Annotated in this window: 119 protein-coding genes and 1 riboswitch (1 of these 120 running past the window's edge); of the genes, 61 read left to right on the forward strand and 58 right to left on the reverse strand. The window is 61.1% G+C overall.

The window, feature by feature from the left end:
- Positions 1-249: 249 nt before the first annotated feature.
- Positions 250-1,077, reverse strand: a complete 828-nt coding sequence (locus WKF55_00855) for a M48 family metallopeptidase (GenBank protein MEJ7758116.1) — start codon at positions 1,075-1,077, stop codon at positions 250-252.
- A gap of 125 nt (positions 1,078-1,202) precedes the next feature.
- Between WKF55_00855 and WKF55_00860 the strand changes: the two genes are divergently transcribed.
- Together WKF55_00860 and WKF55_00865 are read left to right on the forward strand one after the other, a co-directional pair.
- Positions 1,203-1,808 carry a hypothetical protein gene (locus tag WKF55_00860; GenBank protein MEJ7758117.1) on the forward strand — a complete coding sequence of 202 codons (606 nt, stop codon included), beginning with the start codon at positions 1,203-1,205 and terminating at the stop codon, positions 1,806-1,808.
- A gap of 92 nt (positions 1,809-1,900) precedes the next feature.
- Complete coding sequence (locus WKF55_00865) at positions 1,901-2,344, forward strand: BrxA/BrxB family bacilliredoxin (protein MEJ7758118.1); 444 nt, start codon at positions 1,901-1,903, stop codon at positions 2,342-2,344.
- 3 nt (positions 2,345-2,347) lie between these two features.
- On the opposite strand, the gene WKF55_00870 is transcribed toward WKF55_00865, so the two are convergent.
- Both WKF55_00870 and WKF55_00875 read right to left on the reverse strand, forming a co-directional pair.
- A complete protein-coding gene (locus WKF55_00870) occupies positions 2,348-3,634 on the reverse strand; it encodes an ABC transporter permease (protein ID MEJ7758119.1) in 1,287 nt (428 codons plus the stop codon).
- The gene (locus WKF55_00875; GenBank protein MEJ7758120.1) at positions 3,627-4,625 is read right to left on the reverse strand and encodes an ATP-binding cassette domain-containing protein; all 999 of its coding nucleotides are present in this window, start codon (positions 4,623-4,625) and stop codon (positions 3,627-3,629) included. The genes WKF55_00870 and WKF55_00875 overlap by 8 nt, the downstream gene beginning before the upstream one ends.
- Before the next feature lie 123 nt (positions 4,626-4,748).
- Here WKF55_00875 and WKF55_00880 point away from each other — a divergent pair, with 123 nt between their 5' ends.
- From WKF55_00880 to WKF55_00890, 3 genes are read left to right on the forward strand one after another with little or no spacing between them, the layout of a single operon-like run.
- Complete coding sequence (locus WKF55_00880) at positions 4,749-5,933, forward strand: putative sulfate/molybdate transporter (protein MEJ7758121.1); 1,185 nt, start codon at positions 4,749-4,751, stop codon at positions 5,931-5,933.
- A complete protein-coding gene (locus tag WKF55_00885) occupies positions 5,914-6,366 on the forward strand; it encodes a sigma factor (GenBank protein ID MEJ7758122.1) in 453 nt (150 codons plus the stop codon). Before WKF55_00880 ends, WKF55_00885 begins: the two co-directional genes overlap by 20 nt.
- Positions 6,367-6,380: 14 nt before the next feature.
- A complete protein-coding gene (locus tag WKF55_00890) occupies positions 6,381-7,739 on the forward strand; it encodes an ATP-binding protein (GenBank protein ID MEJ7758123.1) in 1,359 nt (452 codons plus the stop codon).
- Positions 7,740-7,912: 173 nt separating this feature from the next.
- Here the strand turns inward: WKF55_00890 and WKF55_00895 are convergent, their stop codons facing one another.
- From WKF55_00895 to msrA, 5 genes are all read right to left on the reverse strand, one after another.
- Positions 7,913-8,368: a DM13 domain-containing protein gene (locus tag WKF55_00895; GenBank protein MEJ7758124.1), complete on the reverse strand. Its 456-nt coding sequence runs from the start codon at positions 8,366-8,368 to the stop codon at positions 7,913-7,915.
- A 283-nt stretch (positions 8,369-8,651) separates the two neighbouring features.
- Complete coding sequence (locus WKF55_00900; protein MEJ7758125.1) at positions 8,652-9,098, reverse strand: DUF3047 domain-containing protein; 447 nt, start codon at positions 9,096-9,098, stop codon at positions 8,652-8,654.
- Positions 9,099-9,117: 19 nt separating this feature from the next.
- The gene (locus WKF55_00905) at positions 9,118-10,611 is read right to left on the reverse strand and encodes a mercuric reductase (protein MEJ7758126.1); all 1,494 of its coding nucleotides are present in this window, start codon (positions 10,609-10,611) and stop codon (positions 9,118-9,120) included.
- Positions 10,601-11,284 (reverse strand): TVP38/TMEM64 family protein, encoded by a 684-nt coding sequence (locus tag WKF55_00910; protein ID MEJ7758127.1) that lies wholly within the window; start codon positions 11,282-11,284, stop codon positions 10,601-10,603. The genes WKF55_00905 and WKF55_00910 overlap by 11 nt, the downstream gene beginning before the upstream one ends.
- Before the next feature lie 13 nt (positions 11,285-11,297).
- Positions 11,298-11,966 carry a peptide-methionine (S)-S-oxide reductase MsrA gene (gene msrA, locus WKF55_00915; GenBank protein ID MEJ7758128.1) on the reverse strand — a complete coding sequence of 223 codons (669 nt, stop codon included), beginning with the start codon at positions 11,964-11,966 and terminating at the stop codon, positions 11,298-11,300.
- Positions 11,967-12,126: 160 nt separating this feature from the next.
- On the opposite strand from msrA, the gene WKF55_00920 reads away from it, so the two are divergent.
- The 5 genes from WKF55_00920 to WKF55_00940 all read left to right on the forward strand — a co-directional run bounded on the left by WKF55_00920 (position 12,127) and on the right by WKF55_00940 (position 19,654).
- Complete coding sequence (locus tag WKF55_00920) at positions 12,127-15,621, forward strand: TonB-dependent receptor (GenBank protein ID MEJ7758129.1); 3,495 nt, start codon at positions 12,127-12,129, stop codon at positions 15,619-15,621.
- A 35-nt stretch (positions 15,622-15,656) separates the two neighbouring features.
- A complete protein-coding gene (locus WKF55_00925; protein MEJ7758130.1) occupies positions 15,657-16,871 on the forward strand; it encodes an ABC transporter substrate-binding protein in 1,215 nt (404 codons plus the stop codon).
- A 101-nt stretch (positions 16,872-16,972) separates the two neighbouring features.
- Positions 16,973-17,791: an ABC transporter permease subunit gene (locus tag WKF55_00930; GenBank protein ID MEJ7758131.1), complete on the forward strand. Its 819-nt coding sequence runs from the start codon at positions 16,973-16,975 to the stop codon at positions 17,789-17,791.
- The gene (locus WKF55_00935; protein MEJ7758132.1) at positions 17,784-18,620 is read left to right on the forward strand and encodes an ABC transporter permease subunit; all 837 of its coding nucleotides are present in this window, start codon (positions 17,784-17,786) and stop codon (positions 18,618-18,620) included. The genes WKF55_00930 and WKF55_00935 overlap by 8 nt, the downstream gene beginning before the upstream one ends.
- Before the next feature lie 38 nt (positions 18,621-18,658).
- A complete protein-coding gene (locus WKF55_00940; protein MEJ7758133.1) occupies positions 18,659-19,654 on the forward strand; it encodes an ABC transporter ATP-binding protein in 996 nt (331 codons plus the stop codon).
- Between the two features lie 54 nt (positions 19,655-19,708).
- Here the strand turns inward: WKF55_00940 and WKF55_00945 are convergent, their stop codons facing one another.
- From WKF55_00945 to WKF55_00960, 4 genes are all read right to left on the reverse strand, one after another.
- Positions 19,709-21,409: a hypothetical protein gene (locus tag WKF55_00945; GenBank protein MEJ7758134.1), complete on the reverse strand. Its 1,701-nt coding sequence runs from the start codon at positions 21,407-21,409 to the stop codon at positions 19,709-19,711.
- A gap of 72 nt (positions 21,410-21,481) precedes the next feature.
- Positions 21,482-21,934 carry a Fe-S cluster assembly sulfur transfer protein SufU gene (sufU, locus tag WKF55_00950; protein MEJ7758135.1) on the reverse strand — a complete coding sequence of 151 codons (453 nt, stop codon included), beginning with the start codon at positions 21,932-21,934 and terminating at the stop codon, positions 21,482-21,484.
- Positions 21,921-23,135: a SufS family cysteine desulfurase gene (locus tag WKF55_00955; GenBank protein MEJ7758136.1), complete on the reverse strand. Its 1,215-nt coding sequence runs from the start codon at positions 23,133-23,135 to the stop codon at positions 21,921-21,923. The genes sufU and WKF55_00955 overlap by 14 nt, the downstream gene beginning before the upstream one ends.
- Before the next feature lie 148 nt (positions 23,136-23,283).
- Positions 23,284-23,628 carry a Rieske 2Fe-2S domain-containing protein gene (locus WKF55_00960; GenBank protein ID MEJ7758137.1) on the reverse strand — a complete coding sequence of 115 codons (345 nt, stop codon included), beginning with the start codon at positions 23,626-23,628 and terminating at the stop codon, positions 23,284-23,286.
- Positions 23,629-23,819: 191 nt separating this feature from the next.
- Between WKF55_00960 and sufB the strand changes: the two genes are divergently transcribed.
- The 3 genes from sufB (at position 23,820) to sufD (ending at position 27,454) form a co-directional block, all read left to right on the forward strand.
- Positions 23,820-25,256, forward strand: a complete 1,437-nt coding sequence (gene sufB / locus WKF55_00965) for a Fe-S cluster assembly protein SufB (protein ID MEJ7758138.1) — start codon at positions 23,820-23,822, stop codon at positions 25,254-25,256.
- Positions 25,257-25,352: 96 nt separating this feature from the next.
- The gene (gene sufC / locus WKF55_00970) at positions 25,353-26,102 is read left to right on the forward strand and encodes a Fe-S cluster assembly ATPase SufC (protein MEJ7758139.1); all 750 of its coding nucleotides are present in this window, start codon (positions 25,353-25,355) and stop codon (positions 26,100-26,102) included.
- Entirely contained in the window at positions 26,099-27,454 is a 1,356-nt protein-coding gene (gene sufD, locus WKF55_00975; GenBank protein ID MEJ7758140.1) for a Fe-S cluster assembly protein SufD, read from the forward strand. Before sufC ends, sufD begins: the two co-directional genes overlap by 4 nt.
- On the opposite strand, the gene WKF55_00980 is transcribed toward sufD, so the two are convergent.
- Positions 27,444-27,959, reverse strand: coding sequence for an FHA domain-containing protein (locus WKF55_00980; protein MEJ7758141.1), 516 nt, complete (start codon positions 27,957-27,959; stop codon positions 27,444-27,446). The genes sufD and WKF55_00980 overlap by 11 nt on opposite strands.
- Positions 27,960-28,072: 113 nt before the next feature.
- The gene (locus tag WKF55_00985) at positions 28,073-28,588 is read right to left on the reverse strand and encodes a nuclear transport factor 2 family protein (GenBank protein ID MEJ7758142.1); all 516 of its coding nucleotides are present in this window, start codon (positions 28,586-28,588) and stop codon (positions 28,073-28,075) included.
- A gap of 203 nt (positions 28,589-28,791) precedes the next feature.
- Between WKF55_00985 and WKF55_00990 the strand changes: the two genes are divergently transcribed.
- Together WKF55_00990 and WKF55_00995 are read left to right on the forward strand one after the other, a co-directional pair.
- A complete protein-coding gene (locus tag WKF55_00990) occupies positions 28,792-29,406 on the forward strand; it encodes a hypothetical protein (protein ID MEJ7758143.1) in 615 nt (204 codons plus the stop codon).
- Between the two features lie 81 nt (positions 29,407-29,487).
- Positions 29,488-30,438 carry a hypothetical protein gene (locus WKF55_00995; protein MEJ7758144.1) on the forward strand — a complete coding sequence of 317 codons (951 nt, stop codon included), beginning with the start codon at positions 29,488-29,490 and terminating at the stop codon, positions 30,436-30,438.
- Between the two features lie 61 nt (positions 30,439-30,499).
- On the opposite strand, the gene WKF55_01000 is transcribed toward WKF55_00995, so the two are convergent.
- Both WKF55_01000 and WKF55_01005 read right to left on the reverse strand, forming a co-directional pair.
- Entirely contained in the window at positions 30,500-31,735 is a 1,236-nt protein-coding gene (locus WKF55_01000; protein MEJ7758145.1) for an alpha/beta hydrolase, read from the reverse strand.
- Between the two features lie 156 nt (positions 31,736-31,891).
- Positions 31,892-32,440: a hypothetical protein gene (locus tag WKF55_01005; protein ID MEJ7758146.1), complete on the reverse strand. Its 549-nt coding sequence runs from the start codon at positions 32,438-32,440 to the stop codon at positions 31,892-31,894.
- Positions 32,441-32,509: 69 nt separating this feature from the next.
- Between WKF55_01005 and WKF55_01010 the strand changes: the two genes are divergently transcribed.
- The 6 genes from WKF55_01010 to WKF55_01035 all read left to right on the forward strand — a co-directional run bounded on the left by WKF55_01010 (position 32,510) and on the right by WKF55_01035 (position 36,199).
- Entirely contained in the window at positions 32,510-32,710 is a 201-nt protein-coding gene (locus tag WKF55_01010) for a hypothetical protein (GenBank protein MEJ7758147.1), read from the forward strand.
- A gap of 458 nt (positions 32,711-33,168) precedes the next feature.
- A riboswitch (TPP riboswitch) is annotated at positions 33,169-33,287 on the forward strand.
- Positions 33,278-34,690, forward strand: coding sequence for a phosphomethylpyrimidine synthase ThiC (thiC, locus tag WKF55_01015; GenBank protein MEJ7758148.1), 1,413 nt, complete (start codon positions 33,278-33,280; stop codon positions 34,688-34,690). (Overlaps the previous riboswitch by 10 nt.)
- 128 nt (positions 34,691-34,818) lie before the next feature.
- Positions 34,819-35,373: a M23 family metallopeptidase gene (locus tag WKF55_01020; protein ID MEJ7758149.1), complete on the forward strand. Its 555-nt coding sequence runs from the start codon at positions 34,819-34,821 to the stop codon at positions 35,371-35,373.
- Positions 35,370-35,723, forward strand: coding sequence for a YhbY family RNA-binding protein (locus WKF55_01025; GenBank protein ID MEJ7758150.1), 354 nt, complete (start codon positions 35,370-35,372; stop codon positions 35,721-35,723). Before WKF55_01020 ends, WKF55_01025 begins: the two co-directional genes overlap by 4 nt.
- On the forward strand, positions 35,720-35,860 hold the full coding sequence (locus WKF55_01030; protein MEJ7758151.1) for a hypothetical protein: 141 nt from the start codon (positions 35,720-35,722) through the stop codon (positions 35,858-35,860). Before WKF55_01025 ends, WKF55_01030 begins: the two co-directional genes overlap by 4 nt.
- A complete protein-coding gene (locus WKF55_01035; protein ID MEJ7758152.1) occupies positions 35,861-36,199 on the forward strand; it encodes a redoxin domain-containing protein in 339 nt (112 codons plus the stop codon).
- Here the strand turns inward: WKF55_01035 and WKF55_01040 are convergent.
- Positions 36,180-36,599, reverse strand: coding sequence for a hypothetical protein (locus WKF55_01040; GenBank protein ID MEJ7758153.1), 420 nt, complete (start codon positions 36,597-36,599; stop codon positions 36,180-36,182). The genes WKF55_01035 and WKF55_01040 overlap by 20 nt on opposite strands.
- A 395-nt stretch (positions 36,600-36,994) precedes the next feature.
- Between WKF55_01040 and WKF55_01045 the strand changes: the two genes are divergently transcribed.
- Positions 36,995-37,258 (forward strand): ferredoxin family protein, encoded by a 264-nt coding sequence (locus WKF55_01045; protein ID MEJ7758154.1) that lies wholly within the window; start codon positions 36,995-36,997, stop codon positions 37,256-37,258.
- A 64-nt stretch (positions 37,259-37,322) separates the two neighbouring features.
- Here the strand turns inward: WKF55_01045 and WKF55_01050 are convergent, their stop codons facing one another.
- Genes WKF55_01050 through WKF55_01060 form a run of 3 tightly spaced genes read right to left on the reverse strand, consistent with a single transcriptional unit; the run spans position 37,323 to position 39,306 of the window.
- The gene (locus tag WKF55_01050; GenBank protein ID MEJ7758155.1) at positions 37,323-37,916 is read right to left on the reverse strand and encodes an isoprenylcysteine carboxylmethyltransferase family protein; all 594 of its coding nucleotides are present in this window, start codon (positions 37,914-37,916) and stop codon (positions 37,323-37,325) included.
- Positions 37,916-38,311 carry a thioesterase family protein gene (locus WKF55_01055; protein MEJ7758156.1) on the reverse strand — a complete coding sequence of 132 codons (396 nt, stop codon included), beginning with the start codon at positions 38,309-38,311 and terminating at the stop codon, positions 37,916-37,918. Before WKF55_01055 ends, WKF55_01050 begins: the two co-directional genes overlap by 1 nt.
- A complete protein-coding gene (locus WKF55_01060; GenBank protein MEJ7758157.1) occupies positions 38,296-39,306 on the reverse strand; it encodes a pyridoxal-phosphate dependent enzyme in 1,011 nt (336 codons plus the stop codon). The genes WKF55_01055 and WKF55_01060 overlap by 16 nt, the downstream gene beginning before the upstream one ends.
- A 31-nt stretch (positions 39,307-39,337) precedes the next feature.
- Between WKF55_01060 and WKF55_01065 the strand changes: the two genes are divergently transcribed.
- Entirely contained in the window at positions 39,338-40,480 is a 1,143-nt protein-coding gene (locus tag WKF55_01065) for an HRDC domain-containing protein (protein MEJ7758158.1), read from the forward strand.
- Positions 40,481-40,514: 34 nt separating this feature from the next.
- On the opposite strand, the gene WKF55_01070 is transcribed toward WKF55_01065, so the two are convergent.
- Genes WKF55_01070 through WKF55_01080 form a run of 3 tightly spaced genes read right to left on the reverse strand, consistent with a single transcriptional unit; the run spans position 40,515 to position 43,590 of the window.
- Complete coding sequence (locus WKF55_01070; GenBank protein MEJ7758159.1) at positions 40,515-41,579, reverse strand: carboxypeptidase-like regulatory domain-containing protein; 1,065 nt, start codon at positions 41,577-41,579, stop codon at positions 40,515-40,517.
- A gap of 10 nt (positions 41,580-41,589) precedes the next feature.
- On the reverse strand, positions 41,590-42,012 hold the full coding sequence (locus WKF55_01075; GenBank protein MEJ7758160.1) for a metal-sulfur cluster assembly factor: 423 nt from the start codon (positions 42,010-42,012) through the stop codon (positions 41,590-41,592).
- 9 nt (positions 42,013-42,021) lie between these two features.
- Positions 42,022-43,590, reverse strand: a complete 1,569-nt coding sequence (locus WKF55_01080; GenBank protein ID MEJ7758161.1) for a serine hydrolase — start codon at positions 43,588-43,590, stop codon at positions 42,022-42,024.
- Between the two features lie 271 nt (positions 43,591-43,861).
- On the opposite strand from WKF55_01080, the gene WKF55_01085 reads away from it, so the two are divergent.
- From WKF55_01085 to WKF55_01095, 3 genes are read left to right on the forward strand one after another with little or no spacing between them, the layout of a single operon-like run.
- A complete protein-coding gene (locus WKF55_01085; protein MEJ7758162.1) occupies positions 43,862-44,455 on the forward strand; it encodes an RNA polymerase sigma factor in 594 nt (197 codons plus the stop codon).
- A 7-nt stretch (positions 44,456-44,462) separates the two neighbouring features.
- Positions 44,463-45,104: a hypothetical protein gene (locus WKF55_01090; GenBank protein MEJ7758163.1), complete on the forward strand. Its 642-nt coding sequence runs from the start codon at positions 44,463-44,465 to the stop codon at positions 45,102-45,104.
- 17 nt (positions 45,105-45,121) lie between these two features.
- Positions 45,122-45,919 (forward strand): PDZ domain-containing protein, encoded by a 798-nt coding sequence (locus tag WKF55_01095; protein ID MEJ7758164.1) that lies wholly within the window; start codon positions 45,122-45,124, stop codon positions 45,917-45,919.
- A 3-nt stretch (positions 45,920-45,922) separates the two neighbouring features.
- On the opposite strand, the gene WKF55_01100 is transcribed toward WKF55_01095, so the two are convergent.
- The 3 genes from WKF55_01100 to WKF55_01110 are packed head-to-tail and all read right to left on the reverse strand — an operon-like array spanning position 45,923 to position 48,709.
- Positions 45,923-46,858, reverse strand: coding sequence for an NAD(P)/FAD-dependent oxidoreductase (locus WKF55_01100; protein MEJ7758165.1), 936 nt, complete (start codon positions 46,856-46,858; stop codon positions 45,923-45,925).
- Positions 46,851-47,606, reverse strand: a complete 756-nt coding sequence (locus tag WKF55_01105; GenBank protein ID MEJ7758166.1) for a nucleotidyltransferase family protein — start codon at positions 47,604-47,606, stop codon at positions 46,851-46,853. Before WKF55_01105 ends, WKF55_01100 begins: the two co-directional genes overlap by 8 nt.
- Positions 47,561-48,709 carry an XdhC family protein gene (locus WKF55_01110; GenBank protein MEJ7758167.1) on the reverse strand — a complete coding sequence of 383 codons (1,149 nt, stop codon included), beginning with the start codon at positions 48,707-48,709 and terminating at the stop codon, positions 47,561-47,563. Before WKF55_01110 ends, WKF55_01105 begins: the two co-directional genes overlap by 46 nt.
- A 315-nt stretch (positions 48,710-49,024) precedes the next feature.
- Between WKF55_01110 and WKF55_01115 the strand changes: the two genes are divergently transcribed.
- Positions 49,025-49,270, forward strand: coding sequence for a hypothetical protein (locus WKF55_01115; protein ID MEJ7758168.1), 246 nt, complete (start codon positions 49,025-49,027; stop codon positions 49,268-49,270).
- Positions 49,264-49,605, forward strand: a complete 342-nt coding sequence (locus WKF55_01120; GenBank protein MEJ7758169.1) for a type II toxin-antitoxin system PemK/MazF family toxin — start codon at positions 49,264-49,266, stop codon at positions 49,603-49,605. Before WKF55_01115 ends, WKF55_01120 begins: the two co-directional genes overlap by 7 nt.
- Before the next feature lie 27 nt (positions 49,606-49,632).
- Here the strand turns inward: WKF55_01120 and WKF55_01125 are convergent, their stop codons facing one another.
- Together WKF55_01125 and WKF55_01130 are read right to left on the reverse strand one after the other, a co-directional pair.
- Positions 49,633-50,043 (reverse strand): type II toxin-antitoxin system VapC family toxin, encoded by a 411-nt coding sequence (locus WKF55_01125; protein ID MEJ7758170.1) that lies wholly within the window; start codon positions 50,041-50,043, stop codon positions 49,633-49,635.
- Between the two features lie 2 nt (positions 50,044-50,045).
- Positions 50,046-50,285, reverse strand: a complete 240-nt coding sequence (locus tag WKF55_01130) for an Arc family DNA-binding protein (GenBank protein MEJ7758171.1) — start codon at positions 50,283-50,285, stop codon at positions 50,046-50,048.
- Between the two features lie 691 nt (positions 50,286-50,976).
- Between WKF55_01130 and WKF55_01135 the strand changes: the two genes are divergently transcribed.
- From WKF55_01135 to WKF55_01185, 11 genes are all read left to right on the forward strand, one after another.
- Positions 50,977-51,237 (forward strand): DUF2891 family protein, encoded by a 261-nt coding sequence (locus WKF55_01135; GenBank protein MEJ7758172.1) that lies wholly within the window; start codon positions 50,977-50,979, stop codon positions 51,235-51,237.
- Positions 51,238-51,274: 37 nt separating this feature from the next.
- Entirely contained in the window at positions 51,275-51,601 is a 327-nt protein-coding gene (locus WKF55_01140) for an alcohol dehydrogenase catalytic domain-containing protein (GenBank protein MEJ7758173.1), read from the forward strand.
- 121 nt (positions 51,602-51,722) lie between these two features.
- A complete protein-coding gene (locus tag WKF55_01145) occupies positions 51,723-51,974 on the forward strand; it encodes a hypothetical protein (GenBank protein MEJ7758174.1) in 252 nt (83 codons plus the stop codon).
- Positions 51,975-52,035: 61 nt separating this feature from the next.
- Complete coding sequence (locus WKF55_01150; protein MEJ7758175.1) at positions 52,036-52,545, forward strand: hypothetical protein; 510 nt, start codon at positions 52,036-52,038, stop codon at positions 52,543-52,545.
- A gap of 437 nt (positions 52,546-52,982) precedes the next feature.
- On the forward strand, positions 52,983-54,221 hold the full coding sequence (locus WKF55_01155) for a sodium:proton antiporter (protein MEJ7758176.1): 1,239 nt from the start codon (positions 52,983-52,985) through the stop codon (positions 54,219-54,221).
- Positions 54,222-54,470: 249 nt separating this feature from the next.
- On the forward strand, positions 54,471-55,412 hold the full coding sequence (locus WKF55_01160; GenBank protein MEJ7758177.1) for a mechanosensitive ion channel family protein: 942 nt from the start codon (positions 54,471-54,473) through the stop codon (positions 55,410-55,412).
- A gap of 1 nt (position 55,413) precedes the next feature.
- Positions 55,414-56,718, forward strand: a complete 1,305-nt coding sequence (locus WKF55_01165) for a DUF2254 domain-containing protein (protein ID MEJ7758178.1) — start codon at positions 55,414-55,416, stop codon at positions 56,716-56,718.
- A gap of 191 nt (positions 56,719-56,909) precedes the next feature.
- Complete coding sequence (locus tag WKF55_01170) at positions 56,910-57,305, forward strand: hypothetical protein (GenBank protein ID MEJ7758179.1); 396 nt, start codon at positions 56,910-56,912, stop codon at positions 57,303-57,305.
- Complete coding sequence (locus WKF55_01175) at positions 57,305-57,565, forward strand: DUF5985 family protein (GenBank protein ID MEJ7758180.1); 261 nt, start codon at positions 57,305-57,307, stop codon at positions 57,563-57,565. The genes WKF55_01170 and WKF55_01175 overlap by 1 nt, the downstream gene beginning before the upstream one ends.
- 8 nt (positions 57,566-57,573) lie before the next feature.
- A complete protein-coding gene (locus WKF55_01180) occupies positions 57,574-57,849 on the forward strand; it encodes a DUF5985 family protein (GenBank protein ID MEJ7758181.1) in 276 nt (91 codons plus the stop codon).
- 519 nt (positions 57,850-58,368) lie between these two features.
- Positions 58,369-59,625 (forward strand): DUF1343 domain-containing protein, encoded by a 1,257-nt coding sequence (locus WKF55_01185; GenBank protein ID MEJ7758182.1) that lies wholly within the window; start codon positions 58,369-58,371, stop codon positions 59,623-59,625.
- 126 nt (positions 59,626-59,751) lie between these two features.
- Here WKF55_01185 and WKF55_01190 read toward each other — a convergent pair whose 3' ends face one another.
- A complete protein-coding gene (locus WKF55_01190) occupies positions 59,752-61,386 on the reverse strand; it encodes a M1 family metallopeptidase (protein MEJ7758183.1) in 1,635 nt (544 codons plus the stop codon).
- Between the two features lie 342 nt (positions 61,387-61,728).
- Here WKF55_01190 and WKF55_01195 point away from each other — a divergent pair, with 342 nt between their 5' ends.
- The 9 genes from WKF55_01195 to WKF55_01235 all read left to right on the forward strand — a co-directional run bounded on the left by WKF55_01195 (position 61,729) and on the right by WKF55_01235 (position 70,419).
- Positions 61,729-61,977 (forward strand): hypothetical protein, encoded by a 249-nt coding sequence (locus WKF55_01195; GenBank protein MEJ7758184.1) that lies wholly within the window; start codon positions 61,729-61,731, stop codon positions 61,975-61,977.
- Positions 61,978-62,108: 131 nt separating this feature from the next.
- Complete coding sequence (locus WKF55_01200) at positions 62,109-62,369, forward strand: GlsB/YeaQ/YmgE family stress response membrane protein (GenBank protein ID MEJ7758185.1); 261 nt, start codon at positions 62,109-62,111, stop codon at positions 62,367-62,369.
- 285 nt (positions 62,370-62,654) lie between these two features.
- Positions 62,655-64,769 (forward strand): xanthine dehydrogenase family protein molybdopterin-binding subunit, encoded by a 2,115-nt coding sequence (locus tag WKF55_01205; protein MEJ7758186.1) that lies wholly within the window; start codon positions 62,655-62,657, stop codon positions 64,767-64,769.
- Positions 64,766-65,314 carry a (2Fe-2S)-binding protein gene (locus tag WKF55_01210; protein ID MEJ7758187.1) on the forward strand — a complete coding sequence of 183 codons (549 nt, stop codon included), beginning with the start codon at positions 64,766-64,768 and terminating at the stop codon, positions 65,312-65,314. Before WKF55_01205 ends, WKF55_01210 begins: the two co-directional genes overlap by 4 nt.
- A 16-nt stretch (positions 65,315-65,330) precedes the next feature.
- Entirely contained in the window at positions 65,331-66,149 is an 819-nt protein-coding gene (locus WKF55_01215) for an FAD binding domain-containing protein (GenBank protein MEJ7758188.1), read from the forward strand.
- A 7-nt stretch (positions 66,150-66,156) separates the two neighbouring features.
- Positions 66,157-67,449, forward strand: coding sequence for an allantoinase AllB (gene allB, locus WKF55_01220; protein ID MEJ7758189.1), 1,293 nt, complete (start codon positions 66,157-66,159; stop codon positions 67,447-67,449).
- Positions 67,450-67,481: 32 nt separating this feature from the next.
- Positions 67,482-68,519, forward strand: a complete 1,038-nt coding sequence (gene alc, locus WKF55_01225; protein MEJ7758190.1) for an allantoicase — start codon at positions 67,482-67,484, stop codon at positions 68,517-68,519.
- Positions 68,516-69,358 carry a 2-oxo-4-hydroxy-4-carboxy-5-ureidoimidazoline decarboxylase gene (gene uraD, locus WKF55_01230; GenBank protein ID MEJ7758191.1) on the forward strand — a complete coding sequence of 281 codons (843 nt, stop codon included), beginning with the start codon at positions 68,516-68,518 and terminating at the stop codon, positions 69,356-69,358. Before alc ends, uraD begins: the two co-directional genes overlap by 4 nt.
- Positions 69,359-69,507: 149 nt before the next feature.
- Positions 69,508-70,419 carry an Atu2307/SP_0267 family LLM class monooxygenase gene (locus WKF55_01235; protein MEJ7758192.1) on the forward strand — a complete coding sequence of 304 codons (912 nt, stop codon included), beginning with the start codon at positions 69,508-69,510 and terminating at the stop codon, positions 70,417-70,419.
- 92 nt (positions 70,420-70,511) lie between these two features.
- Here the strand turns inward: WKF55_01235 and WKF55_01240 are convergent, their stop codons facing one another.
- From WKF55_01240 to WKF55_01265, 6 genes are all read right to left on the reverse strand, one after another.
- A complete protein-coding gene (locus WKF55_01240; GenBank protein ID MEJ7758193.1) occupies positions 70,512-71,726 on the reverse strand; it encodes a urate hydroxylase PuuD in 1,215 nt (404 codons plus the stop codon).
- On the reverse strand, positions 71,723-73,081 hold the full coding sequence (locus WKF55_01245; GenBank protein ID MEJ7758194.1) for a hypothetical protein: 1,359 nt from the start codon (positions 73,079-73,081) through the stop codon (positions 71,723-71,725). The genes WKF55_01240 and WKF55_01245 overlap by 4 nt, the downstream gene beginning before the upstream one ends.
- 66 nt (positions 73,082-73,147) lie before the next feature.
- A complete protein-coding gene (locus WKF55_01250; GenBank protein MEJ7758195.1) occupies positions 73,148-76,879 on the reverse strand; it encodes a carboxypeptidase-like regulatory domain-containing protein in 3,732 nt (1,243 codons plus the stop codon).
- Between the two features lie 155 nt (positions 76,880-77,034).
- Complete coding sequence (locus tag WKF55_01255) at positions 77,035-77,616, reverse strand: nucleoside deaminase (protein MEJ7758196.1); 582 nt, start codon at positions 77,614-77,616, stop codon at positions 77,035-77,037.
- Between the two features lie 102 nt (positions 77,617-77,718).
- Entirely contained in the window at positions 77,719-78,618 is a 900-nt protein-coding gene (locus WKF55_01260) for an alpha/beta hydrolase (GenBank protein MEJ7758197.1), read from the reverse strand.
- On the reverse strand, positions 78,605-79,636 hold the full coding sequence (locus WKF55_01265; protein ID MEJ7758198.1) for an AI-2E family transporter: 1,032 nt from the start codon (positions 79,634-79,636) through the stop codon (positions 78,605-78,607). Before WKF55_01265 ends, WKF55_01260 begins: the two co-directional genes overlap by 14 nt.
- A gap of 372 nt (positions 79,637-80,008) precedes the next feature.
- On the opposite strand from WKF55_01265, the gene WKF55_01270 reads away from it, so the two are divergent.
- The 3 genes from WKF55_01270 to WKF55_01280 all read left to right on the forward strand — a co-directional run bounded on the left by WKF55_01270 (position 80,009) and on the right by WKF55_01280 (position 83,774).
- Complete coding sequence (locus tag WKF55_01270; protein ID MEJ7758199.1) at positions 80,009-81,364, forward strand: aminotransferase class V-fold PLP-dependent enzyme; 1,356 nt, start codon at positions 80,009-80,011, stop codon at positions 81,362-81,364.
- Positions 81,365-81,422: 58 nt separating this feature from the next.
- Entirely contained in the window at positions 81,423-82,742 is a 1,320-nt protein-coding gene (locus WKF55_01275; GenBank protein MEJ7758200.1) for a M14 family zinc carboxypeptidase, read from the forward strand.
- A gap of 72 nt (positions 82,743-82,814) precedes the next feature.
- Positions 82,815-83,774 (forward strand): tetratricopeptide repeat protein, encoded by a 960-nt coding sequence (locus WKF55_01280; GenBank protein ID MEJ7758201.1) that lies wholly within the window; start codon positions 82,815-82,817, stop codon positions 83,772-83,774.
- Between the two features lie 102 nt (positions 83,775-83,876).
- Here WKF55_01280 and WKF55_01285 read toward each other — a convergent pair whose 3' ends face one another.
- Positions 83,877-86,045, reverse strand: a complete 2,169-nt coding sequence (locus tag WKF55_01285) for a protein kinase (protein MEJ7758202.1) — start codon at positions 86,043-86,045, stop codon at positions 83,877-83,879.
- Positions 86,046-86,108: 63 nt separating this feature from the next.
- Complete coding sequence (locus WKF55_01290) at positions 86,109-86,333, reverse strand: hypothetical protein (GenBank protein ID MEJ7758203.1); 225 nt, start codon at positions 86,331-86,333, stop codon at positions 86,109-86,111.
- Between the two features lie 191 nt (positions 86,334-86,524).
- Between WKF55_01290 and WKF55_01295 the strand changes: the two genes are divergently transcribed.
- On the forward strand, positions 86,525-87,049 hold the full coding sequence (locus WKF55_01295) for a hypothetical protein (protein MEJ7758204.1): 525 nt from the start codon (positions 86,525-86,527) through the stop codon (positions 87,047-87,049).
- Here WKF55_01295 and WKF55_01300 read toward each other — a convergent pair.
- From WKF55_01300 to WKF55_01325, 6 genes are all read right to left on the reverse strand, one after another.
- On the reverse strand, positions 87,029-87,205 hold the full coding sequence (locus WKF55_01300; protein MEJ7758205.1) for a hypothetical protein: 177 nt from the start codon (positions 87,203-87,205) through the stop codon (positions 87,029-87,031). The two genes, WKF55_01295 and WKF55_01300, sit on opposite strands and share 21 nt — an antisense overlap.
- 12 nt (positions 87,206-87,217) lie before the next feature.
- Positions 87,218-88,150: a metal-dependent hydrolase gene (locus tag WKF55_01305; GenBank protein ID MEJ7758206.1), complete on the reverse strand. Its 933-nt coding sequence runs from the start codon at positions 88,148-88,150 to the stop codon at positions 87,218-87,220.
- Positions 88,151-88,284: 134 nt separating this feature from the next.
- Positions 88,285-88,701, reverse strand: a complete 417-nt coding sequence (locus WKF55_01310; GenBank protein ID MEJ7758207.1) for a YciI family protein — start codon at positions 88,699-88,701, stop codon at positions 88,285-88,287.
- A gap of 15 nt (positions 88,702-88,716) precedes the next feature.
- Positions 88,717-89,142, reverse strand: coding sequence for a YciI family protein (locus tag WKF55_01315; protein MEJ7758208.1), 426 nt, complete (start codon positions 89,140-89,142; stop codon positions 88,717-88,719).
- A 177-nt stretch (positions 89,143-89,319) separates the two neighbouring features.
- Positions 89,320-90,258 (reverse strand): tRNA epoxyqueuosine(34) reductase QueG, encoded by a 939-nt coding sequence (gene queG / locus WKF55_01320; protein ID MEJ7758209.1) that lies wholly within the window; start codon positions 90,256-90,258, stop codon positions 89,320-89,322.
- Entirely contained in the window at positions 90,255-90,503 is a 249-nt protein-coding gene (locus WKF55_01325) for a hypothetical protein (protein MEJ7758210.1), read from the reverse strand. Before WKF55_01325 ends, queG begins: the two co-directional genes overlap by 4 nt.
- Positions 90,504-90,524: 21 nt before the next feature.
- On the opposite strand from WKF55_01325, the gene WKF55_01330 reads away from it, so the two are divergent.
- The 3 genes from WKF55_01330 (at position 90,525) to WKF55_01340 (ending at position 92,793) form a co-directional block, all read left to right on the forward strand.
- Positions 90,525-91,010 carry a metallophosphoesterase family protein gene (locus WKF55_01330; protein ID MEJ7758211.1) on the forward strand — a complete coding sequence of 162 codons (486 nt, stop codon included), beginning with the start codon at positions 90,525-90,527 and terminating at the stop codon, positions 91,008-91,010.
- Positions 90,994-91,656: a 4'-phosphopantetheinyl transferase superfamily protein gene (locus WKF55_01335; protein MEJ7758212.1), complete on the forward strand. Its 663-nt coding sequence runs from the start codon at positions 90,994-90,996 to the stop codon at positions 91,654-91,656. The genes WKF55_01330 and WKF55_01335 overlap by 17 nt, the downstream gene beginning before the upstream one ends.
- An 84-nt stretch (positions 91,657-91,740) precedes the next feature.
- Positions 91,741-92,793, forward strand: coding sequence for a L,D-transpeptidase family protein (locus WKF55_01340; GenBank protein MEJ7758213.1), 1,053 nt, complete (start codon positions 91,741-91,743; stop codon positions 92,791-92,793).
- Here the strand turns inward: WKF55_01340 and WKF55_01345 are convergent.
- Positions 92,790-94,190, reverse strand: a complete 1,401-nt coding sequence (locus WKF55_01345) for an alkaline phosphatase family protein (GenBank protein ID MEJ7758214.1) — start codon at positions 94,188-94,190, stop codon at positions 92,790-92,792. The genes WKF55_01340 and WKF55_01345 overlap by 4 nt on opposite strands.
- 49 nt (positions 94,191-94,239) lie before the next feature.
- On the opposite strand from WKF55_01345, the gene WKF55_01350 reads away from it, so the two are divergent.
- Entirely contained in the window at positions 94,240-95,238 is a 999-nt protein-coding gene (locus WKF55_01350; protein MEJ7758215.1) for a TIGR00730 family Rossman fold protein, read from the forward strand.
- Between the two features lie 24 nt (positions 95,239-95,262).
- Here WKF55_01350 and WKF55_01355 read toward each other — a convergent pair whose 3' ends face one another.
- A complete protein-coding gene (locus WKF55_01355) occupies positions 95,263-95,976 on the reverse strand; it encodes a hypothetical protein (GenBank protein ID MEJ7758216.1) in 714 nt (237 codons plus the stop codon).
- A gap of 215 nt (positions 95,977-96,191) precedes the next feature.
- On the opposite strand from WKF55_01355, the gene WKF55_01360 reads away from it, so the two are divergent.
- Positions 96,192-96,659: a GreA/GreB family elongation factor gene (locus WKF55_01360; GenBank protein ID MEJ7758217.1), complete on the forward strand. Its 468-nt coding sequence runs from the start codon at positions 96,192-96,194 to the stop codon at positions 96,657-96,659.
- A 21-nt stretch (positions 96,660-96,680) separates the two neighbouring features.
- Here the strand turns inward: WKF55_01360 and WKF55_01365 are convergent, their stop codons facing one another.
- Together WKF55_01365 and WKF55_01370 are read right to left on the reverse strand one after the other, a co-directional pair.
- Positions 96,681-97,079 carry a hypothetical protein gene (locus tag WKF55_01365; GenBank protein ID MEJ7758218.1) on the reverse strand — a complete coding sequence of 133 codons (399 nt, stop codon included), beginning with the start codon at positions 97,077-97,079 and terminating at the stop codon, positions 96,681-96,683.
- Between the two features lie 16 nt (positions 97,080-97,095).
- Positions 97,096-97,467 carry a hypothetical protein gene (locus WKF55_01370; GenBank protein ID MEJ7758219.1) on the reverse strand — a complete coding sequence of 124 codons (372 nt, stop codon included), beginning with the start codon at positions 97,465-97,467 and terminating at the stop codon, positions 97,096-97,098.
- Positions 97,468-97,534: 67 nt separating this feature from the next.
- On the opposite strand from WKF55_01370, the gene WKF55_01375 reads away from it, so the two are divergent.
- Positions 97,535-98,470, forward strand: a complete 936-nt coding sequence (locus WKF55_01375) for a ketopantoate reductase family protein (GenBank protein ID MEJ7758220.1) — start codon at positions 97,535-97,537, stop codon at positions 98,468-98,470.
- 112 nt (positions 98,471-98,582) lie between these two features.
- Here the strand turns inward: WKF55_01375 and WKF55_01380 are convergent, their stop codons facing one another.
- Positions 98,583-99,848: a PQQ-dependent sugar dehydrogenase gene (locus tag WKF55_01380; protein MEJ7758221.1), complete on the reverse strand. Its 1,266-nt coding sequence runs from the start codon at positions 99,846-99,848 to the stop codon at positions 98,583-98,585.
- A 204-nt stretch (positions 99,849-100,052) separates the two neighbouring features.
- Positions 100,053-100,841, reverse strand: a complete 789-nt coding sequence (locus WKF55_01385) for a hypothetical protein (GenBank protein MEJ7758222.1) — start codon at positions 100,839-100,841, stop codon at positions 100,053-100,055.
- Between the two features lie 403 nt (positions 100,842-101,244).
- On the opposite strand from WKF55_01385, the gene WKF55_01390 reads away from it, so the two are divergent.
- The gene (locus WKF55_01390; protein MEJ7758223.1) at positions 101,245-101,955 is read left to right on the forward strand and encodes a DUF305 domain-containing protein; all 711 of its coding nucleotides are present in this window, start codon (positions 101,245-101,247) and stop codon (positions 101,953-101,955) included.
- 202 nt (positions 101,956-102,157) lie between these two features.
- Positions 102,158-103,846, forward strand: coding sequence for a hypothetical protein (locus WKF55_01395; protein MEJ7758224.1), 1,689 nt, complete (start codon positions 102,158-102,160; stop codon positions 103,844-103,846).
- On the opposite strand, the gene WKF55_01400 is transcribed toward WKF55_01395, so the two are convergent.
- The 9 genes from WKF55_01400 to WKF55_01440 form a co-directional block, all read right to left on the reverse strand.
- The gene (locus WKF55_01400; GenBank protein MEJ7758225.1) at positions 103,830-104,444 is read right to left on the reverse strand and encodes a uracil-DNA glycosylase family protein; all 615 of its coding nucleotides are present in this window, start codon (positions 104,442-104,444) and stop codon (positions 103,830-103,832) included. The genes WKF55_01395 and WKF55_01400 overlap by 17 nt on opposite strands.
- Positions 104,445-104,633: 189 nt before the next feature.
- Positions 104,634-105,182 (reverse strand): rhomboid family intramembrane serine protease, encoded by a 549-nt coding sequence (locus WKF55_01405; GenBank protein MEJ7758226.1) that lies wholly within the window; start codon positions 105,180-105,182, stop codon positions 104,634-104,636.
- Between the two features lie 47 nt (positions 105,183-105,229).
- Entirely contained in the window at positions 105,230-105,802 is a 573-nt protein-coding gene (locus WKF55_01410; GenBank protein ID MEJ7758227.1) for a dihydrofolate reductase family protein, read from the reverse strand.
- A gap of 7 nt (positions 105,803-105,809) precedes the next feature.
- On the reverse strand, positions 105,810-106,118 hold the full coding sequence (locus WKF55_01415) for a DinB family protein (GenBank protein MEJ7758228.1): 309 nt from the start codon (positions 106,116-106,118) through the stop codon (positions 105,810-105,812).
- A 219-nt stretch (positions 106,119-106,337) separates the two neighbouring features.
- On the reverse strand, positions 106,338-107,315 hold the full coding sequence (locus WKF55_01420; GenBank protein MEJ7758229.1) for an acetamidase/formamidase family protein: 978 nt from the start codon (positions 107,313-107,315) through the stop codon (positions 106,338-106,340).
- Between the two features lie 88 nt (positions 107,316-107,403).
- Positions 107,404-107,991 (reverse strand): TMEM175 family protein, encoded by a 588-nt coding sequence (locus WKF55_01425; protein MEJ7758230.1) that lies wholly within the window; start codon positions 107,989-107,991, stop codon positions 107,404-107,406.
- On the reverse strand, positions 107,991-108,638 hold the full coding sequence (locus tag WKF55_01430; GenBank protein MEJ7758231.1) for an O-methyltransferase: 648 nt from the start codon (positions 108,636-108,638) through the stop codon (positions 107,991-107,993). The genes WKF55_01425 and WKF55_01430 overlap by 1 nt, the downstream gene beginning before the upstream one ends.
- A gap of 85 nt (positions 108,639-108,723) precedes the next feature.
- On the reverse strand, positions 108,724-111,609 hold the full coding sequence (locus WKF55_01435) for a hypothetical protein (GenBank protein ID MEJ7758232.1): 2,886 nt from the start codon (positions 111,607-111,609) through the stop codon (positions 108,724-108,726).
- A gap of 93 nt (positions 111,610-111,702) precedes the next feature.
- Entirely contained in the window at positions 111,703-112,563 is an 861-nt protein-coding gene (locus WKF55_01440) for an AAA family ATPase (GenBank protein ID MEJ7758233.1), read from the reverse strand.
- 107 nt (positions 112,564-112,670) lie between these two features.
- On the opposite strand from WKF55_01440, the gene WKF55_01445 reads away from it, so the two are divergent.
- On the forward strand, positions 112,671-114,308 hold the 5' portion of the coding sequence (locus WKF55_01445; GenBank protein ID MEJ7758234.1) for a CIA30 family protein. Its footprint extends 195 nt past the window's final position; the window shows 1,638 of its 1,833 coding nt (coding positions 1-1,638); the start codon lies at positions 112,671-112,673; its stop codon lies off the right edge, out of view.

Below are 114,308 nucleotides of genomic sequence, written 5' to 3' on the forward strand. Positions count from 1 at the left end.
GCCCGTTCGCCCGTTCGCCCGTTCGCCCGTTCGCCCGTTCGCCCGTTCGCCCGTTCGCCCGTTACCCGGTACCCGTTCCTTCGTTTCCCGTCTCCAGTTTTCCGTTGCCCGTCTCCAGTTTTCCGTTGCCCGTTTTCGGGTGGCGGGCAGCCGATCAACGGGTAGCGCTCAGCCAAGGAACGGGTACCAGGTAACGGGCAGACCGGTAACAGGTTACAGGCGAACGGAGTAGTCGGCCCCGGCCTGTACTTACCTCACAACTCTCCGAAACCTCTCCGCTCCAAGATCCCCGCCAGCGCCGCCATTCGTGCGGATCAGCTCCTCAAGGCGCGCCATACGGTTGTCAGGGTTTGGATGAGTGCTGAAGAACTCCGGTTGGCGCCCGCCACCGCCGCCCTGAGCGAGCACATTCATCAAGCTGATCATTCCGGTCGGATCGTAACCCGCCTGCTTCATAAATTTCACTCCAAGCGCATCGGACTCTAGTTCGTCGTTTCGCCCGTAACGCATCGAGACAAGCTGGCCCACGGCAGCCGCTATTGCAGCCGTGCTCGCGCTGGGATTCTGCGGATCGTATGTGGCCACTCCAACGGCGCCCACCAATCCCTGGGTCAACTGCTGTTTGGCCAGGTGCTCCGCTCCGTGTCTCGCCATCACATGGCCAATCTCATGACCGAGCACTCCCGCAAGCTCCGCCTCGTTTTTCAGCTTCGTGAGCAGGCCCATCGTGATCGACACCTGCCCGCCCGGGAGCGCAAACGCATTGATCGTCTGCGGGTCACGCAGAACATGAAAATCGAACTTGTAGGGAGTGGCCGCAGACCCCGCCTGGCGAGCCACTTTTTGGCCCACCTGCTCGACGTAGTTGCTGATTTCCGAATTCTGCACCTCGCCACCGAACTGCGCTCCCATCTCCGGCATCGCCTGGAGGCCGAGCGCAACTTCCTGCTCCTGGCTGATACTCACGCGCTGGACTTCGCCGGTAATCTCGTTCGTCGAGCTCGACGAGAAATACGTCGCCGCGGAAATGGCAGCGATTACGAGCGCAATGATGATACGGGGGCCAAAGCTTCGCATCGGTGTGCTCCGGTTGAACGGGGGGCAGCGGCTCGGGAAGACAACACTCAGGAAAGCAATGCGTGTGCCGGAAAAATGTAGCACGAAGCAGTCGCAAAGCCGGCGCGAGATTCGCGGCGGATTGCGTGACCGGTACATTCAAGCCGATGGGAGACATCGCAAGAGACAACAGCGAGCGGCTTCGTCGGCGCCTGGCAGCGGGATTGAAAGTGCGCGAGCCCGCGGCATTCGTGCGGCTCGCCCGGTCTGTCCTCGACATGGCGCTGATCACTGGCGTAGTTGCACGTCTCTATCGCGCGCTGATTCTCACGCGGCCGGGTGCCGGAGGCGGGCTTTATGTCGCCGTCACGTTCACCCTCGGCGCGATCTTCCTGCTGGCGATGACCACCGCACACCTCAGCCGGTTTCCGCTCAAACAGTGGATCTGGCGAGCTCCTGCATTCGCGGCGCTCGCCGGAGCGTTCGAAATGCTGACGAGCCTCGCACTCATCGCTGCCCGGCGCGAGCCCCTCGGCACCGGCGCGGCCTCAATGTCTGACTGGCCGGCAATGGCGGCACGGACGATCGGCTGGAGGATACTTGCGATATCGCTTTTCGCACTGATACTCGCCGGAATTGTCAAATGGGTGCGCTACATCCTCCTCAGGAAAGGACATTCAGCATGGAGCGCAGGGTCGGTCAGAGCGGGAATTCCGGGCGAGCGCTTCATCGAACGACGGCGGGATCGATAGGCGTCGCCCCGTCAACCATTTACTATTAGAACAACAGCACGCAACACATTGGAGATGGAAGAACAGCACGCAACACACTGAGAGGAATAAACATGTACGATGAGAGAATGGTCACGCCGATGCGGCAGGAACTAACCCGGCTTGGCGTGCAGGAAATGCGAACCCCCGATGAAGTGGACGCGAAGCTCCGCGACACGAAGGGTACGACACTGGTAGTGGTGAACTCGGTCTGCGGCTGCGCGGCGCGCAACGCCCGCCCCGCTGTAGCGTCGGCGATCCAGCACACAGTCAAGCCCGACGCGATGACGACGGTCTTTGCGGGACAGGATGTCGGCGCCGTACAGCGAGCGCGTGGCTATTTCACCGGCTATCCGCCGTCGTCGCCGCAGATCGCTCTGCTGAAGGACGGGAAAGTCGTGTTCATGCTCGAGCGGCACCAGATCGAGGGTCGGACGGCAAACGAGATCTCCGCCGATCTCACCGGCGCGTTCGACAAGTATTGCGAAACACCGGCTTCTGCCCAGGCGATGGCCTGACCTTCAGTTGGAGTAGCTGATCCAGCGCCCGAGCTCTCTGAACGTCGGGCGCTTCCCGTACATCAGCATTCCTACTCTGTAGATTCGCGCCGCCAGCCACACGGCGCCAAGGCACGCGAGTATCAGCGCCGCGATCGTTCCCGCCAGCTCGTACCACGGAACAGTACCCAGGCTCAGCCGCAACGGCATGATGATTGGCGACGAAAAGGGAAGCCACGACATTACCTTCGCCAGCGTCGACGTCGGGTTCACGATGATCGGATTGATGAGAACAGCGGTAGCGACGAGCATGATCATCAATGGCTGCGCCGCCTGCTGCGCCTCCTGGTCGCTGTTGACCATGGCCCCCACTGCCGCGTAGAGCGATGCGTAGAAGATAAATCCGAGAATGAAGAAAACGAGCAGCAGCAGTGCCAGCACCACTGTTATCTCCGGAAGAGAAAACGGCGTGGTAGTGATACCAAATCGCGCCAGGAGCGGTTCACGCAACCGGAATATCAGGATCGATGTGGCAATCCAGATCACCTGTTGCGTGAGGCCTACGGCACCGACTCCCAGTACCTTGCCCGCAAGCAGTGTCTCTGGTCGAACGCTCGATACCACGACTTCGGCAACGCGGTTGGTTTTTTCCTCGAGCACGCCGCGCATGACGTTCTGGCCGTAAAGAACGATCGACACATACAACAGCGCCGCAATTATGCCGGCGAAGATAATGCTGACGACTCCCGAGCCTCCCCGACCTTTCTCGGTAATCCGCTCCGTTCGCAGTTGCAGCGGAATGAACGTCAGGTCGCGCACCTGGCTTGAATCGATTCCTGCGTTCTCAAGGCGCTGTCCGAGCAGGGCTTCCCGTACCGCGGCGCGCAACCGTTCCATATCCGGAATAGACGTCGCGTTTCGGCCGGCGTACAGAACTTCTTCGCCGTTAAGCGCGCGCGCGTCGACCCTGACATAACCGCTGACCTGATTCGCCATTATCTGGCGGGTGGCCGTGCTCTCGGCGCGGGAAAGTTCTGCCGGGTTTACCACCACGACCTGCGGCGGAACGAAGCCGGGTGGGCGCCCGCGGCTCAGCGACTCTGCAATCCGCTGCCCGAACCCGGTCGTAGTGGCATCGAGTATCCGCGTATTCGTGAACTCGGCCGGCGACTTACTCCGTTTGGACATCACCGCGGGGATGATCATGATCGACCCGAAGAACAGCGGGCCGAACACGGTAGCGATGATGAACCACTTCGTGCGCACGCGCTCGATGTATTCGCGCTTGACGATCGCCCATAGCTTAGCCATGTCCGGTCATCCCCGTTTCAACGCCGCCTGTCCATGGACCTTCACCCGGGGCGCGGGGAGTTGCGCCCACCTTCTCAAGGAATATCTGGTGCAGTGATGGCTGTACTATCTCGAACCGGTTGACGATTGCGCCGGCGCCGACGACCCGCTGCAAAAGGGCCTGTGCGTCGGCCCCTGCCGCGAGCTCGACCTCGAAGAACCGGTTCGAATCATCCACGCGATCGACCAGCGATCTGTCGGCCAGGATCGAGCTAACCTCGGCGGAGGGTGATCCGCCGAGCGACAGCGCGACGTTCCGTGTTCCGTGGCTGTGCTTGATGTCCGTTATCGACCCGTCGAGCACCTTTTCGCCCCGGGCAATGATACACACCGAGTCGCAAAGGCGCTCGGCGTTGTCCATGAGGTGAGTACTGAAAATGATGGTCTTGCCGCGTTGCTTGAGCTCGACAATGGTGTCCTTGAGCGCCTGCGCGTTGATGGGGTCGAGGCCGCTGAACGGTTCGTCGAGGATCACGAGATCGGGATCGTGGAGCAGGGTGCCGATAAACTGTACCTTCTGCTGCATGCCGCGCGAAAGCTCGTCGATCTTGGACAGCCCCCAGTCTTTCTCCGCGGTCTTCAGATCGAATCGCTCCATCCATTCCGTGATGCGTGATTCAGCATCAGCGCGCTTCATCCCTTTCAGCTCGGCGAGAAAGCGCAGAACGCGGCGAACCTGCATCTTGCGATAGAGACCACGCTCTTCGGGAAGGTAGCCGATGCGGTCGGTAATTCCGGGGTCACTAGCCGGCCGCCCCAGGATCCGGATGGTGCCCTTATCGGGAGCGATGATGTTGAGGATCATCCGGATGGTGGTGGTCTTTCCCGCTCCATTGGGGCCGAGCAGTCCGTAGACCGCACCCTTCGGCACCCGCAATGACAGGTCGCTCACGGCCACGTGCTCGGCGTATCGTTTGCCGATGTTGTCGATCTCTATCGTGTAGTCAGGCATGCAGCGGGGGGACGAGCCATGTGGTTTCGTGCGTGGTGGGAGCGTACAATATAGGCGTGCCCTCAAAGCGATGCGGATGACGCTGCAGCATTCCCTCATAGGCGTGCGCTCTATGCCATGCGGATGACGCTACGGCGATCCCCCGATGCTCCTGCCGGGCGACTTGCGTCGAGTCGCATCCGTTTCGATCGCAACGAGCTGGCGGGGGCCTTTGGAGACATCGGCACCGACTTGCCGCTCATCATCGGGATGATTCTCGCGTCCGGGATGGACAGCTCGAGTGTGCTCGTGATGTTCGGGCTGATGCAGTATTTTACGGCGGTCAGTTACGGGATGCCGATGCCCGTCCAGCCGTTGAAGGCGGTGGCGGTACTGGTGATCACGCAGAAGATCGCGCCGGGGATCATCTACGGCGGCGGGCTTGCGATTGGCGTCGTGATGCTGGTGCTCACGCTTACTGGCGCGATCGGCTGGCTCGTGCGCGTCGTGCCGCGGTGTGTGGTGCGCGGCCTTCAGTTCGGGCTCGGAATACAGCTATCGCTGCTGGCGCTTCGCGATTACGTGAGGGCTGACGGGATTCCCGGATACATGCTCGCTGGTGTCGCATTCGTGTTGATCGTTGCGCTTCTGGGGAATCGCAGATTTCCGCCGGCACTGTTCGTAATCACACTGGGTGTGATTTACGCCCTCGTATTCAAGTTGGGTGCGGCTGACATCGCTGGCGGCGCCGGGTTCAGTCTGCCGCGGCTCCAGGTGGTAACGATGGACGATGTCATCGCCGGGTTTCTGCTGTTGACTATTCCGCAGATTCCGCTGTCACTCGGGAATTCGGTGCTGGCGACCCGCCAGATCGCAGAGGATTTGTTTCCGGAACGGAAGATCGGGGTGCGACGGCTGACGTTCACATATGCTGCGATGAACCTGGTAAATCCGTGGTTCGGGGGAGTTCCGACTTGCCATGGGTCGGGGGGGCTTGTGGGGCACTACACGTTTGGGGCGAGGACCGGCGGCTCGATCATCATCTATGGGTCGCTGTTCGTTACGCTGGGATTGTTCTTCGCCAGCGGATTCGAGAAAGTGGTGCAGGTGTTTCCGTTGCCGGTGCTCGGGGTGTTGCTGTTTTTCGAAGGAGCGGCGTTGATGCTGTTTGTGCGGGACGAAGCTGCAGATCGTAGCAATTTCTTCATCGTCGTGATGACAGGACTGATAGCGAATGGGCTCCCATACGGTTATGCGGCGGGGCTGGTGATCGGGACTGCGGTTTATTATGTCCGCAGGCCCGTAAGGCGTGACGGAACCGGGGATTGATGACGTTGCGGCTGATGACATTGAAAAACCGGCCGCGGTCCGCAGCCGTTCGAGCGGAAATACGATCTTGCTCCGTCCTGTATCCCGCGCCAATGTAGCTGTTTCCGACGATTTCAATCCGAGCCTGGCTCGGAGCGTTCCCTACTCAAGTCTTCTGGTCCCGATGGACGCGAGCATTTCACCGACAGACGACGAGTTGATGATCCGGGCTCAGGGCGGTGACGGCCTGGCGTTCGAGCAGATTTATGGTCGCTACGAGGCGCGGGTTTACGCTTTTCTCTGGCGTATTACTGCAAACACGGCGCTCGCCTCCGACCTGAGGCAGGATGCGTTTTTCACACTCTGGCAGAATCGACATAACTGGAAAGACGGCGGATCCGTCAGCGCCTACTTGGTCGTACTCGGAAGCATTGTAACGACGCCGACTTCCTAGTATACTTCTGAGCTATGGATCTGCACGAAGTTTTACGGCGCAACGAGGGCAAGACCCTGGAGTTCAAGCGCGATCTCTCGTCGCCTGATGCCGTGCTCCGGACGGCTGTTGCGTTCGCCAATACCGCGGGCGGTACTCTGCTGATCGGTATCGAAGATCGAACAAGGCGCGTCCGTGGAATCAGTAATCCACTCGAAATGGAAGAACGCCTCGCAAATATTGTGAGCGACTCTGTCGCTCCTCACCTGCTTCCTGAAATTGCTATTCTGCCTTTTCGAAGGACACACGTTGTCGCGGTGCAGATTTTTCCGAGCGGCTCGAGACCGCATTATCTCAAGCGGATGGGGTTACAGAATGGCACATACGTAAGGGTTGGTTCAACCAATCGCCGTGCCGACTCCGAGCTAATCTCCGAGATGCAGCGATTCGCCCGCGGGGAATCGTTCGACGAGCGACCGATGCCGGATCTGGACTCGGAAGTGATCGACTTCCGAGTTGCTTCCGAGTCGTTTGCCCAGATTCGACGGCTCACCCGGCGCGACCTCAGGACGCTCGGACTTGTGAGCGCGTACCAAGGGCGTATCGTGCCAACAGTCGGCGGCTTGGTTCTTTTCGGAAATGAACGCCTGAGCCATTTTCCCGACGCCTGGATCCAGGCGGGGCGGTTTGACGGGAGGAACAAGTCTACTATCCTCGATCAGGCGAGTTTGCGATTGCCTCCGATTCAGGCGATCGAGGCCGCCGTTGAATTCGTCGAAAAACACTCGGCGCGTGGCGTCAGCATTGGCGCAGTTCGCCGAATGGAGCGATGGAGCCTTCCCCCGGTGGCCATACGGGAAGCTGTCGTGAATTCGGTCGCACACGCGGACTACTCTCAGCGAAGCGGGCCGATCCGGCTCGCGATATTCGACGATCGGCTTGAGATCGAGAATCCGGGGTTGCTGCCCTTTGGCCTGACCGTGGCCGACCTGGAGCACGGCGTGTCGAAGCTTCGGAATCGTGTGATCGGCCGCGTGTTCCACGAAGTCGGCCTGGTCGAGCAGTGGGGAAGCGGGATTCAACGGATGAACGCTGCCTGTCGCGATGCCGGGCTGGCCCAGCCGATTCTTGAGGAAATCGGCAATCGTTTCCGTGTCACACTGCCCATTGGAACAACCCGAAGGCCCAATGTTGATTCCAGAGACGGGGAAATACTCGAGCTGGTCAATGTGCCAGAAGGCCGAGCGACCCGGGAGATTGCCGATCACATTGGGCTGACGCCCCGAGCGACGCGCACACGTCTTTCGGCGCTTGTTGACCTTGGTCTGGTCAAAGAGATTGGAAGCGGGCCCCAAGACCCACGACGCAGGTATTTCCGAACAGAGAACAGCTGACAATCAGCGAGGACTCGCTGGCCAGAAGGGCAATCGGATTTCTCGTGGTCGAACCATGAACCTGCTCGCTGCGCTTTCAGCTCGGCGATCCAACCACGGCCGTCCCGACGTTTATAAACATGGGATCCCATACAAATACCGCGGCTTGCTGTATCGGCGGGCGCCCACCGACCTCAGGGCGTCGCCGGTATCGCCGCCTCAGCCACCGGAACATTGAACGGATCGCACCACACGAGTACCCAGGTGTAGCTCGCCCCTGCAGGCAATGCAAACGTGTAGCTTTGCGCACCCCTGTTTGACCGCAACGCCGAAATCCTGAGAGGACGCCCGGTATTGGCGTTGTTGGTGGTGTTCACGTATATGAACGGTCCGGGCACCGCGTCTACCGAAAAATCATCACCGAAGTCGAGCCGTCCCACCCCATTGGCAACGGTGAAACGCACGCTGCCGTTGCCCCGATGCCCGACACCGACAAACGTGCCCGTTACGCCCGCTGTGGCGGCGGGCGGCGGGGCAACAACACCGGGCTCGACCGGCATCGCGTTCGGCGCGGTGGGCGGAGTCGCGGAATTGCACCCCGCAAAAATGCCCGCGGTAATACATGCAGCGATCACTCTGTAATGGCTCATCGGTCTACTCGTTGGTGGGTATCACACAGGTAACGCGCGAGATCGCTCATTGGTTCCCGCGCAACGCGCGCAAAAACTCTGGTGTCATGGAGCCACCCACTCCAGGCGCCGGAGCTCACCGACTGCCCGCGCCCGGGTCTGATCAGTATCCTGCATCACACCAACAGCGGTAATTGGGGGCGGCCTCCGGCGCCAGATCCGCCGATAGTCGGCGAACGGCTTCACCGTGTTCTCCCCCCAACGCCCGACATCCGAGTTGCCCCCTACCCGGATCACATGGAGTTTATCGGACACAAAGCTGGGGCGCGTAGTCATTCGGTTCAGACGTCCCGAAGGTATAGAAAATGACGCGGCTCGATCCGCCGAAAAGCCCGGGTTTTCCAAATACGACATAGACCCGCAGTGGAGAATCATCGGTTTTTTCCTGACGAAGATCCGCGCCTTGGGGAGCCTGCACAACTCGCCACGACCAGCTCAGCAAGCCCGGAGCTTCCGTCAGCGGAGTGGGCAGCTCACGATAAAACCACGCCGCGCGACCGGCTCCCTGAACTCTGAGTACGGGCCCTTCGCCGTCGTTGCGCACCTCGATTTCGGGTGCCGACTGGCCGCGGATGTTACGAACTTTCCATCCAGGGGGGAGCCCGGCCCTGAGAGGCGCGTTCGCCAGCGACAGAATGGCAAACGGCTCGGCCAGCAGGACGCCCAGTAAAACCAGTACTAACCGTATCATGGCATCCACAGAGCGATGGTCACCGCACTATCCGAAAAAAGAATCGAAACAACCCGAGCACGCGCGGAGTCAGCTTGCGCTTCCGCCACGCATCGGCCGCTTTGCGAATCACTTCCGCGTGAGTGGGATACGGGAAGATCGCGGCTCCGATCGCAGAGAGTCCGAGCCCCTGCTGCATTGCCATCGACAACTGGGCGATGATATCGCCAGCATGATCCGCAACTAGCGTCGCGGCCACGATCCGGTCGGATCCCTTGTGGAGATGAACCCGCAGGAATCCCTCGTCGTCGCCATCGAGCCGGGCGCGATCGACGTCGTGAAGGGGAATGGTTACCGCCTCGAATTCATCGCCACCGGCGTTCACCGCCTCCCACTTCATCCCCACATGCGCCAGCTCAGGCTGCGTATAGGTGCACCACGGAATCACGAGATCAGTCACCTTCTTCCGGCCGAAAAAGAGCGCGTTCTGCACGACCATGCGGGCGTGAGCATCAGCCGCATGAGTGAATGGCGACAGGGCGGTGATATCCCCGACTGCAAACACCCGCCGATTCGTTGTGCGCAGCCGCCCATCGGTGATGACTCTCCGTTCGTCGAAATCGACCCCAGCGGCATCAAGCCCAAGATCCTCGACATTCGGTACGCGTCCACTGGCGACGAGGATTGCGTCTGCCTCCACCTGTTCAGAGCGTCCATTGCGGGTGACGTGCAGCACGACCGGATTACTGCCAACGACCCGTTCCATCGTGGTACTCGTCAACAGTCGAACCCCGTCTCTCGCCAGCGCCGCCGAAACTACCCCCGCGGCTTCCGGGTCATCCTTCCCCAGAAGGGTGTCGCCTTGTTCCACTACGGTGACAGCGCTACCGAATCGCGCGAACGCCTGGGCAAGCTCGCATCCAATCGGCCCGCCGCCAATAACGGCGAGTCGCCGCGGAACCTCGGCCAGCGAGAAAATAGTCTCATTGGTGAGGAAACCGGATTCAGCAAGGCCGGGGATCGGCGGGATGGCAGGCCGCGTACCGGTAGCAATGACGGCACTACGAAAACAAAGGTCCTGCCCGTCCACTGCGATCGTGTCGACGCCGGTGAAACGCGCCTGTCCGAAGAAGACATCGACGCCCAGGTCGCGGAACCGCGATGCACTGTCCAGGCCACTGATGTCAGCGCGGATCTGCCGCATCCTTCGCATAGCGGCCGCGAAGTCCCGCTGACCCGCAACATCGGGTCCCCCGAAACGCTCATGCGCCGTAGCTGCCGCATGCCATGCGCGTGCTGCTCGCAACAATGCCTTCGACGGCACACATCCAACATTGAGGCAATCACCGCCCATCCAGTGGCGTTCTATCAGCGCCGTCGTCGCACCCAGGCCTGCTGCAATAGCCGCGGTGACGAGGCCGCCTGTACCGCCCCCAACCACGACCATGTGATACCTGTCCTTCGCGCGCGGATTCTCCCAACCCGGCGGATGCACATTCGCGATCCGTGCCTGCTCGGCCGCATTATCCTGCATCGCTCTCTCCGAGCGCGCGCTTGCCCGCCCGAGCCGCGATAACAGCCACCGCTACGGTCGCCAGCAGACCAAGCGCAAGGACGAGATAGTATTCGGGACCACGCTCGACGTCGCGTCCACCGAGTGCCGTCAGGTCACCTGCAAGTTTCCCATAGTAGACGTAGAGCAGCGTTCCCGGAATCATGCCGACCGAGCCGAGGAAGTAGGGAAGGAAACCCACCTTCGAGATTCCGAGCGCGTAATTCAACGCGTTGAAAGGCAGGAGTGGTGACAGCCGCATCAGCACGACCATCTTCCCGCCTTCCTTCTCGATGATCTGGTCGATGCGCTGAAATCGTTCGTTCCCTGCAAGCTTTTTCTCCACGACCGGCCTCGCGATATAGCGCGCGACGAGAAACGCCGCGGCCGCTCCCAGAGTCGCGCCGATGAAGACATAGATCGTACCCCGAACGAGCCCGAAAATCGCCCCTGCCGCCAGCGTGAGGATCGAACCCGGCACGAACGCGACCGTCGCTGCGATGTAGCCCGCGATGAATACAACCGGGGCGAGGGGTCCGAGGCTCTCGACCCACATTGCAAAATTCTGAAGAGGTTCGGCGGCAACGCGGCCGAGCATGAAAAGCAGAGCGATGACGGCGAGGGCGATCGCGCCGCCAACCAGCCAGCGTTTCATCCGGTGAACCCGCTCACCCGCCTTTCTTCCCCCAGACCTCTTTCAGTCGGTTGTCTCTTCCGCACCGGCTGCGGTAGAACTTGTACCGGACTGGATTCTTCACGTAATAATTCTGATGGTATTCTTCGGCAGGGTAGAAGGTGGTTGCAGCGACGATCTCGGTCACGATCGGCTGCTTGAACCGGCCGGACTGTTCGATAGCTCGCTTCGAAGCATCGGCGGCGTTGCGCTGATCCGCACCATGATGAAAGATTGCCGACCGGTACTGCGATCCCGCATCGCAGAACTGGCGATTCGGTGTGAGGGGGTCGATGTTGCGCCAGAATACATCGAGGAGTCTGGCGTAGCTGATTTTGGCCGGATCGTATTTCACCTGGACTACTTCGGCGTGGCCGGTGCCACCGGCGGAAACCTGGTCGTAGGTGGGATTGGCCACGCTTCCCCCGATGTAGCCCGAGGTTGTCGATACTACCCCATTGAGCTTGTCGAAGGGGGGCTCCATGCACCAGAAGCAGCCGCCGCCAAACGTCGCAACCTGCAGCGCCTGGGCGTTGGCAGGAGTGTCGCGGGAGAACTGCTGTGCTCGAGCCTCGCCGGCACTCCCGCTCGCAAGCGTAACCATCAGCAAACCGACAGCTCCGTTAAGGAAACTTCTTCGTTCCAGAAATGTTCGTCGTTCCATTGTTGCCTCTTCTCGTAATTCGTTATGACTTAGCATGACTCATGCTTAACGCCCCAGTACTGCTATCGGTTCCCTCGGCCGCCTCCGTTTCCGGAACGATTTTCACTCACCGCGGGTTCAGCTGTCGTCGGCCGGCGCCTAATTTCCGCAAATTCGACCCATGCTTGACCCGGTTCTGAGGAAAGTGAAGGATCGCGTGCTCGGAGGTGTCGCACGTGCGCTCGGCGAGTGGCTAAGTCCGAACGCCTGCTCGCTGCTATCTCTTGTTGCAGGCGGGGCGGCGGTTCTGGCCGCGTTCCGCCTGGCGTATCTAGCGGCACTGGGTCTTTGGCTATTGAATCGGCTCCTCGACGGGCTCGATGGTTCGATTGCCAGAGTTCACGGGCGACAAACCGACTTTGGAGGTTATCTCGACATCCTCATCGACTTCGCGATATACGCCGCGGTGCCCGCCGCGATCGTACTGGGCATGCCGCGCAACGATAACGCATATGTGGCACTGGTGGCGCTGCTCAGCAGCTACTTCGTGAACGCGGCATCGTGGATGTACCTGTCGGCGATTCTCGAGAAGCGAGGTCGTGGAGCCGCCGCGCAGGCCGAACAAACTACAGTGACCATGCCGCAGGGGCTGATTGGTGGGAGCGAGACCGTAATCATGTACACCGTCTGGTTGCTCGTTCCAGGATATATCACGAGCCTCATGTCTGTCATGGCGGTGCTGGTCGGACTCACAATTCTGCAGCGGATTGTATGGGCGTCCCGCAATCTGGCGACGATGTCGCCTCCCGCGACGGAGGCGGTGGCCAACAAACTTCGCGGCATCGTTGCCTGCGGAGCGATCCTGTGTGTCAGTTTCGTGACTCCGAGTACGATTGAAGCACAGCAGAATGCTTTCGTCGTTGGGGCCATCAGGTCGTCGACTGGCGCGCCTGTCAGCTCAGCGAGCGTCCGAATCACGATTCCATCTCGGGCGAGCGAACTCGCCGCCGTCGTCCCCGTAGCCACTGACGGCTCTGGCCGATTCAGACTGTCGGTTCCAGGCTCTGTCGCAGGAACAATCACTTTCACTGCGCCTGGTTTTCAGCCCGCCAGTATCGCTCTTTCACCTCTGGCGACCGGCGCCACGCGAGAGGTGACGGTCGTGCTTTCACCCGTTTTTGCGCTTGACGCAGTGACGGTAGTCGCGGCGCCCGAGCGTCCGTTGCTCAACACCAGAGACGCAGTTACCGGAGGCTCTGTCGAGACGGCGGAGCTGCAGAGTCTTCCATCCGATGCGCGTAATCCAATCTCACTTGCGTTCACGATCCCCGGCGTTGCTCAGGCCACGGGCTTTTTCGGCGATGCGCCGCTGCTCACCATCAACGGTGCCAACTCGCTCTACACCCAATACAACATCGACGGGCTCGATAACAACGAGGGCTTTCTTGGCGGACCGCGCGTCGAGTTTCCGCTCGCTGGGATGCGCCGGCTGACGGTTCACGCCAACAGCTACTCGAGCGAGTGGGGACGCAGCTCCAACGGCGTGGTGAACATCGAGTCCCGGGCCGGTACGACTCGGCGCGGTGGCGAGATTTTCGGCTATAGCCGGCCAGGCATTCCGGTCGACGCAAGGCCGCGTTTTGCACCGGCAGGTATCGATCCCGATGGCTTCCGGCGCACGCAGGTGGGTGGCGCAATCGGCGGCCCCCTCGTGCGCAACCGTACTTTCGCCTTTGCCACAGCCGAGTATTCCAGCGAGAGCGAGGACAGAATCGGATCGACCGCCCAGACGATGTTTCTGGGAACCGAGCTGAGGGAGACTCTGAAACTCTTCGCGCGTATTGACCACGGCTGGTCGTCGTCGCAGACGACTACGCTGAGGTTTGCGTCCAGCGACGTCAGTCGCGCAGGGCAGGGGGGCGGAACGGTGGTGCCCGAGGCAGACATCACGACGCGACGCATCGGATCGATCACGTCAGTCACCCATGCGAGCGCATTGCGGAGTGGCGATGCAACCAACTCGCTTTCCGCTCAACTTGGCACCTTCCACTGGTTCTTCCCGCCCACCCAAAGCGGCTTCGCGACGCCGCAGGTCACGATCGTTGCGCCCGATTCCCTGACGGTGCAGGCAGTGGTTGGATCGAGCAACTTCATATTCAACGAGCGTGAGACCCAGCTCCAGCTTCGCGACGTGTTCGAGACACGGGTCGGCGAGCGGCATTCGCTTCGCATCGGCGCCGACGTTACAGCGAGCCGGTTTCGGCTGGATGCATCGGGCACCAATCCCCGAGGTGCGTACACGGTCATCAACGATGGCAACATTACTCCGACCGGACTTTTCGTTTCGATTCGCGATGTGCCCGCTGACGTACGGGTGCTGAGCTACACGATTGACGCGAATCCGCAGCAGGTGAACCTCACCCAGACTCTTTACGCCGCATTTGTCGAGGACGTGTGGAGAATTACACCGTCCATTACGGTAAACCTTGGGTTGCGATGGGATTACGATGACATCACGTCCCGCGGGGCCAGTACGCCGGACCTCGACAATTTTCAGCCACGCGCGAGCTTCAACTGGTTCGCGACTCCCGAGACTGTGATTCGGGGCGGCGCGGGGATCTACACCGGTAAATTCCCGTACGCTGTTTATTCAGACGCTGTCCAGTTTGGCCCTGAGGGGAACTCGGTCGTAACGCTGCGTGGCCGTCAGTTTCCTCCACCGCGCCTGGGCGAAGGACCGACGGCGGGTCAGCTCGGAGCGCTTCGGGGCATGTTTCCCCCCCGCGAGATTCGCGAGACGTTCGCACTCGGCCTCGAGCAGCCCGAGAGCCGCCAGCTGTCGCTCGGTTACCAGCGGCTGCTCGGCGCCTCGTGGGGACTGTCGGTGGACGCAGTTGTGATCGACACGCGAAATCTGCCCCGCTCGTTCGATCTGAATCCGAACCTCCGCGCCAGGACCGCTGCAGATACGGTGAACCGAGCACCTGAGACCGGTGATGCATTTCGGCCGGTGACGCCCGCAACCAACGCGTTTCGGCGGCTTACCACCACCGAATCAGGCGGACAGAGTAACTACGCTGGCCTTTACACGAATGTCAGGCGGCGCATCACCGACGGTACGGCGCTCGAGGCAACCTGGGTATGGTCACGGGCACGCAACAATACCGAAGACATCAACTTCAACGCGTCATACGCGAATGACTTCGACGCCGAGTGGGCCGATGCGATCAACGACCGTCGTCACAAGGTGTCGCTGAGAGGAAGTCGTCAGGTCCTTCGACGAGTGCTGTTGGGGGGCATCGTCGATTATCAGACCGGCACACCCATCAACCGGATAGCCCTCTTCCGCGATCTGGATGGATCGGGCGACATTTTTGGTAATGGATTCGTCGGTAACTACGATCGTTTCGCTGGAGTTCCACGAAATGGCGAGCGGTTGCCGGCCTCGACGCAGGTTGCGCTGAGTGTGGATTATGGAGTGCCGATCGGGATTGGCGCGCTCGACCTGAGAGCGGATGTCTTCAACCTGTTCAACACCCGCGTCGTATCAGGATTCGCAAACGGAATCCCCGGCGGCGGACCTCGTACGCAGCTGGGACGGCCGGGCGATCCCGTTGTCTTCAGGAACGCCGGGCCATCGCGACAGGTTCAGTTCTCGGCTCGATACTCATTCTGATCCTGCGTATTGCTGCGAACGCGGGTACTTCCCCGTTGATTGCTCGAGGCGTTGCGATTGCAGCAACGTCGCTTACGATGGCTTGCGGGGGCGAGTCGTCGAAGCGTCAGATATCCGAATCCAGCCCATGGGACAGTGTCGTCGCGCAAGCACGCGGGACGACCGTGCAGTGGCGGATGTGGCGCGGTGATCCCTCGATCAATGCCTACATCGACCGCTGGGTTGCTCCGCGGCTGGCGCGCGATTACGCGATTACGCTCACCACCGTCGATGGCCAGGGTCCGGCGATCGTCAACCAGCTCGTGGTGGAGCGGGAGGCGCGGGCGCGCGGATCCGCTGACCTCATCTGGATCAATGGTGAAACCTTCAACAACCTGCAGAAGGAGAAGCTGCTCTACGGACCGTGGGCTCACCGCCTTCCAGCCGCCGCTTATGTGGACAGTTTGTCGCCAATCGTGATGCGCGATTTCGAGGAGCCCACCAGAGGCTTCGAGTCCCCATGGGGCCGCGTTCAGTTTACGCTGATCTACGATTCAGTGCGAACCCCCCTTCCACCTCGCACTATCGCTGATCTCGGCCGGTGGATTCGCGCGAACCCCGGACGGTTCACGCACGATCAGCAGTTCACCGGAACCACTTTTCTCAAGTCGGTGATGTATGCGGAGAATGGCGGAGTCAAAAAATTCGAGGGTGGGTTCAGCGACGAACGCTATGCGGAAGGAAGCCTGCGATTATGGAGCTGGCTGGACGGCGTGCGTCCTTTCTTCTGGCGGCGAGGAAAGACTTACCCGGCCGGAGTCGCCGACCTCCACCGGCTGTTCGCCAATGGTGAAGTCGATTTCACGATGTCGTACAACGAGAATGAAGTAATCACCAAGGTTCGCCAGGGCGTACTTCCACGGACCGCCCGCGCACTGGTACTTCGCGACGGGAGCATTGCCAACACTCATTTCGTTGGGATACCATATAATTCCCCGAACCCTGCGGGAGCGATGGTTGTCGCCAACTTTCTCCTCTCCCCCGAGGCGCAACTGGAAAAATTGCGGCCGGAAGTCTGGGCCGATGGAACGGTGCTCGATGCCGGGAAGCTGCCTCGGGAATTATCTGCCCGTTTCGCTGCCATGCAGACCGATGTGCGCGGGGTTCCGCGCGACACGCTGAGGCGCTACGAAGTGCCCGAGGTCGCACCGGTATACACCGAGCGCATTGCGAGGGACTGGAAAGCGCGGGTCCGCGCGAACACGAGGTGAATGGCTCCGAGAGCGCTCAGGAGCACTTGCACGAAATGTCTTCGGTATTGGCCACAGAGACACAAAGACACGGAGAAGGCAGACAACGGCTCGGGCTGCTCGTGGCTCTACTGGTCGCAGGTCCGGTAATCGCCGGCATCGTTTACGCGGTGCTGGCGGCGTTGGGAGTGACCGGGCCCGGTGCCAGGGGACTTTCCCTGCGGCACATCGAAAACGTACTGTCGGACCGAGTCACCTGGATTGCTCTGCTTTGGTCAGTCTGGATTGCCTTTGCGTCGACCGCGCTCGCGACTACCCTCGCAATAGCTGCCGCAACGCTGTTTCGCGGCGCGCGCGGTGGCGACCGGTTTGCACGAATGGTCGCGGTGGTGCCTCTCCCCGTCCCTCACGTCGTGGCCGCTTTGTGCGGCGTACTGATACTCAGCCAAAGCGGCCTTCTGGCACGTCTGGCCTTCGCCGCAGGCCTGCACGCATCTCCGGCAGACATGCCGGAACTGACAAACGACAGCTACGGCATCGGGCTGATAATTGCCCTCACCTGGAAGGAGTTCTCCTTTCTCGCGCTGGTTGCCTTTTCCGTGATCGCTGGCCGTGGTGCACAACTGGAGGAGACCGCGCGTAGCCTTGGGGCGGGGACGCTGCAGACTTTCAGAGCGGCGACTCTGCCGTTGCTTTGGCGCGGCCTGCTCCCGTCGATCATCGCGGTATTCACGTTCGTGGCCGGCAACTACGAAACGGCGGCGTTGCTCGCGCCCAGCTTTCCGCTTGCGCTGCCGTTGTTGACGATGGAGCGCTACACAGATTCGTCGCTCGACATGAGGGGAGAAGCGTTCGTTCTCGTCCTGCTGGCTACAGCACTCGCGTTTTGTGGTGTCGCGCTACACCAGCTGACGGCGAACAGAGAAATCACCGATGAATGACAGAGCTGACCAGCTTGCCGCGTGGCGGCGGGTAAAAGGCGTTTCGTCGTTATCACGTGCCGCACTCACAACGGTACTTGCCTTCGCGACCCTGCTGCCGGTCGCATTTCTCATCGCGTTATCAATTAGCGGCGAATGGTTCTATCCAGCCTTGCAGCCCGGCCGGTGGACGGACGCCAACTGGGCAGTGCTGGGGCAGAACGGTGCCGCGGTCGCGCGTGCAGTCTGGACGAGCACTGCTCTGGCCCTTGGGACAGGCTGCATCTCTGCAGTCGCGGGGCTGTTGGCGGGACGCGAGATCGCGATGTTGAGTGGGCCCCGCAGGCAGATCGCGGTCGCGCTTGCGTTTCTACCGGTCGCCATACCCCCGCTGGCGTTGTCGATTGGACTGCAGTACTCATTCTTGCGACTGGGACTTGGCGGACGGTTCGCGGGAGTGCTGTTTGCTCACATCGTGCCGGCGCTCGGCTACACGACTCTCTTCTTCATCGGAATTTTCGCCGTATTCGATTCCCGGGTGGAAGATGAAGCGCGCTCACTCGGCGCGAGTCCGCTCGATGTGTTGCGCCGGGTGACGTTGCCACTTCTTCGCCGGCCCCTCATCGAGGCGTTCGCGCTCGGCTTCCTCGTTTCGTGGGCGCAGGTTCCGTTGACACTGCTGATCGGGCAGGGTCTCATCACCACGCTGCCCCTCACTCTGATGTCTTACGTGAGCGCGGGCCAGGATCACCTCGCGGCTACCGCCGGACTCATGCTTACAATCCCGCCACTTGCGTTACTCCTGGCGGCAGGCGTCGCGGTGCGTCGGCTCAAAGTGGTGATAGCCTGACAGGCCCCGCGCTCGAGATCCGTAATGTCGACGTGCGGATGGGTGGGCACCGCATTCTGCGGAACCTCACACTACAGGTCGCGCGCGGAGAGCGGTTTGTAGTCGTCGGACCATCGGGCGCCGGCAAGACGACAATGCTCCGCGCTATCGCCGGATTCGTCGCTCCGCATTCCGGAGAGATCAGAGTTGCCGGCCGCGATGTGGTCGCGCTACCGCCCGAGAAACGCGACGCCGTGTACATGCACCAGACCCCCGTTCTATTTCCGCACCTCACGGTTTTCGAGAATGTCGCATTTCCGTTGCGGGTGCGGCGCGTGCCTGCCGATGACATTCGCGAGCGGGTCAGCGCTTCTCTGGAAGCGATGAAGATGGCTGAGTTTCGTAATCGAATGCCCCGCACACTGAGCGGTGGCCAGCGACATCGCGTCGCCCTAGCCCGTGCAATCGTCGCGAGGCCCGCATTGCTGCTTCTCGACGAGCCTTTTTCGGCGCTCGATCCCGCACTGAAGCGTGACATCCGGGCGGCTCTGCTCGCTGCACATTCGCAGTACGATCCGGCGTTGATCGTCGTCACTCACGATTTCAGCGATGCCGCTTACATCGCTGACCGGATCGGTGTCCTGCTCAACGGCGAGCTGGCCCAGATAGCGTCTCCGGCGGAGCTCTTCGCACGTGCCGCGTCACTCGACGTCGCGCGGTTCCTCAACATCGCCAACGAAATTCACGGCCGTGCTGATGGCGTTGGGCATTTCTCGTCGGCATTCGGCAGCCTTCATGCCGCTGATGGAGTTGCAGCAGGGCCGGCGGTGGCCGTCTTCAATCCCGTTGCCGTCCGGCTTGGCGTGGTGGGCGGGACACCGGCGCGGGTCGTCGAGGTTCGCGTGCATCCGGAGCATACGACGCTGCTGTTGAGTACCCTGGGAGGAACCGTCGAGGCGGCGTGTCCGGTTGGTGGATCATTCGCTGTCGGAAGCTCTACGACGATTGTACTCGACTGCTCGAGGGTCGCGGTATTCCCGACGGGGCAAAGATGATCCGACAACGGCGTACAGCGCTTGCGCACTTTTTCAAACGGACCACATGAGTGTTTACCGAACGTCGATGATCCGCGAACTGTTGACCGAACCCCGTCCCGGCGGGGTGGCCTCGAGTTTCAAGATGTACTTGCCCCGCGGAATCAGCGACAGGTCGAGAGTCACACTTCGCGTCGCTATGCCACCAAGCGATGGCATCTCGCGCCACGCAATGCTGATAGGGCTCGCCCTTCGCCCGAGCCCTATCGACTGTGCGATTCGCCGCAGGCTTCCCTCGGTGATGCGTGCAAGAGTGAGCGATACGGGCAGCGCGCTGTCAGCTCTTGCAAGCCCGTAGATCTCCCAGTAGAGACCGAGTTTCCCCTTTGAATCTGCAGTGAGATTCCCGCGCGCGGTGGAACGCGCCATCGCGAGATCCGAAACGTCGCCCGCGGGAGGGTCGAACAGCAGCACGTCAGACACCGCGACGCCGCCGGGTCCCAGTGGCGGAAGGTTTACACTCTGCCGCGCGCGCGCCGCTTTTTTCCCGTCGACGCTCAGTATTTCGAGGCTCAACAGATGGGCAGTACTGTCCACGAGCGCAACGAATGATCCCCGGGGGGAGCCCTGCTCAACTACGAGCGGTCTGGCTCTCTCGTCGCGAGAGAGAGCAATGGCTGATCGCAGCGGGCCCACCCGAAACACCGAATCGCCGGACACATCGTACGCGACAACGACCTGTGTGGAATCTCCGCGCCTGAAGAGCGCGATCTGCGGAATGATTTCAACGAACTCGCTCGCGAGCTTCGGCGCATACCGCTCGGGCGAGCGCCACTGCTTGAAATTCCACGCACCGCTGCCGATTGCAGTGATAGGCTCGAACCGGTTGACGGCCGGGAAGAAGTGATAGTTCGGCATCGCTTCGTGACCGGAGATCACGCCGCCATTTTGCGTAATGCCGGAAGCTGGCACGCGCGTCCAGTATCTAGCCCAGCCATATCTCAGAACGAGTTCGCGCAGATCGTCATCCCATTGTGTATCCCACCCCGCGCGCGTGTCCGCCAGTATTCTGCTCATGGTCAGACGGGCGTAATGCTCCGCCTGCCTGTCGTTACCGGCAATCGTGTGGAAGGGATCTGCCAGCCACCACGCGCGGGCCGCAATGTCCTCCCGCTCGCCGCACCCCACGGCCTTGTACCGCTTGCGCTGGGCGGCGTCGAGGAGCATCGAAATGTCAGTCCAGCTGCAGCGCTCTACCTGGGGCATCGCCGCCAATGCAAGCGCGAACGCACTGTCGGCAAGGTTGCCGGCATTGGTCTCGTGAAGCACCAGCCCGCGCAGGGCGTCACACCACCATTGGTCAGACTGGCATTCAACGGCAGCGCGCAGAGCCGACGCCGTGTCGCGGGATTCGAGCAGGTAACGCACTCGCTGGCCGGTAATCCACCCATCGCGGGGAGAGCGCTCCGCCGCTTTCCGAAGCGCTTCGATCAGCGTCGCACGTGCCTTGCTGATCGGCTTCGGCTCAGGTGGCTCAGTATGTTCGGTGTCGTTCCACTGGCAGAACCTGCCAACCTGCATCTCGCATCCGACGGCCGAGCCCTGAAGGCTCGACGGCAGATGCATGCGGCGGACCTGCTCGAACGCCGCCTGCGCCCTAGTTACGCGCCGGCGGGTCTCGACCGAGTCGCGGCGGTTTTGCTGTGCTTCGGTCGTCGCCGCGAAAGTAACGAGAAGACTTAAAACACCCAGGATTGACCGGGATAACAACGCCATCGCGCTCTCCGCTTATTACCAACGATGTTGCGGGGACCAGCGGGATTCAAGTCTCGCGTGCTGGCGTTGCCGTCAGACCGGCCGCTGCTCCAGCGCAGCCTCGAGCGCATTCCATGCCAGCAGCGCGCATTTGACCCTGGCCGGGAACTTTGCCACCCCGCTCAATGCTCGAAGCGAACCCAGCGAGTTGTCGTCAACGGCCGTTGCATCCCCCATCACCATCTCGCGAAACCGGGCCCGCAAGGCATCGATGTCCCCCGCGCTCCGCCCCTTTATGAGCTGCGTCATCATCGACGCCGATGCCTGTGATATCGAACATCCGCGTCCCGAGAAGCTGAGGTCGCGTATCGTCTCACCTTCGAACGCGACATGCAGCACGATTTCATCGCCGCAAAGCGGATTCTTCATCGTCACCGAGGCATCCGCGCCGTCGAGGTCGCCCTTGTTTCGCGGACGGCGGTAATGATCGAGGATCATCTCCTGGTACAGCCCGGCAACCTGGGCCGCGCGGTCAGACAGCGGCATGGCCGAAGATCTCCCGCGCCTTCAACACGCCTTCGATGAGGGCGTCGGTATCTGATTCATCGTTGTACACATAGAATGACGCGCGAGCCGTAGCGGGAATGTCGAGGCGTCTCATCAGCGGCTGGGCGCAGTGGTTGCCGGCGCGTATGCAGACATCGTCGCCGTCGAGAATGGTCGCGAGATCGTGTGGATGTACATCGCCCAGGGTGAAGCTGATCACTCCACTTCGATGGGGCGGCGGAGGGCCGTACACGCGTACGTCATCGATTTCGCCAAGCCGCGCATATGCATCCGCCACGAGCCGCTGTTCATGCCGCAGCACCTCATCCATTCCAATGCTGTCCAGATAGCTCGCGGCGGCGGCCAGACCCACCGCGCCAGCCGCGTTCGGTGTTCCAGCCTCGAATTTGTGGGGGAGCTCGTTCCAGGTCGTACTCTGATCATGGACGAATTCTATCATGTCACCACCCGTCTGCCACGGCGGCATCCGTTCCATGATCTCGCGTTTTCCAGCGAGTACACCAATGCCCATCGGCCCGCACATCTTGTGACCGCTGAATGCATAGAAATCGACGCCAAGCGCGTCGAAACCGACCCTCAGATGAGGGGCGCCCTGTGCGCCGTCGCAGACGATCAGCGCATCAGTGTGTTCGCGCACAAGGGCGACGATCTCGCGGACCGGATTGATGGTACCAAGGGCGTTGGATACATGGTTGAACGCCACGACTTTCGTGCGGCTCGAAAGCAGGCTTTCGAGACAGTCGAGGTCGAGCTTTCCCTCGGAGGTGGGCTCGCAAATCCTGAGGGTCGCTCCCTGGCGAATAGCGAGCTGCTGCCAGGGTACGAAGTTGGCATGGTGCTCGAGGGCGGTGACCACGATTTCATCGCCCCTGGCGATATGCATGGGACCCCATGCATTCGCGACGAGGTTGATGGCCTCTGTAGTACCGCGGGTAAAGATCAGGCACGCAGGATCGTTTGCGCCGATGAACTGCGCGACGCGCGTGCGCGCTCCGTCGTAGCAGTCCGTCGCCGCAACCGACAAAGCGTACGCGCCGCGGTGGGGATTGGCGTAGCTGGTCTCGTAAAATTCGCGCATTGCGTCCAGCACGATCGACGGTTTCTGCGATGTCGCCGCAGAATCGAGGTAATGCAGCCCGGGATTGCGGACAAGGAGCGGGAAATCAGCGCGGCGGCTCATATCAAACCGGAGGGCTGAAATCGGGGCCACGGGCCACGGGCCACGGGCCGGAGCGGTGGGCTCGGGGCTTTTAACGTCAACTCCGTGGGGTGAAAAAGCCCGGGGCTCGGGCTTGGTGAGCCGGAGCAGGGAGCTACTGCAAACTCGCTCACGGGGTCAACCCGTTTCGCAGAGCACCGACGAGAACCACTCCATTCTCGATACGTACGTCGAACAACGGCAATGCCTCGCTTGCCGGCCCTTGCCTTACGGCGCCGGTAGCGCAATCGAATCGAGCTCCGTGCCACGCGCACTGAATGGTGCCGTCCGGAAGCACATCCCCCAACGACATGTCAAAATCCTGGTGAGTACACCTGTCGGCTACGGCGCTGATTCGACCCCCGTGCTTTATAAGGCAAATCCGCTCCCCACCCGACTTTACGACGCCAAGCACACCCTCATCAGGAATATCGTGCAGCGCCGCGACGGATTCGAAGTCAGATAAATCACTCAATAAAGTGCTCCTGGTCCCACTTTCCGCAGAACCAGCCAAGGGGGCGCTGAATCGGCTCGTAAAGCCTCCTAAGTGCTTGGTGTCCATAAACTTGGATGTGTAGCAGCATGTCCCGGTCTGCTTGACTATCCCGACAAATTCACTTAGGATTCAATCTACGTTACGAAGTGCTGTAACACCAAGGAGTTAGCATGAGCTCGGCAATAGAATCGCTGGTCAATAAAGAGTATTTGTACGGATTCGTGACAGATGTCGAAACTGACACTATCCCCCGCGGGCTCGACGAGGACGTAGTACGGTTGATTTCGGCGAAGAAAAACGAGCCGAAATTCATGCTCGACTGGAGGCTCAAAGCCTACCGCCGGTGGCTGACGATGAAAGAGCCACACTGGGCGAACCTCAGATACGCCCCGATCGACTACCAGAATATTATCTACTACTCGGCGCCAAAAAGCGTCAAACCGCTCCAGAGCCTGGACGAAGTCGATCCCGAGCTCCTCCGCGTCTACGACAAACTCGGCATCTCGCTGACGGAACAGAAGAAGCTGGCCGGCGTCGCCGTCGACGCGATCTTCGACAGCGTTTCAGTCGGCACAACGATGAAGGCAGAGCTCTCGAAGCACGGCATCATCTTCGGCTCATTCGGGGAAGCGGTTCAGAACCACCCCGAGCTGATCGAGAAATACCTTGGTACCGTCGTCCCCCACAGCGACAATTTTTTCGCGGCCCTGAACGCAGCGGTGTTCAGCGATGGATCGTTCTGCTACATCCCGAAAGGCGTCAAATGCCCGATGGAGCTGTCCACCTACTTTCGCATCAACAGCGCTGATACCGGCCAGTTCGAGCGTACGCTGATCGTGGCTGAGGAAGGCGCGTCGGTAAGCTATCTCGAAGGATGCACGGCACCCAAGCGCGACACCAACCAGCTCCACGCCGCAGTGGTCGAGCTGATCGCGCTCGACAACGCGTCAATCAAATACTCCACGGTGCAGAACTGGTACGCCGGAGATGCGGAAGGGAAGGGCGGTATCTACAACTTCGTCACCAAGCGAGGAAAGTGCGCCGGCGTGAACTCGAAGATCTCATGGACTCAGGTCGAGACGGGGTCCGCGATCACGTGGAAATACCCCAGCGTGATTCTCCAGGGTGACAACTCCACCGGTGAGTTCTACTCTGTCGCCGTCGTGAACAACCATCAGGCAGCCGACACGGGCACCAAGATGATTCACATCGGGAAGAACACCAAGAGCACCATCATCTCGAAGGGAATTTCAGCCGGGCAGGGGAACAACAGCTACCGCGGACAGGTCAAGATCATGCCGCGCGCCGCAAACGCCCGCAACTACACGCAGTGTGACTCGATGCTCATCGGTAATCGCTGCGGGGCTCATACCTTCCCGTACATCGAGGTCCAGAACAATACCGCGATGCTGGAGCACGAAGCATCGACGTCGAAGATCGGCGAGGATCAGATTTTCTATTGCAAGCAGCGCGGGCTGAGCACAGAGCACGCGATATCCCTCATCGTCAGCGGATTCTGCAAGGAAGTGTTTCAGAATCTGCCGATGGAGTTCGCGGTAGAGGCGCAGCAGCTTCTCGGGATAACTCTCGAGGGCAGCGTCGGGTAGCTCAGCGGGACGACATGAATTCCCGCCTGCGCGGGGCATAACCGCCGACTCGCCGACTGCGAGTTTGTTTACGGAAGACCAATCACCAAGGCATCAGTGCTCGAAATCAGAAATCTTCACGCCGCTATCGGCGAGAAGGAAATACTCAAGGGAATCGATCTCACCGTAAATGCCGGTGAGATTCATGCCGTAATGGGGCCCAACGGCTCCGGGAAAAGCACGCTTGCACAGGTGCTGGCCGGTCACCCGGGATACGAGGTCACCGAAGGCACGGTGCGCTACGACGGCCGCGATTTGCTGGAGATGGATCCAGAGGTCCGCGCGCAGGAAGGAATATTCCTCGCCTTCCAGTACCCGATCGAGATCCCCGGCGTCACCAACGCCTATTTTCTGCGGTCCGCGTACAACGAGATCCGGAAGTCAAAGGGACTCGAAGAGCTCGACCCACTCGAGTTTCTCGACCTGATGGAAGAGAAGACGAAAATTGTGGAGATGGACCAGTCGATGATGAGCCGGTCAGTCAATACCGGTTTCTCCGGCGGTGAGAAGAAGAGGAACGAGATTCTGCAGATGGCGGTGCTCGAGCCGCGGCTCGCCATTCTCGACGAGACGGATTCGGGACTCGACATCGACGCCCTCAAGATTGTTTCCCGCGGAGTCAATGCATTGCGGCGGCCGGATAACGCGACGATCGTCGTCACGCACTACCAGCGGCTGCTCAACTATATCGTGCCCGACTACGTGCACGTTCTCGCCGGCGGACGCATCGTGAAGTCGGGCGGGAAGGAGCTCGCCGTCGAGCTCGAAGAGCGCGGCTACGACTGGATTGCCGGAGTTGCGGCGTGACTGAAGTTCTCACCGCGCCGGTGGAATTGCAGGCCGATGAGAATTCCGGCAGCTCAGTGCCGGCGTACCGCGCTGACTTCGACGCTCTGCACGCTAACAGCGGCGGCAGCGAGCCTTCCTGGCTCACAATCCTCCGTGAGTCGGCGATGGGCGAGTTCGAGACGACTGGATTTCCGACAATGCGCGATGAAGATTGGCACTTCACAAGTGTCGCGCCAATAGCCAGCCGCAAATTTCATCTCGCTGTGAGCGCCGGCGAGGTCAGCGTGGTGGATGTAGAAGGATTTTCGTTCGGCCAGACCGACTGGCATAATCTCGTCTTCGTCAACGGACGCTTTCGCGCCGGTCTTTCTGGCCAGACACTTCCGGAAGGTGTCACCGCCGAATCGCTTGGCGACCTGCTGAGAGACGGAGATTCTGCGATCCTCGAACGGCACTTCGCAAAAATCGCCGCCCCGCCGAGCGGCGCCCTCACGGCGCTCAACACTGCATTCGCGTATGATGGTGCAGTGATCCGCGTTCGCGCAGACGCCGTCGCAACAACGCCTATCCACCTGATTTTCATCACGACCGCAGGTGCGACCGGCGGAGCCACACATCCGCATAATCTCTTATTTGCGGAGCGCCATTCCAGTGCCACCGTCATCGAGAGTTATGTCTCGCTCGGCGACAGCGAATATTTCACGAACGCTGTGACGGAAGCCTACGTTGCCGATGGTGCGCGGTTGAACCACTACAAGCTCCAACTCGAAAGCGAGAGCGCATTCCACGTCGGCACCATCCAGGTTCACCAGGCGGCGAACAGCCGTTACGAATCCTTCTCACTGGCGACCGGGGCAGCACTCTCGCGTACCAACATCTACACGAAACTCGATGGCAACGCTGCGGAATGCGTCCTGAACGGGCTTTACATGGTGAATGGCACTCAGCACGTCGATCATCAAACGAGCATCGAGCACGTCGCGCCCAATTGCCCGAGCCATGAGTTGTACAAGGGAATTCTCGATGGCCGGTCGCACGGAGTGTTCAACGGCAAGGTGTACGTCCACCCCGAAGCGCAGAAGACGGACGGCAAGCAGAGCAACAACAACCTGCTGCTTTCAGAACACGCGCGCATCGACACAAAGCCGCAGCTCGAGATTTTTGCTGACGATGTGAAGTGTACCCACGGCGCCACTGTCGGACGGCTCGACGAAACAGCCATGTTCTATCTGAGAAGCCGCGGGATCGGCGTGGCTCAGGCGCGCCGGCTGCTCACCTACGCTTTCGCTGCCGACGTTCTCGAAAAGATGGAGCTCGAACCGCTGAGGCTCGCGCTCGAGCGCCAGGTTCTGGCGCGCTTTACCGCATGACCAGGAAATAGTAGGCAGCGGCAGCCAGGATAATCGCGACAACGACCAGCATCGGAAGGGCGCTGGTCTTTTGTTTCGGTGTGAACGTTCCGCCGAGAATCGGGTTGGTTATCGTTTCGCGCCGGGTTAGAATGTCGGCGTCGTGGCCCTCCGCCGTTGGGGGATCGACCACCGATACACCAAGGGGCAGCTTCGACCGGCGAAAGGTGAACTCCACCAGACCAACATCGATGCGATCGCCGTCTGCGAGCTGGTGTGGAGCAGTAACGGCCTCACCATTGACCCGCGTTCCCGTCGCCCCCGACGTATGCAGCACATACTCGGCTCCTTCGGGTCGCAACTCGGCATGAACCCTGGAGACCGACGGTTCGCGAATGACAATGCTGTTCTCCGCCCCCCGACCGATCGTGAACGCGGCATTGCTCAAACGGTAAGCTCTGCGCTCGAGCTCGTAAACAACGTATGCGACCGCTTTGTTAGGGTCTGATTTAACACTGCTATCCATTGGGATCCTGTCTGCGGGTTTGCGACGCGACTCAAATATGCACTATTCAGGCGCCACGCCGGAGCAGGCGAATGAAGTATTCACACATGCATGCCGGATTTTCGCCGCGGCGGTCAAGGTCTGGGAGCGTCGGACAAATGCTCCTGAATCACAACCCACCGGCCCCCGCGATTGACGAACGCCGCTGTCCATGCACCGCCGATTACATGTGGCAGATCGTGCGGATTCAGGTGCGGAATACGATAGCTCGCCGTCATCACGGCAGCATTGGAGCCGAGTACGTCGACATGCATCGATGTCCATTCCCACTTCGGGTTCTTCATGTTTACGCCGACATACCTCCAGAACGATTCAATCTGCTTCTCCAGCGCGGCACGCGTTGTCGAGACCTGGCCGCTGCTGGTGGAATAAACCGGGCCGTGATCCGGATAGAGGCTCATCATCCTCGGAACGGGGCCCGGCCGGCTAAGATCATATGCGTTCGTCACGAGACTACGGAGCGAATCGGCAATGGCAGTGCGCTCGGCAGGCGTGACCGTGCCGCCGCGCGGGTTCTCGCAGGCCGCCGGCGCCAGAACTGCACAGCCCGTCAGCAACGCAATTGAGCGAACAAGTCTTGGGGATTTCATGGTGTTATCGCGGAAGATGACACTGTCCTCAGGTTGAGACAAACAATGTCACTATTGCAGGACGTTATCCCGGTCCACAGGTTATGTTCACGGGGAAGCTGCAATGGCTCGGCCGTTGCAGGCATCGCTTGGAGGCAGCCGTGCCGCACGCGTCAATGTGCGGAGGCAAATAAAAGGGAATCGGAGGAACCGTGCGGACGATCGTGAAGCTGGCATACGCTGCTGGCGCGCTGTTGATGGCAGGCTGTAGCCGTGGTGACACCGGGATGAACGACGAGCTCAGGAAAGATCTCGACCGCGCGTGGGCGTCCGATGCAATAAACCTCGCCGGATCTGACCAGAACGTCCCGCAGCGAGTTGTTTCAGCTATCGAGCGGACCGCATTGCCTGCGCCAAGAAAGGTTGCTCCCTCGCAGCGTGTTGCCAGGTACCGGCCGGCGCGGCGAAATCCAGCGCCAGTTGAGGTGACGCAAGCAGATGTTGCCGAGGAGCTTGAAACGGCGCCCGTCGAAGTGTCGCCCGCACCTGTCGAGCCGGCTCCGGCAGCCACAGCGAGTTTGCCGAGCCCGAGGCCAAGGCCGGTTGGTGGTCCGGATGATGGTGGCGGCGACATCGGGGGCGGGGGTATCGATCGTGGACGTGTTCTGGGCGGCATCATTACCGTCGTTTTGCAGGGCGGGGGAGTTGATGGAGACAACTGTGACGAACACATGCAAGGCGGTCGGAGGGGGCGTGCTGGCCGGATTGGTGGCGGCATGATCGCCATTAATAACCGCATCCCTATTCAAGGTACGTTTCCGGGACGAACCCGGTTTTAATGATTTCCTTAGCTCACGCGGCGCCCCGGTGAAATCACCGTGGCGCCGCGTGTTGCTTTCAGGCCACTTCGGTACAATAAAATGAAACTGCGAACTCATGCGGCAATGATTCTGGTTGCGGGCGCGTCACTGCTTGGCGCCTGCTCGGACAAAGGCAAATCAGGCGATGTACTGGCCAGCGACACGAGTCTCTCGCGTGATCTTGCACTCGCGAACGAAGACACGCTGGCGCAGCCTCAGCTGACGGACATGCCCGTGACCGCGGCGCCCGCCAGCGCCGAAGCTGAGAATGATGTGCCCACAACGGTTCGTCGTCCGGGAGTGCCTTCCCGGCAGCCGGCTGGAAGTCCGGCTGGAACTATCGGACAACCGCGCGTGCAATCGCGGCGACCCGCCGCGCGTCCTCGTCAGGCACCACCTGTTACTGGTGAAGCCCCAACTGGCGAAACAGTGACCGCAAGCGGAAATGCGGTATCCTCCGGTGAACGTGGGTCCGAGCGTCCGCTGGGAGTAGTGGCTGCGGGATCGGAGCTGACTTTGTCATCGGGCCAGAGAATCTGCACGAACACCAATCGGGTTGGCGACCGGTTCACCGCCCAGCTCGCTGAGGCGGTAATGGGTGAAAACGGCGCGATCATTCCTGTTGGTGCAACGTTGGTGGGTGAGGTCTCATCGTTGAGCAAGAGCAGCGGCGACGGTGACAAGATCGAGATTGGGCTTCGAGTGGAATCGGTGGAGTTCGGAGGGAAGACGTATCCGATCAGCTCCCAGGTCACCTACGCTCAGGTCGACAAGGTGCGGGCCGAATCGCGCGGAGACGATGCGAAGAAGGTCGCGACCGGGGCAGCGATTGGTGCGGTGCTCGGTCAGATACTCGGCGGAAAGACGAAATCGACGGTGATCGGAGCGGCGGGCGGCGCTGCGGCGGGCGCTGTTGTGGCCGGCAGAAATGCCGATTACGATGGGTGCGTGCCCGATGGCGGCCGAATCACGGTAAGACTCACGCAGCCGCTTACCATTCAGGTCACCTGAAATCCGCAGAAATAAAAGAGCCGCCATCCCACTTGGGGATGGCGGCTCTTTTATTTCCTCTCTAGCGCTTCATCGCCGTCGAATCGCGAGCGGGAGGGCTCATCGACCTGCCCGGTGCTCCTGCCGGCGCGCCAGGTGTATTCGCTCCCATATTTCCTGACGCTGGGGTTGCGGCGCCCGTTCTGACGGCGCCGAATGCATTCTTGAGCGCATTGCCGGCCATCGTCTGCGCCTCGCGCGCTTCGTTCAGCACTGCTCCCATGCCGAAGAATTCATGGTTTACGCCAGCGAACGTACGCTGCTCGACGGCGACACCCGCCGCGCGCAGCTTTTCAGCCAGCTCCTCTCCATCGGAACGGAGGGGATCGATCTGGGCGTTGATGATTGTCGTCGGCGGAAGACCACTGAGATCGGCCGCGACGAGGTTGATTCGCGGATCCTGGGTCTGGGAAGGATCGGCGAAGTAGTGCTTTACGAACCATGGCACCATCGCCCGGTTGAGTGGTTTTGCGTTGGCGTTCTCCGTGTACGAAGCGCTCACCGTGTCGCCGCCAGCTACCGGGTACACGGCGATGATAGCGGCTGGCAGTTTCGTGCCTTTCTGCTTTGCCGTCATCGCCGTCGCTACCGCCAGATTGCCTCCGGCGCTTTCGCCGGCGACTGCGACCTTATTGGGATCGCCCTTGATCGACGCCGCGTTCTTGATTGCCCACTGATATGCGGCATAGGCATCGTCGTGAGCCGCAGGAAACTTGTTCTCGGGTCCGAGGCGGTAGTCCACGGAGACGACAACCGCGTTCGCGCTTTTCGCGATTCCGCGAGCGCCGCCGTCATAGACTTCCTTGCTTCCGATTACCCAGCCACCACCGTGGTAATAAACCACTACTGGAAACGGCCCGGTGCCTGCCTTCGGCGTATAGATGCGAACAGGCAGCGAGCGGCCATCGACCGAGATGTTGCGATCGGTCGAGCCGACAGCCGGGTCGGGGGCGGTCGACTTGCCCTGAGCCTTGAGAACTGCCATCACCGCATTGGTGGGTGTGGGCTGCTTGCGCGCTTCACCGGGGGAGAGGCTCTCGATCGGCTTCCCGCCGAGTCCGCCGAGAGTATCGAGGACCGCCTGCATTTCGGCGTTGGCCGTTGCAGGCGGCATTGCCGGCCCGTCGCTGGTACCAGGGACGGGAGGCGGGCCGGCAGCGGCAGTGGAGTCGACGCCATCGTCAGATTTTGTGCTGCAGGCGAGAGCGACGGACGCCGCTGCCGCGAGAAAAAACCTCGTGGTCATGCGTTTCAGCATTGATACTCCTCTAAATGATGTGACAGGCGGCGCAGAGCGATCCGTCGCTGTGGGCGTGCTCCGCCGCCGAGTAGGATGGAGGGTACAGACAGTGCATACAGCAGGCCGCAGGAGCGCGTCTCGAGGTGGAAGACAGGATCGGCGCCAGTCAAGATTTCAGAACGATGCCGCCTCCCGGAGATGCCTGTCGTACGGAGTGGGCGCGGTTCCCGCTCGACTGCGCTGCCACCCCCGGAAAGGCTTGTTGGGCATCCAGAAGCACTCTTTGAGAGTGGAGTCGGCGAGGGCACTGCGCCAGCCGCCGCGACCCGGCGCAACGCAATCCGTTTCCCCCATAAACGGATTGGACCGGCTTCCAATGTTCTGCAGCTTCGTCCGTACTGGAAACCGTATCCTCAGACGATTGCCGTCGCAGGTATCGAACAGCCAGAAGCCGGAGTCGCAGCTCGCGCGAGTCGGATACGCGGCATGCGAGCCGCGCGCGATCCATACCACGGGCGTATTGAATCCTTCCGGACTTTCAATCCACTCGAACTGTTGCAACCCGGTGCCACGGTACCACTTGCACCGCCCATCCGAATTTCCGAGGCAGTGGGCGGACAGGAATATTCCTCGCACGTCCCACTTTTTTGCATTGTGATCGAAGTCCAGCTCCACGATGATGAACTCCGAATCGCCCGCATGTCCTTCACACATTTCCCTCACGAGTACGCACTTTGGTCCACTCCATCCGCAGTCTACATAGTACGCCGGCAGATACGCGATTCTGATCTGGTGAGTGTCGTTGCTTCGCTGAACCGCGTAGAGATACTCGCCGCCGGGCCGGGCGGGAGAGACGCTGCGATCGAATCCGCAGGCGGCGGGATCGACCCAAAGCATTGGGGCAAACGCGACGGCCAGCTCATGTTCGCACCGATCGTCAAGGCCGTCCTTATCCTGATCGTCACTCCCACGCTCACACTGCGCTGGCGATAAACCAGGTGCGGTGTTCGGCGCTGCAGATTGGCGCGAGCCCTGTGATCGCAATGGCCCGCAACACAAAATGAAAACGCCTGCCAGGATAGGGAGCTTACCGGGGAGGTAGGTCATTCTGAGTGTCCACGGTATTCCGCATCCATTCTTAATGGTGCGGCGTTGTGGGCGGAACTGCCAGTCAGTCATGGGTCAGTTGCAATGTGGCACTCATTTATCGCGTAACAGGAGTGGGGATCGAGGACCCTTGCGGATCCAGGACCAAACGCCATTGACGATCTGCGACTAATTGCGGATTCCGGATGGGGCCCGTGGCCGGGTGCGCGTTCCTCTTTGTTTGTTCTCGATCCTCAGTAAGTCGTCAATCGTCGATGGCCGTTAGTCCTGGATCCGCATAGCCCTCAATTCGCGGTCCTCCCCAGTCTCTCTCGTTGTTCACTCTTGCGCCTTGAGTTAGGATTGAATCATGACAGGGGTGCCCGCCAATACCGTCCGAATGCCGGCGGTTGCGACGAGCTGAGAAAGTCCCTCAGAACCTGACCCGGCTAGTACCGGCGTAGGGAGTCAACAATGGAAACACATACGCAGGAAACCGCGAATCCGCGGCCGCAGCAGCGCAGCTCAGCGGATTCACCCGCGCGCACCCAGATGCATCACGCGCGTCAGGGCGAGATCACCGACGCGATGCGGTATGTCGCCGAGCGCGAGGAGCTCACACCGGAGCTGGTGCGAGATGAGATTGCGATCGGCCGGCTGATCATCCCCGCCAATGTCCGCCATCTCGCCGGATCGCTCGAGCCGATGTGCATCGGAAAGGTGTCGCGGGTGAAGATCAACGCGAACATCGGAAACTCCGCCGTTTCGTCCGACATCGACGGCGAAATCGAGAAGCTGCGAATGGCAGTGAAGTACGGGGCCGATACGGTGATGGATCTTTCCACCGGCGGCAACATCGACACCATCCGCCAGGCAATCATCGACACGTCGAAAGTTCCGATCGGAACGGTGCCCATCTACCAGGTAGTGCAACAGGAAAAGGAGCTCGAGGAGATAACCGCGCAGGATCTGCTTGACATGATCGAGCATCAGGCGCGGCAGGGTGTGGATTACATGACGCTCCACGCCGGAATTCTGCTCGAGCATCTGCCGCTGGTCCACGGCCGGATTACCGGAATAGTGAGTCGCGGCGGATCACTGCATGCAGTGTGGATGATGGCTCACCGAAAGCAGAATCCACTGTATGAACACTTCGATGAAGTGCTGGAGATTCTGCGTCACTACGACGTTACCGTTTCGCTGGGAGACTCACTCCGGCCAGGCTGTCTTGCAGATGCGAGCGACAAGGCGCAGTTCGCCGAGCTCGACACCCTGGGCGAACTGACACGACGGGCGTGGGAGCGTGATGTGCAGGTGATGGTGGAAGGTCCGGGCCACGTGCCCATGGATCAGATCGAGATGAACGTGAAGCGGATGAAAGAGGTATGTCACGATGCGCCTTTCTACACGCTGGGACCACTTGTAATCGACATTTCACCGGGCTACGACCACATCTCCAGCGCAATCGGTGCAGCGCTGATCGGGTGGCATGGCTCTGATATGCTGTGCTACGTCACCCCCAAGGAACACCTCGGCCTCCCCAACGCCAACGATGTGCGCGAAGGTGTGATTGCCTACAAGATCGCTGCTCATGCGGCAGATGTTGCGCGAGGCCGAAAAGGCGCTCGCGACCGGGACGATGCACTCTCCCGCGCCCGCTACGCATTCGACTGGAAGGAACAGTTCCGCCTTTCGCTCGATCCCGACCGGGCTCAGGAGTATCACGACGAAACATTGCCGGCGGAGTATTTCAAGAGTGCCGAGTTTTGCGGGATGTGCGGTCCCAAATTCTGTTCGATGCATCATTCCAGGACCATCGAGGAAGGAATTGCCGAGCTTGCGAGGGAACGTGAGGCGATCGAGCGCGCAGAGTTGCTCGCGGTCTGACCGTACGGCCCTTCAGCAAACACAACGCGGGTCCGGTGGCGGGGTGTAACCCTTCCGCCGCTGGGACCCAGCGGAGTTGCGGTAGACGAGGTGGGGTCAGCAGCTCGCGGGTCAAATACCTGCTTTCCATGCTCTTCGCTCTCGCCGGATGCCTGCCGGCAAGTGCCAGCACACCCCCGGCCGCCGTTCCTGTTCCCGCCCCGCTGAGCCAGGCCGACATCGACTATTTCGCGAATCACGAATTGATGGTACCCGTGGATGGTGTCGTGGCGGAGGCGTTGCGCGATTCGTTTAACGAAGCGCGCAGCGGCGGCAGGTATCACCGCGCAATCGACATTTTAGCGCCCCGCGAAACCCCGGTTGTGGCCGCGGCATCAGGCCGGGTGATCAAGCTTCGGCAGAACGCGGCCGGGGGAATCACTGCCTACCTCGTGGATGCTGAAGGGCGCTATATGTACTATTACGCGCATCTCGCGGGGTACTCGGATGAGATCACGGAAGGCCTCGAGGTGAAACAGGGGTTCGTGATCGGATTTGTGGGAACGAGCGGGAATGCGCCGCCGGATACTCCCCATCTTCATTTTCAGGCCATGCGACTCGCGGATGGCCAGAAGGATTGGTGGAATGGCACACCGGTTGACGTACGTCGGTTCATGACCAGGAGAGGGCAGGCACTGCAATGAAAGGAAGCGAGCGTGCGGAATTAAGAGCTCAGGCGCATCATTTGAGCGCGACGGTCCATGTCGGGCAGCATGGATTGTCGCCCACGCTGATCGCATCGCTCGATGACGCATTGCGAACGCATGAGTTGGTGAAGGTGAAGCTTGGAAAGAATGCCGAGATGAAGCCCGGAGAGGCCGCTGCACAGTTGTCCGAGGCGACAGCGGCCGAGGTCATACAGGTTATTGGCCGGACGGCGACGTTCTACCGGGAAAATCCGGAATTGATCAAAAAGAAATTGGATCTTCGCGACGATGAGTCGCGGAACGAGACCGCCCCAGCTAGATCACCGGGAAAAAGAGGTCGGCCGTGAGCGATCCAACGCGGATTTTCGAGGTAGGCGATTCCGTCGACGCCGGCTCCGGGTCAGAACATCCTGCCTTTGCCGCGATCGCAGACGCGCGCGGAAAGAACGCGATCGTGCTCTACTTCCTTCGCGCATTTACATGAATGGGCTGCATCGCGCATGCCGCTCAGTTGGAGCGGGAGAGCAATCAGATCGGGCAGGCAGGAGCGAAAATCATCGCGCTTGGACCGGGCAGCGACGGCAGCGCAGAGCGCTTGTCCAAGCTACTCGGCCTGCACTTCCCGCTGTACGGTGACCGACGTGCAGCGGTATTTGGAGCGTTCGGCTTCCGCCGCGTGCTCGCCGTGGTGCAACAGAGCGGCGCGGCGGTCATCGATCGCGATGGCGTGCTACGCTATATCCACCGCACAGGAAACTTCATGGATGCGCTGCACCTTGATGACATCATGAAGACACTGACCCCTAGTAGCGCTCGTAAATGAGAGTCACCCCATCGTCGACCACCCTCAGGGTATTCCGGTCAACTGAGCCATAGTAGGTTCGCCCTGTGTTGTCCTGAAAGGTGACCTCGCCGTTCCTGTACTCGTAGTAACCGTTGGTCGAGCTCGAGCTGGTGTTGGCTGATCCGTTGACGATTTCGCGAACGATTCCCGCTTCACTGAACGTCCCGTCACGGCTGAACGTGAAATTGGCGTTCAACACCTCGAGCCGGTATCCAGGTTCCTGATAAAGCACCGCCGGCAACCTGCGTCCATTCACGGTTACCAGCTCATACGTTCCTGACACAGAGTCTTGCCCGGGGCCGAGAGCGTCTCCGACACTGCAAGCGCCCAGGAGCACGATTCCGAGCAGCGCAACGCCCAACGACAATCTTTTTCGCATCTTCATCTCCGATGGTGAGCGACGGACGGGGCATGCCAGCGATGGTCGACAAGTCCTGATCAGGCAGGCCGCTTGCAGTCCTTCCGAACACATGCATGCCGAGCACTGTGGCATAGGAGGGGCCATCGCTAAGTCCGGGCGCGAGCATGTGCAAGCGACTGGATACAAACGAGTTGCGCGGCGCGGCCTGCCGCGTTGGGGATACCGGTGTCATCCCGCCGGGACGCCAGAGTGTGCAGCGTGTCATCGCAATGGGACACTCGCTCCAGGACGACACGCGCTGCGTTGATTCCGCGAAGAATCGTGTGCGGTAAGAAGGGGTGAACCCGGTTGATATTAGTGTCCACGGGTCTATTTTTCGCATACGACAGATCGTGGATCCCTGAGCCCATTCAATGCCTTACGTCATTACCGAAGCATGCAAGGATACGAAGGATAGAGCGTGTGTCGATGTATGCCCGGTCGACTGTATATACGAAGGCGCCGAGCAGCTCTACATTCACCCTGACGAGTGCATCGATTGTGGCGCGTGCGAGCCTGAGTGTCCGGTGACGGCGATTTTCCCGGAGGAAGACGTTCCGGCGAACATGATCCAGTTCGTGCAGATAAACCGGGAAGTATTCAAGAGTCCGGATCCGCCGGGTAAGCCGAACCGCTAGGGCGTTCGACGACCCATTTCCGACGTTCGACGTACGACGTCGGGGGACGACTTTTGTGGGACGACTACCTCAACAAGTCTTTCGCGACAAAAGCCGCGATCAGTATTGCGTACTGGAGAAAGGTGCTGATCTCGCTGCGCCACGCCTCGCCCCAGTTTGCCTGGCCTGCGAGCGGGTACTCAGGCTTTGTCGGAATCCATCTCGGTACGCAGCGTTTGTAGTCGAGATACGTGCGGCCAAACGTAGTCTCCAGAACACCCTCTTCGTATCGCACGATCAGGCTGTATTCCGCGGCAAAAATCAACACGGCGGCGGGAAGAAACCAGAGAACTCCGGAAATGGCGACGAACCCCATCCACACGAGAAAGTTGCCGTTGTAGAGAGGGTTGCGGGTCCACCCGAAGACACCATGCGTGACGAGCTTCTCCACGTTGCGGGAGCGCCGGCGAGTGGTTGTGCCGGCGACAGCCACTCCGGCAAGGCGATACAGCTCCCCGGCCGCGATCAGGAATCCTCCAATGATCCAACGGCTTGCGGATGCGTCACCTTCTGCCAGCAGTGGAATGGCCAGAAACAGCACCGGCAGCCAGCTGCGGTACCGGAACAGAACCGCACCGATGCGCGCCGCGAGCGTCGTTTCCGCGGTGCTGACTTCCACTACTCCCAAGGAGAAAAAATCTCCCGCCACTCGTCCGGCACGGGGATCGGCTTACCCTCAGGGCTTATCGTGACGTAAACGATTGTCGCATCGCAGACGAGAGCCTGTTTCTGATTGTGCGCGGTCTGTCGCACCGAGAAACTCGTATTCCCAATCGACACGAGCCCTGTCGTGATGTTGAAGTCGTCGCCCGGCATTGCGGACGTGCTGTATGAAGCCTCGATATGACGCACCACCGCCCACTGGTTGCGCGTGATGTAGTCCGCGAACGACAGATGCTTCTCCAGCGCCGCCCAGCGGGCACGCTCCAGCAGCGTCAGCATGTAGGCGTGATTGACGTGCCCCGCGGAGTCGCAGTCGCTGGGGTAGATATGTATGGTCAGTTTGTCAGACATCGTGAGTCGAAAGTTAACCAGAACAGAGTAGTGCCCTGCGCAGTGCGCGCTTCATCGAGTGCTGCCGCGAACGCCTTTGCGCTGTAGGTGCCGTCCAGCCGGATTCCGGCAGCACCCTGCAGCATTGCCGATGCCTCGGTTGCCGCCTGCAGAGGACGACCGTAGGCCCCGCCATAGACATGGTGCGCGATTCTGAAACGCCGGGAATCGACATCCGGAAGATGTTCGCCGGTAAGCCGCTCGATGAGCTTGGCCGTATTGCGCGCGAGGTTCAGAACGCGCCGCCGGTGCACGAAGAATCTTGGCCCGACGCGCGCACCCACCACGTCGATACGTAACCCGGCAATCTCGAGACCGAGCGCCAACCCCGCGGCAGTCCCACCACTCCCCAGCGGCAGGACAATCTGATTCGGCAGTGGCAGATCGCCCGCGGCGATCTGGGCGGCGAGCTCGAGGCCGGAGTTCACATGCCCCAGCACCCCGACGGGGGAGCTGCCGCCGAGGGGTATGTAGTGCTCGCTGGTCATCCGGGCGCGAAGCTGCGCGGTCGCCATCGCAACCACCGCGCTTCGTCCAACGCGAGACCGGGGCGACGCAGTCGCAATGCGCGATGCCACGAGATCGGCCACAGGATTCATGTCGTGAGTCCATCGCAATGCCGTCGTGGTCGCGCCTATTCTGGCGGCGCAAATCGCGGTGGCTAGCACATGCGTGGAGCCTGCTCCGCCAACGGTGACTACAGCATCGCCCCGACGGACGCTTCCCAGCAGGAACTCGAGGGCGCGGACCTTGTTACCCCCGCAGCGGGGGGCGTTGAGGTCGTCTCGCTTGATCCAGATATCACCGCCAGTGCCGAATGCGGGCAACAGCTGTACGGGCGAGGGAAGGATACACAAATGCGCACGCGGCACGTTGCGGAGACCGGGAAATCGATCGCACAGAGGTATCTCGCTCTCTCCGGTTTCCGGCAAATGATCGGCCCCTGTCGTGTGCACCTGTCCTGTTCGAATCAGCTAGATTGGCCGCATGACTGCATCGGAATCGGAAGCGCTTCTGTATCTGGACAACGAGGAAACAACCCGGAATTTTCTGGATGATATTTCAGCCGTCCGCGAAATCGCCGTCGATACGGAGGGCGCGAGTTTTCACCGGTTCATCGATCGAATCTATCTCCTGCAAATCAGCACGCGCCAGCGAAGCGCGATCATCGACCCACTTCCCCTGGGAAAGCTCGACGGTCTCGGCAATCTTTTGCAGGACAAGAAAGTGGAAGTCGTGTTTCATGACGCCGACTACGACCTGCGGCTGCTACACCAGGATTATGGGTGGAACGTCAACCACATTTTCGACACGCGGATTGCGGCACAGTTGCTGGGGATCAAGGCGTTCGGGCTTGCTGCCTTGCTGGAGCAATTCTTCGGGGTGAAGCTGGACAAGAAGCATCAGCGCGCCGACTGGTCGCTCCGGCCGCTCCCGCCGGGCATGCTCGATTATGCTGCGCAGGACACACGTTATCTGCTGGAGCTGCGAGACCAGCTCAAGTCACGCCTCGAGAAACTGGAACGATGGGAATGGGCACGTGAAGAGTTCGCGCGCCTCGAGGGAACGAAGTGGGAGGGCGACGAAAATTCTGACGCATTCCTCAGAATCAAGGGCGCGCGCGATCTCACCCGTCGTGAGCTTGCGTTGCTGCGCGAGCTGGTACCATGGCGGGATTCCGTCGCGCGTGATATCGACCGCGCAACCTTCAGGGTGATGGGTAACGAGGTGCTGCTCGATATCGCGCGGATTGCACCGAAGACCGCCAGGGACCTTTCGGGTCTCAAAGGAATGCCGCGTGGTATCCTCGATCGCGGCGCGACGGCGATTCTCTCGGCGGTGCAGCGCGGGCTGGAGGTCACCGAGGAGCACCTTCCAAAATTCCCCCGGGCGCCGAAGTGGGAGCGTGAAGATGACTTCGATGACCGGGTCTCGAGGTTGAAATCAGTGCGCGACGCCGCCGCAGCCCGGCTGCAGCTCGACCCGGGTGTCCTCTGTTCGCGCGAGCGGCTGGAAGCAATAGCGCGACGGCGGCCTGACACTACCGGAGATCTGGGCGATATCCCCGGGCTTCGAAAGTGGCAGATCGGTGAGATGGGGGAAGAGTTCGTCGGAGCGTTGAAGGTCTGACTAGTCGCGACGTCTGCCCGGATCGGGCGCGCGGTCAGCGCTTTTCGAGCGGCGTTGCGGGGCTGACTTTCTTACCTGTCATATCACTCCCGAGCACAATTCCCCCGCCGCTTTCCCATCGGCCGACAGCGACCAGGCGGCCGGGTTCGCGAGCCGGCATCTCGAGGCCGGGCATTCTTATCTGCCACTCGTCTATCAGCCAGGCTCCCGACGCCATCCGCCGGAAGCGGGTAAAGCCCCCCGCCCCATGCCGCTCGAGCACGCCCACATTCACGTATTGAAACTTCATTTCGCGCAGCTCGGCGGTGCCTTCATCCACCCACATCGCACCGGCAATGTCCGACGTCTTGCGGCCTCGAACAGGCTCGAACGCCACTCCAATCTGACCCGGCCGCCGCTTCTCCCGTACTACGCGGAAACAGTGTGTTTCTGCAAACTCTCTGGATAAAAAGACCGTCTCGTCGGGGCCAAAGAATTCCCAACCGCTGAACATGTCGCCCTGCACGTAACCCTTGCTGGCGAGCGTCGCTGGATCGATTGCCCCGAAGGGCTTGTTGTCCGAGATCAGGACGACGGTCGTATCGTTTGACAGGATTGTTTCACCTGGCCCGATACGGCGCCGATACGTTCGGGCATGAGCGAGTCCGGTGAGATCGTGGGCGGTCAGCTGACTAGCGTTGAGAGCCGTCTCGATCTGCTTCCATACAACGGCAACCGTCTCGGGGTTCTGGTCGATCGTCCGGCATGTCGACTTTGCCGTAACGAGGACAGACTTGAGCGTGACACGGCGGCTGTCAACCCGGAGTACCAGCTCACCCACGTTGGGAACGGGTACAGGATCCGAGACAAATGGCAGAAATCCAATCCTCCGAACGCGCACGCGGTACGTGCCTCGAGGCGCCGAAAACCTTCGCAGGCCCGATGCGGAGCTGATCCCCTCTGCGACAACCCGGTCGTTCATGTCGACGAGTGCCACCAGAGCGCCCGCAGTGGAATTACCCGAAGTCGATACCACCCGAATGCTGACTTCGCTGGCAGGTGCCTGTGCCGGCAGCACAGGTGCAAACAACAGCCCTAACAGGGCGGCGGCGGCTTTCACGCGCGTCTCTCTAAAATCCCAGGTACGCCCTCACCCGCGGTTCCATTTTTTCAGGAGTCCAGAACGGCGTCCAGACCAGATTCATGTTCACGTTTTCCACACCCGGCAGCGTCTTGATCTCGCGCTCTGCATCGCCCATGATCTCCGGGCCCGATGGGCATCCTGGCGAGGTCAGGGTCATGTCGACCTTTACATCCGCGCCGTTCACATCAATGGCGTAAACAAGGCCCAGATCGAGAATATTGAGGTTGAGATCGGGGTCCTTGACGCGGCGGAGAGCGAGCTTGACCTGGTCTTCGCTGACGACGCCGGCAGGCCGGACAGGTTCGTCGCCGGTGAGAACACTCAGCGGAATGGCACGCTCCTCAGCGATCGTATCGTCCACGATGGCGGGACGTGTGCCCGGCAGGGCGTCGGGATGATGATTGCTCATCGCCGGAATCTACCTGCGGTTCGTTGTACGGGCCCTTTTCACCGGTGTCTTCGAACTCGAGCGCTTCGACGACCTTGCCTTGGCCGAGGCGGCGCGGCTCGAGGTGCCGCGGGCCTTTACAACCGACTTCTTTGTGGCCGCGCGCCTTCTGGCGGCAGTGGAAGCCTTGCTGTTCCGGGACTTCGCGGCGGCGCTCCGGCTCGCCTTGCTACCCTTCGACTTCGAGGCGGCGCTGCGGGCCTTGCTGCTCCGCGATGACCTCGACGATGCCGATCTCCGGCTCGCCGTCGAGCATTTCACCCGCGCGCGCCTGCTCCGCGATGACCTCGAGCGGGCGGCCCTGACGCAACGCACCGGTTCCGGCTTCGGGCGGGTCCACCCCACCTGACCGTCAGCGCGGAAGGCATTCGGCATCGCCAGAACAGGCGTCGGTCCATCGAGGACCGCCAATACGGCGGCGTCCGAGAGATCGGAGCGGATGTCTGCAATGATCTTCCCAGGGCGTTGCGCCTTCGACGCATGAACCCGGTTGGTGAGAAGAACCACGAACATCTCGCGATCAGGATCGATCCAGATGGATGTACCCGTGTAACCTGTGTGCCCGTACGCCCGCTCGGTGAGGTAGCGCCCGGATCCGTAGTCACCATCAGCCGTGTCCCATCCAAGGGCACGGTGACCTGCGGCGCGACGAATGAACAGCGACACTGTCGAATCACTGAAAATTTCGACGCCGTTGTACCGGCCGCCGTTGAGCATCATCTGCGCAAAGATCGACAGGTCGGCGGCAGTGCTGAACAGGCCCGCGTGTCCTGCGATGCCGCCGAGCGCATAAGCGTTCTCGTCGTGCACCTCGCCCTTGAGAGGGTATCCGCGTGGCGGTGTGACTTCGGTGGGGGCGGTACGGTAGCGCACCGAATCGGGCGGGCGATAGAAGGTATCGTTCATGCCGAGCGGTCCGAACACCCGGCGTCCGAGGAAGGTATCGAGCCGCTCGCCAGCGACAGCCTCGACGACCATTCCAAGCACGTCTGCTCCGAGATCGGAGTACACATAGCCCTGGCCCGGCGCGTAGGAAAGCGGGGTTTCGAGCACCATTTCCCGCGCTTCCTGCGGGCTGCGCGCGCGACGCCACAAATCGCGGCCCGCGGGCAGGCCCGAACGGTGAGTCAGCAGATCGCGAACCGTCACCAGATCTTTCCCGCCGCCGGAAAACGACGGCAGATATCTGAAAACGGGTGCGTCGAGATCCACTTTCTTCTCGTCGAAGAGAATCATGACAGCGGTGGTCGTCCCGACAACTTTGCTTAGCGAAGCAATGTCATAGATGGTGCGGTCGGCGGTGACCGCAGAGCTGACCGGCGACCATGAGAGGTTGCCGAACCCTTTCTCCCACACCGCTGCGCCCTTGCGGCCGACAACTACCGACGCACCGGGATAACCGCCTGCGGCAATACCCCGCTGCACGACGCGGTCGATCGACTCGAGACGAGTGGCCGACATGCCTACAGCATCGGGTGCCTTGGATGGCAAACCGTCACTGGAAGCCAGCGTGAGTGCGGTTACTATGACCTTCAGCAAATCCAGCTCCTTAACTTCTTCTCAGTACCTGCCGCATCAGTGCAAAGTTCCAGACATGATGCCATGCCGGTTCCGCCGAACGGCTCCCCATACTACAAGGCTGACGACCTGTCGCTCGCGGCGTCACCCGTCATAGTAATACAAGGACCGGAATGCGCCATGTTTAGTTACGCGGTCAGGTGATGTGCGGATTCGTGCACGGGGCGCCAAGCAGGGGTCGCGGGGCGGATGACGGTGCCGATTCTGACTGGCAACTTTGCGTTGCGGCAAGGTGACTAATCTTTCATACGGGATGCAGACCGACGAGTTGGAACTCCGGCGCGCCATGAAAGGCGACGAAGCGGCGATGCGGCAGCTATGGCTGCGGCACTCACCACACATCGACGCTGTCGTGCGCCGTCTGTGCGGGGACCATGATGTTGCGGCAGACGTGGCGCAGGATGTATGGATTCAGATCTTCCGTGCGCTGCCGGGGTACCGTGGCGAGTCCCAGTTTGGTACCTGGGCTCATAGAATAGCGGTGAATCGCACGCTGAATGCTCTCCGCAAGGTCAAGCGGCTGGCGAAGCTGGAGACCGATATCGAGGATGACAGTGCTTCTGTCGAGGGCGATACCGATCGCACTTTTCTCGCGGATTCCATTGATGAGGCGATGGTTCAATTGTCACCCGGTGCGAGGATGGTTTTTGTGCTGCATGACATCGAGGGCTACACACACGAAGAAATTGGCGACAAGCTCGGCATTACGTCGGGCGGATCGAAGTCGCAATTGTTCAAGGCGCGCGCCAAGCTTCGCCGGCTGTTGGCGCACCTGGTAGATGAATCAACGGCCGGCATTGGAAGGACGCATGTTGCCCCTGTCTGAAAACGCATTGGATGAACTGGTTGCCCGTGAACGCGAGCGAGGCGCGCCACCGCTCACCGAGTGGGCGCCACTCGCGCAGCGCCTGCGCGAGGAAGGTCTGATCGTCGATACCCCGCGTGGGCGTCCGGTCGCTGCACGTTATTGGCGCCAGGCGGCCGCGGCTGTTTTCCTCGCGGCAGGGGGTCTCGCCGCTGGACGGATCACTGCGGGTGCTCCTGTCATGCCTGCCGCGTCGGTCGAGGTTGCTTCCCAACCGCGTGCTCAGTCGGCGCAGTCCGCTCAAGCCGGCTCGTATTCGTCGGTAAGGCCAGACGCCGGTGCCGCGCTGGCGGCAGCGCCGGTTCAGGAGTTCAGAACCCCCGAGGACGCCTGGGAGGTATTGAACCGTGCAGGCGAGGAGTACCAGCGTGCATCAGCGTATCTGTCGGCGAGCAATGTCGAAGTGCCAGTGCCTCAAAGTTCTTCTGCCTACAGAACGAGGCTCGCCGCCCTGGACAACGTGATGTCGGAAATGCGCGACGCACTCAAGGAAGCGCCGCAGGATCCGGTAATCAACCAGTATTATCTGGCAACAGTTGGCGCGCGCGAAGCAACCTTGCGGCAGCTCGGGACGACGCTGCCGGCCGGCGCGAAGCTCATTGGGTTCTAATGGAAAGGATGCTGGGAATGCGAGTTAACCGATATCTGATTGCAACGGGGCTGGTCTCGCTGGTGTCGTTTGCGCCGTCGGTAACTCATGCGCAAAGAGAGACGAAACGCGGGTGGGTCGGCATCGCCTATACCACCGGTATCGGGCAGACAGACCGCAACGGTGCCATGGTGTTCACGGAATATCCGGTGATCGAGTCAATCGAGGCCGGCTCGCCGGCTGAACGAGCTGGCCTGCAGGCGGGAGATCTTATAGTGTCGCTCGACGCTCAGGACCTGCGAAAGAATCCGATGCCGCCCAACATGCTCGAGCCCGGCCGGCGAATTGTTTTCCGTTTCAGGCGCAATGAAGTTGCGAGAACGAGCACGGTTGTCGTTGCCCCACGGCCGGGCGGAACGGCGGAACGGACGGTATTCAACTTCATTCAGCCGGTACCGAACCAAGTGCCGCGCGTCAACCCTGCACCGGGCCGGGCGCTTCGTGTCACAATCCCGACGCTTCCCGGGGGAAGTCCCGCTCCCTTCGCATTCGCTCCCAACATTGGCGTTGCGGGCGCAGTGGTCACCGAGCTCAATAACGATCTGCGCGAGCTTCTCGAACTCAGAACTGAAGGTGTCTTTGTGGTGAACGTCGCGCTGGGTACCCCGGCCAGCGAATCGGGACTTCGCAGCGGCGATGTGATAGTGATCGCGAACCGGGGGGCGGTGCGAAACCCTGGAGAGTTGATCGGCATCATGCGCGCGGCGGACGACAAATCAGTCCGGCTGGAAATCATCCGCAAGAAAAAGCCGCAGCTGATCATGCTGGACTGGTAACGATCAGTCCAGTTTCTGCTTGTCCGATACGAGTGAGTAATGGATATATAGCGCGGCAGCCGCGCCTCCTGCCGCCGCAGCGATAGCCATTTGCGGGCCGGGCACGATATCGCCCGCTGCAAAGACGTTCCTCACTGATGTGTGGTGTTTTTCGTCAATGACAATCAGACCGTTCTCGTCCCGCTCGCATTTCAGATCGACCCCAAGGTCGTCAGCGGGCCGCTGGCCGATGGCGAAGTAGAGCCGTTCGCAGTCGAGCTGCATCCCCGATTCGAGATCGAGACAGCGAATCTCCCGATTATTTGAATTGGCGGCTACCACCGGCTCCTCGAGCACAGGAATGTTCAGCGCTTTCAGTTGATCGAGCTCCTGTTTGTCGATGTCGGCGGGCTCCCCGTTGGTGCAAATGACGATTTCTTTTGTCCAGTTATGGATGGAAAGCGCCATGCCGACCGCTTTCCGGCCGGTGCCGATCACTACCGTTTTCTTGTCCGTGGTTTCGAAACCGTCGCAATCCGGACAGACGTGAACTGTCTCGCCATAGCAGTCACGCAGACCATTGATGCGGGGCCAGACGTCCTTGATGCCAAACGCGAGCAACAATCGCCGCGCGGTGAACTCAGTGCCTTTTTCAAGGGTGAGGACGAACTGCTCGCTGTTTGTGTTGGTCACCTTGGTAACAGTGTCGGCGATCATTTTTGCACCGAAGCGCTCAGCATCTTCACGCCCGCACCGGCGCAGGTCGGGCGACTTTATTCCCTGCGATCCGAGGAAACCGTTGATACCGCGGGTTTCCCAGTTGCGCGGATCGCCCGAGTCGACGACAACGACTCTGCGGAGATATCGCGCGAGCCAGAGCGCCGCGGAGAGGCCGGCGGGGCCGCCGCCGATTATAGCGACATCGTAATCCGAATTGCTGGAAGATTGGATATCAGGCATCTTCGGACGCACGTGCAAAAAGAAGTCCGTCCGATGCGAACCTTGCTGCGTCGGAGGGAACGTCAACGTCGAGTGCAGCAGCTTCGAGCGGAACCCGCTTTACTGCGCTTGCATGCTCGCGCAGCCATTGCCCCGCGCCGGTACCGCCTGTCATTCGCATAAGGCTAGCGATGTGCTCGCGGCCAAACACCGCGGGAACGCCGATCGTGTTCCGATAGCCTGCGGCAACCAGGCGGGCATCTTCGTCGAAGCCGGCCATCAGCGTTCTGAGCGCGCACGCGTCGACATGCGGCTGGTCGGCCAGGGTTACGAGGACGCCGTCGAGGGCAGGGGTCTTCAGCGTCACGCCGCTGGCCATTGCGGCGTCGAACAATACGCGCAGTCCGGTTCTCAGCGATGATGCAAGTCCCGATGCCCAATCGTGGTTCACAACCACTGTCACGCGGCCAAGTCCCAAGAGTGCAGGCGCAACCATGTCGGCGTTCGCGCCAATGACGACCACTACCGGGTTCGCGCCGGCATCGGCCGCCGCCTTCGCGGCCCGGCGCACGAGGGGCACACCGTCGAATTCAAGGAGCTGTTTCGGCGAGCCGAAACGTGTAGCTGCTCCGGCTGCGAGGACAACGGCTCCGATGAATGGCGTGGAGGGCTTGGTGATCAGAAGCTCTCCGTTGGTCAGCGTCTTGTGATTGCGAGCGGCATTCAGGTCGCGCCTTGCGGTTCCATCGAGGGGGCCGGGTGGAGTGATCCGCGCCGGTCGCGCAGATGACCACCGGCGCGGTCGTTTGCGACTGCCTGCACTTCGGCGATTATCGCGAGAGCGATTGCCTCGGGGCCGTCGCCACCGATATCCAATCCAACTGGAGCGAAGAGCGAGCCATCGGCAGCGACCGGATGCAAGCCGCGAGCGACGAGCTCGGCGAGCATGCGCTGGGTGCGTGCGCGCGGTCCCAGCACGCCAACGTAGGCGACGCCGGCGGTGAGCAGTGCCTGCACGTAATCGAGGTCGCGCGAGAAATGATGCGACACGACGACGGCGGCGATTCTCCCGGTCAGCGCGACCGTATCTGCGAGCTTGAGCGCGTCGGTGCATTCGACAACGCGCGCTCCGGGAAACCGGGCGGGACGGGTTGCGTCAACCTCGCGATGGTCGACTACCACCACCTCCCAGCCGAGTTGCGAGGCGAAAGTGGCGAGGGGCAGCGCATCGGGGCCGCTGCCGCAGATCAGGAGTCTGATCGACGGGGCCACGACTTCGAACGCGACCTCGACTGTGCCGTACTCCCGCACCAGTCCGCGCCGGCCAGCGGCGAGGGCTTCGTCAGTGGCCGACGCCGCATTGGCCAACACGACTCCGTCTCCCCAGTCGCCAGTCGTTTGAGAGGTGCTGCCGGTTATCAATGTGTGCGCTCCGATGGCCGGGGCACCGGTATCAGCGGTCGAGACTATTACAGTAGCGAGCACTGTCGGTAAATCGGCGTCGAGGGCATGCCCAATGATCGACGCCAGGGAATTCGCGTCAGCCGCTGAGAGTGGCTCGAGCAGCACTTCGATCAATCCATTGCAGCCAAGTCCAAGTCCCCACGGCGCGTCGTCATCGTTGCGCGTGTCGTAGCTGACGACTTCCGCGCGCTCGCTCGCGTGTACGCGACGGGCGTGCTCGGCGATGTCGGATTCGAGGCAGCCGCCGCTGACAAGTCCCACTGTGGAGCCGTCGGCGTGAACCACCATGCGCGCGCCGACTCCGCCGTAGCTCGAGCCGGTGACGCGGACGACCGTCGCGAGGACAACGGGGTCGCCGAGCTGCGCGGAATAGATCAGTGCATCGACTACGGATCGGTGTGTTGGCATCTGGGAATGGCGTCAAGCCGGGGTTTCGGGACTTGCAGATCGGCGTTGCAATTTGACGGAGGATACTGGGGTCGTCCAGCGAGCGAGTACGCTGCCGGCCCAAGCCGATGTTCGGACGACGTTGATCTACGCTCGCGTCCCTGCTAGCGCCCAAGCGATTCCGCATGGACTTCGAGCCTGGCCGCGCCGGAGACGCTGCAGACCAGAACCGGCCTCGCTGGTCATGTCTTTTGACGCAGGAAGTAGTCTCATGGTAGGCAGCTTGCGGCGGCCGAGTCACGGACTTACATTGTAAGTCCCGTTTCGGGATGTCTTATGCGCTCCAGAATCGTTCGAATTGGCAATTCCCAAGGTGTCCGCCTCCCCAAGCTGTTGATCGAGCAGGCCGGCCTCGAGGAGGTGGTGGAGCTTTGCGCCGAGGCGGGACAGATCGTGATCGCTGCACCCCGGAAGGCCCGCGCCGGCTGGGCCGAGGCCGCGCAGCGAGCCCGAGCGGCGGGCGCTGACGTGCTTGAGCCAACTGGCGCCACCCAGTTCGATCAAACCGAGTGGGAGTGGTAAAGCCCGTCGTCCGCCTCCCGAGTCGCGGCGACGTATTTCTGGTCGCGCTCGACCCCACGCGAGGGAGCGAGATTCGAAAGACGCGTCCGTGCCTGATTGTCTCACCGGATGAGCTCAATCATCATCTGCGCACGACGATCGTTGCCCTCCTCACGACGGGCGGGCATCGGTATCCCTATCGCGTGCCGTGCCGCTTTCAGGGCAAGTCCGGCGACATCGTCCTGGATCAACTGAGGACGGTCGATCACGAGCGTCTGCGAAAGCGACTCGGGACCGTGACCCCGCAGACGCTCACCGCCGTGCTCCGGGTGTTAGCTGAACTGTTCGAGATCTAGCTCACGTCAGCTCAAGCTTTCCTTTTTTCAATCACCCCTGTAAGTGGAAAGAAATTCGGCCGGTGACACCGCGACCGTCGGAAAACTCTCGCAAAGACGCCTGTCGCTGGTGACGAGTGGAATTGAGAACGACTGCGCCAGCGAAATGTATTCCGCATCGTATGCCGAGCAGCGCGATGTCGCAACGAGGTTCATCACGGCAGCACTCGACACCTGTGTTTCGCCTCCGGACAGCCTGGCCTCAGCCGCGAACGTGACGTCGATACAACGCGCCACCGTTAATTCGTCGCGCAAAAGGTATTTGCGAAGGACGCTCCGAAACTCACTCCGCCACAATGGCGGAACGAGCCAGACGTCGTCTGCCATCGCAATCCGCCGCGCAAGCTCCGTTTCCGGCGTTGTCAGGAAGAACTGCACTATCAACGTGCAGTCCGACACTATCAACGCCGGCCTTCGTCACGCGCGGCAATTATTTCTTCGGCTGTGGTATGAATCCCGATTTCGTTTCGCAAACGGTCAGCTTCACGCAGGAAGCGTCGCGTGTCTTCACCGCCGCCGGCGAGGGATCGCTCAAGACGATAGAGCACTTCACCGTTCAAACTGCGACGGTGTGCCGCCGCCTGCTTCTTCAGTTCTGCAACCAGCGGCTCGGGAACGCCTTTAACAGTCAGATTGGCCATAGTAACTCCAAAATGTGAGCATTATGGAACCTAAATGGCTCCAAAGGCAGGCGCAATTAGATTATGGCTCCTGAGCCGATGGATTCAGGGTCGTCCAGCCTCATGTTGGGCTGGAGTCATCCTTCGCCCGTCGGACTTCGCAGTGAAGGCAGCGTCACTAGCCGCGCCGACGCGATCGCCGGAGGAGCGCGAGGCTCGGCGTGCGCTTTCTTCAACCGGGTAGCGTGATCACCACGCAGGACCTCGACGCATGGATGCGTCGGGCTCGCGTTCGGCTGCGGAAGCCAGGTTGTTGAAGCAGGCTGACCGCGTCATCGAGTGAGCGAATCGGGGCGACGATTCACTCCCGACAACATGGGCCGGGCAACTCCGGGATTTCAAAATGCCGATCCCCGATTCCGGGTGGCCGATCATTTCGAATGAGGAAATGCAACGCGACAGCCAGTCACTCGCAGTGATACATTTCGGCCCAATGAAATCCGTCGTGACCGTAGCCGTGTTGACCGTGGCCCTCGGCACATCCGCATGGGCGCAGCAACCCGCGGCAACCACTCGCCGCACCTGCCGCAGGACGGTTGGCCGCCCTGGCGCTGGCGTGCGTCCAGAAGGAATACCCGAACAAGATCGCCCATGTTCTGAATTCCCCCGAAGATGTTAAGGCGCCGCATGAACTGACGCCCGCGTTCTACGGGTGCTACGACTGGCATTCGTCGGTCCATGGCCACTGGCGCGCCTGGTCCGCGCGTTTCCCAAGGCGCTATTCGCGACCGATGCGGTCGCAGCACTCAAGGCGAATCTCACCCCGGCCCGCATCGCCGGCGAGGTGGCATACTTGAACGCCCCCGGACGCGAATCGTTCGAACGCCCCTACGGTTTGGCCTGGCTGCTGCAACTGGGCGCCGAACTGCGTGAATCACAGACGCTGATGCGGCTGTGTTATCGGCGACGTTGAAACCCCTCGAAGCAGCGGTTGTCGCGCGGCTCAAGGCATGGCTGCCGAAACTCGCATACCCCATAGGAAAATCCTCGATGGTACAGGCGCGAGGCTGGGACTGCAACTCCCCATCTCTCTCGGTGGCGAGATTGCCGGAACAATCGAGGAGATCGGCGATGATGTCAGAGATTTCAAGGAGGGTGATGCGGTTTATGGCATGGTGGCCTCTGGAGGCTACGCCGAATACGCGATTGCCAGAATTGGGGAGGTGGTGCCCGAACCGCAAAGTCTCGATTTCGAGAAAGCGGCGGCGATTCCGCTCGGCGGGTTGACTGCATGGCAGTCGAGAGCTCTGCCCGCGTCACGTCGTAACCAAGGTTGAACTCCGGCACCCATCCGGCTGTCCCCGATAATGTCCTCACACGTCGCATGATCGCATGCATCGGTTGGGGCTCCTTAACTGGAGACCTGATGGGCTTGGAGTAAACGCGCGCTGAATTCCGATGCTCCGGTCTTGCGCGTCGAGTACGCGAAGAGGCGGGCGCCCCCGTTTCGTCCTTGCGAAAGCGCGCATCGAATGGCGACAGATCAATCGCGCCGGTGAGGAGGTAATGGACCGCGTGTTCGAATGTCCCGGGGGTCAGCTGCCGGGTCAGGTCGACCGGCAGGAATCGCGGCGAGGCAACCACCACCGAAATCCTGACCTCACTACGCACCTGGCAGACAAATCGCTGGCGCTCATTTCGGCGTCGTGACAGCTTTTCCTAACAACCTCAACAGTCGCTGAAGCTGCCAAGCGATCGAAGGATACAAACCATGAATGACCCCGTTTCAACTCCCTCCGCGCCGCCGTCCAAAATCCAGAGGGTTCACGTGGGAATCGCCGTCGCGCTGGTACTGGGAGCGATCTTTTACGGCGTCGGATTATCGCAGGGCCGCGCTCAATTGGCGGCGCAGAGAACGGAATCGGACGGCCAGATCCAACGCTTGCAAGCGCAGGTGGATTCCGGCAAACAGCAAGTCGCGGCGGCTCAGAACCGCACCCACCTGGATCAAGCCCGCGCCAATCTCTATCGCACCGCTCTCGATTTGGAGCGGCGCAACTTCGGCACTGCCAACACGCATTTGCAGGAGAGCGCCGCGATGCTGGATCGAGTTCAGGGCAGCGGCAATCTGGACATGGCGCGATTGGGCGCGCTCAAAGAGAATCTCGCCAAAACCGACATCAACGTCGCCACCGATTTGGAAGGTCAACGCAAGAGGGTGCTCGATTTCGCCGGACTACTCGAAAACCTCACCCCGGGCCAGCCGGGCCAAAACCGATAGCGTTCGAAAAACCAACCTTGCCGGGCTTTCATGGCGACAAAGCGCGCATCAGCGAGTGCGACACGACGCAGCGATTCGAGAGTTGGGATGAAATCGGCAAGTTGGGGGCGATTGCTGTGACTCGTACCGGCTCGAATCGGTTTTCGATGCAGGAAATGCGGCACGCGCGCCAATTTGGCAAACGAATCGTGGCAAAGCGAACAAGCCGTTGTCACGGGCGCCACGACGACGTAAAAGGCCAAATGCGAATACTCGCTCGACGCCCATTAAATTATCGCCCGCGCCACAAAAACTAGAAGCACCACCATGAACTGGACAACAGTCTTTGGTCGCCGACGTGCAGTTCGACTTCGCGTGGATGTCGGCGTGCTTCGGCGCTCTCAAATGGCCGCTGGTGTTCGGCTCATTCAAAGCGGCAACGTACAGTCTTCTAAAGCATGCAACTTTCCATTGAAAACATCGAAATTTTGCTCCTCGTTGCCGCAGTCGTGGCGATGCTGGCGCGGCGACTTCGCCTGCCTTATACCATCGGGCTGACGCTCGCGGGGCTGGCGTTGGCGCTGTTCAATAGCACGCTCAATGTCGAACTCACCAAAGAACTGATCTTCACCGCGTTTTTGCCGCCGCTGATTTTTGAGGCGGCATTCCATATGCACTGGCGCGAACTCAAACAAGACCTCGCGCCCGTATTGGTTTTAGCCACAATTGGAGTACTCGTGGCGGCGGCTATCACGGCGGCAGGCATTTATTTTGTGGCCGGTTGGCCCCTCGCCGCCGCGTTGTTGCTGGGCGTCCTGATTTCCGCGACCGATCCGGTTTCGGTGATTGCGACGTTCAAGGAAGCGGGCGTCAAGGGGCGTTTGCGCTTGTTGGTCGAGGCCGAAAGTTTGTTCAACGACGGTACCGTCGCGGTGATTTTTGGCGTCGTGCTGGCGGCCACCGCAAGTGCCGCGACTGTTGGCTCGGCCTCTTACGGCGGCGCGGCCAACTTGAGCGCGCTCGGCGTGGCACAGAGTTTCTTCGTCACCTTCTTCGGCGGCATCGCGTGCGGTGCGCTCGTCGGCGGCGCGGCATTGCTGCTGGCGGGGCGCACAGAGGACCACTTGATTGAAATCACCTTCACTTCGATTGCGGCTTACGGTTCGTTTCTGCTGGCCGAGCATTTTCATTTGTCCGGCGTTCTGGCGACGCTGACGGCGGGCGTTTTCATCGGCAACACCGGCTCGCTTGGCGCCATCACCGACAAGGGCCGCGAAAGCGTCGAGGCGTTCTGGGAATACATAGGCTTCGTCGTCAATTCCTTGATTTTTCTCCTCATCGGCTTGCGTCTGGGACTGGAAAAACTCTCCGCCGTGTGGCTGCCCGCACTGATTGTCATCGTGTTCGTCACTCTTGGCCGCGCGGTCGCGGTGTATGCGTGCTGCGCGCTGTTTCGCCGCTCGAAGTTGCGCGTTTCGCGCCCGCATCAGCACGTTTTGTTTTGGGGCGGTTTGCGCGGCGCGCTGGCTCTGGCTTTGGCGCTCGGACTGCCGAATGAGACACCACTGCACGACGAAATTATTTCAGTCGCCTTTGCTGTTGTCGCGTACTCGGTGATTGTCCAAGGCTTGACGATGACGCCGCTCTTAAGACGACTGGGCGAAATCGCGCCGCGTGAAGCATTACGCAAGCCATGAAACTGCGCATGATACAGTTCGTCTTAGCCGATCCGTTATGGCTTGTGCGGCTGGTGATGACGGTGAAGTCGATTGTCTTCTTGCTCACCTTCAGCGTGCTGATGCAAACTTCGTAATCAGGAACCTCGGCTTGTCTCGCTGATGGGGTCGCCTTTCGGCGCCCGTGGCCCCTCCAATGCAATGGGGTTCCGGATACACCCCGACGCGAACTCTCACGCGACGGCGCCCTTCACCACGCACCGGACCTGAATGTCCGAAGTCTGGCAGAGTTTTTCACGGATGGGCGCCGATTTGGTAGCCGCGTTGCCGCGCCTGCTCGTCGGCGTGATCGCGCTGGTGGCGGCAGTCGTCGTCGGCCGACTGATCCGAGCGGGAGTTCGCCGGTCGGCCGCGAAGCGGCGCGAGCACTACAGCCTGCAGATCGCGCTTGGACGCATGGCGATGGTTGCCGCGGTGCTGCTCGGATTGCTTATCGGCGTCACGGTCGCGTTCCCGACGTTCACACCGGCCGACATGATCAGCGCCCTCGGCATCGGCGGCATCGCCGCCGGCTTCGCGTTCAAGGATATCTTCCAGAATTTTCTCGCGGGCATCCTCCTGCTCATCACCAAGCCGTTCATCGTCGGCGACCAGATCGCGTTCGGAGATTATGAGGGCGTGGTCGAGGAGATCCAGACACGCGCAACGTTCATAAAGACGTACGATGGGCGCCGCGTTGTGATTCCCAACGCGGATCTCTTCATCAACCCGGTCATCGTCAACACCGCATTCGCAAAGCGGCGAATGCAGTACGACATCGGCATCGGCTTCGGCGACGACATCGATAAAGCGAAGCAGATCATTCTCGGCGTGATGCGCGATGCGGACGGAGTGTCTCCGGACCCGCTGGCGGACGTCATCGTGGTCGGCCTGGGCGAGGCGACGGTGAACCTGCGCGCGCGCTGGTGGAGCGACTCCCGCATCGCCGACGTGCTGCTGGCGCAGGACCGCGTGCTCTCCGAAACAAAGCGGAGGCTGCAGGCGGCCGGCATCGACCTTCCTTTCCCGACGCAGCAGATCCTGTTTCACGATCAGACCGAAGAGACCGACGGCGACCGAACGCGTCAGCGCGAGGGCTGGCCGCCATCCGCCACCGGCAATCCGGCGCCGCGGGCCGCCGCACAGCGCGATCCAGAACGCGGGGGACCGTGATGTGAGAGTGACTCTTCTCAAGTACTGGGACCGCCTTCTCGGCAGCTTCTGGTTTGTGCCGATGATCATGGCCGGCGCGGCAGTCGCATTGGCCAACGCGACCGTCGCCCTGGACAGGGCGGCGACGGCCGACTGGGTGAGCGCCCAGAGCTGGGCGTATAGCGGTAGCGCGGAAGGTGCGACCGCCGTGCTGGGCACCATCGCCAGCTCGATGATTGCCATCGCTGGGGTGGTGTTCTCGATGACCTTGGTGGCGCTGTCGCTCGCCTCATCGCAACTCGGTCCCCGGCTGTTGCGCGGTTTCATGGCTGACAAGGCGACCCAGGCAGTGCTCGGCACATTCGTAGCCACGTTTCTCTACTCTCTGTTCGTGCTCCGTTCCATCCGCCGAGTGGACGAAGGCCTCTTCGTTCCTCATCTATCCGTCGCGTTTGGAGTGCTGTTCGCGGTCACGAGTGTGGGGGTGTTTGTCTATTTCATTCATCACGTCGCAGTCTCCATACACGCCGACAACGTCGTTGCGCGGGTCGGCGCGGAGTTGGCGGAGCGTATCGAGCGTCTGTTCCCGGAAACGATCGGCCAAGGTGCGCATGGCCCCGCGGATTTGCCCGAGGCGTTCGCCCGCGATTCATGCTCGGTCGGCGCGGCCGAAGATGGTTACGTTCAACTGATCGACAGTGACGCCCTGCTGGCTCTGGCTGTTGAAGGAGACCTGGTTCTCCGAGTGGAGCGGCGCCTTGGACATTTCGTCGTCAAAGGCAGCCCGCTGGCGCTGGCCTGGCCCGGCAAACGGGTGAACGAACGCATCCAGGCCCGGATCAATGCGGCGTTCGTCGTCGGCAATCAGCGCACGCCTGTCCAGGATGTCGAGTTCGCCGTCAACCAGCTTGTCGAGATCGCAGTCCGCGCCCTCTCGCCCGGCATCAACGACCCCTTCACGGCAGTGGCCTGCATTGACCGCCTGGGGGCCGCGTTGTCGCGCTTGGCGCAGTGTGAGATGCCATCGCCCTGTCGCCATGACGGCGAAAACAAGCTGAGAGTTGTTGCGCCGGTCACTGAGTTCGCCGACTTCGCCGACGCAGCATTCGACCAGGTGAGGCAATACGCCCGCTCCAGTGCGGCGGTGACTATCCGTCTCCTGGAGACGATCGCGGTGGTGGCGGATTTCGCGCATCGGCCGGAGGATCTTGCCGCGCTTCGGCGGCATGCTGAAATGATCGCACGGGGGAGTCTGGAAGGATTGCCGGAGCAGGAGGATCGCCACGCTGTCGAAACTCGATACCTGGCAGCGATGGAATCGCTCTAGATTCGAGGAAAAGATCGGCACTGAATGCTAATGGTTAAACGGCTACCACGTGGGTGCCATGAGTCGCCTCAAAGGGCCTGTGATGTGTTGGTCAAGGTTGGGGTACATTGCACGGTACGCCGCCCGCCAGTGGCGGTGTGCCGCCGCCTCAGTCGAAGGAAGTGAAAGGGTAATGCAGATCACATCAATTAATGGCTGAATATCTGCTCGGACCGGAAGTCCGGCGGATGGTGACCACGCACCTGGCATCCATGGATCACATGGAGGTGCTTGTTCAGCTGTATGATAGAGCGCCCGCTGCGATTGCCTCGACCGAGGTCACCCGCCGTCTTGGGCGTCCGCCGGAACTGGTCGAGACCGCACTCGGTGATCTGGTGGAAGGCGGCCTCGTAGCCAGTGTCGCGTCGGGCTCCGGGGCCAACGAGTTCAAGTACGATCCGAGCTCTCAATCACTTCGCAACGCGGTGGAGGAGCTAATGACTATGTACAAAGAGCGTCCGGTAACTCTCATACGGGCGATATACGACCGGCCGGCAGAGCCTGTCATTTCCTTTGCGGAAGCATTTCGCGTGCGTGCCGGCAACTGATGGCACTTTTCATTTATGCGCTCTGTGCAATCACGAGTCTGGCCGCCGCGGTTCTACTCTACCGCGGATTTCGCCAGTCGGGCGCACGCCTGCTCTTGTGGAGCGCGCTGTGTTTTGCCGGCTTTTTTCTCAACAATATTTTGTTGATAGTGGACACACGCGTGCTCCCGGATCAGGACCTGTCGATTCTCCGATCACTTCCGTCGCTCGCGGGAATATCGTTTCTGCTTTACGGGTTGATCGCGGACTCGCAGGCATGAGGGGGGACATGACTGGAGTTTCGAGCCTCGTCTCGGGAGCCCTGGTGATGGGCTACCTCGTCGCGGCGACTTTCTTCCTTCGTTTCTCACGGAGAACGGGAGACAGGCTTTTCACGTTTTTTTCCGTTGCGTTCGTTCTTCTCGCGGTTCACCGCCTCGCGCTCGCGCTCGTCACCGACGTGGCGGCGAACGCAATCTGGCTCTACGTGTTGCGCCTGCTCGCCTTCCTGATCATCCTCGCAGCGATTGCGGATAAGAACCGGGCCGCGCGGCATTCGAGTTGAACCATTCGATAAAGGCGCGTATCGGGTGCATCGCCTGAACGAGAACGATGCGGCGCTCTTACAGGTAGGCCGGCATTATTCTAGTGGAGAAGTGGATCGTCACCCTGCGGGCGTGATTCGCCGCTTCTCCCTATCGCAACCCTTGTAGCGACTCACCATCGAGCGCACCGTCTCGCGGCCCGGAAACTGTCGTTGGACCGCACCCCTAACAGCGACAACCCGGGTGTACTGAGGTCGATCTCCAGTACGTGCATCCGCCACGGTCCGCGGTTGACCACAAGACTGCGATGAATGAACCCCGGCGCCACGGCTTCGACTTTCCCATCCGGCGCAACACTGCACTTCTCGCGGCCTCGATGGCGATGCTCTCGGCAACGGTCCGAGTTGGGGCTAGCTGCGCTGACCTGGGCGCCGCTACCATAGCGCTCGCGCCAATTGTGTTCATATTGGTCTCAAGCTGCTCGCGGGCACTGCCGCAGCCCGGATATCTTGTCGCGCCGACCCAACCTCGAGGTTCTGATGCCGCTGCGTGTCTCTCTCGTTGCCTTCGTTTTCGTTGCATGTGCGCATCCAGCCTCCGGAGTGCGTCAGCAGAATCCGCCGACCGCAGCGCGTCAACAGACTGGCAGTGTAGTGCCGGGTGTGGAGGTTCTTCTCCGCGATTCCATCCACCTGTTGACGGGCAAGCGGGTCGGGCTCATCACCAATGCCTCGGGGAAAGACCGAAAGGGCACCAGCACCATTGACCTGATCCACCGCGCTCCTGGAGTGAAGCTCGTTGCGCTGTTCGGGCCGGAACATGGCCTGCGTGGTGCGGCCGAGGCCGGAGTTCCGATCGCGAACGCGGTCGATTCGGCGACTGGCGTGGTCATATACTCACTTTACGGAGAGACACGCACCCCCAGTCCGGCGATGCTGGAGCCGCTTGATGTTCTCCTCTACGACATCCAGGATGTGGGAGCCCGAGTTTACACCTACCAGTGGACGATGGTGATGGCGGCGGCGGCCGCGAAAAAAGCGGGCAAGCCGTTCATCGTGCTCGACAGGCCCAATCCAATCCGTGCCGACAGGTTCGAGGGCAACGTTCTGGATCCGAGGTTCGCCTCGTTCGTGGGTTACCAGCCCGTCCCCCTGCGATACGGCTTCACCGCGGGTGAGCTGCTGCGTTACCTCGTAGGCAGGAAGCTCATCGATGCCGATGTCACCGTGGTACCCATGGACGGTTATCGCCGCTCGATGTGGTGGGAAGAAACCGGAATTCCATGGATCAATCCGTCGCCCAACCTGCGGACGATGGATGCCACTGTTCTCTACCCCGGCACAGTGATGTTCGAAGGGACGAACGTTGCGGAGGGCCGCGGCACCGAGGATCCGTTCCGGTTCGTGGGAGCGAGCTGGATGACCGACGCGGCAGCGATCGCGGACGAACTCAATTCGAAGGCGCTGCCGGGTGTGAGGTTCTCCGCCGCGACGCGAAAGATCACGCCTACCGCCCGGAAGTTTCCCGGGGAGACGATCCCGATGATCGAGGTGACCGTTACCGATCGCGACAAGGTCAGCGGGGCCGAGGTCGGCGCGCACATGCTGCGTGCGATCTACAAGCGTCACACGCGCGAGTTCACCTGGCGGCTGCCCCAGATCGACCGGCTTGCGGGTACTGACGAGCTTCGAAAGGCAGTGGAACAGGATGGCGGAGTAGAGCGGCTCCTTGCGCAGTGGAGAAGGGAATCGGCCGCCTTCGAAGTCGAAGCGCGGCCGTTCCTGATCTACAGATAAAGGAGTTGTGCCAGGCGCGTCGGACTTGCGCGGCCGCCGCCGCAGTCTCTCAGTCGGCACGGGCCCATTCGCAGTCGGGTTTATCAGCCCCCCATTATCAGTCAGAAAATGCCAGCGCTACTCCGACTATCTGGCAGCAGCGTGTAACAGCCAGCCATTGGGGTCAACCTGCACGCCGGTAACTGGCCCTGATGTCTTGAAGCGAAATACTTCACTGCGTGCGTTCACCTGCACTCGCTGCGACGAGGTGGTGCCGGCGGCGGAAACGGCTAGCTCCAGGGGAAAGCGGAAGGTGGGCCATGCCGCTTTCTGGGTCTGATTGACCGTAACAACCGCCTCGCGGGCGGCCGCATCGTAGCTATGGGTGACCGCCAGTATGGGATGGCCGGGACGATAGACCCACTGCTGGAAGAACCAGCCAAGATCGCGTCCGGATTCTTCCTCAAGAGCGCGCTGCAGGTCGGGGGTGCGTGCATTGCCGTGGGCGAAGCGGCGGTAATATCGGCGGATCCCCGAGAAGAAGACTTCATCGCCCAGCAAACCGCGCAGCATATGAAGAACGGCGCCGCCCTTGTTGTAGGAATTTGCGTTGAGCAATGCCACCAGGTCGTTTTTCGGTACCGCGGTGGTGTCGACGATGGCGAGGTCGGTGACTGGTGAATTGAGGTAACCCTGCCAGGACTCGGTAGTCAGTTTCCGGAAGCGGGCGAGGCCGTCGGCGCGTTCAAAGAACTGGTTGCCGAAGTAGGTGGCGAAGCCTTCGGAGAGCCAGAGGTGGCTCCAGTGTCCGGGTGTCACGGCATCGCCGAACCATTGGTGTGCGATCTCGTGCGAGACGGTTGATTCCGCCAGCGTGTTCTTGCTGAGCGCAGTCTCCGAATAGAAGATGGCTCCGGCGTTCTCCATCCCGCCAAAGCGAGTCGCGGACTGGACATTGGCCAGCTGCGGGTACGGGAAGGGCGCCACCAGGTTGGCGAAGTGTGCGATCATCTGGCCGGAGCGGCGGAAGATGTTAGCGTTGTTGAGGCTGTCCTGGGGGAACGCATAGTAGCTGACCGGTACACAGCCGTTGTGAGGGGGGGCAGCCCCACCTGGCGCGCAGCGATCGGTGACGCCGATGGCGAAGTCGGCCGCACCGATGACCATGAGATACGCCGGAATGGGCTGGTCGATCCGCCACTTCCAGGTGCGCTTCTGCTCGGTGAGGGCCGCGCCTTCCATCAAGCCTGTGCGCACTCCGTTGGCAATGACTTCCCAGGCTGCGGGGGCGGTAACCGTGTAGTCGACTGTGGCCTTGTCGCTGGGATGATCGATGACCGGAAACCAGAAACGCGCGCGATCGGGCCAGTTGTCGGCGAAGGCGCCGCGCGCTCCGTGCACGTTATTTCGAATGATGAGGCCATCGTCGGGCTCGCCGTCGTAGAGCACGGTAACGTGCAGCGTATCTCCCGGGCGCGCATCGTGTAGCGGGAAGTGAATGCGGGCGGAATCCTGGCGGAAGGACACTGCCCGGACGCTCGCGCGGCGCGCCTGAGTGGTCACGGTGCGCACGCGCAGGCCGGTAAGATCGAGCCAGACCGAATCGAGTGGAGCTGTGATCAACAGATCGGCGCGGGTACTGGCGGTGATGTGCTTGCCGGTGTCGGGCAGCTCGATCGTGATGGCGTAGTGGATGGCATCGACGCCGGATTGGTATGGTCCGGCGGGCGGCACGATGCCGACCCGCGTGGCCCGAGGCTCCGGCCGATCGAGGGGTGGCACCCTGACGCTTCCGGCGCATCCGGCCAGGATTGTGAGCGCGGCAGTGATGGCGGCTGCCTGTCTGCAAATCATTCGGCTTCCTCTTTCATAGTGAAAGCGGGTCCCGACGCTTGAATTCAGACGCGTCAACCCACTTTGGACAATCTGTGGGCCAGGAAATTCAATCGCCCCCGTGGGAGTATGCGGTGCGCTGCGGAGGGCGGCAACCGATCTTCGGGGTGAGGGGCGACGCTTACTCGCGTTGCGCACGCCAAAGGCCCCGGCCACGCACCGAACGCGAGAATGCGCATCCCCACACTCACAGGAGCGCGGTCATGGCGAAGGCGACGGACGCGAGAGCGCGTGCGCGCCGCGTTTGTGGATGCGCTGCTCGACCTGATCCCGGTGCTGCCGTTCGGCCTCACGGAAGCTCGCCGTCACTCGGCGTTGTGGGCCGACCTCGTTCGGGCAGGCACCATCATCGGACCGCACGATCCCCTGATCGGAGCTACCGCGCTTGCTCACGGTCGCGCTCTGGCCACGCTCAACCAGCGGGAATTCGCGGGTGTTCCTGGCTTGCGGCTCGTTCCCCTGGAGAAATTCCTTCGCTGACAATGCTCCTGATGGCACTGGCCCCGAATGAAGTCAGATGTTTAGCCGGGAGCGCTCATTCAAATTGCGGCCAGGAAAGTGCGTGAGAGCCTGCCATCGGCTGCGCCCTTACAACTACTGAAGGAGAACGGATGGACCTACTTACCTGGCTAATAGTCGGATTGATCGCAGGCGTTCTCGCATCTCTGGTTATGGGCGGGACGGGCTACGGTCTGATCGGGGACATCGTCATCGGAATCGTTGGCGCTTTCGTCGGAGGCTGGCTGTTCAGCGCAACGGGGGTAACAGTCCCGCTTGCCGGACTGCCCGGCACGATACTGGTCGCGTTCGTAGGAGCGGTAGTGCTGTTGTTCGTCATCAGGCTGATCAGGCGCGGTAGCGCGAGACGCTGACACCCGGTCAGCCGGGCTTTCACGACCGTCCCAGACGTCCGCGGGTGCCGGTGACTGGCGAGGTGTATTGACCAGGAGGTCTAAGCCAATCATTTCGGCGTTGAGCGCCCGACGCAGGAACTGTTGCCCATTTTGTGGGCGGAGCCGGCTCAGCGCATCGGTGAGATCGTATCAGGTAAGCGTGCGATTACTGCGGACAGTGAAGTGAACTGCATCTTCCCGTCGTCCACGCAAGGCGGCAAGTTGCGCTGATTGCGGCACAGACCCCCAAGGCCACAGCACTCAATGTCAGCAGTCGGCAACAGCGTCGCGCGCAAAGACGGAATCGGGAAGGCCACCGGTGCCGCTCTCTACGCCGACGATATCGTATTTCCAGGCATGATCCACGGCCGGACAATCCGATCGACGATCCCGTGTGGCCGCATTCGCTCCATTCGGTACGACTTCGACACCACCGGCTTCACAATTGTCGACTTCCACGACGTACCATCGAAGAACATCGTCGACCTCATGGTGCAGGACCAGCCATTTCTGGCCGAGCGGGAAGTGCGGCACATGGCGGAGCCGATCGTGCTGCTGGCGCACGAAGATCGCGAAACACTGAACGCGGCAAAGGTCACGATCGAGTACGAAGAAGATCCGCCGCTGTTCGATCCCGAACTCTCGACGCAGATATTCAAGACGGTGGAAATTCTGAAGGGCGACGCGGCCGGCGCATTCGCATCCGCAGACATCGTCGTCGAGGGGACGTACCGTACCGGCCACCAGGAGCATGTGTACATCGAACCCAACGGAGTGATAGCGGTTCCTGAAGACGGTGGAATCGCAATTCACGGCTCGGTGCAATGCCCCTTCTACGTGATCAAGGCCCTCCGCTGCCTGCTGGGCTCCGCGCACCCGAACGTACGGGTCATACAGACGGAAACCGGCGGTGGATTCGGCGGAAAGGAAGAGTATCCGTCGATGATCGCGGGACACGCGGTGATGCTCGCGATGAAGTCCGGACGTCCGGTAAAAATCATCTACGATCGCGCGGAGGACATGGTCGCCACCACCAAGCGCCACCCGTCGATAGTACGGCACCGTACCGGTGTCATGCGGGATGGGCGGCTCGTCGCAATGGATATCGGTGTGCTGCTGGACGGCGGAGCGTACGTGACACTGAGCCCGACGGTGCTGTCACGCGGGTGCATCCACGCGGCCGGTCCGTACCGCTGCGACAACATCCGCATCCACGGGACCACGGTCTTCACCAACACTCCCCCAAACGGTGCGTTCCGTGGGTTCGGCGCGCCGCAGACGGAGTTTGCCGTCGAAGTCCACATGGACCGCATCGCTGAAACACTTGGCATGGATCCCGTCGAGCTGCGCAGGATCAATGCACTCCGCCCGGGCGATACCACGGCCACTGGTCAGACACTGCGCGAGGATTGCAGCGCACTGATGGTGCTCGAGGAAGCTGTCGAGCGCACTGATTTTCTCCGAAAGCGTCAGGAATATAAGGGATCCCATAGATCGATCGGGCTCTCGCTGTTCTACCACGGAGCCGGATTCACCGGCGCGGGCGAACGGAATCTGAAATCGAAAGCGAGGCTGGAGCTAACACCCACAGGCGTGCGCATCGCGACCGGGAGCACCGAGATAGGACAGGGAACTCGCACCATGCACGCGCAGATAGTCACCGACGCGCTCGGCATTCCCTACGAAGACGTTGAAGTTGCGCAGCCAGATACGTCAAAGGTCGCCGACAGCGGGCCGACCGTAGCATCACGCACCTGCATGGTGGTCGGAAAGATCCTCGAAGAATGCGCATACGAGATGAAGGAACGGCTCGGCGGACTGTCTCCCGCGGAGTACCACACAAGAAATGGAAGTTTCACCGTGGAGCGTACATACGAGCCGCCGGATTGGATACAGTGGGACGATCAGGCCTACACCGGCGACGCCTATGCCACATATGGGTGGGGATGTGACGTCGCCGAGCTCGAGGTGGATCCCGACACCTTCGAGGTACGCCCGCTCAAGCTCACCGCGGTTCAGGAGTTCGGGCGCCCCATTCATCCTGCGCTTGCGCGCGGCCAGATCGAAGGTGGCACCGCGCAGGGGTTGGGTTACGCGCTCCTCGAGCGCGTGGTGATGCGGAATGGCGCGATGGCGAACGGGCAGCTCACCAACTATACCATCCCGACGACGCTCGACACTCCCGAGATCGACGTCGTAATGATGGAGAATCCGTATCCAGGCGGACCATTCGGCGCAAAAGGTTTGGGAGAGCTGCCGATGGACGGGCCCGCGCCGGCGGTCGTCAATGCACTGCGCCACATGGGCCTGGACGTGCGGGAGATTCCAGCGACGCCCGAACTGATTGCGCGATGCGTTCCAGCATCCACCACCCGATGAGAGACTATTTGCGGCGAGGCCGGCCGCTGAGACACCTCACGCGCCCGTTTGGTTACCCCATGAAGTTCACGCTGAACGGTGCCGCTACCGACGTCGATGTGCACCCCATGGCACGGCTCATCGATGTGCTGCGCGAGGACTGCGCTCTCACTGGCACCAAGGAAGGTTGCGGTGAGGGCGAGTGTGGAGCGTGCACAGTGCTGGTGAACGGAGAGCCGGTGTGCTCGTGCATCATTCCTGTCGCGCAAGTCGAGAACGCTGACGTTATTACGATCGAAGGCATCGGCGGCGACGACCCGTTGCAGCATCTCTTCATGAACGAGGTCGGCGCGCAGTGCGGAATCTGCACGCCCGGAATGATCATGGCGGCCCAGGTTCTCGGCCCCGATTCAACGCTGGATGACGTGAAAATCGCGCTCGCCGGAAATCTCTGCCGCTGCACGGGATACTCGGCGATTTATCGGGCAGTGCTGAAATGGCGCGGGGCAGACGCCGCCGAATCCATCGGGCGTCAGGGCTCCGGCGTAAGTGGAGTAACACCGTGAGCGGACACGTTGTCGCATGAGAGTCGCGACATCGCAGCTCGACCTGCGACGCGCATCGTCGCTCGACAACGCGCTCGACATTCTCCGCGACCGCGAGCGAACGCCGATTGCCGGCGCGACCGACCTGTATGTCGCGCTTAACTTCGGCACGCTTGTCCCAAAGCGCTTCGTCGATATCTGGGGTCTCGATGAGCTGCGTGGAATCTCGGTGCGTGACGACATCCTGGTGATCGGTGCGCTCGCGACGTATTCGGCGCTGATGCGGTCTTCGGTTGTCGCCGAGCGCCTGCCGATGCTCGCCGAGGCATCGGGGCAGGTGGGTGGGGTGCAGATTCAGAACCGGGGTACGCTTGGCGGGAACATCGCCAACGCGTCGCCGGCGGGGGACTCGCTGCCGGTGCTCGCCGCTGCAGATGCTGTTGTCGTGCTGCGCAACGCGGAGCATGAGCGCCGTGTTTCGATCAACGAGTTCTACACGGGATACCGGGCAACGGTGATGAAGCCGGATGAGCTGATTGTCGCAATCGAAATCGCGGCCGTCGAAGGCAGGCAATGGTTCAGAAAAGTTGGAACGCGTGCGGCTCAGGCAATATCGAAGATCGTCGTGGCGGGTGTTCGCGGGCCGGCAACGCGGATCGCATTCGGCAGCGTGGCACCCACTGTGGTACGTGCTCCAGAGACCGAACGGGCACTCGGCGACGGCGCCAGCATCGATGATGCCGCGGCTGTACTCATGCGAGAGATCAAGCCGATCGACGACATCAGGTCGACGGCGGAATATCGACTGAGGGTGTCCGCGAATCTGCTTCGCCGGTTCTGGGCCGACACTGCCTGATTTCATCATTCGCGGCCAGCGGGTCGTCACGGCAGAGGGCCTCGGCCCTGCATCGCTTCACATCGCGAGCGGACGGATCAGCCGCGTGGCTGCGTGGGACGATGTCGGTGCGAACGCATCGGTCACGGATGCGGGCGAGTTTCTTGTCATGCCCGGTCTTGTCGACACCCACGTCCATATCAACGAGCCGGGACGAACTGAATGGGAAGGATTCGAGAGCGCCACGCGGGCGGCGGCGGCAGGTGGCATAACGACGATCCTCGACATGCCGCTGAACGCGATTCCGGCGACCACCACCGCCGGCGCGCTTGAAGCAAAGCGGACCGCGGCAAACGGCAAATGCGTCGTGAATGTCGAATACATCGGGGGTGTGGTGCCGGGTAACGCTGGCGAGCTGCCGGGTCTTCGCGACGCGGGAGTACGCGCTTTCAAATGCTTTCTCGTGCCCTCAGGGGTGGAAGAATTTCCCGCCGTTACCGAAACCAACCTGCGCGTCGCGCTGCCAGTGCTCGCCCGGCTTGGGCTTCCACTGATGGTGCACGCCGAGGATCCCGCGTGGCTGCTCACCCACCACGGTAGTGGATCGCGCATTTACGCCGACTATCTGGCGTCGCGTCCCGTTGATTCGGAGCGCGCTGCGATCGCGCTCCTTGTCCGGCTAGTGGAAGAGTATCGGACGCCAATTCACATCGTTCATCTTTCTGCCGCGACCTCCCTCGACCTCGTGCGTGCTGCCCGGGAGGGCGGGCTGCCGATCACCGTCGAGACATGCCCGCATTATCTCACCTTCGCCGCGGACGATATCCCGGACGGCGCAACCGAATTCAAATGTGCGCCGCCGATTCGTGATGCCGCCGAGCGGGACGGTCTATGGAACTCCCTCATTGAAGGCGACGTCGATCTCGTCGCATCAGACCACTCGCCGTGCCCGCCCGCGATGAAAGAAACAGCCGGCGATTTTTTTTCTGCGTGGGGAGGAATTGCGTCGCTGCAGATCGCGCTCGCGGCGGTCTGGACAGGCGCGCGTGAACGCGGTATCTGCGCGGAGCGGACAGCTGAATGGATGAGCGCGGCACCGGCCCGGCTCGCGGGGCTCGGCGACAGGAAAGGAAACCTTGCTGCAGGTTGCGATGCAGATATCGTGGTCTGGGATCCAGATGCCAGCTTTGTCGTGGATCCCGCGGTTCTTCAGCATCGCCATCCCGTCACTCCGTATGCCGGACGCAAACTATTCGGCAAGGTGCTGGCAACCTGGGTCGGCGGACGCCTCGTATTCAGTGACGATCCCTCGTTCCACTGACCAATGAAACATTTCCATGTTACGCTTTCCCCATGATCCCAGCTTCCGGTGATGCATCCGAAACCCCCGATGCCTCGTTCATGGATCTGCCGGACCTTGCTTCCGAACGGCTCGGCGGGGCGGTGATTGCGGCGAATGATGAATTCTTTGCGGCGAAAGAGGGATTAACCAGGCTTGGTGCGCCGGAGTGGCGCGAAGGTGCGTACACCGAGCGCGGAAAATGGATGGACGGATGGGAAACCCGGCGCCGGCGCACTCCCGGCCACGACTGGGCGATCATCCGGCTCGGCGTATCGGGAATCGTACGAGGCGTGGTTATCGATACGAGTTTTTTTACCGGCAACTTTCCGGAGCACGCCAGCGTCGACGCCTGTGCAATCGGCGGAACACCGTCAGCAGACAGCGTTGCGAGGTCTCAGACACCGTGGGAGCCGCTGCTCGCGCCGTCCCCACTCAACGGTAACAGTCAGAATCTGTTCGCTATCGACCGCCATGCAGCGCGCGTGACGCATCTGCGCCTGAACATCTTCCCCGACGGCGGCATCGCCCGGCTGCGCGTACATGGAGATGTGCTGCCCGATCCGCGGTTGTTCGAGCAGGGCCGCGAAGTCGATCTCGCGGCAATGGAAAGCGGCGGCTTTGTCGTCGCTTGCAGCGACATGCATTACGGACATCGCCAGAATCTGATCCTGCCAGGCAGGTCGACGCACATGGGCGACGGCTGGGAGACTAAACGGCGTCGCGGACCGGGGCACGACTGGTCAATTATCCGTCTCGCGCGGCGCGGCTCAATCAATCGCATTGAAATCGATACGGACCATTACAAGGGAAATGCCCCCGGTAGCTGCACGGTTGAATGCATCGATGCGGAGAAAACAGGCGGAGTCGCATCGATCACTGATTCGGTACAGGAATGGAGCATGCTGCTCGGCGACACGCCGTTGCAGCCGCATTCGCGCCATCGGTTCGAGTCCATCGATCAGCGTGCGGCGACGCATGTTCGACTCAGCATCTATCCCGACGGCGGGGTAGCGCGGCTGCGCCTCATCGGAACGGCTGCTCCGCAATGACTCTTACGGTGCATGATTTCAACGCGCTTCCGGCGGACGCATCCGCCGAGCTGCTGAGGTCGTGCTGCGGTTCCTCGCGATGGGTCGACGAGATGATCGGCCGGAGGCCCTTCGGCTCGCTCGACGCGCTCCTGCTTGCAGCTGACCAGGCCTGGGCATCGACCGATGCGGGCGACTGGCATGAAGCTTTCGCCCATCACCCGCGGATCGGTGAAACGCAGAGCGTCGCGGCTCAGGATGCGCGTGCGTCGTCATGGTCGCGCGCGGAACAAGAAGCGATCGGCGCGGCATCCGAAGGAACGCAGGCGGAGATCGCTGACATGAACAAGGAGTACGAGCGTCGCTTCGGCCACATTTACATCGCGTGCGCAAACGGAAGGACGCCGAGTGAGTTGCTGACTGTCGCCAGGAAGCGCCTGGCAAACGATGCCGATATCGAGCTGCGGACGGCAGCCGATGAGCAGCGGCAGATAACGCAGCTCCGATTGCGGAAACTGTTCGGGGGACGAATGATTACCATCAGCACCCACGTACTCGACACGGCGCTCGGCAAACCTGCCGCGGGTATTCGAGTGGCGCTTTCCCGGGGAGATGCCGCTATCGGGTCTGGGACGACAGATGCCGACGGCCGCGTTCGCGATTTGAATGCAGCGGGAGTTGCGCTTGCGGAGGGAGAGTATCGACTGGCCTTCGCCGTTGGTGAGTACTTCGACGCGACTGCACGTGAGGCGTTCTATTCAGAAGTCGTGGTCAGTTTTCGTATCAATGGCGGAGGAGAGCGCTACCACGTGCCTCTGCTGCTCAGTCCGTTCGGATATTCCACATATCGCGGGAGTTGACGGCGCCGGCTGTCATTCTTACTGCATATGGAAATCGGCGTCTATACTTTCGCTGAAGTGAACCCTGATGAGGCTACCGGTTCGCCGGAGCAGGCTGGCCAGCGACTTCGCGATCTGATCGAGGAATCGAGCTCGCCGACGAGGTAGGCCTGGACGTCTTCGGCGTCGGCGAGCATCACCGTCCTGATTACGCCGTGTCTGCACCTGCGGTCGTCCTCGCCGCGGCAGCAACCCGTACAAAGAACATCAGGCTCACCAGCGCAGTCACGGTCCTCAGCTCCGACGATCCGGTGCGTGTGTTCCAGGACTTTGCGACGCTCGATCTTCTGTCTGGCGGGCGGGCGGAAATCATGGCCGGTCGAGGGTCGTTCATAGAATCTTTTCCGCTGTTTGGCTACGACCTCGACGACTACAGCGACCTTTTCTCGGAAAAGCTCGACCTTCTGCTGAAGCTGCGTGATTCGGTGAAAGTCAACTGGGCAGGCAGTCATCGAGCGCCGATAGATGGGCTTGGGGTGTACCCGAGACCGCTCCAGAATCTGCTGCCAGTGTGGATTGCTGTTGGTGGAACCGCGCAGTCTGTCGTACGCGCGGCGACCCTGGGGCTTCCCATGGCGCTGGCGATCATCGGGGGACAGCCAGCGCGCTTTGCGTCACTCATCAATCTGTACCGCCACACGGCGGAGAAGGCCGGGCGCGATCCAGCCGCGATGCGGGTGAGCATCAACTCGCACGGGTTCATCGGAGACGACTCGCGGCAGGCAGCCGACGATTTCTTTCCGCCATATGCCGAGGTAATGACGAGGGTTGGCGCCGAGCGGGGCTGGCCGCCAACGACGCGGCGGGATTTTGAGCAGGCGCGTCTGCTGCACGGGGCTCTCGCAGTCGGAAGTCCGCAGGAAGTGATCGACAAAATCCTCTATCAATACGAGATCTTCCGTCACGACCGTTTCCTCATGCAACTCACCGTCGGACCGCTGCCGCACGCAAAGGTGATGCGCGCCATCGAGCTGTTCGGCACCAGGGTCGCCCCTGTGATCAGGAGGGAAACCTCGGCCTGAGGTGGCCCTTGTCGTCCCGCCGATCGAGAGAGAACCCCGATAGGCGGCGCTACAACCTCCCACCGATGGAGAGAGAACCCCGATTGGCGGCGCTATAACCTCCCACCGGCGCGCGCGCCGGCGGCGATCCACCTGCCGAGTAGCGCGCGCTCGGCGTCCGTGATATTCGACTTGTTGCCGGGCGGCATCGTCCGCGTGACGACGGCCCGCTCCCGGATGCGCGCTGCGTGGGCGATGATCTGCCCAGGCGTGTCGAACATCACGCCGCCTGGTGCAACACCGAACGATCGATCAGCCGGTTCACTCGAATGGCATACCGTGCAACGCTGGTCGATGACGTGCCGTGCATCCTCAAATGTCAATGGCCCTCGGGAGCCAGCGACGGACTGTCGGGGCGCGGCCCCAGCATGGATTATGACGTACAGGGCTACGACACTCGACGCAATCGTCGCTGCGAGTGCCGGTTTCCAGTGCGGGTACGTAAATCGGATGTTGAGAGCATGACGAACTCCGGCGCCAGCAGCGACCATGACCAGAAGGAGCAGCCAATTATATGGGTGCCCATATAATCCTGGAAAATGACCACTCAACATCAGTGCGATGACCGGGAACGTGAGATAGTTGTTGTGAAGCGATACGCGCTTCGCCCTCGCCGCGATCACCGGATCCGCGCCCCTGCCTTCGCCCACCGATTTCACCAGTTCGCGCTGGGAAGGCATGAGGGTCTCGGCGACGTTCGCCGCCATGATCGTTCCAAGCATGGCGCCTGCATGCAGGAAGGCGGCCCGTCCGCTCAACAGCTGCGTCAATGCAACGGAGATCGCCGCGAGCGCCACGACCCACGCGACCACCGCAACCGTCTCCGATTTCGGTGCGACCGAGCGTTGCATGGTTTCGTAGAAAGCGCGACCCAGTACCAGGGCGCCGACGCCTACAGCAACCGCCTGCCAGTGGCTCAAACCTGCAACCAGAGGGTCGGCCAGCACCGCCCGCCCGCCTGCGTAGTACACGACGATCAGCAACGCAATCCCGCTGATGAAGGTCGTGTACGCCTGCCACTTGAACCAGTGCAGAGGTGCGGGGAGTTTCTCGCCCTTCAGCGGCGTCTTCTCTACGTAGTAGAACCCGCCCGAATGAAGCAGCCAGATGGTACCGATTGGCGAGCGCGTGTGCCCGGGGCCGGTTGCACCAATCAGCGATCGGTCAAGCCAGTTGAAGAGGAGAGAATTGCCCACCCACATGATCGCAGCGATCACATGAACCCACCGTGCAATCAGGTCCAGCAGCTCCACGGTCTGCCCGCTCACATCCGTCCTTTCATGATCCTGACGAACGAACGTTGCCGGAAATCTTCGGGGGTAAGTCCGGTCATTTCCAACGCTTCGGCTTCGGTGATCGCCCCGGAGTTGATTCCGCGCAGAAAGAAATTGAGCAGCCCCTGGCCTGTTGCGGCGTCGTCGAAGACATCGCCAATCAGCGTGGCCTGTGCCGCTTTGCCGACGAAACTCTTCAATCGCACGCCGGCGGCATCGATGCCCTCGAGGAAAAAACTGTAGAGTGCAGCATACCTGGTTACGAGTTGCGCCGGATGCAGATCCCACCCCTGATAGAATCCGCCAGACAGCGAATGCCGGACGTCGTCGAAGTGCATCTTCCACGCGGCATGGACGCTCGTTTCGTTCGCCGCCACCTCGTCAGACGTGAGCGACTTGCCACCCGCAACCGCGCGATGAATCGCAACGGGCATTACCGTTGTCGATCCGTCGGACAGCCAGACATCCGTACCGGCAAACGCAACCTGCATGAAGTGCTTCGCGAAGTCGCACGCTGGATGCTTCATGCGCTGATACGCAGCCGTAATGTTGCAGCTGGCCGTGTAGTCGTACGTCCCGAAGTGAGCGCCGCGCAACCGCCCGTCAGACGCGCCGAGCAGCCGCGGCAGCAGCGACGTACCACTCTCGTCCAGAATTATCTGCGGAGTTTCTACCATCACTTCGAACCGCAGCGTTCCATCGGCAAGACCAAGGTTTTGCTCGAGCACTCGAAGTACGTTAACCGTGTATTCCACCTGCTGAATCACAGTGACCTTTGGAACGGTGACGATCCAGTTTTCCGGAATGCCGCCAGCCTCGACAAGAGCGGTCGTCACCATATCCAGGGTGCGAATGCTGCGGCCGCGGAGCTCCTCGGTGAGCGGTTTGATTCGCATTCCGATGAATGGCGAAAGCGTCTTCTCTCTCATCCCCTTCGCGACTTCGTGAGCGACCGACTCGGCGTGACCATCTTCTTCGGCATCGGGCCGGTTGCCGTACCCATCCTCGAAGTCGATGCGAAAATCCTCGATCGGCTCGCGGACCAGTTTGTCGCGAAGTCTCTGGTCGATGACGGCAAGCGAAGAATGATCGAGAATGCCGAGCGCGCGTCCGAGGTCGGCGGGATCCGCGGCGTACTGTGTCAGCGCGCGTAAGGCGATCGATCCGAGCTTTGGGACCGAATCAGCAGAAAACAACTGCGCCCCGCCGTACACAGTATGAACGGGCTGGCGACCCGGACCCTCGCCAGGATGCGCACTGGCAAAGGCGATATTCGCCTCGCGCAACGAATCTGTGGCATCGGCGAGCATCGAGGGTTCGAGAGTAGTGGCTGACGGATGTCGACTCATCCGGGGAAGGTTGCCACCAACGGCCCGCGCGCGGAAGGCTGTCGCTGTGTGCCGGTTACCCGTGTTTCACGGCGTTCTTCGAATCTGAACCTCTCCGCTCGGTGCGCTTCCAGCCCGTGCGGCGGGGAAGGTCACGGGATTACCGAACTGCCACTGGCTTTGCTCCCGCTCGCGCGCCGGGATTAGCAGCATCGACCTGAACATCGGAATGAGCTCCCGCTGCGCTGGCGACACGATCTCAGCAGCTATTTCCGGCTGTTCCCAGAAGATCTTCCAATACGCCTTCTGCACCGACTTCACGCTGTCCATCTGCGTCTTGCCGGCGCCACCGTCACCATGCGATAGAAACTGCCCGAGTGGCGCGTAGATGCCCACGACCCGCGCGGAATACACGGAGTCCGCCGTCCGGAGCGCCGCTACCTGGGTCTTGCTCAGGAAGAGCGAATCGGTTTCCCGTATCAGCAGCTTGTGAACACTCGATGTGTTGGTGAGATAGAATGCCGCTAGCGAATCCGCCGATCGGCGTTCCAGTCCCCTGGGATTGCGCACCGGCTCGACGGCGCGTCGCAGCTGCTGCAGATCAAAATCGGTGGAGAGGTTCAGAGAGAAGTCGATCACAATCCGGAAAGGGTCGCGGCCGAGCGTGCGACCATGTCGCGTTGCACCGAATCGCGAGTTGACATCGTAGCGAAAACGGCGGGCCGCCGCGTCGAAGCCGCGTGGCACCAGCAGCACAGGATCAGGCGCCGCCTGCGAGCCCCAGCCGCGCAGTAAGCCGTTGCCATGAATGGCCTGATCGAGGCCCGCAAGAACATTCTGCAGGTACACATTCGGTATGAGACGACTTCCCCACCGCCGCGGCAGGACAGGTCTCCACTGGATGTTGAGCGACTGAGTCCACGGCCCGCGGCATCCGTTGCGGCTTGCCACCTGGCCGAGGTTGGCGAGCAGGCACGTCTTTGCCGTCGGTGCACCGGTCTCGATGAGGTTCCGGAGCTGCCCGGCGAGCGCGAGGTCGCTTTCGGTGTCGGGATTCGGGATGAATGCCCGATCGCCGCTGCGGCCGTCGCCGTTGATGTCACCCTGCACAGTGGGCGTAAAGGGCAGGCCGGACTGCGCCCGGGCGAACATGGTGATCGTTCCGACTTTCGGAGTTGAGAAGCCGCCGCTGAGAACGATCACGTTGCGTGCGTCGTTCGTGCCTGGTGACCACTCGACCTGCCGTGGATCGCCGAATCCGCCGCCGTCGAATCCCCGGAACTGGCGGTGGCTCCACTGAAGAGTGTAGGCGGCCGATGCGAACATCGAAAATCGCGGGCGCATCTTGAACACGTCCGGCGAAACGTTGAGCGTCATCTGCCCGCCATAGCCCCGCAGATCGCTCACTCTACTGCTGACGCGCCCGAACTCGCTCGTCCTCCGCGATTCCGCCGCCGACACGGAACCGCTGAGGGGATCGATTGCCGCAGCAGAAACAAACACCGGCCGCTCCGATTCGCTGGCGAGGGTGATCCGCTGGACACCCGCGAAATTCGCGTCCACTACGCCAGGCTGCGACAGATCGTAGGAGCCAAGTCCGCTCAACCTCACCACCCATTTGTGAAAGCTCGTATTCCAGTCGAGCGATGCGCGCCAGGTGCGCGGGACATCGTAGGATGGATCGATCAGGGTCACCCCGGGCGCACGCTCAGCCAGGACGCCGCTGCCATCGACACACTGTGCCGGAAGGCGTGTCGGATCGCTCTCGAACAGCGGAAAGTCCGGGGCCGGAACTCCGCCGCCGACGCAGGACAGGAATGACGTTGCGCCGGGGAGCCCAGTTGCCGCAGAGGCATCGGCGAGAATGCCGGGGCGAAGCAGATCGCGGAACTCGCCGATACCACCGCGGATGACGCCGGATGTCGTGCGATAAAACCGGCCGACATTGCTCTGGTTCGTACCGTTTCCATTATCGCGATCGCGATTGTAGGTGTACGAAAAGCCCGCTCGCGGGCTCACATGAACGCGGCCGGGTGCGACGCCCGAGCGCACGCCAAGCGCGCGTTCGAGCTCAGGGTTTGCGGCGGGAGTATCCATGAATCCGTCAGCCTCGAAGCGAGCTCCGTAAAGAATGCTCAGAAACCCGGTTGGTGCGTACTGATGCGCCAGGGCAGCAGCCGCGTTCCAAACCGAGCCGGATCGAACTGGCTGGGAGAGCGTGCGCGAAAAACTGGAAGCACGTCCCGCCGCCAGATCTTCAAGAGAGTTGAACGCGAAGGAGCCAAGCGAGTTCGAAATACCTTCCTGCCTCAGGCCATCGGCGCGCGCCCATAGAAAGCCCTTGAACCGGTGGCGCCTGCCCTGCGCATTCCAGATGGTTTCATTCGCGCCCTCGGCTGTCCATCGCGCGTCGTCCGCGTTGAGCGACGACCCGCCGCCGAGCGTGAGACTGGTGATGTCGCTGCCGGCGCCGGGAGTCGACGAGCGAACGATCACGCTCGCACTAGGGAGAGAGAGATACGGCGTGACATCGGTGCGGATGTGGCTGGCAGCAAACCGCGATTCGTTCAGCACCCGCCGCGCGGCGCCTAGATATCTGCCGAGTGTGAGCTGCGCGCCCAGCGTGCGCTCGTTGCGTTCGCCGGCAGATGATGGCGCAATGAGAGGTCCGAATCCGAGAGCTCCGTCGCGGGTGAGACCGGCGTAAGTCGTGAAAGCGCGCGTCTGGAGAGTGTCCCGGGTATCGTCGAGTCTGCCGAGCCAGGTGATTGCCCGGTGCTGCCTGTCGAGTGGAATGCCGTTGCTCGAAAGGCCGAGCCCGAGCGGATCGGCGAGTGCGATGACACGGGCGACGGAATCGGGCGACACGCCCGCCAGGAGCAGCTCTTCTGCACCGACGTTGACGAGCGTTGCGGGGTCACTGGAATTTCTTGCTACATCGACTGCGACGTTGTATGTGAGCGCCCGCCTGATCAGCTCTCCGTCTGCTCCGAAGCTGGCGCGAAAACCTGCAGGTGTGGCTCCCACTGATCGCGAAAGCGGATCCGAGAACTGGAGCGACTGGGGATCGAGAGTGACGAATCCGTTCCGACGCTGATAATTGCGGCTCCCCGGTCCGAGGCGGACGTCGACATTCGCCCCGGCAAATCCACCGCGCGTCGGGTCGAATGTAGCACCGGTAACGCGCGTCTCGGTGCGCGCCGCGCGCGGGATGGCACCGGCTGCGAATCCCATTCCGTTCAACGTGTTGAGATTCGACTCCGATCCCGATCCAACGATCGACGCGCCCCCGGGAGTGAGCGTGACGTTCGACATTGTGCCGGCGATTGCAGTGAGATCGCCTGCGACAGTTGGTGGAAGCTGGCCAGCGACGCCGTCGCTCCAGCGTTCGGAGGAGCCCGGCTCGATTTGTTGAGTTGGCGTGATGTTATTGCTGGCACGGACGGGACGTCGCGCCGAAACACGGACTGCCTCGAGCTGAGCGACATCGCTGCCCAGCGAAAAGTTGGCGACGAGTTCGGTTTCCGTACCCTCGCGCTGTACGCGTCGGCGCGCTGCCCTGAATCCCGGCGCAGTGACGTATACCAGATAGTCGCCGGTTCCCTGTTCGAACCTCACGCGATAATTGCCCGTGCTGTCTGTCGTATCCGACTGCGTGAGGCGGTCGGGCCCGCGGGTTACCGTGACCGTTGCGACGAGTGCGCGGGATGAGTCATCGGTGATACGTCCGCGAATGACGTCGGCCGCGGTCTGCTGGGCTCCCAGAAAACGAGCTGATGATGCTGCGAGCAGAATGAAGACCAGCGGGTAGATTTTCACAGTTGGGGGGCGAAGATCAGAGCCTGTGACAGAATGTGTGAGCAGAGCCACGAGGGGCTCAGGCGATTGGCGAAGCCAACGATGTGACACATTCCGGACGGCAACGGTTCGGCCAGATGTCTCCGAATCGTGTCAGGTTACTGTAAAGGCTGGCGTCAGCCGTTGTAGATTTTCCCGCTTCGTTCCCGATACAGCTCGAGCACTGCGCGTGCCTCGTCGCGCAGAACGGCCCGCTCGATTCTGATGCCGCGGTCTTCGAGATACCGGTAAGATTCGGGGAAGACCGGCCCTTCTTCGAAATTGAGGCGGGACGCGTCGTCGCGGGTAGCTCCGTACACAACTCGCTCGACACCGCTCCAGAGCGTTGCGCCGAGGCACATCGCACATGGCTCGCACGAAGTGAAGAGCTCGTGGGCGCTCAGGTGCGGGGCGTTAAGCGTGAACGAGCCTAACCGCTGCTGGGCCATCATGAATGCGACCATCTCGCCGTGGAGCGTGCAGTTGTTGTGGCGCACCACGCTGTTCATGCCTGCCGCAATCACCCTCCCTGAGCCCGATTCAAAAATTGCGGCGCCGAAGGGGCCACCGTCCCCGCGCTCGACATTTACCCGCGACAGCGTGATTGCAAGCCGCATCCGCTCGTCATCGGACTCGAAGCGATGATTCCAATCCACGACCTCGTTCACCCACGAGGGGTACTCCACATGCACCACGGGGTGCGGCATGCCTGTCGTCATCAGGGAAGCTTGCCGTGATCATGAGCCCCACGGAAGTCTTTGCCGATGATTACCCGTGATCATGGGCACAATCGCCCGGCACTCGTCCGGCCCCATTCACGATCAGATGGAACCGCCGCCACGGGCGCATTGCGCCGCCGGGTCCTGAATAAAGCGAATGACGTCATTGAGGACGGGAGCGCTCGCGAGTGAAGGAAACATTGCAGCGAGAATTATCGGAACGTGGCCAATTCCATCGTAAATCCTTGCTGCGGCACACCCTCCAACAGCCCGAATGCGCTCAGCAAGCCGTATCGAATGGAGGTAACTGACGGTCTTGTCATCGCTCCCATGAAGAAAGAGAACCGGCCGCTCGGTTCCATCGATGAAGGTGGCCGGGTAGGTCGCGGCCCAGCCTTCCTTGGGGCCCATGAGCGCCTGAATGTCGGGATCGGTCCATGTAGTTTCGACAGGCCCGGCGATACTCACGTAGGCGCGGACTGAGCCCGGTGATACGCCGGCCGCGCGCAGATACCGTTCGTCGAGCGCGAGCAGAGCCGCCGTATGACCACCAGCCGAATGTCCGACAACTGAGACCCGTGCGGTATCGCCTCCGAGACGCGCCGCGTTATCGAAGGCCCATCTGATTGCCCGCGCGCCATCCTCCACCCAGGCTGGAAATTTTACGTCGGGGTAGAGACGATAATCCGGGACGATTACAATCCACCCGCGGCCGGTGAAGGCATTCGCGAGTGCCCTGTAGTCGTGGCGGGTGCCGGACGACCATCTCCCGCCGTACAGGAATACGATGACAGGCGGCGCGGTGCGGCTCGCGCCCGGGCGGTAGACATCGAGAACCTGCTGGGGCGAAACACCGTATGCATTTCCAGTTTCGGCCGGCGCATCACCTCGCACAACTATTCGTTCAGCGAACGCCCGCGGAGAACACGCGGTAACGGTTAGAGCAAGCAGCAAAGAGCTCAGGCAATGCGGCAATCCCGTAGTCCAGTCAGCCCTGGTCATGCTCTTCTGCCGGCGCCGACAGCAGCGCCCAGATCCAGCGCGTCTCCTCGAAATGGCGTGTCACTATCGTGATCGCCACAGTGATGGGCACACCGAGCAGGGCGCCCGCCGGTCCCCAGAGCCATCCCCAGAAGACAATAGAGAAGAGCACGACGAGGGGAGATACCGACAGCAATCGTCCCTCGAGCCGCGGGTCGATATAGTTGCCGAGATAGAGCTGTCCCACAGTCAGTGCCGCAAGCAATCCGAGAGGCTCGCCGAACCCATTGAACTGCACCAGGGCATAGAGTACGGGTGGCACTACGGCGAGCAGTGACCCGATCGTCGGCACGTACTCGAGAAGAAACGCAAACAGTGCCCATATCAGTGCGAACTTGAGACCGAAGGCCAGCGCAATGACACCGGTCATTACGCCGGAGATCACACTTGTCAGCGATTTTGCGCGGAAATACTGGCGCGCCGCCGTCGTGACTTTCGATGAAATCTCAATGACTGTGTCGCCCGGTCCTCCCGGAAACCGCTTCATGATTCTCTCGGCGGCCTCCCGCCGCTCCGCCAGCGCCAGTGCCGCGAATCCGATGGAAAGGGCGAGGTAGCCAAAAACCGCGAACAGTGCTCCCGCGACGGATTTCGCCAGACCGCTTACGCTGCCGTTCCCGGCGGCGCCGGAGCTCTGTCCACCGCCAATCTGCGGGAGCGTGATTCCAAACTGCTCTACAACTGCGCCCAACCGAAACTGAAGGGCCGCAATCCGGTCAGTTTGCGCCTGAAGGTCGCGCACGATGGTAGTAGCGCTCCAGCTGATGGTCGCGAGCAGCGCCGCGATCACCGAAGTAACGGCCAGAATCGTAACGAGAAGCGCAGCCCACGACGGAATTCTGCGCTCGAGGTAATGGAGGAGCGGCCACGCAAGCGCCGCGATCATGAGGCCCGCGACGACCGGCAGCATGACAGGACGGCTGAAATGGAGAGCCGCCAGCGACAATAGGACGGCGATGATCGCGACCAGCCGCTTCATCGGTAAAGACGCATCAGCTTGCTCAAAACCCTGGCTTGCATCAGTCCCCGTGTTAAGCTCGATTTGAGAACGACCGCGCCCTGCGATTCCACGGCCGTCCAATGTGAATGGCATCAGACAAACCTGACTCGGTGAGCCGCACTCCTTCCACTTCGCTTCCCCTTGTACGCGATCTTCAGTCCACCCGCGATTTCTATGCGGGAGTTTTCGATTGTCCCGAAGGCAGGGCGGTTCCGATGCCCCATTTCCGCGCCATCGTCCCGTGGGATGAATTCCACCCGCGCACGCGCCGCTGGGGGACCACATATTCTCGGCTGATTCCTTTGAGTGTGGACCGGGTTTTTCGTTCTTAACGCAGACCAGAGGATTACAGTGCCCCTGAACCGCACCAACCGTCGCTCTTTCCTTCGTGAGTCTGCACGTGCCGCCACCGTCGCATCGGGTGCCCTCGCATTTCCTTTCACGGTGCGCGACGCGTCAGCGTTCGAATCGTGGGTCAATGGCCGGAACATTCCGGCGTTCGATGACCCTCGAACCGACGAAGCTGTCGCGCGCGACGAAGCATATTGGTCGCGCGTTCGGGCACTCTATGATCTCCAGCCCGGCGTCGTAAATCTGGACCATGGATGGACCAATCCAGCGTCGCGCTCGGCGATGGAGGAGCTTGTACGCCAGGCGCGCGCGCTCGAAGCGCTTCCCGCTGAGCAGCTTCCGAAGCAGTGGGAAACTTTTTCTACAACTCGGCTTCGTGCCGCGCTGGCGTCGGCGATGGAAGTCTCGCCGGCTGAAATCAGTCTCATTCGGAACGCCACCGAAGCGCTGCACACGGTGCTTCTCGGCTTCCCGCTCAAGCCAGGTGATGAAATAGTCTGCTCATCGCACGACTACTACGCCACGCTGGATGCACTGGAACAGCGACGGGCGAGGGACGGTGTTGTACTGAAAATGGTAATGCCCCCCGTGCCCGCGACTTCCATGGCGTCGCTCGAAGCGCTTTATGCCGAAGCCATCGGGCCGCGAACCCGGCTTGTGCTGCTTACTCACCCCAGCAATCTGACTGGTCAGTACCTGCCCGTCAGGCGAATCGCCGACCGCGCTCATTCATTCGGTGCACAGGTTGTCGTTGACGGTGCCCAGTCACTCGGTCTCCTCGCCAATCCGGTTCGGTCACTCGGCTGCGACTACTACGGCGCGAGCGCCCACAAGTGGCTCGGCACACCGGTCGGGCTCGGCGTGCTCTGGATGCGCCCGGAAAATGTAACGACTGTTTGGCCGCTCATGCCTCCCATGAGGGATCAGCAAGGCATGGGGCGGTTCGAGTGGACTGGTACTGTCCCGGAATACATCAATCTCGCGGCGATTCCTGCACTGGCTTTGCATTCCTCGCTGGCACCCGCTCGCAAAGCTGCACGACTGCGCTATCTGGCCTCAATTGTTCGAAAACATGTCTCGAGCGCGGTGCCTGACGCGCGTTTCTATGCGACTGGCGACGCGGCCATGACTTGCGCTCTCACCGCAGTAGAGATTCCGGGGGTCGATCCGGCGTCGATTCAGAAGACGCTTCGGGAACGGCACGGAATACTGGTGCAGGGAATGGGAGGGATTCGCAGTGACCCAGGTCTTCGCGCCTTCCGCGTATCTCCCAACGTCTATACACCGATGCTCGAGATCGACCGCTTCGGGGCCGCCCTGGCAAGCGAGATCAAGTCCCTTCGCGCAGGGCGGTAAGGCAATCGCAGTGGTTTTTCAACCCGCGGTGAGAACTGTTTCCCACACTCATCTACTTATGAACAGGCTCATACGCATCTGGCAATTTCTCGTTCTCGGTGTCATCATCGCGGCGTGCGCCCGATCGATTTCAGGGGTTGTGCGCGGTCGCACCGCATCTGTCACGCCGCCGTGTTGCGCCATGCATGCCCGCGCCATATCAGAACGTCACCGCGTTGCCGCGATCAGCACTCGCAAGTTTACCCACGCGCAGCTTTGGACAGCGCTCGAACCGATAATTCGACGTCCCGACCTCGCGGTTCAGGAAATTGGCCGCTCCGTTCAGGGGCGGCCAATCCGTGCGATCACCTATGGTACGGGACCGGTGAACGTGTTGCTCTGGTCGCAGATGCACGGCGACGAGTCGACCGCCACAATGGCGCTTGCGGACCTCATGTCGTGGTTCGCCGGAGGTGCAGCGATAGTCGATCCGCTTCGCAATCGAATCGCATCCCGGTTGAAGGTCGTGATGGTTCCAATGCTGAACCCGGATGGTGCGGAGCTGTTTCAAAGGGAGAACGCGGTAGGCGTCGATATCAATCGCGATGCGCGCAGCCTCGTGACTCCGGAGGCCCGCGCGCTCAAGGCGCTGCGCGATTCGATCAAGCCTGAATTCGGGTTTAACCTGCACGACCAGAACGCTCGTACACTTTCGGAGGGGGCGGGCAGGCAGGTTGCGATTGCGCTCCTCGCGCCGACGGCCGACGAGGAGCGGACCTACGGACCCGCACGTACGACGGCACGACTCGTTGCAGCGGAGATCGCGTCGGTTCTCGAGGCGGAGATTCCCGGACGCATCGCGAAATACAACGACGCGTTCGAGCCGCGGGCGTTTGGTGATCTCATGCAGCAGTGGGGAACGAGCACCGTGCTCATCGAGAGCGGCGCGCTTCCGAATGACCCGGAGAAGCAGCGGCTGCGCGCTCTGAATGTCGCAGCGATTCTTTCCGCTCTCGATGCAATTGCCACCGAGCGTCACCTTGCGGCTGATCCAGCGGTATACGATGCGCTACCGACCAACGCGCGTGCAGCGGTCGATGTGCTCGTGCGTGGAGGCAGCATCGTGTTGCCCGGCGCTGAGCCTCTTCGGGTTGACGTTGCGCTCAACTATGACGAGTCGCTTGCCCGGCTTCGGCCGCGCGTGCGGGAAGTGGGTGATCTTGCCAGCGTAACGGCGCTCGACACCGTTGACGCAACTGGTCTTTTTCTTCACCCCTCGCCGTCGATGCTGGCCCTCAGGAACGGGATGCGCTGGATCCGGTTCGACACGACCGCGGTGTTTACGGTTCGCCGTGGGCGAGACACGACCAGCGAAGTGGTCTCGACCAGAATCTGGTAGCGTGGAGCCGGAACTACGGAGAGACCTCCTGCGTAGTCCATGTGACCCTCGCCAATACTCCCAGGAACCCGGATGAAAACATTTTTGCTGCTGGCGGCATTTGGCGTCGCCAATGCCGCCCCGCTCGACGCTCAGTCACCGCAGTCCGATCAGGGAAAGAAGCTGTTCGATGATAAGCGGTACGCCGAAGCCCGAGCAGTGCTTCAGCCGGTTGGTTCAAGAGAGGCGCCAGCCGCATATCTTCTCGGCCGCATTGCCCTCGAGCAGAACGACGCACCGAAGGCTGTCGACTGGCTCGAAAAAGCGGTGTCGATGAATCCACGGAGCTCTGTCTACTACGGTTGGCTCGGCAGAGCGTACGGCACGCAGGCGCAGAAGGCGAGCAAGCTCAAGCAGCCCTTCCTGGCCAACAAGACAAAGGCCGCCTGGGAGAAGGCAATTGCGCTTGATCCGGACAACCTCGAAGCAAAGTCCGACATGATCCAGTACTACCTGCAGGCGCCCGGTTTCCTCGGCGGTAGCAAGGAAAAGGCGCGAGCGATGGCGCAGGAGATCAGGAAGCGCAATCCATACCTCGGGGCGATCGCGGTGGCCAGCGTGTGTAGCGAGATGAAGGACAAGGTCTGTGTCGAGCGCGAGATGTTGTCAATCACTACGACGTATCCCGATAGCGCGGCGGGTCCGAGCTCCCTCGCCGCTTTCTACGCGACTAACGGACAATACGACAAGTCCTTCGCCGTAATCGATCAGCGACTGAAACTGAAGCCCGGTGATCCCTCTGCATTGTACGCGCTCGGGAGAACTGCCTCACTCTCGGGGCAGAATCTCGACAGGGGTGTGGATGCGCTCACGAGGTATATCGCCCACCCTTTACAGGGAGGTCCCGCCGTCGCGAATGCGCACTACCGGCTGGGGATGATTCACGAGAAAAAAGGCGCGCGCGACCTTGCAAAACGCGAGTATCAAACAGCGCTCAAGCTCAATCCGGGGCTGCAGGACGCGAAAAAGGCACTGGCTGCGCTTGGCGGCTAAGGCCGCCGGCGACGTTTAGTGGTTGTTGCGCATGCCCGGAGCTGCGACCAACCAGTCCGGTTAGCAACTGTATTGAATTTCACGCGCGGGATGCCGTGCCTTTCAATCCGCTCGTGTCTCGACAGGCCTGCGCGCGAGAAGGGTCGCAAATCCCGGCTCCGAGCGCAACTTGTCGAGGGTCGAATCATGCTCGATCCACTTCCAGTGCCCGAACCCATTATCAATAGCTCTTGTCAGTGCTCTGATTCCTTCGGCGGGCATGTCAAGCATGGCGTAGTCGCAGGCGATGTTGTACAGAACCGATGGATCATCGGGGTCCATTGACTCTGCCCGACGAGTCCAGTCCAGGGCTTTGTCGCGCTCCCCGAGCTCGATGAGCGCGGCCGCTCCCATGTAAAGGGCGCGAGGATTATCGGGATTCAGCTCGAGATGTTTTCGCGATGCATCGTACGACCTGCGCATCGCTCGCGTCTTATCGTCGACGCGTCCGAGGTCAGCATAGATGCCTCCAAGCAGCATCAGTGCCGCAAAGTCGTCGGGTCGCACGGCCGTCGCACGCTCGTACCATTTCGCGGCGTCATCGGACTTTCCCTGTGCCGCGCAGGATCGGGCATAGAAGTAAGCCGCTTCGAATGACTTTGGATTGAGGCGCATGGCCTCCTCGAATTCCTTTTCCGCTTCATCGAAATGTCCAGTCAGCGAAACCGCTAATCCACGGGACGCGTGTGATTCTGCAAGCTGCGGTGCGAGATCCAATGCGCGGCGGCTGGCAGAATCGGCCTTGCGAAGGTTGTCCGCCGACGCGTCGAAGTATTGATACAGGAACGAGCAGCAATCGGCTACTCCGCAGTGCGCGAGGGCATATCCCGGATCCAGCTCGATCGCCCGCTCGTAGAGTTGTCGCGCGAATTCGTGTGCGCGGCGCCGGTGCTGGTGAAAGAACTGTCGTCCACGAAGGTAGTACTCGTATGCATCAATGTTCGCGGTCGGGACCTGCTCGATTGCCTTCTTCTCGTCCTCGGTGAGAACTACGCGAAGCGCGGCGACGATGCTCGTAGCAATCTCGTCCTGAATGGCGAAGACGTCCTCGAGTTCCCTGTCATACCGCTCAGCCCACAGTTGCGAGCTGTCGCTTGTGCTCACGAGCTGCGCGTTCAGGCGCAGTCGCTTGCCCGCCTTCCGAATGCTCCCTTCGAGAATCGTCGACACCTGCAGTTTGCGGCCGATCTCGCGGATGTCGTCGTTCTTTCCCTTGAAGGTGAATGACGAGGTGCGTGACACTACCCGGAGCGCCTTGACCTTCGAGAGCGCAGTTATGATCTCATCAGCAATTCCGTCAGCGAAAAAATCTCCCTCGGGGTCTGCGCTCATGTTCGTGAACGGGAGCACGGCGATGGACTTGCCAGCGCCGCCAGCTTGAAGAGGACTTCCGTCGGGTGTCGAGAGGTGGCTCGCCACGAGCGCGCGAGCGAATTCCATCGTCGTGGGAAAACGCTCGGTCGCATCTTTCGACAAAGCCTTGAACACCGCGTTCTCGACTTCGTCCGGCGCGGTGTTGAAGACGGCGCGCAGGGAAGGGACTGGCTCGCTGAATCGCTTGCTGAGAACCGCCTGCGCTGTGGCACCGGTGAAAGGCTTCTTCCCCGAGAGCATCTCGTATAAAACGCATGCAAGGCTGTACTGATCGCTTCTTCCGTCGACCTGCGTCTCTCCGGCCGCTTGCTCCGGGCTCACGTACGCCGGCGTCCCGACAACCATTCCCATTTGAGTTAGCGTGTCGTCGGACGCAGCGCTCACGGCCTTTCCGATACCGAAATCCATGACGACAGCCTCGCCTTCCTGCAGCATCACATTTTCAGGCTTGATGTCGCGGTGGACAATGTTCTGGCGATGCGCATAGTCAAGCGCCGATGCGATGCCTCGCACGAGTTGAAGCGATTCGTCGAGTGGGAGCTGTCCGTCGCGCAGCAGGCGGTCGCGGAGCGTCTCACCTTCGACCACGGGCATCACGTAATAGAGAAATCCTCCGGCCTCTCCGGAATCGAAAAGCGGAACGATATGTGGATGGTTGAGACGCGCGGCGAGCTGGATCTCGCGCAGGAAACGGTCGGGCCCGATGGAGCTGCTGAGGTCGGGGTGCAGGACCTTCAGCGCCACACGCCGGTTATGCCGGATGTCGTGTGCGAGATAGACCGTCGCCATGCCGCCGCGACCAAGCTCCCTGTCAATTCTATACGAGCCCGATACGGAATCCTCAAGTCTCTTGTGCAGCTTGCCTCCCGGGTAAAATGATGGCGTGGAAAAATAATCGACCGGTGTTGCAGGCGCCCTACGCTACCCAGACCCCCCCTTTAGCGCGAGGTTCTCTTCAACCACCTCCGCTATTATCCGGCTCTTCTTCTCGATGTCACGCCTGAGGCGTTCAAGCTCGCGATCCTTTTCGTCCTCACGTGCGCGTGGCCGCTCGCCGAGCGTCCTTAGAATCGCTGCCTTGGCCTCCCCCTCCCAGCGATAAAAGGTGGTCGCGTCGAGCTGGTGCCGCCACAACACCTCAGCCACGGTCGTCTGCGGTTGTCGTGCCTCCTCGCCTGATGCGCAACTTCTCCTCGGCGCTCAAGCGACGCCGCGCTTTGCCTGTCCGACTCATCGCACTCTCCCTCCAAAGTCCGGTCTCTCGCCGTTCGAGGGAAAAGTGTAACGTCTTCAGATACTTCTAAAGTCCGGTTTCCGCTGAACCACTACAATATTTATTGCGCGCTGGCGTGACCGGCGTTAAAGATGACCGCAACATGATGAGACTGACGAACGGCTTCGCATTCGTGCGCATGGCATTTCTCGCTCTGGTGGCTGTCTCGCTGCCCTTGGCAGAGGTACGGGCACAGCGCATATCGGCAGGATACATATCGCAGAGTTCACCCTTCGACGGCCGCCGCTTTAACCGTCCGGCGTCTCAATCAGAGAAAAACTCGTCTCGAACCGAGCTGATGATATTGTCAGGTTTAGGATTCGGCACCATCGGGTTCATTTCGGGCATCCTCATCGCGGATGGGCGTACTGCCAACATGTCAACGATTTTCATTTCTGGATTGGTGGGGGAAGCGATACTGCTTCCGTTGGGAGTACACTTGGCCAACGGCAGACGTGGGAGCAACGTTCAGGCAACTATTGGTTCAGGCTTTCTGGTAGTCCTTGCCACCATTGCGGCGAATGCCTCCAACACCCCGTATCCGTTCTTCGCCATGCCTGTTGCACAGTTATACAGCGGGGACGCCTGACCCGGGCCATCGTTCCAGTGCCGCAACGAGGGCGTCCTGTGCCAGATCTTCGGCGAGGCCGACGTCGCGCACTATTCGCGTCAGCCCCGCAATCAGTTTCGCGGACTCGATTCGCCAGACGGCGTCGATAGTCCGATGGGTATCGGAGACCGTCACGCGCGGATCAGCTTACCGTTGAGTGTCCAGTAGTATCTCAACCTGTGCCCCATATCGCGCATCCACAATCTGCACCCGCGTCGGGTTCGACTCGCGGTCGATGCGGTACGACGGCAGCCGCGCCCAGTCGAGGAAGCGGCGCCCGCGCTCGGTATTCGAAGCCGCTATCGCGGCCGGATCGTTTGCGTTTTTCAGGATGAAATCATCGGCGAACGCCAGACGGCCACCCCGGCGTCGCGTAAATAATAGCGTTCCCCGCCAATAACGGTCGCCGTCGTCGGCGTACACGCGCCATTGCAGCGGATCCGCCGGAGATGCGACAACGAACAGGGCCTCGCGCGCCTTTGTGCTTCCAACCAGTTCGTCACGCACCGTTCGCTCGGCGAGTTCCTGAAGGCCCATCATGCTCGCAATGTAGACGACCGCAATTCCGGTTGCGACGCGCGCGGGGTGCGAAGCGTACGCCGCGTCGTTTTTCTCTCGCCGTCGCGACAACCACACGCCGAGCCCGAGGATGCCAAGCAGCCACGGGTCTACGATGAAAAGTGAGTCTCCGTAAAACCAGCGGCCACTGAACGGCATGAGCCACCGCATGCCATACGAGTTCATCCAGTCGAGCGTCGGGTGTGTCAGTATCGATAACGTCGAGAGGAGGAGCAATTCGCGCGGAAGAACGGGAGCGCGGGTCGCATCATCCTGCCGGCGCCTGTAACGGTCCCAGGCGATCATCAGCATCGTCAGCACAAACGGCAGGACGACGAGGGCGAGTAAGCCGTGGGTCCACCCCCGTCGAAACTCAGTCGCGCGGCCGAGTGGAATCGCGATCACGTCGATGTCGGGGAAGTTGGCGCCGATCATCAGCGTCGCCGCGCCGAGCCCAGTCCGTTTTTTCAGCCCTGACTGCGCGAGCGCGGCGCCGACCAGGGTGTGGCAGATATTATCCATGATCGGTCGGAGCGCGGTTGAGCCGCCCGGCCGCCGGCGGGCCCGCCGTCAGCGCGTCGCCTGTCTTCGTCGCCCCTTCGTGGTAAGCTGCGATGCGCGGCGGTCTGACGGCTATGGATGCAGCGACCTCCCGGTCACCGCGTATCAAGCCCTCCCATGATCTGACCCAGATTCTCGAGAGCCTCGCTGTCGCCAAAGTCTGAGAGTTCGTAGAGCGGACGTATTTCGATCTCGACGTTGCCATTTCCGTCCATGGGCGGCCAGCGCCTCACCCACTCGATCGCCTCTTCCTTCGACTTCACGTCGACGATCGAGAATCCCGCGACAAGCTCCTTGGCCTCGGCGAATGGACCGTCGGTCACAGTCGGCTTCCCACCGGAGAACTTCACGCGGGTTCCTGCCGAGCTGGGCTTCAATCCGTCGCCAGCCAGCATCACGCCAGCCTTGATCATTTGCTCATTGTACTTCCCCATCGCGGTAATCAGCTCATCGCCAGGCATCATGCCTGCCTCCGTATCGCTGTCTGCCTTGCGCAGGCTAATGAATCTCATCGTCATTTCTCCCGTTCAGCGCTTTGCGTTCTCGGCAGCCTGCGCGGCGATTCGCTGTTCCTGCTCCCGGAGCACCGGTGTGAACTCAGCGCCGAAATCCTCTGCCTCGAAAATCTGACGGATCTCGATCGACGTGCCCCCGCCAAACGGAGCGCGCTTCACCCAGTCTATTGCCTCCGCGAGCGAATCCGCCTTCCAGATCCAGAACCCTGCGATAAGCTCCTTCGCCTCGGTAAACGGTCCGTCGACGACCGTCGGCTTCCCGCCCTCGAATCTGACGCGGGCTCCCTTTGACGTCGGGTGCAGGCCATCGCCCGAAAGCATCACGCCAGCGTTTACCAGCTCTTCGTTGTACTTCCCCATCGCAGCGAGCATCTGCTCGTCCGGCATCGCCCCCGCTTCGCTATTCTTGTCCGCCGGAACCAGAATCATGAACCGCATTGCCATATCTCCTTTTGTGTCGATGGTCAGAACTTCCTCCGGCACCACGCCGGCTGAACATAAGCTCTACCTACACGTCGAACGAGAATGCACGGAATCGACAATGAGAAAAAACTCATACAGCTGGCGCAGGGTTCCAGGACAAATCAAGGCTCGCAACGGCGGTGATTTCGGCATTTAGCTTTTCCCACCCACGTTGTCGAGCACCACTGCCGCATTACGCCTGAGGCCCCGCAGTTTCGCGCGTTTCATTGGCGAACCTCTGAATGCAACCCGAAACTCCTCGTCGTTCATGGCGAGAATGTCCCGCGCGAGCGTGTCCGCATCCTTGCCCGCGATGGCAGCGCGCGGCTCGAACTCGGGTACCTTCAACTCCTGGGCAAACTTGATGTTATAAGGGCAGACTTCCTGACAGATATCGCAGCCGTAAATCAGCGACCCGATTGCGTCGTGAAATTCGATGGGAATTTCACCTTTCGCCTCGATCGTCAGATAGGAGATGCAGCGCGTCGCATCGAGGACCCCCGGTTCGACAAGTGCTCGCGTCGGACAGGCGTCGATACACCGGGTGCAGGTACCACATCGATCTTCGTCGAACGGTGCGTCGGGCTCGACATCGAGACCAATCAGCAGTGCACCGATGAAAAAAAAAGAGCCGAGTCCGGGGTTCAACAGGTTGGTATTCTTGCCGAACCACCCGAGGCCCGCGCGACGCGCGAGATCGCGTTCGAGAATGGGCCCTGTGTCGACGTATGCCTTCCCGACGACGTCATGGCCCGCGGCAACTTCGATGCTGACATGCAGTGCATCGAGCCTCCGCACCATTACGTCGTGGTAGTCGTCCCCCCGGGCATAACGGGCGACAGGGCCTGACGGAGATCTGCCACCGTAGTCGAGTCCAACGACGATCGCGCTCGTTGCTCCGGCAAATGGCAGCCGCGTGTCGCGGCGTTTGGCAGCTCCACGGTGAAGGTACTCCATCTCTCCGGCATATCCCTTCTCGAGCCACTCGTCGTTAGCGACTGCCGTTTGAGCGGGGCCGAGCGTCGCGATTCCCACGAGGTCAAAACCGAGCCCGTAGGCCTGGCCCTTTATCAGATTCGACAATGCGGTCATGGCTCGCTTGCCGCCCATCGTGCGTATCGCTCGACTTCGTGAACGGTTGGTACCGCGTCATGAGCTCCGTACGCAGTGTACATCCGCCAGCGGACATAGGTGGCGTCTGGAAGCGGCAGGAAAGGGAACCGCCGATGCCAGCCGCGTGACCGGAATCTCCACGCTACCCTGAGCAGGTCGGACGCCAGCCGCGGACGTGTCAATCCCCGAACGGCGAGGTGCAGTGATAGTCGTAACCATGACATTGCTCAGGTAATATAGAAGAGATGAAGAACGACCCTCACCACACGATCGTCGGCTTGATTTCAGATACCCACGGCCTTCTCCGCCCCTCGGTTCACGCGGCTTTACATGGCGTGAGTCTGATTCTGCACGCCGGAGATGTGGGAGGGGACGAGATCCTCGACGAACTGCGTCTGATTGCGCCGGTGCACGCGGTGTACGGAAATACCGACCCAATCGATGATCCGGGACTCGTCGGCGAGCTGACACTCGATATCGGTGGAATGAGCGTCCACCTGAGCCACGGCCACGAGACAGGGGTCCCCTCGCCCGCGAAGCTTCTCGCTCTTTATCCACAGCAGATCCTGATTTATGGTCATACACACCGGCAGCTCGTTGCGAAGATGGCCAACCGTCTGGTCGTCAACCCCGGCGCGGCCGGCGCCCGGCGATTCAATCTGAGCCCAAGCGTCGCTCGGCTCACAATATCCGAGGGTACGGCTGAGGTTGAGATTGTACCCATCGATTGAGCTGGGGAAAAACGAGGTCGACCTATGGGAGGTCGCACTCGACGTATCAGGCGAAGTCGCGGAAAAATTCGTGGCAATTCTGTCGGCGGAGGAAGTCGTTCGCATGGCCCGATTCGTCGAACCGCAAGCCGCCCGACAGTACGCGATCTCGCGCGGCAGCCTGCGCGGCATACTCTCCCGTTACCTAGGCAAGCCGACCAAAGATATTGTGTTCACTACGACCGGCGACGGGAAGCCGGCCCTGGCCGCGCCCAATTCATCTGGTTTTGAGTTCAATACATCGCACTCCGGCGCGCTGGCATTGATTGGAGTGACAAGGGGCCGACCAATCGGAGTCGATGTCGAGCAGGTGCGAAAAATTCCCAAAGCAGTTCAGCTTGCGGAAAGATTTTTCTCAGGCGCGGAGTATCGAATGCTGTGCGACCTGCCCGAGGAGGAACGTTCGCCTGCGTTCCTGTCGATCTGGGTGTCGCGCGAAGGCAATGCGAAGGCCCAGGGCCTCAGCGTATGGCACGGGCTCGCGAAAATGGAGACTTCAGAGCGCTGGACCGTCGTCTCGATCGATCTCGGCGCCGGGTATGTCGGCGCGGTCGTTGCAGCGGGAACCGATTGGCGGGTCGTCCGTCGGGGTATGTTGGAGGAGTGACGGGGGCGACCTTCGGCCCGAAAATTCTGCAGGCAGCCTGCACCAGTGGTGAAAATCGTGAATTGTGAAAGATCAGAAGCACAAATGGCGGGACGATTTCCGGCAGCGGTTGCGTCGCTGTTGATCGCTGTTTCGCTTGCGGCCTGCGCACGCGGCGCCTCCGTTCCCTCGGGTGAGATAGCACCCACCGAATCGTCACGAGAGTTGACGGTGGATGACATCTCGCCGACCGCCGTCAACGCGGCACCCTCGACAGTGATGCTGAAGTCAGCGGCGGGACCCGTGGTCGCCCGCATCCAGATTCTGCTCGACCGTGCACACTTTTCGCCCGGCGTGATTGACGGTCACGCCAACCGGAACACGGAGCTGGCGGTTCGCTGGTTTCAGAGTTCCCGCAATCTGCCGGCGACATCGGTGGTCGACTCCGCGACGTACAACGCATTGCTGGCCGTCGCGGGCACGGGGCCGCTCGTCACCGCATTCACTGTTGACGAAGAGGCGCTAAAAGGTCCGTTCGTCACGATGCCGAAGAACGTCTACGAGCAGGCGAAAATGAAGTGCCTCTGCTTCGCCTCGGTGAGCGAGAAACTGGCAGAGCGATTTCATACCAGTCTCGAGATGATGCGGAAGCTTAATCCCGGAGTCGGGTTTGCCGGTCTCAAACCGGGCGACAGGATCTGGGTGCCGGCTGTCGAAACAGCGACCAGCGCGGCACGGCAAAACATCTCGAAGATCCTGGTTTCGAAAACGGGTTCGTACGTGCATGCCGTGGCGCGTGACGGAAGGGTGCTCTACCACTTTCCGTCGACACTTGGATCGAAATACGATCCGTCTCCCAATGGCAACTACAGGGTCACGGCTATCGCGCATGATCCGGTCTTCCGCTACGATCCGACGCTGTTCGCCGATGTGCCTGACTCGAAACCGACGGCAAAGCTGCCGCCGGGTCCGAATTCCCCCGTTGGCAGAGTCTGGATTGCACTATCCAAAGCGCATGTCGGGATTCATGGCACTCCCACTCCAGAAACGATTGGATCCGCCAGCTCACATGGTTGTGTCAGACTCACGAACTGGGACGCGCTCAAGCTTGCACGGTCGGCGTCCAGCGGTACGCCGGTTCATTTCACCACGGATTAGACGAAGGGCACGCCATCAAGCCCGTGCGGGACGTGGATCCCCAGCGCACGACACGCACTCGGCATGACATCGACCGTGCGGCGAGGAATTGACGCCGGGCGCCGATTCATCAGTAAGGGCACGAGCATGTGCTCGCGGTGAAGCGCCCCGTGTGACGATGTGTGCGGAATTGGCTCGTACTTCGCCCTGAAGTCCCAGTTCCGGGCCGCCGAGAGGATGATTTCGCCAGAGCGCGGCGAATCGGACAGTCGTGAGATCTGTACCAGCGAATCAGGATAGTCACTGGCGATAGTCAGATCGTAAGCCGCGGATTCGTCGAGTCCGCGTTGAGGGCCGATACCAAGCGGATCGCCCGTGTCCGGATCGTAGGAAATACGACCGTCCCGCCATTTCATCAGGGCACTGCCTCGACCATGGCCGTGCACTTCACAGCAGCCGGGCGCCACGGGAAGAATCATGACGTCTACCGATTCCCGGGCCAGCATGGCGTCCCGGAGCTCCGCCCACCGACCGTCGAGCTGTGACAACCAGGGTCGGTCACGCTTTTGGAGGTCGAGGTAGATGTGGGCCATCGCGTTACCACTGACCATCACTGCCACTTCACCCCGCATCGAATAGACGAAGGGGTGGGCAATCGTTCTGAATCCCATGCCGGTTATGAATGCGTCGAGGTCATCGTGTGCCGTGACCGGAGAATGGCCGTGATCGCTCACCACCCATAAATGCATGGAGTCCCATGTATTTGCACGCTCCGCGTCACGGCGAATCGCGGCCACGGTATCGTCCACAATCTGAATCGCCAGTTCCACGTAAGTACTCGCGTGACCGGCCGAGTGAGAGGTCTTGTCGATGCCGGTGAGGGCGGCGAAGGTGAAGTCGGGGCGAGTGATCCGGATTCGGTCGACAACCTCACGCGCAATGTCTTTATCGATTGCGAGCCATCCATCCACCTTGCCGCTGAAATGGGTTCGCGCGGCGCGGGCCGCAAAGCCGACGCTTCGGCCAATTCGATCGCGGGGCGCGAGTCCGCGGCCAATCACATTTAGAGCGGCGATGCTCGACCCTGCCAGCTCGAACATCGTCGGTGCATCGGGATCGAGGTCGGTGTCGACGTGTCGCATCTCCGGGCCGACATAGCTTCGCGAATTGCCGGGCATTCTCGACGTCGTACGCCCGCGGTCGTACCATCTCAGGCCCGGGAGTCCTACCGGGCCGGGGTATCTGCCCATGATGAAGGGGGCATAAGCTGGTCCGGTAACTGACGGAAACACCGTCGTGACGGTGTGCAGGGCACCTTCCTCACGCATTCTGGCAAGCGCGGGTACGAGGCCTCGATCCATTGCACTGGAGAGAGTGTCCGGCCGCGCTCCGTCGGCGACAATGACGACTACTGACATTGCTTCAACTGGCGAGTGTCACGCGCTTGCGCGCATTATTCGCGGCCATATGACGAAAAAGAAAACAATTGCCGCCGTGCCGGCGAAGAAGGTCAGGGAGAAAGCGGCTGCTGCGACCCGGCAGCCACGCACACCGTCCGGAAAGCGAGCTGATGTCGCGACGCGTACATCGGCGGAAGAGGAATCCCGCGCCGGGATGCGGGAGCGCACCGAAGCGGGTCATCGGGCGGCCGGGCGCACCCCTCCATCGCGCAAGAGCTCCGCGCGCCAGGCGGGCGCGACGGTGAGCATTGACGACGCGATTCGCACTTACGTGCCTCCGATCACGGAGGATGAAAAGCTCCTTCAACAACCACCGACGGGAGTGGATTTCACGCGGACTGATCCGTGGCGTGTAATGCGGATTGCCGGTGAGTTCATCGAAGGCTTCGATACCCTGTCGACCGTCGAGAGGGGCGTCACGATATTCGGGTCTGCGCGCACATCGCCGGAAGATCCGCAGTACAAGGCTGCGCAGGAAGTCGCGCGGCTCCTCGCGGAAGCGGGATTCTCGATCATCACCGGCGCAGGCCCCGGGATCATGGAGGCAGGGAACAAGGGTGCCCAGATCGGTGGAGGCAGATCGATCGGATGCAACATCGAGCTGCCGTTCGAGCAGGGCGCGAATCCGTACGTCGATACACTTGTCAACTTCCGTTACTTCTTCGTCCGCAAGACGATGTTCATCAAGTATTCGGTGGCGTTCATCATTTTTCCTGGTGGATTCGGAACTCTCGACGAGCTCTTCGAGGCTATTACGCTCATACAGACGGGAAAGATCTATCAGTTCCCGGTGATTCTTTTCGGGCGGCACTACTGGGCGGGGTTGCTGCGATGGCTGCAGACCCGTGTGCTCGCTGAAAAGAAAATATCGAAGGCCGACATCGATCTGATGATTCTCACCGACGACCCCGCCGAAGCGGCGGCCGCGGTAATCGCCGCCTATGAATCGCAGACATTGATCACCACGAAGCGCGCCTGGGGTGGGGCCGACCGCAGAAAAGGGTGAGTGACGGCGGTGACCCGGAGTCGGCTAACCGCGCTGCCGCTCCAGCAGCAGCATCATCACGATGCTCAACATGCCAAGTAGTTCGTCGTCGCTGTTCATCGCACCCAGCGCTTCGATCTTGTACATACCCTCGAAGAATGCCGGTCGCTTCTGCGCTCGAAGCACGGCCGTGCCGGTTGCGGAGGAGGAGAGCCGGTACGCGGGGTGGAACAGATAGCCGGAGAGCACGCCTGCCACAGGAATTTCGCTGAACGCTGCGTCGGCAACCTTGATCCACGGGTTTTCTTCCCGGATGTCGAACACCGGCCCGCCGTCCCTCTGCACCTCGTAATGCGTGCGCCAGAACGACCGCATGCCATGGCGCTTGATCATGCCTATCGGCTGTCCCGCCATGTCTTCGATGTGATACTGAGCCGAGATGTCGAACACCCGGTCGGCCTTCATGGTGTATAGCGGGCGCGTCTGTTCTTCGTCCGCGAAGATGGTAACCGTCTCCCTCAGCTTGAAAGCTTTTTGTTTGACATAGCAGAGGAGAAGACCGGAGGAATCCCGCACCGAAATCTGCGACGCGATTGCGATGATCTTGAATCGAAGCTCGAGCGGAAAGTTCATGTTGTCGAATTTTCGGGGAATGGCCGCGCGGAGCGTGAACAGGGTGATCTCGGGTCGCGCGTTGAACCGTACCTGAATGAGATATCCAATGCCGCGGCTGATGTATAGGGACCGCCGGTCATCCACGCTGATCTCTCCCGCGGAATAGCGTTTGTTTCCAGAGATTTTCTCCGGTTCACATTACCAAATTGACTGGTTTCGACGGTTAGCGGTGTGTTCCGGGCGTGCTACCGGATTGCGATGCATTGCCCCCGTGCCTAGTTTGCGTCACAGGGCGCCCCCTCCAAAAGAGCGGGCGCCCATTTTTTTCTAACCGTTTTTGCGGCGTCACGCCAAAAACCATGATTGAAGAACTGAAAATCAAGCTCGCCGCGGAAGCTGAAAAGCTGCAACATGAGCTCAATATCGTGCTTCCCGCCGAGATCACGCGTGCGGTCGAGATGGGTGACCTGAAGGAGAACAGCGAATACAAGGCAGCCCTCGAACGTCAGCAATTTGTTCAGGCCAGGCTTGGGCAACTCCACCAGCGCCTGAGCAAACTCTCGTCGATCGACATCACGCAGATTCCGTCCGACAAGGTGGGACTGGGTTCTGAAGTAATGGTGCAGGACGAGAAGACCGGGGTCAAGGAAAAGTACAGCATGGTTTTCGGCGATTCGGTGGAGCTCGAGGACGGACATGTCAGCATGTCGTCGGCAATCGGCTTGTCACTGGTCGGCCGGTGCGTCGGTGACAGCACACTGCTCAAGCTGCCCGAGTCGGTGAGGAAGCTCAAAATTGTCGGGCTCAAGACAATCCACGAGATGTAGCGCGGGCGGTCGGTTGCTGCGCTAAGGGGTTTTGGCGATCGGCGGGGGTCCGAAGACCACGGCAGCAAAAAGAACGGCGAAAATTATGTAGATGGTTGTCGCGGCAACCGACAGCAGGGCTGTGTTGCTCACCGCGTAACGGGCGAGCACAAGCGCACCGATGGTGAAGTGGGCCAGGTTTGCCAGCCCGATAGGACGCCCATAAATGCCGCCCATCGGATTCGCCTTCGCCACCCAGTTCAACATCCCGTACGCGAAGTAGAGCGCTCCCAGAAGCTGGAGAAAGATGGGCAGGGCGCCGTCTGAAGCAGACGCAGGAAGTTTCGCAATTTCATCTGGCAGAAAGATCAGCATTGCGCCGGCCACGGCCATCGCAACGCCGCTGGCCGCCATAAGCAGCCTGGTGTTGATCATTGGCACGGCTCAGACTCAGTTGTCACTTGCCGCGGCGATACCAGCGGCACAGCTCATTCGCGAGCCATTCGTCATGGGACACCGACTGAATGATGCGGTGCCATTCGCGCTCGAATAGCGGAGAGAGCTCAGTCGTCGCGGCCTGTCGAGCGAGAACGAACACCAGCAGGCCGCATTGATAGCGGAGGTAGCTATTATCCTGCTCGAGGAGCAGTGACACTGCCTCGTCGATAGCCGAGAACGCTTGGGGCGGGCTGAGGGATGACAGCGTGCCATTTCGAAAATAAGTAAAGTACGATTCATCGCGATTCGGCTCGCATGCCCAGTCGAGGAGCGCGCTTCGGAAGTGGCTGATGTGCTCCGGCGAGCGTGGGTTCGAGGCTTTGTGATTCATGCCGCCTCGCAATATATGTTTGGTGTCGCGAAGCACATTGTCACGACCTATATCGGAGTCACCGCGATTGAAGATTCTCATACTCGGAGCCGGCGGCATTGGTGGCTACGTCGGCGGGCGGTTGGCCGCTTCCGGGGCCGACGTAACGTTCCTTGTGCGGCCGCGACGGAAAGCGCAGCTCGAGGCGGACGGTCTGGTCATCCGCAGTCCGCTCGGTGACGTTCAACTGCCGGTGAAAACCGTCCTTGCGCCGCCGGAAGCAGACTTTGACATCGTGCTTCTCACGTGCAAAGCGTACGACCTCGAGCCGGCGATGGAGGCCATTGCGCCCGCGATGAACGGCCAGTGCGCGATTGTGCCGATGCTCAATGGCATCGCACATCTCGACCGGCTCGACGAGCGCTTTGGACAGTCGGCGGTAATGGGTGGTACGTGCCTGATCGACGTTGCGCTCGACAGGAGCGGGACGATCAACCACGCGGGCAGCCTTCAGCGGATCATCTTCGGCGAGCGAGACCGTTCGATCTCGCCGCGTGCACAGGCACTGGCGGGCGTGCTGGCCCAGTCGACGGTCGATTGGGAGATGTCGGACAATATTTTGTTGAGCATGTGGGAGAAGGTCGCGTTTCTCTCGGTATTGGCGGCGGCAACGTGCCTTTTTCGCGCCAACGTGCGGGAGATTTTGGCGTCGCCGGGCGGGCGGGATGCGATGGAGCGCGCCCTCGCCGTGAATATCGAGATCGCGAAGCGGGAGGGGTTCATTTTGCGGAACGATGTGATGCAGCGGGCACGCGACCGGCTCACTGATCCGGCGGGGGCGTGGAGCGCGTCAATGCTTCGTGATCTCGAGGCGGGGGGTTCCGTCGAGGGCGATCACGTGGTGGGGTGGATGCTGGCCAAGGCGAGAAAGCATGGGCTTGATGATACGATTCTGTCGCTGGCTTTCACTCACCTGCGGGCGTATGAGGAGCGGCGGGCCGCAGGGAGACTGCCGGCCGGTTGAGGACTGTAGTTCGCAGTCAATCCGCAGTTCCGAAGTCAGTCCGCAGCCTGGAGTCCCTGCGCGGCAATGCGAGTTTACGGCCGCGACGCGGGTACGATCTCACACGGCCCCGTCAACGGCGGGGTGCCACCCTCCATAGCTCCCCGTTGGATTCATCGGTCACGATGTAAAGCGCGCCGTCCGGCCCTTGCCGCACATCGCGCACCCGCTTGCCCCGGTCGACCAGCAGATGCTCTTCTCCCGTAACCCGGCCGTTTGCGATATTGAGGCGCACCAGCCGCTTCTCCTTCATTGCTCCAACGAACAGACTTCCGCGCCACGCGGGGAACGCACTGCCCGTGTAATACTGCGCGCCCGATGGAGCAATAACCGGATCCCAATAGTAGACCGGTTGCTCGAAACCGGCGCGGGCGGTGACCGAACCCGCGATTGGCCCGCGTGAATATTCCCTTCCGTAACCAACGACGGGCCAGCCGTAGTTCTTTCCTTTCTGGATCCGATTCACCTCATCCCCGCCTCGCGGCCCATGCTCGATGACCCACAGGCTGCCCCGCGAATCGAACGCCGCGGCCTGAACGTTCCGATGTCCGATGCTCCAGATTTCCGGCAGTGCGCCCGACTGCCCGACGAGCGGATTATCTCGCGGCACCGAGCCATCCGGTGCGATACGAATGATCTTCCCCATGTGGCTGGCGAGGTCCTGCGCCTGCGGCCGGATCTGCATGTCGGAACGCTCGCCGAGCGTGATGTAAAGCATTCTGTCGGGTCCGAACACGAGCCGCGAGCCGTAGTGCATTGTTCCGTTGTAAACGGGCAACGCGCGGAAGATCACCTGTACGTTTTCAACACGCGACCTGTCGGCAGCGAGAACACCCCGCGCGACGCTGGTTGCGTTGCCGCCGGTGCGCGGCTCGCTGAAGCTCCAGAAGATTGTGCGGTCGGACGCGAAGCGCGGGCTGAGTGCGACATCCAGCAGTCCCCCTTGACCGCGTGCATCGACCGGCGGCAGACCGGCAATCGGCGCACCAATCTGTCCGGCGGCTGATACGATGCGCAGACGACCCGGTTTTTCCGTCACCAGAATATCGCCTCCCGGGAGGGGTTCGACTGCCCAGGGTTTTTCGAGTCCGGTAGCGAGAACGCTTACATCGAACGCGACGTTCGACTGAACGGACGGGCCGCGAGTCTGGCCGGGAAACGCGGGCTGCTGGTCAGGCCCGTTCGCATCGCGAGTCTCGAGTGGAGGCCCGGTTATCACCGCTGCAGCGGAGGGCTGGGGGAGCGTGCTGTCCGGTTGCTCGGAGGAGCGCTGGGTGCATGCCGCCGCGAGGGCGACGACGGTAATCAATCCGATGCGCATTATCTGCACTTTACTCATATGAATATTTCCCGTTCCGGGCGGTAGGTCGTGCGGGTCACGAACGTTCGGTTGGCTTTGGATTTTGCAAGATCCAGTCCCTGAAGCGCAGGAGGGTGCGAACCCGGTGCATGAAATACCCGGCGCCAGACTGCTGCGCGACAATCTGGTCGAGGCGGGGCCATGGGTGACGAAATCGTCAGTTTTCACCGGTGCCCGAGGTTGCTATTGCTTTCGCAGAAGTTTGCCGGCCCGCGCTACGAGTGAATCAATGGACGCCAGGGATTTGAGTTCGCCTGTGATTACGTCAAAGATGAAGCCCTGCTCAATTGCGGTGCGTGAATCCCAGTTGGTCTGCCCGGCCGCGGAAGCCTGAAGTGCAGTGGCTGCAATTGAACGCCGGTCACCCATTGGACGAAAGTCGCTGAGCCACCATCCCGGGGGCAGGACGGGGCGCAGGCGCCTTCCGTCGAGATCGCTTACGAAGAGCAGCCGCTGGTCATCACCGTCGAGTTCCCCGTCTCCATTCGTGTCGTCAAAGGCAGCCTGGTAGGTAATCCACGTCTGGGTGGAGTCCGCACCAGCGCCCCGAAGCGCGGGGTACGAGACGCCGGAAATATATGCGGGCCGATCGAAGAGCAGCCGCGCTTCGCCGTCCGTGGGCGACATGAAGATCACGTTGACGATCGGACCGTTCGAACGATCACTGCCGTAAGCACCTAAGGGCGGGATTTCGCTGGATGAACCAGGCTGAAATCCGCTGCCGTTGCGGACGAGGATGATCATCAGGTCGGTTCCGCGGATGCGCACCGGAACATCGAAGCGAATCGTGCGAGTGTCGCGCGCGCCCGTGTTGCCCGGCGCCGCCACGATATTTTCGCTACGTCCCCGCCGTCCGCCGAACCACAGCATGCTCGCTGCAGAAAGCACGACCAACAGTGTGAGGAGCAAGACGATCCCGTTGATGAACCACAGGCGCTTGAAAAGGCGGTCGGGATCGGTATCGCCTGTCATGCTCTTTGCCTCATCGGTGCTTCGGCGAAACGGCACTCTGGGTGAAACGGGTACGCGTGGCCAGCGGTCGTCATCGGAGCCACCATGAGAGTATGAAGGTGATGGTTGAGCTCATCGGGAGAAACTACCAGGCATGGACGAGTTTTTCGAATCTCGCTTCGTAACTACTTTGGGGATACCGGGTAAGCGGTGGAAATGCCGAGTCAAGCCGGCCCACGCCACCAATCTGCGCTTTCCGGGTACAAAACCCCGAATGGACGCCTGGATGTTGCAGTGGTGAAGTGCCGCCACGTGCAGTTTCGCAGGGATATCATTCGCCCGGAGTCGATGCACACTGTGTGTGGTCGCGGAAGGTCACTCGTGCGCGCCGCGATGAAGCCTGAAAGTTGAGGTTATGGATCAAATGAAGAAGTCAACTTGGCCAATGAACCCAGCGACGCTGGTGGCCTTGATCGTCGTTACCGCATGTAGTGCCTCGACCCAACGGACTGCTCCGGACACAGTCCGTCCCATGATTCAGGGCGGCTCGACCGTCACGCCGGCGGCGCAGGCAAAGGCAGACAGTGGTCGGCCTCGATACACCGCGGCGGATGTCCGCTTCATGCAAGGCATGATCGGCCACCACACCCAGGCGTTGACCATGGTCGCCCTCGCTCCGAGCCGTGGCGCGCGGCCAGACGTGCGGATCCTCGCTGAAAGAATCGGCGTATCGCAGCGCGACGAGATTTCGTTGATGCAGCGCTGGCTTGCGGACCGCAACGAAACTGTCCCCGACACCACCGCGCACCACGATCACGCAGGGATGACCATGCCTGGAATGACCATGCCCGGCAAGGGTGCCACGGGCGGCATGATGCCCGGGATGTTGAGCCCGGCGCAGTTGACTCAGCTCACGCGTGCGACAGGATCCGACTTCGACCGGCTTTTCCTTACCTTCATGATCCAGCATCATCAGGGCGCGGTGACGATGGTGTCGCAGTTGCTGGCGGTGCCGGGCGCCGCCGGAAATGTGGACATCTACCGCTTTGCCGCCGACGTGAACGTCGATCAGACAACAGAGATCAATCGCATGCGCGTAATGTTGGCGGCGACACCTTCCGGTAAACCGGACTAGCGACCAGTTTCACCCACGCAGCAATGCCCTCTCGCTGTCTACTCGAACTGAATTTCCCATGAACTCCGAATCACTGCCCGGAAGGTCCGTCGCGGTTGCGCGAACCCGCCGCTGTCTCTCGTTATTACTGGCGACCGGAACGCTGTCAGCTGTGGCCTGCGCGCCATCATCTTCCGCCGGGAGGGCCCCATCTCCCATCGATATGTCGACGACAGCTCCCAGCCCCGACCGCCGTGTCGGACTCGGCGCGGGATGGATGAACGCCGGCGAGGCGGTCTGGAATCTCGACGTCATTTCGAAGCAAAAGCCATCGAAGGCGTTTTTTAACGAGAGCACTCCCGCCGACTCCCGCCTGTGGAACTCAGATCTCGCGTTTATTGGCAACTACGCCATTCAGGGCAACTTCAGCGGATATCAGGTGTGGGACATCTCGAACCCCCGGAAGCCGACGCTGCGCACGTCCTATGTCTGTCCCGGCTCGCAAGGTGACGTTTCGGTATATCGCAACCTCATGTTCATGTCCTCGGAGGATCAGCGAGGCCGCAGCGACTGCGGCATGCAGGCATCGACAGATACAGTGAGCAAGGACAGGCTGCGCGGTATCCGCATTTTCGATATTACCGACATCGCAAAGCCAAAACTCCTGCACACGGTTCAGACCTGCCGCGGCTCGCACACGCACACGGTCGTAACCGATCCGAAGGATGCTGAGAACGTCTACATCTATATCTCGGGCTCGGGACCAGTTCGGCCGGTCGGCGAGCTCGAAGGCTGCTCGGGCAAGACGATTGCGGAAGACCCGAACACCGCACTGTTCCGCATCGAAGTCATCAAGGTGCCGGTCGCTGCGCCCCAGCAGGCGCGCATCGTGAGCTCGCCGCGAATTTTCGCCAATCTTGCGCCGGTAATGACGCACGCCGATACGGGTGCCGCGCTGAGGGAGGGACGAACCAGTACCCAGTGCCATGACATTACAGTGTATCCCGCGATCGGCCTTGCCGGCGGCGCATGTGGTGGATACGGACATCTGCTCGACATCAGCGATGTCGCAAATCCGAAACGAATCTCTGCCGTAAGTGACCCGAACTTTTCGTTCTGGCATTCGGCGACATTCAACAACGATGGCTCGAAGGTTTTGTTTACCGACGAGTGGGGCGGTGGCACCGCACCCAGGTGTCGCCCGACTGATAAACCCGAGTGGGGCGCAAACGCGATCTTCACGCGCGTTGGCGCAACCATGGCGTTCAAGAGCTATTACAAACTGCCCGCACCGCAGACGGCGACCGAGAACTGTGTGGCACACAACGGATCGCTGATTCCAGTGCCCGGACGTGACATAATGGTTCAGGCGTGGTATCAGGGTGGCATTTCGGTGTTCGATTTCACCGATGCAGCAAACCCGAAGGAAATCGCGTACTTCGATCGCGGGCCCATGGACGCAACAAAGCTTCTCACCGCCGGATCGTGGTCGAGCTATTGGTATAACGGATACATCGTGAGCTCCGAGATCACCCGCGGCCTCGATATTCTGGCGTTGAGGCCCAGCGGCTTGCTGTCGCAGAATGAGATCGATGCCGCGAAGCTGGTGCGTTTCGATTATCTGAACGCGCAGGAACAGCCGAAACTGGTGTGGCCCGCACGGTTCGTGGTTGCACGCGCCTACGTCGATCAGCTCGTGCGCGGCAATGGTCTCTCGCGCGCACGGTCGACCGCTATCGCCCGCGAGCTCGACCGGGTCGAGAAGCTAGGCGGGGCAGACCAGCGAGCGGCGCTCGCGCTCCTGGGTACCCAGGTGCACGGTGACATGCGAGGCGCGCCAGACGCGGCACGGGTCCATGCGCTGGCGCTGGTTATCGAACGGCTTGCGACAGCGTCTACCGCATCGCGCTGAGCTCGGCGGCGATCAGGGCGATGGCCTTATCGACGAGGAGCATGTTGTCGTTCTGGTAGAACCAGCTGCTCGCGCCTGATGGATGGGGAAGAGGAATGACCACAGACCGTCCGCCAGCGTGCGCGACGGTCTGCTTCGTTCCTACCACTTCCGACAGAGGCGAGCGCGGCAGGAAGCGCTCGATCGCAAGTTTACCGACGGGAATCAGCAGCCATGGCCCGATGATTCTCAACTCCTCGTCCAGCCAATCGGCACAACGGGCCTGCTCCTGGCGGGTCGGTACGCGATCGCCGCGACCGCTCGGATGCGTGCCGGGAAAGCAGCGAGTCATGGCGGCGATGTAGATGTTCTCACGCGCCGTGGTTTCGTCGATGCCCGCGCGTTCCAGCCATCGAAAGAGAGTCCTGCCGGCACGGCCCGAGAACGGTACTCCGCCGTTCGCTTCGATTTTTCCCGGTGCCTGACCTACGAGCATTGCGCGCGGGTTGATGGCGCGGGATACTACCGGCCGGATGTCGGCGCCGAGCTGGCATCGCTGGCAGGCAGCGAGTGTTGCGCAGTGGTCGGCAAGTGAGCGGGACGAGGCGGCGGCGGTCACGGGTGTGGATACTCTGCTATATCAGCGAAAGTTGCACAGTTCCGGGGTGCTCAAAAGGCACAGTTTTGAGGCGGCCTGAAGTCAGACATCCGTTTTCAGCAACCGCAAACTGAGAAAAGCCGACCCGTCAGAATCCAGCGACGCTGAGTCCAGCGCGCGAGGTTCAGGGATCAGTGAGGGCGTCTTCTGCTACACATTCTTTGGGGCGATTGGAACACGGGAGTGACGCCTGAATGTTCGCGCGCCAGCTACACCACCCAGAAAGCCGCCGAGGTGTGCCTGCCAGCTGATGCCAGCGTCGCCCGGCACCACGCCGATGATGATGCTGCCCCACACGAAAGTGACGAACACACTGAGGGCAATACTGCCAGGGCTCCGCGCGAACCATCCACTGAGGATGAGAAAACCGAGATAGCCGAAGATCAGGCCACTGGCGCCGATATGAACCGAGCCGGGCGCGCCGAGGAGCCACGCGGTCAGGCCGGAGCCCAGCATCGCGTAGAGCGTAACCGGAATGAAATGTCGCGCGTCGCGCAGCATCACCAGCCAGCCGAGTATCAGAAAAGGTATGCTGTTGGCGACGATGTGGTTCAGACTGCCGTGAAGGAACGGCGCAAAGAGAATTCCGCGTAGCCCGGCGATGGTGCGTGGAATTACGCCGAAGGTGAGAAGCGCTCCGCCGGACAATCCGCTTGCGGCGAAGACCAGCCAGAACAGGATGAGCGTCGTGCCGAGCACGGACGCCTGAGCTTTGAGATTTCTTATGGCGAAATGCCCACGGTGCGTCAGCTTTCCGGGCGCCTGGCTGGCGCGCTCGCAATCAGTACCCCGTACCTGGTCTGAACGAACCCGTTGTCGAAGCTCAACGTCTCGCGATGAATCAACTGCACATCCCCTCCAATAAACCCGAACAACGGGATACCTTCGCCGAGGAGCACAGGAATGCGGGTAATGGTCATCTCGTCGATAAGCTTCGCCTGCAAAAACCGCTGAATGGTTACGCCGCCATCGATGTACAAATGCGTCCTACCTTCGGATTTGAGTCGCGCGACGAGCTCCCGAGGCGTCGAATTCTCGGCGGTCACCGATCCAGCGAGATGATCGGGGATCGCCAGCTCACGGGTCGACAACACAATGACGGGGGTCTTGTCATAGGGCCATGTCGGGAAGCTCAATACTTTCTCGAAGCTGTTCCGCCCCATGACCAGCACGTCGACGGACGCGATGAACTCGTCATAGCCGAACGGGCCTCCGCCCGCGCCGGAAGCGTACTCGGGGTTGAGCAGCCAGTCGATATCGCCGTCCGGTCGCGCAATGAACCCATCGACGCTTGCTGCAATGAAGACTGAGCATTTCATCGACGTGTCAGCGAACTCCCCATTCCCACAATCCGAACTGAGTCTTTTTATCCACGGGGTGGCCGGCCTGCTTGAGTGTAAGAACAATCTGGCCGCGGTCGTGAGACTCATGTGAGACGAGGTATCCGAGTAACGCAGCTGCGTGCGGCTTGAAGCCCTTGATTCTTCCGTCTCCCGCCAAAGCTCTCTTCAACAAGTCGGCGATTGCGGCACCGGATAGCTCGAGCGAACGGCGCAATACGGCAACGTCAGTCGCCGATTCTTTCTCGATCTTGTCGAGACCGGCAAGCAGTTCGGGCGCCCCGCTTTCAGCCACATGAGTCTAACGTTGTGGATATGGGCAAACTGTTCAGCGACGTTCCGACCCTTCGATGCCGAGACGCTCGTCAGCGCTTCGATCGGAACGGCGCTCAGCAAATACTGATTGATCCTATTATGGATCGACCATGTCTCCACTAGTTGATCGTTCATTTTGCGGCCACCGCCTGGTTGAGGTGCCGCTCAGTGGCTTGAATCACTGAGAATCATCGTCGCTTTATTTTGGCAGAAAGCGTTTGGGAAATTTGGCAACGACCGAATACAGCGGGTCCACGACATTGGCGATGGAGCTTTCTCCTACCTGGCCAAGCAGCGCATACGCATCGAGTTTGCCGAACCCGTACTCATCGGCCAGCCATTCGATCAACTCCACGTGCGCCAACCGGAATGCGTCCATCAGCGGACGCGCCGAGCCGACGACCATGATGTAATCCTTGTTTTCCACCCGGGGCCAGTCGATGGTTTTGCCCTTGATCAGGTCGAGCTCCAGCACGACGTCCATCGACGTCTCGAGCCCCGTTCCGGCCACTTCGCCGTGACCCTGCCGTGCATGGCCGTCGCCGAAGTAGAAGTACGCGCCGTCGTGAAAGATCGGCAGATATACGGTAGCGCCTTCCCGAATCTCGGGTGCGTCCATGTTACCGCCGAAGTTGCCGGGCCAGATTCCGCTGAACGCCTCAGCGCCGCGGGGAGCGACCGCGACGCGGCCGAGCATCGGCTGGAGATCGATTTCGATTTTTTTCATCCGGCTGTCGGGCAGATCCGTCGTGGCTGTGTTGCGCTTGCGATCGAGCCGCCAGATGTAGCGCCGCGGCTTGATGGGGTCATTGAGCATCCGGACGCGGCTTTCAGTCGCCAGTCCGCCAAAGTCCGAATAGATCTGAGCGGCCGCGATGTCGTGGTTAGGCCGTACGCGCCGAATCTTGACAACGAGGATGTCATTGGTCGTCGCGCCTTCGATATATATCGGCCCTACTTCTCCGGGAAATGCACCACCTGCCTCAGTGTAGTAGGGCCCGAAGTTGGTGCGGGAAATGAGGACTGTCTTCGGCTTGATTCGAAGAACGGGCTCGCGTACGGCAAAGGTCGGCTGCGCGATCTTTGGTTCGAAGCGAACGGTGTCCTGCGCGACGAGCGGCAGGGCGACAGGAACAGCAAGCACTGCGAGTGTGAGACAGCGATTCATGCGACTCATTTATGGACCGGTTGGTGACGGCATTATCATAGCCGCTGGGTGGTTCCAGCGCACGACAGAGACGCCGCGATCAAAGCATCCAATCGCATCAGACCGATTCTTCTTCTGGGAGGATTTCTTCGATGCGGCGATCGGGGATCATCCACATTACGGCGACAACGACGAACAGCAACCCGGAGATCAACGGGAGCACGTAGGCAACTGGAATGGCGATGAGATACAGAACGGGGGAGAGCTTCCCCTTGGAATCCTTGCCAACAGCCTTTGCCAGTAATGACTCGGGTCCGTCGCGAGTGATGATGGCGCGCTGAAGGAGGTAATAGGCCACTGCCGACATCAGCAGCACGAAGCCGTAAATGGCCGTCGGGGTGGACGAAAACTGGTCTTTGCCCATCCAGCCAGTCGCAAACGGAATCAGCGACAGCCAGAACAGCAGGTGCATGTTCGCCCACATAATCGCGCCATCTACATGCTTGGCTACCTGCATCATGTGGTGATGGTTGTTCCAGTAGATCGCGAGGTTGACGAAGCTCAGGAGGTAGCTCGCGAAGATTGGGACTACAGGCGTCAACGAGGCGATACTGGTTCCAGCCGGTACTTTCAACTCGAGCACCATGATGGTCATGATGATCGCGATCACCGCGTCACTGAACGCCTCGAGCCGGGTGGTTCGCATCAGCCGCCCGCCACTTTGAGCGCCACAATGAGCCCGTCGCGGATGGGGACGAGAGAGGTGATCCACTTGGGACTGGCAGTGATCAGGCGGGTGAATTCCCGCACGCCGTCTGTGTCGGGAGCGTGATCGGCCGTGTCGAAGATCCGTCCGCTCCAGAGCATGTTGTCGATTATGAGTACGCCTCCGTTCCTCAGCTTCGACTCGATCACGGGCAGAGAGGCCGGATATGCGTTCTTGTCGATGTCGTTGAAAACGATGTCGAACTGGTCGTCGCTTTCCCGCAGGGTCTGCACGGCCTCGCCCATGTGATATCGGACGATGTCGTTGAAACCCATGTTGCCAAGGTGTTTGCGGGCTTGTTGCGAAAGCTCTTCATCCCAGACAACGTGGTGAACGGCACCTCCACCATTTTCCTTGACCGCACGCGCAAAAAACGCCGTCGAGTACCCGAATCCGGATCCGAGCTCGAAGATGTTACGGGCGCCGGTCATGCGTGCGATGAGGTAGCAGAGGTGTCCGCATGCAGGGCCGATGATCGGAAAGTCGTGCTCGAGCGCGTGCGCTTCCATCTCCGCCAGCTCGGCGACCCGCTCGGGTATCAGCGAGTCGAGGTAGTTCCGGATTTGTTCCGGTATGACGTAGATCATGGTTTTACTTTGCGGTCATCGGTAATCGGATCCAACCTCGCACCGGGTTTACGGAGTGCGGGTAACGGGTAACGGTCAACGCGCATCACTGCCCTCGGCCGAGCATTGGATCCGCCCGGACAACGAGCGTTCCATGATAACGCTTGCCGTCGACCGTCAGCGTAAGCCGATAACTGCCGGGCCCGACGGTCGCCGCGCGAAACTCACTGGCAAATGCTCCGCCGGCGTCGACAAGTATCTGAATCGCCGCCCTGCGCTCATCCTCAGTGCGTGCCGCCTTGAACCGCGCGTACGACTCGGCGTAGCTCGCCTGATCCTCGCCCCCCGCGCGGATTACCTGTTCAAACCGCTGAGAAACGGTTTGTCTCTGTGAATCCGTCAACGCCGGAGCCGCGAAACGGAGATCCCAGCGGTAGCGTTGAATCCCGGCGTTGCGCGGCAGTGTAACGACACGAGTCAGGCCGCGGCCGTTGGAGATCTCGAGCGTCGCCGCCGAAGCCGGTGACGCCTTGAGGTAGTAAGTGATGAATGCACTGTGCGTGAGACCTGCGCGAGGCAGCGTGCCGCTTGGCCCCACCGACGGCGGATTTTCCCCCGCAAACAGAAAGTGTCCTCGCTGGCCCCCCCGGCTTCCATTTTCCCAGAGTGTCGCGACACGTTGATCGAAAAGGTGCGCCGGTGCCGCGATGATCGCCGGAGTCAATTGCTGAAGGGGCGTGATGTCGTCTGCGATGAAGATGCTGCGGCCGTGAGTGCCGGCGATAAGGTCGTTATCGCGCGGATGGATCACGAGATCCTGCGTCGCGACAGTCGGCATTCCATTCATGAAACGAGTCCACCTCTTTCCGCCATTCAGCGATGCCCACACCGCAAACTCCGTGGCGGCGAAAAGCAGATTCGGATTGCGCAGGTCTTCGCGCACCACGTGCACCACCTGACCCGCGGGAATGTTCGAGGAGATGTTGGTCCAGGTGCGCCCGTAATCTGAAGTCTTGAAGATCCAGGGGGTGAAGATGTCGCTCCGGTGCCCGTCGAACGCGACGTACGCCGTTGCGGGATCGAAGTGTGAAGCTTCCACCCGACCTACCCAGGTGCCCGATGGCACGCCACGGACGGCGCCGCGGACGTTGGTCCATCGCGCGCCACCATCTCGCGTGATCTGAACGTTTCCGTCATCTGTCCCTACCCAGATTACGCCTTCCGCAATCGGCGACTGCGATACCGACGTGATCGTGCCGTGGGTTTCTGCGCCGGTGTTCTCTCGTGTAATGCCGCCATGCGTTATGCGAGTCTTTGCGGAATCGTTGGTGGTGAGGTCGGCGCTGATAATGCGCCAGCTATCGCCTCGATCGGTGGTGCGAAATAAATGGTTGCCGCCAAGAAAGAGTGTCGCCGGATTGTGAGGCGACATTACCAGTGGAGCAGACCAGTTGAAGCGGAACATTCCCGTACCGCGGGCACTCGTGCCAAGCACCTCGGCATAATTCACGATATTGGCCTGGCTGGGCCGCGAATTGGCCGAGGTGCGCGTCTCGGGATCGTAACGGCGGAAGCTTCCGCCCTCTGCCTCGGTGTAGACGCGTCGCCAGTCGGTCGGATCGATCTGGATATCCATGCCGTCGCCCCAGTGCACCTTCCAGGTATCGTCGCTGAGAATGCCGCGCGCGTCGCGGCTGAAGCTCGGGCCGGCGAAGGTCCCATTGTCCTGGAGACCGCCGTAAACGAAGTACGGATCCCGCATGTCGACGCCAATGCGGTAGTACTGACCGATCGCAAAGTTGTCGAAGAGTGTGAACTTCCTCCCGTGATCATGGGTGAGTGATGCACCCTTGTCAGCGCCGATGTAGTAGCGGCTCGCGTTTTTCGGATCGAGCCACATCGCGTGAAAATCGCCGTGAATCTCCTCATCGGCGCTGCCGTTGCGGAAAGATTTGCCACCGTCGTCCGAGACCATGAAGCGCGTCGTCAACACGTAGACCCGCTGGTGATCCAACGGATTTATCCGGATCTGGCTGTAGTAAAAGGGACGGTTGTTGTAGGTGTTGACGTATGTCCAGGAGTTGCCGCCGTCTTCGGAGCGGTAGATGCCGGAGCCCGGTTGGGCGAGGTCGTTGGTCTGTGCAGCTTCGACGATCGCCATGACGATCTGCGGGTTCTGTCGGGAAATCGCGAGGCCGATACGTCCGGTTTCTCCGGGAGGTAAGCCGCGGGTGAGCCTTGTCCACGTTGCGCCGGCGTCGGTGGATTTATAGATGCCGCCAGTCTTGCCGCCACTGGTGAAAGTCCAGGGTTTTCGAAGTCGGTCGTAGAGTGCCGTGTAAAGGACGTTCGGATTTGTCGGGTCCATCACCAGCTCGATCGCGCCCGCCCGTTTGTCAGCGGGAAGGCCGCCACCCAGCTTCGCCCAGGTGGTGCCGCCGTTGGTAGTGCGGAAAAGACCGCGATCGCCGGTATACCCCCAGAGGTGGCCGATGGCGGCGACGTAGACTATGTCCGGATTCGATGGATGCGTGACAACGCGCGCGATCTGATGCGTCGTTCCGAGGCCCATGTTGCGGAACGTCCGGCCGGCGTCGGCGGATTTGTAGATGCCATCGCCCCACGCCACACTGTTGCGATTGTTGGCTTCGCCGGTCCCGACCCAGACGATGTTCGGATTCGGTTGAAAGACCGCGACATCTCCGATCGACGCCGAGGGATAATTGTCAAATATGGGCTCCCATGTATTCCCGGCGTTCACTGATTTGAACACTCCTCCTGACGCCGAGGCGACATAAACCGTCGCAAATGCCGAATCGAGCGCTTCGATATCCACTACCCGCCCACCCATGCTGGCGGGACCGATGTTCCGCCAGCGAGAGCTCGACAGGAGCGCGGAATCTGAAGGTTGCGCGCCCGCTGAGGCCACGCCTGCCGCAAAAAGAAGCGCCAGCGAGACGGAATGCGCGGTGTGGAACTCGAAGCACTTCATACAAGAAGACCCTGGCGATTAGAGAAGAGGCTGTTCCGATGAAGATCAGTCGCAAGCCTGGGCGCAACAAGTCGCGCCAGACGGAGCCGAATTCTATGCATCCTCCGGCAGGCCGACATCACCTTCCGCAAACAAGTGACGGAAGAAACGCTCAGGCGCGTTCAGAAAATCGCGGGTGAGGGTGAAGTGCTCCGTTTCGCGGTAGTCAACCGCTGTGATCTCTCCCGAATCGAAACTCAATACCGTCGCGCCTGGCAGGCTTAGAAGTATCGGCGAGTGCGTAGCGACAATGAACTGTGCAATTCGCTGCGACGCGAGGTCATGGACGATTCGTAGAAAGGCAAGTTGCCGCTGCGGCGACAGTGCCGCCTCCGGTTCATCAAGAAGGTAAAGTCCATCCTCGAAACGATGCTCGAACAGCGCGAGAAACGCCTCGCCGTGCGACCGCTCGTGGAACGACTTTCCGCCGTACCGGCTCCAGGTACTCTCGGCGGATTCAAGCTGCGTCGTGAAACTATGGAGCGTCTCCGCGCGCAGAAAGAATCCGTCGGTGCTTCGCTGGCGCCAGCTCAAACGGAGTGCGCGGCCGAGTGCGTGTCCTTCGGTGCCGTCGGCGAACTGGTGATCCCGGTTGCCGCCGTGCATGCCGAAGCCGGTGCTCCAGGCGAGAGCCTCTAGAAGCGTCGACTTGCCCGACCCGTTTTCACCAACGAAGAACGTCACTGGCGTGGTGAATTCGAGAGCGAGGCCGTCGGCCAGAATCGGGAGGGTGAATGGATGCACTCCCGGCACCGTTCGATCTTCGCGGAGTGCGACGCGGGTTAGAAAAGGACTACCGACAACTTTTCTGGTTGTCTCCGACTTTGGTCGCGGCGGCATGTCGATTCGGCGGGCAGTGAGTGGACGGTAACTGGTCAGGCCGGCGACGGCAAGCGGATGGATGACACATGTCACCACCGATATCTGACACCCCTCACTGACCGGAAGTCCCGGCTGTCCACATGCTTAGCAAGCGCTGTATCGCAATCGCAGACGCACAAACATTTTCCGGATATGAACCCATGTCTCTGGGCATTCGCACGAAACTATCCAGCGCCATTATGCTGTCGCTCGGAATTCTCATAATGTCGCTTGCACGCAACCTTGCTGCCCAGCCGGCAGTTCCAACCACTCTCGTCCGCAAAGTCAACGTGTTCGACGGTTCGCGAACCCTCGGAATACGCGACGTTCTGATTTCCGGCGGGAAGATTGTCAGAGTTGCTATGTCCATCGCAGCTCCAGCCGGCGCGTCAATCGTCGACGGTACGGGCAAGACGCTACTTCCCGGACTGATCGACTCGCATACCCATGTTTTCGGCGATGCGCTAACGCAGGCGCTGGCGTTCGGTGTGACTACGGAGCTCGACATGTTCACCGTCGTAAGCGAGGCCGCACGGCTTCGCGCCGAGCAGAGGGCGGGCACCGCGGCATCCCGCGCCGACATTTTCTCAGCCGGCACACTCGCCACCGCCCCAAAGGGGCACGGCACTGAATACGGCTTTGCGATTCCCACGATCTCGTCGCCCGATTCGGCGCAGTCGTGGGTGGATGCGCGCATCCGCGAAGGATCCGACTACATCAAGATCGTCTTCGATGACGGCCACGTTTACGGGATGAACACTCCGACGCTCTCACACGCGACTCTCACCGCGCTCATCGGGGCAGCGCACCGGCGCAGAAAATTGGCAGTCGTACACACCGGCTCCGCGGCGGATGCCCGCATCGCAATCGAAGCTGGAGCCGACGGACTTGTCCACCTGTTCTCCGATCGCGCGCCGGAAGCGAATTTCGGAAAGCTCGCCGCGCGACACAAGACTTTTATCATTCCCACACTTACGGTTCTTACGAGCATCAGCGGAAAGTCTGGAGCGGGCGATCTTGCCGACGATCCGCAGTTCAAGGCGTTTGTGTCCCAGCAGAGCATGGCAACAATCAGAGGAGCGTTCCCGTTTCCGAAGTCAGCGCCGGCGCGCAGCGTAGCGCCAGCTCATGCGACCATCCGCCAGTTACTCGCGGCGGGGGTTCCAATTCTCGCAGGCACCGATGCGCCGAATCCCGGCACTGCTCATGGCATTGCACTTCACCGCGAGCTCGAGTTGCTCGTCAACGCGGGCCTGTCGAATACTCAGGCACTTGCCGCCGCCACCAGCGCGCCGGCCCGCGCATTCTCACTGCGCGACCGCGGTCGCATCGCCGCTGGCATGCGGGCAGATCTGCTGCTCGTCTCCGGGAATCCCGCCATTAACATCGCCGCAACGCGCAATATCGAAGGCGTATGGAAAGGGGGCGTCCGATTCGATCGAAAAGCGTATGCCGCATCTCTGGCCCCCGCAGCTGCCGCTTCAGCGAAAACAATTGGTGTCGGACTGATCAGCGACTTCGACGACGGCAGCACCAAAGCATCGTTCGGCTCAGGCTGGCTCGTCTCGACTGATCAGATGGCAGGCGGGTCCTCAACCACGAAGATCAAGGTGCTCGACGGGGGCGCCATCGCCACGCCGAAGCACCTCGGTGTGTCTGGCAATATCGTTGGCCCGCTTCCGTACGCATGGGGAGGGGTGATGTTCATGACCGGCTCGCAGCCAATGCAGCCGGCGAATCTGAGCGCGGCGAAGGGCGTTCGTTTCTGGGCCAGAGGCGACGGCAAGACCTACAGGATC

The sequence above is a fragment of the Gemmatimonadaceae bacterium genome (genome assembly GCA_037721215.1).
Classification (GTDB): domain Bacteria; phylum Gemmatimonadota; class Gemmatimonadetes; order Gemmatimonadales; family Gemmatimonadaceae; genus UBA4720.

Excerpts from the sequence above, each read along its gene's own strand:
- WKF55_01205 (MEJ7758186.1), top strand. The coding sequence starts at position 62,655 with ATGTCAGCAGTCGGCAACAGCGTCGCGCGCAAAGACGGAATCGGGAAG.
- WKF55_01340 (MEJ7758213.1), top strand. The coding sequence starts at position 91,741 with ATGGCGGGACGATTTCCGGCAGCGGTTGCGTCGCTGTTGATCGCTGTT.
- WKF55_01215 (MEJ7758188.1), top strand. The coding sequence starts at position 65,331 with ATGAGAGTCGCGACATCGCAGCTCGACCTGCGACGCGCATCGTCGCTC.
- WKF55_00890 (MEJ7758123.1), top strand. The coding sequence starts at position 6,381 with ATGGATCTGCACGAAGTTTTACGGCGCAACGAGGGCAAGACCCTGGAG.
- WKF55_01175 (MEJ7758180.1), top strand. The coding sequence starts at position 57,305 with ATGGCACTTTTCATTTATGCGCTCTGTGCAATCACGAGTCTGGCCGCC.
- WKF55_01420 (MEJ7758229.1), bottom strand. The coding sequence starts at position 107,315 with ATGAGTCGCATGAATCGCTGTCTCACACTCGCAGTGCTTGCTGTTCCT.
- thiC (MEJ7758148.1), top strand. The coding sequence starts at position 33,278 with ATGGAAACACATACGCAGGAAACCGCGAATCCGCGGCCGCAGCAGCGC.
- WKF55_01280 (MEJ7758201.1), top strand. The coding sequence starts at position 82,815 with ATGAAAACATTTTTGCTGCTGGCGGCATTTGGCGTCGCCAATGCCGCC.
- WKF55_00945 (MEJ7758134.1), bottom strand. The coding sequence starts at position 21,409 with ATGGCGTTGTTATCCCGGTCAATCCTGGGTGTTTTAAGTCTTCTCGTT.
- WKF55_01155 (MEJ7758176.1), top strand. The coding sequence starts at position 52,983 with ATGCAACTTTCCATTGAAAACATCGAAATTTTGCTCCTCGTTGCCGCA.
- WKF55_01380 (MEJ7758221.1), bottom strand. The coding sequence starts at position 99,848 with ATGAGTAAAGTGCAGATAATGCGCATCGGATTGATTACCGTCGTCGCC.
- WKF55_01180 (MEJ7758181.1), top strand. The coding sequence starts at position 57,574 with ATGACTGGAGTTTCGAGCCTCGTCTCGGGAGCCCTGGTGATGGGCTAC.
- WKF55_01065 (MEJ7758158.1), top strand. The coding sequence starts at position 39,338 with ATGACTGCATCGGAATCGGAAGCGCTTCTGTATCTGGACAACGAGGAA.
- WKF55_01350 (MEJ7758215.1), top strand. The coding sequence starts at position 94,240 with ATGACGAAAAAGAAAACAATTGCCGCCGTGCCGGCGAAGAAGGTCAGG.
- WKF55_01145 (MEJ7758174.1), top strand. The coding sequence starts at position 51,723 with ATGCTCCGGTCTTGCGCGTCGAGTACGCGAAGAGGCGGGCGCCCCCGT.
- WKF55_01170 (MEJ7758179.1), top strand. The coding sequence starts at position 56,910 with ATGGCTGAATATCTGCTCGGACCGGAAGTCCGGCGGATGGTGACCACG.
- WKF55_01395 (MEJ7758224.1), top strand. The coding sequence starts at position 102,158 with ATGTCGACGACAGCTCCCAGCCCCGACCGCCGTGTCGGACTCGGCGCG.
- WKF55_01035 (MEJ7758152.1), top strand. The coding sequence starts at position 35,861 with ATGGGCTGCATCGCGCATGCCGCTCAGTTGGAGCGGGAGAGCAATCAG.
- WKF55_01435 (MEJ7758232.1), bottom strand. The coding sequence starts at position 111,609 with ATGAAGTGCTTCGAGTTCCACACCGCGCATTCCGTCTCGCTGGCGCTT.
- WKF55_01275 (MEJ7758200.1), top strand. The coding sequence starts at position 81,423 with ATGAACAGGCTCATACGCATCTGGCAATTTCTCGTTCTCGGTGTCATC.
- WKF55_01140 (MEJ7758173.1), top strand. The coding sequence starts at position 51,275 with ATGGCTGCCGAAACTCGCATACCCCATAGGAAAATCCTCGATGGTACA.
- WKF55_01390 (MEJ7758223.1), top strand. The coding sequence starts at position 101,245 with ATGAAGAAGTCAACTTGGCCAATGAACCCAGCGACGCTGGTGGCCTTG.
- alc (MEJ7758190.1), top strand. The coding sequence starts at position 67,482 with ATGATCCCAGCTTCCGGTGATGCATCCGAAACCCCCGATGCCTCGTTC.
- WKF55_01265 (MEJ7758198.1), bottom strand. The coding sequence starts at position 79,636 with ATGAAGCGGCTGGTCGCGATCATCGCCGTCCTATTGTCGCTGGCGGCT.
- WKF55_01425 (MEJ7758230.1), bottom strand. The coding sequence starts at position 107,991 with ATGCGAACCACCCGGCTCGAGGCGTTCAGTGACGCGGTGATCGCGATC.
- WKF55_01430 (MEJ7758231.1), bottom strand. The coding sequence starts at position 108,638 with ATGATCTACGTCATACCGGAACAAATCCGGAACTACCTCGACTCGCTG.
- WKF55_01055 (MEJ7758156.1), bottom strand. The coding sequence starts at position 38,311 with ATGTCTGACAAACTGACCATACATATCTACCCCAGCGACTGCGACTCC.
- WKF55_00870 (MEJ7758119.1), bottom strand. The coding sequence starts at position 3,634 with ATGGCTAAGCTATGGGCGATCGTCAAGCGCGAATACATCGAGCGCGTG.
- WKF55_01045 (MEJ7758154.1), top strand. The coding sequence starts at position 36,995 with ATGCCTTACGTCATTACCGAAGCATGCAAGGATACGAAGGATAGAGCG.
- WKF55_01020 (MEJ7758149.1), top strand. The coding sequence starts at position 34,819 with ATGCTCTTCGCTCTCGCCGGATGCCTGCCGGCAAGTGCCAGCACACCC.
- WKF55_01305 (MEJ7758206.1), bottom strand. The coding sequence starts at position 88,150 with ATGGATAATATCTGCCACACCCTGGTCGGCGCCGCGCTCGCGCAGTCA.
- WKF55_01345 (MEJ7758214.1), bottom strand. The coding sequence starts at position 94,190 with ATGTCAGTAGTCGTCATTGTCGCCGACGGAGCGCGGCCGGACACTCTC.
- WKF55_01185 (MEJ7758182.1), top strand. The coding sequence starts at position 58,369 with ATGCCGCTGCGTGTCTCTCTCGTTGCCTTCGTTTTCGTTGCATGTGCG.
- WKF55_01200 (MEJ7758185.1), top strand. The coding sequence starts at position 62,109 with ATGGACCTACTTACCTGGCTAATAGTCGGATTGATCGCAGGCGTTCTC.
- WKF55_01110 (MEJ7758167.1), bottom strand. The coding sequence starts at position 48,709 with ATGCCAACACACCGATCCGTAGTCGATGCACTGATCTATTCCGCGCAG.
- WKF55_00905 (MEJ7758126.1), bottom strand. The coding sequence starts at position 10,611 with ATGCAGGATAATGCGGCCGAGCAGGCACGGATCGCGAATGTGCATCCG.
- WKF55_01370 (MEJ7758219.1), bottom strand. The coding sequence starts at position 97,467 with ATGAATCACAAAGCCTCGAACCCACGCTCGCCGGAGCACATCAGCCAC.
- sufB (MEJ7758138.1), top strand. The coding sequence starts at position 23,820 with ATGAGCTCGGCAATAGAATCGCTGGTCAATAAAGAGTATTTGTACGGA.
- WKF55_00985 (MEJ7758142.1), bottom strand. The coding sequence starts at position 28,588 with ATGAAATCCCCAAGACTTGTTCGCTCAATTGCGTTGCTGACGGGCTGT.
- WKF55_01025 (MEJ7758150.1), top strand. The coding sequence starts at position 35,370 with ATGAAAGGAAGCGAGCGTGCGGAATTAAGAGCTCAGGCGCATCATTTG.
- WKF55_01150 (MEJ7758175.1), top strand. The coding sequence starts at position 52,036 with ATGAATGACCCCGTTTCAACTCCCTCCGCGCCGCCGTCCAAAATCCAG.
- uraD (MEJ7758191.1), top strand. The coding sequence starts at position 68,516 with ATGACTCTTACGGTGCATGATTTCAACGCGCTTCCGGCGGACGCATCC.
- WKF55_00900 (MEJ7758125.1), bottom strand. The coding sequence starts at position 9,098 with ATGATACGGTTAGTACTGGTTTTACTGGGCGTCCTGCTGGCCGAGCCG.
- WKF55_01075 (MEJ7758160.1), bottom strand. The coding sequence starts at position 42,012 with ATGAGCAATCATCATCCCGACGCCCTGCCGGGCACACGTCCCGCCATC.
- WKF55_01410 (MEJ7758227.1), bottom strand. The coding sequence starts at position 105,802 with ATGAAATGCTCAGTCTTCATTGCAGCAAGCGTCGATGGGTTCATTGCG.
- WKF55_01100 (MEJ7758165.1), bottom strand. The coding sequence starts at position 46,858 with ATGCCTGATATCCAATCTTCCAGCAATTCGGATTACGATGTCGCTATA.
- WKF55_00940 (MEJ7758133.1), top strand. The coding sequence starts at position 18,659 with ATGGGTGGGCACCGCATTCTGCGGAACCTCACACTACAGGTCGCGCGC.
- WKF55_00880 (MEJ7758121.1), top strand. The coding sequence starts at position 4,749 with ATGACGCTACGGCGATCCCCCGATGCTCCTGCCGGGCGACTTGCGTCG.
- WKF55_01210 (MEJ7758187.1), top strand. The coding sequence starts at position 64,766 with ATGAGAGACTATTTGCGGCGAGGCCGGCCGCTGAGACACCTCACGCGC.
- WKF55_00875 (MEJ7758120.1), bottom strand. The coding sequence starts at position 4,625 with ATGCCTGACTACACGATAGAGATCGACAACATCGGCAAACGATACGCC.
- WKF55_00910 (MEJ7758127.1), bottom strand. The coding sequence starts at position 11,284 with ATGAAACGCTGGCTGGTTGGCGGCGCGATCGCCCTCGCCGTCATCGCT.
- WKF55_01260 (MEJ7758197.1), bottom strand. The coding sequence starts at position 78,618 with ATGACCAGGGCTGACTGGACTACGGGATTGCCGCATTGCCTGAGCTCT.
- WKF55_01160 (MEJ7758177.1), top strand. The coding sequence starts at position 54,471 with ATGTCCGAAGTCTGGCAGAGTTTTTCACGGATGGGCGCCGATTTGGTA.
- WKF55_01095 (MEJ7758164.1), top strand. The coding sequence starts at position 45,122 with ATGCGAGTTAACCGATATCTGATTGCAACGGGGCTGGTCTCGCTGGTG.
- WKF55_00980 (MEJ7758141.1), bottom strand. The coding sequence starts at position 27,959 with ATGGATAGCAGTGTTAAATCAGACCCTAACAAAGCGGTCGCATACGTT.
- WKF55_01245 (MEJ7758194.1), bottom strand. The coding sequence starts at position 73,081 with ATGAGTCGACATCCGTCAGCCACTACTCTCGAACCCTCGATGCTCGCC.
- WKF55_01255 (MEJ7758196.1), bottom strand. The coding sequence starts at position 77,616 with ATGACGACAGGCATGCCGCACCCCGTGGTGCATGTGGAGTACCCCTCG.
- WKF55_01000 (MEJ7758145.1), bottom strand. The coding sequence starts at position 31,735 with ATGCTGAAACGCATGACCACGAGGTTTTTTCTCGCGGCAGCGGCGTCC.
- WKF55_01115 (MEJ7758168.1), top strand. The coding sequence starts at position 49,025 with ATGCGCTCCAGAATCGTTCGAATTGGCAATTCCCAAGGTGTCCGCCTC.
- WKF55_00995 (MEJ7758144.1), top strand. The coding sequence starts at position 29,488 with ATGAAACTGCGAACTCATGCGGCAATGATTCTGGTTGCGGGCGCGTCA.
- WKF55_00855 (MEJ7758116.1), bottom strand. The coding sequence starts at position 1,077 with ATGCGAAGCTTTGGCCCCCGTATCATCATTGCGCTCGTAATCGCTGCC.
- WKF55_00865 (MEJ7758118.1), top strand. The coding sequence starts at position 1,901 with ATGTACGATGAGAGAATGGTCACGCCGATGCGGCAGGAACTAACCCGG.
- queG (MEJ7758209.1), bottom strand. The coding sequence starts at position 90,258 with ATGACCGCATTGTCGAATCTGATAAAGGGCCAGGCCTACGGGCTCGGT.
- WKF55_01310 (MEJ7758207.1), bottom strand. The coding sequence starts at position 88,701 with ATGAGATTCATTAGCCTGCGCAAGGCAGACAGCGATACGGAGGCAGGC.
- WKF55_01325 (MEJ7758210.1), bottom strand. The coding sequence starts at position 90,503 with ATGTCATGGTTACGACTATCACTGCACCTCGCCGTTCGGGGATTGACA.
- WKF55_01330 (MEJ7758211.1), top strand. The coding sequence starts at position 90,525 with ATGAAGAACGACCCTCACCACACGATCGTCGGCTTGATTTCAGATACC.
- WKF55_00935 (MEJ7758132.1), top strand. The coding sequence starts at position 17,784 with ATGAATGACAGAGCTGACCAGCTTGCCGCGTGGCGGCGGGTAAAAGGC.
- WKF55_00920 (MEJ7758129.1), top strand. The coding sequence starts at position 12,127 with ATGCTTGACCCGGTTCTGAGGAAAGTGAAGGATCGCGTGCTCGGAGGT.
- WKF55_00895 (MEJ7758124.1), bottom strand. The coding sequence starts at position 8,368 with ATGAGCCATTACAGAGTGATCGCTGCATGTATTACCGCGGGCATTTTT.
- WKF55_01385 (MEJ7758222.1), bottom strand. The coding sequence starts at position 100,841 with ATGACAGGCGATACCGATCCCGACCGCCTTTTCAAGCGCCTGTGGTTC.
- WKF55_01040 (MEJ7758153.1), bottom strand. The coding sequence starts at position 36,599 with ATGCGAAAAAGATTGTCGTTGGGCGTTGCGCTGCTCGGAATCGTGCTC.
- WKF55_00955 (MEJ7758136.1), bottom strand. The coding sequence starts at position 23,135 with ATGAGCCGCCGCGCTGATTTCCCGCTCCTTGTCCGCAATCCCGGGCTG.
- WKF55_01315 (MEJ7758208.1), bottom strand. The coding sequence starts at position 89,142 with ATGCGGTTCATGATTCTGGTTCCGGCGGACAAGAATAGCGAAGCGGGG.
- msrA (MEJ7758128.1), bottom strand. The coding sequence starts at position 11,966 with ATGGAACGACGAACATTTCTGGAACGAAGAAGTTTCCTTAACGGAGCT.
- WKF55_01130 (MEJ7758171.1), bottom strand. The coding sequence starts at position 50,285 with ATGGCCAATCTGACTGTTAAAGGCGTTCCCGAGCCGCTGGTTGCAGAA.
- sufU (MEJ7758135.1), bottom strand. The coding sequence starts at position 21,934 with ATGCCGCTGTCTGACCGCGCGGCCCAGGTTGCCGGGCTGTACCAGGAG.
- WKF55_01360 (MEJ7758217.1), top strand. The coding sequence starts at position 96,192 with ATGATTGAAGAACTGAAAATCAAGCTCGCCGCGGAAGCTGAAAAGCTG.